Raw genomic sequence first — 111645 nt, 5'->3', positions numbered from 1 at the left:
CGCTCACAGGGCATTTCGGTTTTCCGGCGCCCGAGCGGCCCAAGCCATCGTCCGGTCTTTTTATGCCGGTGAGGCGGGCAAACTGATTTTGACGGCGGTGCTGTTTGCACTGACGTTTGCAGGTGTGAAGCCATTGGCGCCGCTGGCTGTATTCGGCGTCTTCGTGCTGACCCAACTGGTCAGCTGGTTCGCTCCCCTGCTAATGAGAACAAGACTTTCGAGACCTTAGGGCGTTTGAGGCAACCATGTCAGCAGAAACAACCGCTTCGGGCTATATCCAGCACCACTTGCAGAACCTGACCTTCGGTCAGCTACCCAATGGGAGCTGGGGCTTTGCCCACTCCGCAGCAGAAGCCAAGGAAATGGGCTTCTGGGCATTCCACGTCGATACCCTCGGCTGGTCTGTCGCACTGGGTGTGATCTTCATTCTTCTGTTCCGCATGGCGGCCAAGAAGGCGACTTCCGGCGTGCCGGGCGCTTTGCAGAACTTCGTTGAAGTCATGGTTGGCTTCGTCGATGGCAGCGTGAAGGACAGTTTCCACGGCCGCAGCCCGGTGATCGCACCGTTGGCACTGACCATTTTCGTCTGGGTGTTCCTGATGAACGCCATCGACCTGGTACCGGTGGACTGGATTCCACAACTGGCCATGTTGATCTCCGGCGACCAGCACATTCCGTTCCGTGCCGTATCCACCACTGACCCGAACGCCACCCTGGGCATGGCCCTGTCGGTGTTTGCGCTGATCATTTTCTACAGCATCAAGGTCAAGGGCATCGGCGGCTTCATCGGCGAACTGACCCTGCACCCGTTCGGCAGCAAGAACATCCTGGTTCAGGCGCTGCTGATTCCGGTGAACTTCCTGCTTGAATTCGTGACCCTGGTTGCCAAGCCGATCTCGTTGGCACTGCGTCTGTTCGGCAACATGTATGCCGGCGAACTGGTGTTCATCCTGATCGCTGTGATGTTCGGCAGCGGCCTGCTGTGGCTCAGCGGCATGGGTGTAGTTCTGCAATGGGCGTGGGCTGTGTTCCACATCCTGATCATCACCCTGCAGGCCTTTATCTTCATGATGCTGACCATCGTCTACCTGTCGATGGCGCACGAAGAGAACCATTAAGACCAGTCTCGACTAGTCTGATGTCCCTCTCGTTGCGGCGAGAGGGGGCCCGTCTCGGGTCAATGAAACGATTTGTTTTACCGCTTTAATCTAAAAAACCTAAACCATACGACGTAAAAGTCGGGAGGAAAGATGGAAACTGTAGTTGGTCTAACCGCTATCGCTGTTGCACTGTTGATCGGCCTGGGCGCACTGGGTACCGCAATTGGTTTCGGCCTGCTGGGCGGCAAGTTCCTGGAAGGCGCAGCGCGTCAGCCAGAAATGGTTCCAATGCTGCAAGTTAAAATGTTCATCGTTGCCGGTCTGCTCGACGCCGTAACCATGATCGGTGTTGGTATCGCTCTGTTCTTCACCTTCGCAAACCCCTTCGTTGGTCAACTCGCTGGCTAATCACTCGATTCTTCGAGTTGATTGGTGTGACGGACAACGAACGAGCGAGGTGTTGGCGTGAACATTAATGCAACCCTGATTGGCCAGTCCGTTGCGTTCTTAATTTTTGTATTGTTCTGCATGAAGTTCATTTGGCCTCCGGTCATTGCAGCTCTGCACGAACGTCAAAAGAAGATCGCGGATGGACTGGACGCTGCCAGCCGAGCAGCTCGTGACCTGGAACTGGCCCAAGATAAAGCGGGTCAGCAACTGCGCGAAGCTAAAGCTCAGGCAGCTGAAATCATTGAGCAAGCCAAGAAGCGCGGTTCTCAGATCGTCGACGAAGCCCGTGAACAGGCTCGTGTCGAAGCTGAACGTGTGAAGGCTCAGGCTCAGGCCGAGATCGAACAGGAACTGAACGGCGTCAAAGACGCGCTGCGCGCCCAACTGGGCAGCCTGGCAGTCAACGGCGCAGAGAAGATCCTGGGTGCCACAATCGATCAAAACGCGCACGCAGAGCTGGTTAACAAACTGGCTGCTGAAATTTAAGCGAGGGCGATCATGGCAGAACTGACCACGTTGGCCCGACCTTACGCTAAGGCGGCCTTCGAGCACGCTCAGGCCCACCAGCAGCTGGCCTCTTGGTCAGCCATGCTCGGCCTGGCTGCAGCGGTGTCACAAGATGACACCATGCAGCGCGTGCTTAAGGCCCCGCGACTGACGAGCGCAGAAAAGGCCAGCACTTTTATCGAAGTGTGTGGCGACAAGTTTGATGCACAGGCACAGAATTTCATTCACGTTGCCGCCGAAAACGACCGTCTCCTGCTGTTGCCGGAGATCTCCGCTCTGTTCGACCTGTACAAGGCCGAGCAAGAGAAATCGGTGGATGTGGATGTGACCAGTGCGTTCGCATTGAACCAAGAACAGCAAGACAAACTCGCCAAGGTTCTCAGTGCACGGCTCGGCCGGGAAGTGCGACTGCACGCTGCGGAGGATGCCAGCCTTATTGGTGGCGTCGTAATCCGCGCCGGCGACCTGGTTATCGATGGCTCGATTCGCGGCAAACTCGCGAACCTTGCCGAAGCATTGAAATCTTGAGTTTGAAGGGGCAGCAGAGCAATGCAGCAACTCAATCCTTCCGAAATAAGTGAAATTATCAAGGGCCGCATCGAAAAGCTCGATGTGACCTCCCAAGCCCGTAACGAAGGCACTGTCGTCAGCGTATCTGACGGCATCGTGCGGATTCACGGTCTGGCCGACGTTATGTACGGCGAGATGATCGAGTTTCCGGGCGGCGTCTACGGTATGGCCCTCAACCTGGAGCAAGACTCCGTAGGTGCCGTTGTATTGGGCGCGTACACCAGTCTGGCTGAAGGCATGAGCGCCAAGTGCACTGGCCGCATCCTGGAGGTTCCGGTTGGTAAGGAACTGCTGGGTCGCGTAGTCGACGCACTGGGTAACCCAGTTGACGGCAAAGGTCCGCTGAACAACACCGAGACCGACGCGGTCGAGAAAGTTGCTCCAGGCGTGATCTGGCGTAAGTCGGTAGACCAGCCTGTACAGACTGGCTACAAGGCTGTCGATGCCATGATCCCAGTCGGCCGTGGCCAGCGTGAGCTGATCATCGGTGACCGTCAGATCGGTAAGACCGCTCTGGCGATCGACGCGATCATCAACCAGAAAGACAGCGGCATTTTCTGCGTCTACGTGGCTATCGGTCAGAAGCAATCGACCATTGCCAACGTGGTTCGCAAGCTGGAAGAAAACGGTGCACTGGCTAACACCATCATCGTTGCAGCGAGCGCTTCGGAATCTGCAGCACTGCAATTCCTGGCTCCGTACTCCGGTTGCACCATGGGCGAATACTTCCGCGACCGCGGTGAAGACGCGCTGATCGTTTATGACGATCTGTCCAAGCAAGCAGTGGCTTACCGCCAGATTTCCCTGCTGCTGCGCCGTCCACCAGGCCGTGAAGCTTACCCAGGCGACGTGTTCTATCTCCACTCCCGTCTGCTGGAGCGCGCATCCCGCGTTTCCGAAGAGTACGTAGAGAAGTTCACCAACGGCGCAGTGACTGGCAAGACCGGTTCCCTGACCGCTCTGCCGATCATCGAAACCCAGGCTGGCGACGTTTCCGCGTTCGTTCCGACCAACGTGATTTCCATCACCGACGGTCAGATCTTCCTGGAATCGGCCATGTTCAACTCCGGGATCCGTCCTGCTGTGAACGCCGGTGTTTCGGTATCCCGTGTGGGTGGTGCCGCTCAGACCAAGATCATCAAGAAGCTGTCCGGTGGTATCCGTACCGCTCTGGCTCAGTACCGTGAACTGGCGGCATTCGCCCAGTTCGCTTCTGACCTGGACGAAGCGACCCGTAAGCAACTTGAGCATGGTCAGCGCGTTACCGAGCTGATGAAGCAGAAGCAATATGCGCCGATGTCCATCGCCGACATGTCCTTGTCCCTGTATGCCGCTGAACGTGGCTTCCTGACGGACGTCGAGATTGCCAAAGTTGGTAGCTTCGAACAGGCCATGATTGCTTACTTCAACCGCGATCACGCCGACCTGATGGCGAAGATCAACGTGAAGGGTGACTTCAATGACGAAATCGACGCTGGCCTGAAAGCCGGTATCGAGAAGTTCAAAGCCACCCAAACCTGGTAAGCCGCAGCGGGAGCCGCAAGGCTCCCGCTTGCTAACCTGATAGGTGTTACATGGCAGGCGCAAAAGAGATTCGCAGTAAGATTGCGAGCATCAAAAGCACGCAAAAAATTACCAGCGCCATGGAAAAAGTGGCGGTCAGCAAAATGCGCAAGGCACAAATGCGCATGGCTGCTAGCCGTCCTTATGCGGAGCGCATCCGCCAGGTTATTGGTCATCTGGCCAACGCCAACCCGGAATATCGTCACCCATTCATGATCGACCGTGCTATCAAGCGCGTCGGTTACGTTGTGGTGAGCAGTGACCGTGGTCTGTGTGGTGGCTTGAACACCAACCTGTTCAAGGCCCTGGTCAAGGACATGGCGGTAAACCGCGAACAAGGCGTCGAGATCGATCTGTGTGTGGTCGGTAGCAAGGGTGCGGCCTTCTTCCGCAACTTCGGCGGTAACGTCGTTGCAGCTATCAGCCATCTGGGTGAAGAGCCGTCGATCAATGATCTGATCGGCAGCGTCAAGGTGATGCTGGATGCGTACCTGGAAGGCCGGATTGACCGCCTGTCCGTGGTATCCAACAAGTTCATCAACACCATGACCCAGCAGCCGACCGTGGAGCAGTTGATTCCACTGGAGGCAACCCCGGATCAAGAACTCAAGCACCACTGGGACTACCTCTACGAACCGGATGCCAAGGAGCTGCTGGACGGCTTGATGGTCCGTTACGTGGAGTCGCAGGTCTACCAGGCGGTGGTCGAGAACAACGCAGCTGAACAAGCGGCGCGGATGATCGCAATGAAGAACGCTACCGACAACGCCGGTGATTTGATCAGCGATTTGCAGCTGATCTACAACAAGGCGCGTCAGGCTGCGATCACCCAAGAGATCTCGGAAATCGTCGGCGGCGCTGCCGCGGTTTAACGGTTCAAATATTCAGAGGATCCAGCTATGAGTAGCGGACGTATCGTTCAAATCATCGGCGCCGTTATCGACGTGGAATTTCCACGCGACAGCGTACCGAGCATCTACGACGCCTTGAAGGTTCAAGGCGCCGAAACCACTCTGGAAGTTCAGCAGCAGCTGGGCGACGGCGTGGTGCGTACCATTGCGATGGGCTCCACCGAAGGCTTGAAGCGCGGTCTGGACGTCAACAACACTGGCGCAGCCATCTCCGTACCGGTCGGTAAAGCGACCCTGGGCCGGATCATGGACGTACTGGGCAACCCAATCGACGAAGCCGGTCCTATCGGTGAAGAAGAGCGTTGGGGCATCCACCGTCCAGCACCTTCCTTCGCAGAACAGGCAGGCGGCAACGACCTGCTGGAAACCGGGATCAAGGTAATTGACCTGGTTTGCCCGTTCGCCAAGGGCGGTAAAGTCGGTCTGTTCGGTGGTGCCGGTGTAGGCAAGACCGTAAACATGATGGAACTGATCCGTAACATCGCCATCGAGCACAGCGGTTATTCCGTGTTCGCCGGTGTGGGTGAGCGTACTCGTGAGGGTAACGACTTCTACCACGAGATGAAGGACTCCAACGTTCTGGACAAAGTGGCACTGGTCTACGGCCAGATGAACGAGCCGCCGGGAAACCGTCTGCGCGTAGCCCTGACCGGCCTGACCATGGCCGAGAAGTTCCGTGACGAAGGTAACGACGTTCTGCTGTTCGTCGACAACATCTACCGTTACACCCTGGCCGGTACCGAAGTATCCGCACTGCTGGGCCGTATGCCTTCCGCAGTAGGCTACCAGCCGACCCTGGCTGAAGAGATGGGCGTTCTGCAAGAACGTATCACTTCGACCAAGCAAGGCTCGATCACCTCGATCCAAGCGGTATACGTACCTGCGGACGACTTGACCGACCCGTCGCCAGCGACCACCTTCGCCCACTTGGACGCCACCGTCGTTCTGTCCCGTGACATCGCTTCCCTGGGTATCTACCCAGCGGTAGACCCACTGGACTCGACTTCCCGTCAGCTGGACCCGAACGTGATCGGCAACGAGCACTACGAAACCGCTCGCGGCGTTCAGTACGTACTGCAGCGTTACAAAGAGCTGAAGGACATCATTGCGATCCTGGGTATGGACGAGCTGTCGGAAACCGACAAGCAGTTGGTATCCCGCGCTCGTAAGATCCAGCGCTTCTTGTCGCAGCCGTTCTTCGTGGCTGAAGTCTTCACTGGTTCTCCAGGCAAATACGTTTCCCTGAAAGACACCATCGCTGGCTTCAAAGGCATCCTCAACGGTGACTACGACCACCTGCCAGAACAAGCGTTCTACATGGTCGGCGGCATCGACGAAGCGATCGAGAAAGCCAAGAAACTGTAATCCCGGCGCCCGGCAACGGGCGCTAATTTAGGTTGAGGCAAGCAGATGGCTATGACAGTCCATTGCGATATCGTCAGCGCGGAAGGGGAAATCTTCTCCGGTCTGGTGGAGATGGTGGTTGCGCACGGTGAACTGGGTGATCTTGGTATCGCTCTGGGTCACGCACCGCTGATCACCAACCTGAAGCCAGGTCCGATCCGCTTGATCAAGCAGGGCGGGGAAGCCGAGGTGTTCTACATCTCCGGTGGTTTCCTCGAGGTTCAGCCGAACATGGTCAAGGTTCTTGCCGACACCGTGCAACGTGCTGCCGACCTGGACGAAGCCTCCGCTCAGGAAGCCGTCAAGGCTGCTGAGAAGGCCCTGAATGAAAAAGGCGCAGATTTCGACTACGGTTCTGCTGCTGCACGTCTGGCCGAGGCCGCAGCTCAGCTGCGTACCGTCCAGCAGATCCGCAAGAAGTTCGGCGGCTAAGTCGCAGGCTTTCTGTGTGATTGATTAAAAAGGGTAGCCTCGGCTACCCTTTTTATTTTCCGCCATTCACCCCCCCTCTTGGTCGCAGTCTGACCTTCCAGGATTGGTAGCCAGTCATGTCTCTCGAAATCGTTATCCTCGCCGCAGGCCAGGGCACCCGCATGCGTTCGGCGCTGCCCAAGGTTCTTCACCCGGTCGCCGGCAACTCCATGCTCGGGCATGTTATCCACAGCGCCCGGCAACTCGACCCACAGCGTATCCATGTGGTGATCGGCCACGGTGCCGATGCGGTGCGCGAGCGGCTGGACGCCGACGACCTGAATTTCGTGCTGCAGGACAAGCAACTGGGTACCGGCCATGCGGTGGCCCAGGCCGTGCCTTTTATCACTGCTGACACGGTGCTGATCCTCTACGGCGACGTGCCGCTGATCGAAGTCGAGACCCTGCAGCGCCTGCTCAAGCAGGTGGGGCCGGAGCAACTGGGCCTGCTTACCGTCGAGCTGGACGACCCTACCGGCTACGGGCGCATCGTTCGTGATGCCGACGGCAAAGTCGTCGCCATCGTCGAGCAGAAGGATGCTGACGAAGCCACTCGCGCCATCACCGAAGGCAACACCGGCATTCTCGCAGTGCCCGGCAAGCGCCTGGGCGACTGGACCGGCCGGCTGTCCAACAACAACGCCCAGGGCGAGTACTACCTCACCGACGTGATCGCCATGGCGGTCAGCGACGGCCTGATCGTCGCCACCGAGCAGCCCCACGACGCCATGGAAGTGCAGGGCGCCAACGACCGCAAGCAACTGGCCGAGCTGGAGCGGCACTACCAGCTGCGGGCCGGCCGCCGGTTGATGGCCCAGGGCGTGACCTTGCGCGACCCGGCACGCTTCGACGTACGCGGCGAAGTCACGGTGGGCCGCGACGTGCTGATCGACATCAACGTGATTCTCGAAGGCCGGGTAGTGATCGAGGACGACGTGGTAATCGGTCCCAACTGCGTGATCAAGGACAGCACCCTGCGCAAGGGCGCGGTGATCAAGGCCAACAGCCACCTCGATGGCGCGGTGATGGGCGAGGGCAGCGATGCCGGTCCGTTCGCCCGGCTGCGTCCCGGTACCGTGCTGGAAGCCAGGGCTCATGTGGGTAACTTCGTCGAACTGAAGAATGCCCACCTGGGCCAGGGTGCCAAGGCCGGCCACCTGACCTACCTGGGCGACGCGGTGATCGGTGCGCGCACCAACATTGGCGCCGGCACCATCACCTGCAACTACGATGGGGTGAACAAGCACAAGACGATCATGGGCGAAGACGTGTTCATCGGCTCCAACAACTCGTTGGTAGCACCTGTGGATATCTCCTCCGGCGCCACCACGGCTGCCGGTTCCACCATCACCCAGGATGTGGCCCCGGCTCAACTGGCGGTCGGCCGCGCCCGGCAGAAGAACATCGACGGCTGGAAACGGCCGGAGAAGATCAAGAAGGACTGAGGTTATCCACAACCGCGGAACCCTGTTCGCCGGCAAGCTGGCTCTTACACCCGTCTGTAGGAGCCGGCTTGCCGGCGATTTTTTTCACCTGCGCGCTTGACGAAGTTTCGATCTTGGGTTTTTATTGCTTCCGTTATCTTTCGAATCGAAACTTAAAGCCATCATGTCAAAACGCAACACACCTCAACGTCGCCACAATATCCTCGCCTTGCTCAATGAACAGGGCGAAGTGAGCGTTGACGAGTTGGCCAAGCGTTTCGAAACCTCTGAAGTTACGATTCGAAAGGACCTGGCCGCTCTGGAGAGCAATGGCTTGCTGCTGCGCCGCTACGGTGGAGCGATCACCATGCCCCAGGAACTGGTCAGCGATATTGGCCAGCCCGTATCCCTCTACAAGCAGGCCATTGCCCGCGCTGCGGTGCAGCGTATCCGTGAGCATGCCCGGATCATCATCGACAGTGGCAGCACCACCGCCGCGATGATCCCCGAGTTGGGCCTGCAGCCTGGCCTGGTGGTCATGACCAACTCGCTGAATGTGGCCAACGCCCTGAGCGAGCTGGAGCACGAGCCGGTGCTGTTGATGACCGGCGGCACCTGGGACCCGCATTCCGAGTCCTTCCAGGGCCAGGTGGCCGAGCAGGTTCTACGCTCATACGACTTCGACCAGCTGTTTATCGGTGCCGATGGAATCGATCTGGCCCGTGGCACTACCACCTTCAACGAACTGCTGGGTTTGAGCCGGGTCATGGCCGAAGTGGCCCGGGAAGTGGTGGTGATGGTCGAATCCGACAAGATCGGCCGCAAGATTCCCAACCTGGAGCTGCCGTGGAGCAGCGTCCATACCCTTATTACCGATGATCGCCTGCCCTTAGAGGTCCGCGACCAGATCCAGGCCCGCGGCATAACTCTGATTTGCGCGGCTGTCAGCTAGGAGAGAAACCATGTGTGGAATTGTTGGCGCCGTTGCTGAACGCAATATCACCGCCATTTTGCTGGAAGGCCTCAAGCGCCTCGAATACCGCGGCTACGACAGCGCCGGTGTGGCGGTCTATACCAATGCCGGCAAGCTGGAGCGCATGCGGCGCCCGGGCAAGGTCAGCGAACTGGAGCAGGCCCTGGCCAGTGAGCCGCTGGTCGGCCGCCTGGGCATCGCCCACACCCGCTGGGCCACCCACGGTGCGCCATGCGAACGTAATGCCCACCCGCATTTCTCCGGCGACCTGGCGATCGTGCACAACGGCATCATCGAGAACCACGAAGCCTTGCGCGCTCAGCTCGGCGCCCTGGGTTACGAGTTCACTTCGGACACCGACACCGAAGTCATCGCCCACTTGCTGAACCACAAGCTCAAGGACCTGGGAGACCTCACCAAGGCCCTCAAGGCCACCGTCAAGGAGCTGCATGGTGCCTACGGCCTGGCCGTGATCAGCGCCAGCCAGCCGGACCGCCTGGTTGCGGCCCGCAGCGGCAGCCCGCTGGTGATCGGCCTGGGCCTGGGGGAAAACTTCCTCGCCTCCGACCAGTTGGCCCTGCGCCAGGTCACCGACCGCTTCATGTACCTGGAAGAAGGTGATATCGCCGAAATCCGCCGCGACAGCGTGCAGATCTGGGACATCAACGGCAAGGCCGTGGAACGCGAAGCGGTGCAGTACCGCGACGGCGCCGAAGCGGCAGAGAAGGGCGAGTTCCGCCACTTCATGCTCAAGGAAATCCACGAGCAGCCATCCGTGGTGCAGCGCACCCTGGAAGGCCGTCTGAGTGCCAACCAGGTACTGGTCCAGGCCTTCGGTCCGCAAGCCGCCGAGCTGTTCGCCAAGGTGCGCAATGTGCAGATCGTCGCCTGCGGCACCAGCTACCACGCCGGCATGGTCGCCCGTTACTGGCTGGAAGAACTGGCCGGCATCCCCTGCCAGGTGGAAGTGGCCAGCGAGTTCCGCTACCGCAAGGTGGTGGTGCAGCCCGACACCCTGTTCGTGACCATCTCCCAGTCCGGCGAAACCGCCGACACTTTGGCCGCTCTGCGCAATGCCAAGGAGCTGGGCTTCCTCGCCAGCCTGGCGATCTGCAACGTCGGCATCAGCTCCCTGGTGCGTGAATCGGACCTGACCCTGCTGACCCAGGCCGGTCGCGAGATCGGCGTGGCCTCGACCAAGGCCTTCACCACCCAACTGGTGGGCCTGCTGCTGCTGACCCTGTCCCTGGGCCAGGTACGTGGCACCCTGGCCGCCGGCGTGGAAGCCGAGCTGGTGGAAGAGCTGCGTCGCCTGCCGATCCGCCTGGGCGAAGCCCTGGCCATGGATGGCGTGGTGGAAAAAACGGCCGAGCTGTTTGCCGACAAGCACCACACCCTGTTCCTCGGCCGTGGTGCCCAGTACCCGGTGGCGATGGAAGGCTCGCTCAAGCTCAAGGAGATTTCCTACATCCACGCCGAAGCCTATCCGGCCGGCGAGCTCAAGCACGGCCCCCTGGCGCTTGTGGATAACGACATGCCGGTGGTTACCGTGGCACCGAACAACGAGCTGCTGGAAAAGCTCAAGTCCAACCTGCAGGAAGTGCGCGCCCGTGGCGGCGAACTGATCGTGTTCGCCGACGAGCAGGCCGGCATGACCAATGGCGAAGGTACCCACGTGATCCAGATGCCGCACATCCACGACATCCTCTCGCCGATCCTCTACACCATCCCGCTGCAGCTGCTGTCCTACTACGTGGCCGTGCTCAAGGGCACCGACGTCGACCAGCCGCGCAACCTCGCCAAGTCGGTGACCGTGGAGTGAGTTATCCACAGTGACCGCCCAGGTGCTCGCTCTTGCAACAAGGCGCTCCAGATGAGCGCCTTGTTGCAGGGGGCTGCTTCACATGGCGCCGACTCAGTTGGGCGCTAGCAGCGAGCGAAAGCGTGAATCGCTGCGGGTTGGGGCCAGGGTGTACAGCTGTTCTTTCTTGTCGATCCAGGTGTAGAGCGCGTATTCCTTGTCGCTGTCACCAACGTGTTTGCCCAGGCCATAAACCGAAAGATGACTGCTCGGGGTATTGCCATACGTGTAGAACATTGAGCAGGTGCGGTTACGTTGTTTGTCGCGCCAGGTGTAGTGATGGACAGCTTGATTGCCAATGTACAGGGGCTCGCCATCCACCGTCAGGTTGCCACGATCAAGGCGATCGAAGAGGAAGTTCATGGCTTCGATCTCGAAACCATCATGGTTGAATTGGTCAAGGTTGCCGACCAGTGTGATTGCAGGATTCAAAGTGGGCATATCAGGCCTCTCTCTACTGTGATGGGTTGCCAAAATGGCAAGCCCATCTCAGCGCCATGCCGCTGCCAGCATCAGTAGGAAACAATTCCGCGACAGCATTCGGGGCGATATTTCCTTGGGCTGGCGAGACAGTCTTTAATCTTCACTATCACTCAAGTGATGGTCCTGGATCATCGAAGCTGACACAGCAAGAGGGGAGCCCAGCCAAGCTCCCCTCTTTGTTATTTCCCTTTGCCTGCCTGCAGCGCTCGTCGCTCAGGCGTGGCGGTGCTGAACAGCGCTCAGCGCGAATGCTGTATCGAAACAATGTCGCCAGTCGACGCGTCGATATCCACCCTGAACATTGCCTGGTCACGCTGACGGCTGAACATGCAGGTAAAGATGCTGGGCGAAACCTGCGGGAACTGCTCGAACCAGCTGTAGATACCTGCTTCGAGCTGGCCATTGATCAGTAACTGGTCGGCAATCCTGATCTGTTGCTGGCGGTCGCCGGAGACCACGTAGAGGGTTGCGGCCACGCCCGTATCGTCATCGTTCCACAGGATGGCCAGGTGTTGCCGATCCGGCACCACGATCGCCAGCAGGCCGCGGCTGTTGACCACGCTCAGGAGCTGTTCCTGCCAGCGCCAGCGAGCCTCGACGACCCGGCAAGGAGACCACCCCAGGGCGATCATCTGGTCCACCGTCATGTTTTCGTCGATGACCTTGCCGTCTTCGCGGATCCGCTCGAAATCACTAATCACAACTTTCACTCCACAGGCAGCACACCAGGCGTGCCGACAATTTTCAGATTCCTGTCACCGACGAACTCCACCTGCTGCACGCCGCCCTTGTAGTTCTCCAGCGGGCCGGTGATACCACTGTGAATCTTTTGCGGTGCGGTGGTTTCGACGGTGATCACATGGGATACGTCTGTCTTGAATCGATCGAGGATCACCAGTTTATCCCGAGCGTAGGCCTGGCTGGGAATCGGCTCGGGGGCGGCGAAACCTCCGAAGGCTGGCTTGCCCTGCATGATGGCTTCGGCCTGGCCCTTGGCGACGACCATCTGGTATTGCCTTCCCGGTGGCACTATTTCGGTCTTGACCTGGGTGCCTTCCAGCCAAGCCGGCAAGTTGCCCTCGGCGACCATCGCCTCGTTGACCTGGGCGGCCGTGCGCACCTCGAGCACCTGCGACTGGTTGGCCAGTCGCGCGGCATTGCGTTCGGCGCTCAACTTGGCCATTTTCGGCCCGGCGCCGAGCAGCGCCAGGCCGGCGATACCTTGCAGCAGGTCGCGGTAGCCCGGGCCGAGCCGGTCGCCGAGCTGGCCCAGCAACTCCATGCCGCCATAGATCGCGGCCCCCACCGCCACGGTGGTCAGCAGGGCCGCGAGGCCGGCCATGGCGGCCAGCACCAGCGCGCCGGCGGCGGCGACCAGGCCCAGCGCCTCCAGGCCGGTATGCAGCCAGCCCTCGATATCCAGCACGAATTCCACCTGCAGCGTCGGACCGCCGATGAAGGTGTTCGGGCTACCCGACTTGATATGCGCGCCGCAGGTCATCTTGCTGCTCAGTCGCGCCGCCGGCTTGCCGTTGATATACACGGTAGCGCTGCCTTCGGCGATGGTGACCGGGAAGGGCCAGGGGGGATGCGCCACGGGAAAGCCGGTACAGGAACTGGACACGTCCTCGCCGGCACGCATGGCATTGCGCAAGTTGACGAATACGTTGGGACTGCCCCTTATGAGTTCACCGGTGGTTGGCTCGGGCAGATCGAAGATGGTCGACAGCCCCTTCACCAGCTGGAACATCGACAGGCCACCGGCGGCGACCGAACCCGCCAGGATCACCACCGCCAGGCCGCCTGTTGCCGCGGTCGCCGCAATGATGGCCGCGCCAATGAGAGCGCCTGCGACCGCGCCGGCGAGCATGGCAGCAACTCCGAATCCATGGGCGATGTCGTCGCCCAACCGCGCTGCGGCCTGTACATCCATGCTGAGACTCCGCCTGCGATGCGATACGCATCTTCCCTGGGGCCAGTGGGTGGCCCGAGCGGCGGATTATCAAAGAGTAACCGGGGGCGCGGCAAGAGCTGGAAGGCAGTCTGTCGTCACAGGGGACCACTCGCGCTTCACGCCGCCGGCGGGAAGGAACCAAACGGCTGGGGTGCACCCTTGTCCTTGCTCGCCTGTCCGCGTTGGATCTTCGAAAAACAATTGAAATCAGAGCGTTATTTTTGTGCGACAGTTTTGGTTCTGCGAATCCACTGCGAGTGCCAGTGGACGCCCCGGCGAATCCCGACTTGTGCACAGGCCGGAATTTTTTAGCGCGCTAATGGAAAACCAATGACACTTCGCCTGATTCATGGATGGATGATCGTTCTGATGGTGGCTGTCCTGGGCCTGGGAGTCCTGACCCCAGTGCTCTCCAACAGCCTCTTGCTGCTGATGGACCGAACCAATTTCATTCCTGCTGAATCGTCCATCTGGACCTTTGAACCGACCCTGATCAACCAGGGTTCCTCTTCCTATTGGCTATACGGTGAAGATCAGCAGTACTACTTCTATTTTTCCTACGCCCAAGACCAACCTTACCGGTTGATTGCCAAAACCAACCGTTGCCCTGGATTCGACAAGCACGAGGTGCAGACCTGGTGCGCTCCCTGACGTCGTGGCCGTGGATTATGCTGCGCGTGCGGGGCGCCTGTCGGGCGGGCGCTGCCAGGTGAGATAAGACATGGACAGGTTTCAGGAAATGCAGGTGTTCGTCTGTGTCGCCCAGGAGCAGGGGTTCGCCGCGGCTGCGCGGCGCCTTAACCTGTCGGCGGCCAGCGTCACCCGGGCCGTGGCAGCCCTCGAACAGCGCATCGGCACCCAGTTGCTGGTACGCACCACCCGCAAGGTGCACCTGAGCGAAGCCGGGCAACGTTATCTGGAGGACTGCCGACGCATTCTCGCCGAGGTGCAGGATGCCGAGGCCTCGGCCGCCGGCATCCACGCCCAGCCACGGGGGCAACTGAGCCTGACTGCGCCGGTGCTGTTCGGCGATCTGTTCGTCACCCCGCTGCTGGTGCGTTACCTGCAACGTTATCCACAGGTCAGCATCAACGCCTTGCTGGTGGACCGAGTGGCGAACATGGTGGATGAAGGCATCGATGTGGCGGTGCGCATCGGCGAATTGCCGGACAGCGGCCAGCACAGCATCCGAGTAGGCCAGGTGCGCCGGGTGGTCTGTGCAGCCCCCGGATTCCTGGCGGCCCATGGTTGCCCCCAGCACCCCGATGACCTGCGCCAGGCTCCGCTGATTGCGCCATCCTCCACCGGCCAGGCGCGCCACTGGCAATTCAACGACGCCGGGCGCGCTCTGAGCCTGCGCCCGGAACCGCGGCTGCTGGTGAGCGCCAACCAGGCCGCCATCAGTGCCGCCTGCCTGGGGCTGGGCCTGACCCGGGTGCTGTCCTATCAGGTGGCCGATCAGGTCGCTGCCGGCCAGTTGCAGATCGTGTTGGCGGATTTCGAGCTGCCGCCCTTGCCGATCCACGTGGTGTACCAGGGCGGTCGCAAGGCGCCGGCGCGGGTACGCAGCTTTGTCGATTTCGCCGTGCAGGCCCTGCGCGAGCATCCATCGCTCAATACTTGATCAGCTTTATTGCACTGGCTGAAATGCCGGATTGCGATTTCTGGTGATTCTGTTGTTTTGCGTCATGGACCAAGATGGCCCTGCCAGCGCGGCCCTTCGACCGCGTCCCAGCCTGCGGAGTCGAGCATGTCCCTGCTTCCCATCAAGTTCTACAACTTTCCCCGGTCCGGCCACGCTCACCGCGTCGAGCTGATGCTGTCGCTGCTGGACCTGCCTACCGAAACCATCTTTGTCGACCTGGCCCAGGGTGCCCACAAGCAGCCCGAGTTCCTGGCCCTCAACGCCTTTGGCCAAGTACCGGTGATCGATGACCAGGGCACGGTGCTGGCGGACTCCAACGCGATCCTGGTGTACCTGGCGCAACGCTATGGCCGCGGCCGCTGGTTGCCCACCGACCCGGTGGGCGCGGCGCAGGTACAGCGCTGGTTGTCGGTGGCGGCGGGGCCGATCGCCTTCGGTCCGGCGGCGGCGCGACTGATCACGGTGTTCGGCGCCACCTTCAATGCCGAGGAGGTCATTGCCCGGGCCCACGGCCTGCTCAAGGTCATGGACCAGGAACTGGCGAACCGGCCGTTCCTGGTGGGTGAACAGGCGACCATCGCTGACGTCGCCGGCTACAGCTATATCGCCCACGCGCCGGAGGGCAACGTGTCCCTGGCCGATTATCCCAATGTGCGGGCCTGGCTGGCGCGGATCGAGGCCTTGCCGGGCTTCGTGCCCATGCCGTCCACGGCGGCGGGGCTCAAAAGCGCCTGAGGCGCACCTGCGGAGGCAGCACCATGAGCAGCAGTTCCCCCTGGCATGCCGGCGAGCGGCAGTTGCAAGCCCGGGCCGGAGTGGCCGAGCGCATGGAGGCCTTTGGCACCAAGGTGATCCGCCAGGCGATGCCGGATCAGCACCGGCAGTTCTACGGGCAGTTGCCGTTCATCCTGGTGGGCGCGGTGGATGCCCAGGGCAACCCCTGGGCGAGCATTCTCGAAGGCCCGCCCGGTTTCGCCCAGGCCCCCGAGGCGACCCGGCTGCGCCTGGGCAGCCTGCCGGCCGCCGACGACCCCGTGCAGTTGCAGGAAGGTGCGGCCCTGGGCTTGCTGGGCATTGAACTGCACACCCGGCGGCGCAACCGCCTCAATGGCCGGGTCAGTGCTGTGGACCGCCACGGCTTCAGCGTGACGGTGCAACAGGCGTTCGGCAATTGCCCGCAATACATCCAGCAGCGCGAGCTGCAGCAGGTGGCCTTGAGCGACCCCGCCAGCCGGCCGGCACAGTATCGCGACGGCCTGGATCCTGAGGCTCGGGCCCTGATCGGTGGCGCCGACACTTTCTTTGTCGCCAGCTACGTCGACCTGGACGGCCAGCGCTCGGTGGATGTGTCCCACCGTGGCGGCCAGGCCGGGTTCGTCCGGGTCGAGGGCAATTGCCTGACCATCCCGGATTTTGCCGGCAACCTGCACTTCAACACCCTGGGCAACCTGCTGCTCAACCCCCGGGCCGGCTTGTTGTTCATCGACTTTCACAGCGGTGAGCTGCTGCAGCTCAGCGGCCGCACCGAAATCATCCACGACGGGCCGCTGGTCAAGGCCTTTCAGGGCGCCGAGCGGTTGTGGCGCTTTACCGTGGAGCGGCTGGTACGGCGCCCGGCGGCGCTGTCCCTGCGTTGGCAGTTGCAGGGCTTTTCCCCCAACAGCCTGCTGACCGGCAGTTGGCCGCAAGCCGAGGCTCGGCTGCGCGCCACGGCCCTGGGCCAGCAGTGGCGGCCATTGCGGGTGACCCGGATCGAAGACGAAAGCAGCAGCATTCGCTCCTTCTACCTGGAACCGGCGGATGCAGCCGGCGCCCCGAGCTTTGTGCCCGGCCAGCACCTGCCCGTGCAGGTCGTGCTCGACGGCCAGCCGCTGATTCGCACCTACAGCCTGTCCAGCGCGCCTTCCGATGATTTTCTGCGTATCAGCGTCAAGCGCGAGGGCCAGGTTTCCCGCCACCTGCATCAGGCACTCAAGGTCGGCGACTTGCTGCAGGCCCGCGCCCCACAGGGGCGTTTCACTGCCGATGCGCTGTCGTCACAGCCACTGGTGCTGCTGGCGGCCGGGGTCGGCATCACACCGTTGCTGTCGATGCTGCGGGAGGTGCTGTACCAAGGCCTGCGCACCCGGCATACCCGGCCCACCTGGTTGATCCAGGGTTCGCGCACGCTTGCCGAGCAACCCTTTGCCAAGGAGCTGCAAACCCTGCTGGCGCAGGCTGGGGATTCAGTGCGGCTGCTGCGCCTGCTCAGCCAGCCGGAAGCCGGGGCCCGGCCGGGTGCTGGCTTCGATCATTGCGGGCGCATCGATGTGCAACTGCTGCTGGCGCAACCGGACCTGGATCTTGACCGCGCAGACTTCGTGCTCTGCGGCCCCGGGGCCTTTACCCAGGGCCTGTACGACAGCCTGCGGGACCTGGATATCGACGACCGGCAGATCCATGCCGAAACCTTCGGCCCTTCGACCCTGCGCCGCCGGCCGGACCCCGAGGCCGTGCCCTTTGCCCAACCGCCTGCCGCCACCCGGGCCGTGGCGGTGCGGTTCCAGCAGGCCGGCCGGGAGCTGTCCTGGGAGCCGGCCAGCGGCAGCCTGCTGCAACTGGCGGAGAGTGCCGGCCTGCATCCGCCATTCAGTTGCCGTGGCGGCTCCTGCGGCACTTGCCAGACTCGGTTGATCAGCGGCCAGGTGAATTATCCACAGGTGCCTGCACAGTTACCGGATCCGGGGCAGGTACTGATCTGCTGCGCGGTGCCGGCGGCTGTGGATAACCTGGTGCCAGCGTTGGTGCTGGACCTGTAGAAGCGGGAAAAACTCCTTGCGGCGATTGCTGTCAACCGCGCTGCTGCGTAGGCTGGCGGCTGCTTTGTCGCAGTAGCTGCGGGTTGTAAGTGAGGGGGGAAGGCCCTGCGGTTCTTTTCGCTGCCTCGCGGGCCCGGCAGCGGCTACAGGCGATGTCGATCAGGTGTATGGCGCCCGGTATTCCGGGGCTTTTGCGTTAAAGGGAATCAACGATTCATGCTCCCCCGGTTTTTGCTCCGTCTTTGCGCCGTGCTGGTCTGCGGGCTGCTGCTCAATGCCTGTCGTCATGAAGAGGGGCCGCCCCTGGATCAGCAGCTCTATATCTGGCAACGCCAGTGGACCCCGGCCCACGCCGACGCCCTGGCAGGCTCGCGGGCGGACTTTTCCACCGTCCGGGTGCTGGCCCTGCAGGCTTTTCCACAGGCCGGCTGGAGCCGGGCGCGGATCGACGCCGCCTTGCTCAAGCAAGACGGTCGCCCACTGATTGCGGTGGTGCGCCTGGATGGCCAACTGCCGTCCCTGAACCAGGACGACATCCTCCAGCAGGTGCAGCAACTGCTGGCCGACTGGCAAGGGCAGGGCCTGACCCTGGCCGGCCTGGAGATCGACCACGATGCCGGCAGCGCCCGGCTGCCGGCCTATGCCGGGCTCCTGCGGCGGCTGCGCGAGGTGCTGCCGCAGCAGCTGGCCCTGAGCATCACCGCGCTGCCCGCCTGGCTCGACAGCCGCGAGTTGCCCGGGCTGCTGGCTCAGGTCGACAGCAGCGTGCTCCAGGTACATGCGGTCAGCGACCCCCGGCGCGGGCTGTTCGACCCGTACCAGGCTGAACAATGGGCCAGGCGCTGGGCTGGGGTCAGCGACAAGCCGTTCTACCTGGCCCTGCCTGCCTACGGCGTGGCCTTGCTGCCCGGCACCGCCCAGGCTCCAGTGGTGGAAAGCGAGGCGCCCATTGCGCGCCGGGGCCAGCGTCGGGAGCTGATGGCCGACCCCGAGCAACTGAGCCAACTGGCCAAGACCCTGCGCAATGATCCGCCGGCCCATCTGGCCGGGCTGATCTGGTTTCGCCTGCCGCTCAAGGGCGATGTCCGCGCCTGGAGCCTGGATACCCTGCGCGCGGTGGCCCGTGGAGACGTGCTGGACAGCCGCTTGGGCATCAGCCTGCAGGAGCAGGACGGTCTCTTCGATATCCGCTTGGACAACCCGGGCAATCTCGACCGCCCTTTGCCTGAACAACTGACCCTGGCCGTTGCCCAATGCGACGGATTCGACGGGCTGGGCGGTTATGCCGCCGAGCTGCGTGACGGCCAGCTGCTATTGACCCGCCAGCAGGCCGGCCGTCTGGCGGCGGGCGGCACCCGGGCCGTGGGCTGGGCCCGCTGTACAAAAATTGACCAAGGAGCTGCACATGTTCGTCCCTAGATCCCGCTACCTGCTGTGCCTGAGCCTGTGCCTGCCCTTGGCCCCGGCCTTGGCGTGCGGCCCGACCTTTCCCATGCGCCTGCTGGGGGATCGCCCGCAGACCCTGGCGCAGTTGCCGGAAGGCAGTTTCCTGTTCGAGGTCAGCCGCCTGGGCAAGCCCATCGTCGGGCTCAAGCCAGTCGTCCAGGATGGCTTCAGCCGCGATTACAACCTGCCTGAAAGCTATGAGGTGCAGGAGCGTAACTGGGCCGAACAGCAAGGGCTGGACGACGCCCAGAAAACCCTGGTCAGGCAGTTGCGCACGCTCAATGACCCGCGCCTGGCGGAGCAGCAAGGGGCCAGCTTGCCGCCGGAGATCAACCTCTACACCGCGGGCGCGGTGGCCTTCAGCGCCGGGGATCATGAGCTGGCGGCGGAGTATTTCCGCAAGGTGCTGGCGCTGCCCGCCGAGCAGCGGGCGCTGCGCAGTACCTGGGCCGCCTATTCCCTGGGCCGGGCCCTGCAAGCCATCAGTGAAGAAGCCAACGAGCTGGATGATCAGGGGCGCAGCGACACTTTGCTGGCGGCGCGCCAGGCGTTCGCCCAGACCCGCCAATTGAATATCGACGGTTTCAGCGATCCCCTGGAGCTGGGCATCGCCAGCCTGGGGGAAGAGGCGCGCATTCTGAAGAACCAGAACCACTGGAGCGAGGCCATCGACCTGTATGCCAGCCAGAACCTGATGGGTTCGGACGTCGGCTACAGCTCGCTGAAGCAGGTGGTGGGGGAGTTGGGCGGCCTGTCGGACGCGCAGTTGCGCGAGCAGCTCAAGCAGCCTTCGGTGGCGCGCTTGCTCACCGCTTCGCTGGTCTCGCACCTGGGCTGGTCCTTCGGCGAACGGCCGGAATCCGGGGTGAAACTGATCAAGCTGCTGAGCCAGGGCACCGCCGGCACTTTCGACAACGCCGATCGCCTGGCGGCGCTGAATTACCAGAACGGCGATTTCGTCACCACCCAGCAGTTGCTCGAACACGCCGGCGACGGCGGCCTGGCCTGGTGGCTGCGGGCCAAGATGGCCGTGCGCAACGGCGACAAGGTGGCGGCTGCCGCGGCCTATGCCAAGGCCGCCGCGGCTTTCCCCCGGGAAGAGAGCTGGGGCTTTCGCGGTGACTACGACGGCAACTACGAAGACCTCAAGCCGGGCTGCCGGGTAGAAGGCGAAAGCGCCGTGCTGGCCCTGGACCGTGGCGACTATGTGCAGGCGTTCGAGCTGCTCTACCGCAGTGGCGACATTTACTGGCACGACGCGGCAACCGTGGCTGAGCGGGTGCTGACCCTGGATGAACTCAAGCGTTTCGTCGACGCCCAGGTTCCGGCGCCGCCGCTCGTCCCCCAGCAGCCCGATGCCTACTACGAGAGCCTGCCGATTGCCGCCCAGGTGCGCGAACTGCTGGGCCGGCGGCTGTTGCGCGAGGGCCGCTACGAAGAGGGCTGGGGCTACTTCTACACCCCCGAGCGCCAGGCGATCGCCAAGGCCTACGGCGAGTACCGGCGTAGCGCCGAGTCGGCCTGGCTGCCAACACGGCGAGCCGAGGCCTATTACCAGGCGGGCAAGCTGGCACGGGCGTCGGGGATGGAGATCCTCGGCTACGAGATGGGTCCGGACTACCACAGCCTGTGGGGCAGCTACAGCCTGGAAATCCCTCCGGTACAGGCCGGCCCGCTGATCAGCGCCGACGAAGTGCAGCGCCAGCAGGCCACCACTGCCGAACCCGATGTGCGCTACCACTATCGCTACGTGGCCGGCGAGCTGGGCAACCAGGCGGCGGACTTCCTGCCCCACACCAGCCAGGCCTATGCCGCGGTGCTGTGCAAGGCGGCGCGCTGGACCCGGGGCAGCGATGCCGAGATCGAGTACTACCGGCGCTATGTGCAGAACGGTCCCTTTGTGGAGTGGGCCGGCAACTTCGGCATGAACTGTGAGGAACCGGACTTCGGCAGTGCCAACAAGCGCTACCTGACCCAGTGGCTGGACGCATCCCGTTCCGCGGTGGCCGAGCACAGGCTGGCTGCCGGCGCCGGTGCCGGCGTGCTGCTGTTGGGGGCGGCCTACCTGTTCCGACGCCGCCGCGCGGTGTCCTCGCACAAGGCGACATAAAAGCGTGCCCAGGATCCTGTAGCCGCTGCCGCAGGCTGCGTACGAGCTGGGCGGCACTCCGATGCAGCGGTCGCGGCGATTTCTGGGGTGAACATTTTGCCCGGGATCGCCAGGCAAGGTCCTGCGGACCTTCGCGCAGCTTCGCCGAGGCTCGGCAGCGGCTACAGGTGCCGTCAGGCCTGCTGGACGAACGTCAGGCGCAGGGCGAAGCCGATCAGCAGGCTGCCGAACAGCCATTGCTGCACTCGTTGCGCCGACGGGCTGCGCTGCATCCAGCGGCCCAGCCCGGCACCGGCCAGGGCGTAGCAGCAGTCGAACAGGCCGCCCACGGCCACCAGCAGCACCCCCAGGGTCATGAATTGCGGGACCACCGCACCGGCCTGGGGATCGACGAACTGCGGCAGCAGTACCGAACAGAACAGCAATGCCTTGGGGTTCAGCAGGTTGGTCAACAGGCCGCGCTGGATCGCCTCGCGCCAGCGCAGGGGCGTGGCTGCGGCGGTGCCGGGCTCAAGGTTGGGCAACAGGTTCGCCCGCAGGCACTGGATACCAATCCACAGCAGGTAGGCGGCGCCCGCCAGGCGTACCAGGTCGAAGGTCCAGGGCGCGGCCTTGAACAGCGCGGCCAGGCCCAGCGCGGCCAGGGCCACATGGCAGCCGCGGGACAGGGCCAGGCCCAGCGCGGTGGCCAGAGCCTGGGCCTTGCCCTGGCGGGCGCCGGTTTGCAGCAGCAGGATCATGTCGGGGCCGGGCAGCAGGTAGACCACCGCCAGAGCCAGGAAATACATCCACAGTTGCGCCACCTTGCACCCCCTTCGTTGTCGAGTTGGTGCGCCCAGTTTAGGGCCACAGGCCAGGGCAGGTGCTTGCGTAATCAACCAACGGGAAAGCTGAAATTGGCATAATGTTCCACTAATGAACGGAATCACCATCTGGATATGCCAAACATGAAACTTGATGCCTATGACCGCAAGATCCTCGCCGCGCTGCAGCGCGATGGTCGCCTGAGCAACGTGCAACTGGCCGAAGAGATCGGCCTGTCGCCGTCACCCTGCCTGCGCCGGGTGCGCATGCTGGAAGAGGCCGGGGTGATCCGTGGCTACCAGGCCACCCTGGACCGCGACGAGGTGGGCCTGGGGCTGACCGTGTTCGTCGGGGTCAAGGTGGAGCGACACAACGATGCCGAGGCCGAAGCCTTCCGCCAGGCGGTATTGCAGTTGCCGGAGGTGATCTCGGCGTTCCTGGTATCGGGTGAATCGGATTTCCTGCTGCAAGTGGTGGTCCCGGACCTGCGTGGGTATGACCGCTTTCTGACCGGCCACTTGCTGAAGATCCCCGGGGTCAGCGACATCCGCAGCAACTTCGCGATTCACACGGTGAAAACCCCGGGGCCCCTGCCATTGGGGCATCTACCGGGCTGAAGGGTTCAGGTCCACCAGTAGCGCACCAGGTGGAAGAAGATCGGCGCGGCGAAACACACCGAATCCAGGCGATCGAGCATGCCGCCGTGGCCCTCGATCATGTGCCCCCAGTCCTTGACCCCGCGATCGCGCTTGATCGCCGACATGACGATGCCGCCGGCAAAGCCCAGCAGGTTGATCAGCAGGGCGATGAGGAATGACTGCCAGACATTGAACGGGGTGATCCAGAACAGCGCCCCGCCGATCATCGAAGCCAGCAGGATGCCGCCGACAAAGCCTTCCACGGTCTTGGACGGCGACAGGTTGGGGGCGATCTTGCGCTTGCCAAAGAGTTTTCCACAGACGTACTGCAGCACGTCCGAGAGCTGCACCACGATCACCAGGTAAGCGATCAGCAGCAGGTTGCGGCCTTCATAGCCGGCGATGTCCAGGGTCAGCAGGGCGGGCACGAAGGACACGCAGAACACCGCGATCATCAGCCCCCACTGGACCTTGGAGGCACGCTCCAGGAAGTGCGTGCTGTCGCCACCGAGCGACGCGAGGATCGGCAGCAGCAGGAACACGTAGACCGGAATGAAGATCGAGAACAGCCCGTACCAGTCGGAGTAGATCAGCAGGTATTGCAGGGGCAGGGCCAGGTAGAAGGCCGCCACCAGGGCCGGGTAGTCGCTGCGCCGGGTCGGGGTCAGGGTGAGGAACTCGCGCAGGGCGTAGAACGACACCGCATAGAACAGCAGGATCACCGCCGCGGTGCCGAGCCAGAAGGCTATACCGATCACCAGCACCATCACCCACCAGGCATTGATCCGCGCATTGAGGTTGTCGATCACCGGGTTGGGCGCGCCACGGGTGCGCCATTGGAGGATGAAACCGATCAGCGAGGCCAGCACCAGAATGGCGCCGATGCCGCCGAATAACATCAGGGTCTGCTTATCCATCTCAGGCGTGCTCCGGGGCCAGGGCCAGCAGCGCGGCGCGGCTGCGTTCGAGGAAGTGTTCCTTGGTTTCGTCTTCTTCCAGGGTCAGGGGTGCGCCGAAACTGGTGGTGCACAGCAGCGGCAGGGGCAGGAAGCGGCCCTTGGGCATGACCCGGTTGAGGTTGGCGATCCACACCGGAATCACCTCAACCTGTGGATAACGTTTGGCCAGGTGGTAGATCCCGCTCTTGAACGGGAGCAGGCCGTCTTCGGGGTTGCGCGTGCCTTCCGGGAAGATGATCAGCGAGTCGCCGTTCTCCAGGGCATCGATCATGGGTTGCAGGGGATTGTTATCCACAGCCTCCTTGCGCTCGCGGTCGATCAGCACGCCGTTGAACACCCGATTGATGATGTAGCGGCGCAGGTTGCTTTTCTGCCAGTAGTCGGCGCCGGCCACGGGCCGCGTCAGTTTGCGCAGGGCCGGCGGCAGGGAGGCCCAGAGCAGTACGAAGTCGCCGTGGCTGCTGTGGTTGGCGAAGTAGATCCGCTGCACCGCGCGCGGTGCCGAGCCCAGCCACAGGCTGCGGGCGCCGGTGATGCTGCGGGCGGCGGAGGTGATGAGATTGGCGACCAGGGGTTCGAACATGGGCATTCCTTATCCGGCAAAGGTCAGCCAGGGGCTGACCAGGATCACGCTCAGTATCACCAGCACTTGTGCTGCCAGCAGTAATGCCTGGCGGCGCAGCAGGCCCAGGGCCCCGCGGCTGCGTTGGTCCCAGGGCCGGCCGCCGCGCTGCGCGGGTTGCAGGCCGAGGGCGCTCAGGGCCTGGTCCAGGGCCTGGGTGCTGTGTTCCAGGGCAGTTGGGGTATCGGCCACGCGCTGAAACAGGTCGGCGTCGAAGGCTACCCGCAGCGCCAGGTATTTTTCCATCAGCCCCAGCAGCACCAGGGCCAGGCTGACCAGCAGCCCGCCCAGGGTGACGCTGGTCAGCAGGTACTGGCCCAGGCCATACAGCGCGCCGAGCAGGGTCAGGCCTGTGGATAACTGATCCAGGGCGCGGCCCCGGCGCAGCAGGCTGGCCACGCTGTAGAGCTGCATTTCAGTGGACATGGGCCGTTCTCCCGGCGCTGCTCAGGGCTTGCAGCGCCTGGCGGTGGGCGGGGTGCAGGACGATCTGTGGGCGGGCCCGCTGGATCTGCACGATGGCGGCATCCACCGTGGCTGCGCGGCCGCTGTGCAGCAGCCAGGCGGCAATCGCCGTGGCGCTGCGCGAATAACCCAGGGCGCAGCACACCAGCAGCGGCCCTTGCTGGCGCAGGCGTTCGATGGCGTGGGCGGCGGCCAGGCACTGCTCGGCACTGGGGGCACACAGGTCCAGCACCGGCAGGCTCTGGTAGGCCCGCAGCCCGCGGCTGTCCAGGGACAGCTCGGCGCACAGGTCGAGCACGGCGTCGAACGGGCTGTCCTTGAGCTCGGCCGGTGTCGGCAGGCGCCCGAGCCAGACGTTATCCACAACCGGGTCCGGCTGTGGATGTTTTCTTGTCCACAGCCGCGAGTTGATCCAGGCCGCCGCCAGGTAAGGCGCCAGCAACCAGCGTGTAGCGGGGCTGAGGCTGCCGTCCTGGCGCTTCTGGAACCCCTCGGCACCCAGCAGGGCGTAGTTCAAGGCCACCAGCAACAGCGCCACGGCGGGCCAGATCAGCCACAGCGCGGCGCCGCCCCAGGCAAAGGCTGCCCCGGCGAACAGCGCCGCACCCAGGCCATAGCGCAGGGCCAGCTGGCGGCGCTTCGGGTCCTGGGCCGCACGGGCACTGAACAATGGGCTGGGACGGTCCAGCGGCCATAGCCAGACACACAGCCAGCCGGCCAGGGCGCCTGTGGGTACATCGATGAAGTGGTGTTGATAAGTGCTCAGCACCGAGACCCCGATCAGCGCGAACCAGCCATGCACCAGCCAGCGCCAGAAACCCTGGGTATGCCGTGCGTAGCAGACCCAGAGCACCACCAGCAGGGCGATGTGCAGCGACGGCGCCTGGTTGAAGGGCTTGTCGAAGCCGGCCAGCACCGCGAACAGCCAGCCGAAAACCCCGTCCAGTTCCGGCCGGGAGAAGGTGAAGCTCAATGGCCAGATCAGGAAGCAACTGACCGCGATCACCTGGGCGGTGAGCAGGCGCAGGGCGTGGCGCTTGAGCTCGTCACGGCTGCGCGGCAACAGCAGGGAGAAGCCGTAGAGCAGGTCGATGGACCAGTAGGGCACGATGGTCCAGGCCCAGAACGGCATGTGCCGTTCCCAGTCGAAGACCATGCTGCCGACGTCGTCGCGCTGGGCGGTGACCCAGGTGGCGAAGCCGTAGGTGCTGAAGAACAGCGGTGCCAGCAACAGCAGCCAGAGCACCGCGGGTTTCAGCAGGCCCGGCTCCCGGGCCGGCAAGGCGCCTGCGGCCATCATTGCACCCGTTGCGCCAGGGATACGCTGAAGATCCCCCATTCATCCACACGCATGGTGACCTTGCGAAAGCCGGCGGCCTCCACCAGTTGGTCCATCTCCGCCTGGGTGCGGCGGCGCATGACCCAGGCCTGGCCTTCGCGGTGGCTGGTCAGGGCGCGGGCGATCAGTTCCAGCTGCGGGTGCCACGGCTGGCCGGTGTACACCAGGTAGCCGCCGGGCTCCACGGCACTGGCCAGGCCCGCCAGGGAGCCGCCGACCATCTGGTTGTCGGCGAACAGCTCATAGAGCCCGGAGACCACTGCGAGGGTGGGTTTCGGGTCCAGGGCTGCGAGGTCCTCGCGGTCGAAGGCGTTGCCTTTGACGAAGCGGGCGATGTCCCCCAGGCCTTTTTCCTGGATCAGCGCACTGCCGTCGCGCACGTTGATATCGCTGTAGTCGCGCAGCAGGATCGATTCCGGCAGCGGGCTGACCCCTTGCAGGGCTTCGAGGATGTAGCGGCCGTGGCCGGCGGCGATATCGACGATGCGCACTTCGCTGTTTTGCTCACGGAGTTTTTCCATGGCCAGGCGCAGCAGTTCTTCCACATGCAGCTTGCGCTGGCGGATGCCGCGCCAGCCGATGGAGTTCAGGTAGTTCTGGTCGATCATCCGGCCCAGTGCGGAATGCCCGGTGGGGCGGTTGCGGTAGACGTAGTCCAGGGTGCTGCCGGAGTCGAAACCGGTGTCGAAGCCCAGCTTGACCCCCGCCGACAGCTGGCTGCCCAGGCGCATGCTGGCGCGGGTGGCGCGCCAGTACAGGTCGCGCAGGGAATTGTGCGGCAGCGGCGCGGCCAGGGCTTCGGACTCGGCGCAGGTAACGCCCAGGCGGTCGGCGTCCAGCAGGGCAGGGCGGTTCAGCGGGCGCTCGAAATTCTGCAGGATGAAGCGACGGATGCTGGCCATGGCCGGCGCCCGGTTCTTTTCCCCCAGGGTGTCGTGGAAGAAGCCCGGGAGGATGTGCTTTTCCTTGTGCAGGCTGCCCAGGCGCTCGAAGAACTGCTCCTGGGGCTTGCGATGCACCACGAAGTCGGAGCCGGAGATCAGCAACTGGGTCGGCACCTGGATCGCCTGGGCGTCGGCTACCACCCGGTCTGCCGCTTCATACAGGCCCAGCAGTACATTCACCGAGATCGCCTTGGTGATCAGCGGGTCGCTGTCATAGCTGCGGACCCGCTCCGGGTCGTGGCTCAGGAAGCGCGCCTTGACGTAGCTGTTGACGAAGAAGTTGCCACGAAAGCGCCGCATCAGGGCCAGGCCGGGCCGGGCGAAGGGCACGTACAGCTTGACCTTGAACGCCGGCGAGGCCAGCACCAGGGAGCGGATGCGCGGCGCGTAGTCGTGGACCCAGGTGGACGCGATCACCGCGCCCACGCTCTGGGCCACCACGGCGATGTTTTCCTCGGCGATCCCGTGGGTGCTGCCCAGGTGATCACAGAAGGTCTGCACGTCGCGCACGCTGGTAGCGAAGCTCGGGCTGTCGCCACGGGCGCCCGGCGACTGGCCATGGCCACGGGCATCCCAGGCGAAGAAGTCGAACTGGGGCAGGTTCAGCTCTTCCACCAGGTGGGCAATGCGCCCGGAGTGTTCGTGACCGCGGTGGAACAGCATCACCGCTTGCCGCGGTTCGCCAGGGGCCACTTCAGTGGCTGGCCAGTGGCGGTAGAACAGTTCGACACCGTCATGGGTTCGGAACGTCTGGTGTTGAGCGTCGCGCATAGCCATTTCCTTATGCAGAGGGAGCATTGTGCTGAACTTCTTTGAGGCCCTGGCGGACCCGATTGATCAGGGTGTAGACCAGCAGTGCGGCGACCAGTGCCAGCACGCCGTTTATCCACAGGGCGCTGAGCCAGCCCAGGGCGATGCCGGTGGCCAGCACGCCGAGGATGAAGGCGCGGTCGCTCTTGCCCATGGGCCCGTCGTAGCGCCGCGAGGCCCCGACCATGGGCCCGAGCACCCCGGCGTATTCACTGAACAGCGCCAGCAGGGTCACGGCCAGCACCAGCAGCAGGCTGGCCCCGGGCAACAGGGCGAAAGGCAGGATCAGGGCGCTGTCGGCGACCACGTCGCAGAGTTCGTTGAGGTAGGCCCCCAGGCGCGATTGCTGGCCGAATTCCCGCGCCAGCATGCCGTCGATGGCATTGAGCGCCATGCGCAGGATCATCCACAGGGGAATCAGGGCGAACAGCCAGGCATGGCCGGGGAACAGGGCGATGACGGTGCCGACCAGGACCGAGATGACGGCGGCCAGGACAGTGATCTGGTTGGCCGTGGTGCCGTTGTCGTACAGGCGCTGCACCAACGGCCGCAGCAGGTTCTGAAAGCGCGGTTTGAGCTGGTAAATCGAGAGCATGATGGGACGGTTCCTTGTCGCACGCGGTGAGCAGGGCTGGATTATTGCCTTAAATGCCAGGGGGCCGACATCAGAAGTTTTGTCATGAGCAAACAGCTGTCTCTGTGTCTACGACGTACGCAATAGATGAAAAGGCATGGCGCGGGACAAAAATTTCACTCGGCTCGTTATATAGTAACGAATTGTTTCGAATTTCTTCGGGCCTGTGGGTTTATCCACAGGGCCGGACCAGAGCGGCGGGGTGGTATGCAAGTCGATCTTGAGACGCAAGGTGGCGAGGTGGCTGCCTTGCCACGGTTTCAGCAGGCGGCGTCCCATGCGGCGCGTTTGCAGCGCTGGGGCGCCGCTTTGCTGGGCCTGGCGGTGCTGGGGCTGGTGGCGGCGGTGTTTGTCGATCTGTTTGCGGCGCTGACCATCTGGCCGGCACTGCTGGTGAACCTTTCGTGTGCCTTGCTGGTGGTGGTGGCCGGGCTGCAATCGGCGTGCTGGGTCAGCCGCTGGCGCGAAGAGGTGATCACCCCGGCGCCGGTTGTCACGCCCGAGGCCGGGGAGGATCGGCAGCCACAGGGCTGGCTGGCGGCTGCCCTGACCCTGCGCGGGCGGCGCCTGTTGCAGCAGATCGGCGCGCCTACCCTGTGGCTGGGTGGCTGGTCGCTGCTGATCCTGTACAGCGTGGTGCAGGTGTTCAACCTGTCGTTGCCCGCCGCCGCCCTGGGCCTGGGTGCCAGCGTGGTGGCGGTGCTGGCTCTGCTGCTGGCGTTTGCCCTGCTGGTGCTGGAACGCCAACTGGCCCAGGAACACCCAGGGGAATGGCCGGAAGCCGGCGCCCTGGCGCAGCTGCTGCGGGTGGCGATTATCTGTTTGCTGGTGAGCGCCCTGTGCCTGTTGTTCAGCAGCGATACGGCCTTGTGGCCAGTACGGCTGGCGGTGCTGACGGGGCTGCTGCCGGCATGGGTGGCCGGCGAGTTGTTGTTGCGCGCGGTGCTGTCGCTGTTCAGCCCACAGCGCGAACAGCTGGAGCCACGGCTTCTGGCCCACAGTTTTGTTGCCGACATGCTGCGTTGGCCGCCCCAACCCCTACTCAGCCTGCAGCATGAATTGCACAACCGTTTTGGCATCGATCTGCGGCAGATCTGGGCCTTCGCCTATATGCGCCGGGCCTTTGTACCGGTATTGCTGGTGGTGTTGGCGGTAGGTTGGCTCTTGACCGGTGTTCATGAACTTTCCATGCAAAATCGCGGTATTTACGAGCGTTTCGGCAAGCCGGTACAGGTCTTTGGCCCGGGCCTGCATCTGGGCCTGCCCTGGCCCCTGGGGCGGGTACTGACGGTGGAAAACGGCGTGGTCCATGAACTGGCCACCAGCGTGGGCGAAAGCTCGCAGCCGCTTCAACCGGCCCCCGCCGAAGGCCCGGCCCCCGCCATTGCCAACCGCCTGTGGGATGCCAGCCACGTGAATGACAAATCCCAGGTGATCGCCAGCGGCAACGCCCAGCAACAGAGCTTTCAGATCGTCAACATGGACGTGCGCTTCGTCTACCGCATCGGCCTGGGCGATGCTGCGGCGCTGGCCGCCACTTACAACAGCAGCGATGTGCCGACGCTGATCCGCAGCACCGCCAGCCGCGTGCTGGTGCACGACTTTGCCTCGCGCACCCTCGACGGCCTGCTGGGCCAGGACCGCACCGGGCTGGCTGATGACATCGGCAGGGCCGTGCAGGGCGATCTGGATCGGCTCGACAGCGGGGTGGAGATTCTCGCCACGGTAGTCGAGGCCATCCATCCGCCGGCTGGCGCGGCCAATGCCTACCACGGTGTGCAAGCGGCGCAGATTGGCGCCCAGGCGCTGATTTCCCGGGAACGTGGAGCGGCTGCCGAGCAGACCAACCAGGCGCAGTTGCAAGCCAGCGTGGCCCGCGACCAGGCCCAGGCCGATGCGCGCGAAGTGCAGGCGGCGGCCCAGGCTGCCGACCTGCGCTTTGCCGCCGAACAGAAAGCCTACGCCAGTGCGGGGCAGGCCTTCGTCCTCGAGCAGTACCTGAGCCAGCTGAGCCAGGGCCTGAGCCAGGCCAAGCTGCTGATTCTTGATCATCGTCTGGGGGGCGACAGCGCGCCGACCCTCGACCTGCGTACGTTCACCTTGCCGGCCGACCCTTCGGCGCCGCGTAAAGCCGCTCAGCCAGGAGCCGTCCATTGAGCCAGTCCTCCCACTCCCACGATCACGCCGGCCACGACCACGGGCACGGCCATCACCACCATCACGGGCATCACCACCATCATCATGGGGCGCCGGCCGAGGCCGGGCCTTTCCCCTGGCGGCGCATGGGCTGGGCCGTGCTACTGGTGCTGTTTGCCGTGGCCGCGGCGAGCCTGGTGCAAGTGCGTTCCGGCGAGGCCACGGTGATCACCCGCTTCGGCAACCCGGCGCGGGTGCTGCTGGAGCCGGGCCTGAACTGGCGCTGGCCGGCACCCTTTGAAGCGGCGATCCCGGTGGACCTGCGCCTGCGCACCACGTCCAGTGGCTTGCAGGATGTGGGCACCCGCGACGGTTTGCGGATTATCGTCCAGGCCTACGTGGCCTGGCGGGTCCAGGGCGACGCGGACAATGTGCAGCGTTTCATGCGGGCGGTGCAGAACCAGCCGGACGAAGCGGCGCGGCAGATCCGCACCTTTGTCGGTTCGGCCCTGGAAACCACCGCCAGCAGCTTCGATCTGGCCAACCTGGTGAACACCGATGCCAGCCAGGTGCGCATCGCCGACTTCGAAGCGCAACTGCGCCAGCAGATCGAACAGCAATTGCTTTCCACTTATGGAGTGCGAGTGGTGCAGGTGGGAGTGGAGCGTCTGACCCTGCCCTCGGTGACCCTGACCGCCACCGTGGACCGCATGCGCGCCGAGCGTGAAACCATCGCCACGGAACGCACCGCCATCGGCAAGCGCGAAGCGGCGCAAATCCGCTCTGGCGCCGAACGCGATGCGCGGATCGTCCAGGCCGATGCCACGGTAAAGGCCGCGGATATCGAGGCGCAATCCCGGGTTGAAGCGGCGCAGATTTATGGCCGCGCCTACGCCAGTTCCCCGCAGCTGTACAACTTGCTGCGCTCACTGGACACCCTGGGTACTGTGGTGACTCCGGGCACCAAGTTGATCCTGCGCACCGACGCGGCGCCTTTCCGGGTGCTGGTGGATGGCCCTCCAAACCTGCCGGGCAAAGCCGCTGGTTCGCAACCATGAATAAGGTTCCACGTGGAACAAATGAGTTGAGCAGCCCGTGGATCCAGGCCGGGCGTCTGGCATTCATCGCCTTGTACGGGGTGACAGTACTGGCGGCGCTGGCCTGGGCCTTCTCCAATGTGCGGCAGATAGACCCGCAGAACCGGGCCATGGTCTTGCACTTTGGCAAATTGGAAAGGGTGCAGAGCGCCGGATTGCTCTTGGCCTGGCCCCAGCCTTTTGAGCAGGTGGTGCTGCTGCCCGCCGCCGACCGGGTACTGGAGCGGCGGGTGGAGGGTTTGCTGCGTTCCGAGGCGGCTCTGGAAGGGGACCGGGTTGCCACCCTGGCCACGCCTTTGAACGACACCCTGGCCGGGTCCGGTTACCTGCTGACTGGCGATGCCGGTGTGGTACAGCTGGACGTGCGGGTGTTCTACAAGGTCAGCGATCCCTACGCCTATGTGCTCCAGGCTGACCACGTGCTGCCGGCCCTGGATCGGTTGGTGACCCGCAGTGCCGTGGCCCTGACCGCCGCCCGTGACCTGGACACCATCCTGGTGGCGCGCCCGGAACTGATCGGCAGCGACAACCAGGCCGCCGAGCGTCGTGAGCGGCTGCGGGGCGATCTGCTGCAAAGCATCAACCAGCGCCTGGCGCAGTTGACCGCCAGCGGCCAGGGCATTGGCGTCGAGGCAACGCGGGTGGATGTGCAATCGAGCCTGCCCGGCCCGGCGGTCAGCGCCTTCAACGCGGTGCTCACTGCCAGCCAGCAAGCCGACAAGGCGGTCGCCAACGCCCGCACCGAAGCGGAAAAGCTGACCCAGGGCGCCAACCAGCAGGCGGACCGCAGCCTGCAAGTGGCCCATGCCCAGGCCAGCGAACGGCTGGCCCTGGCCCGGGCCCAGACTGCCACGGTGCAGAGCCTGGCCCAGGCGCAGCGCAACGGCACCGACCCGGAAATGCTGCTGCGTATCTACCGTGAACGCCTGCCGAAGATTCTCGGGCAGGCCGGTTCGGTGACCACGGTCAATCCCCAAGACGATTCACGCCTGATCATTCAGGGAGCCGAACAATGACTGCCACCACCCATGCCGCGCCCCCCGCCAGCATGCTGACCTCGGCCGAGCAACGCAGCGCCGCCCGCCAGCTGACCCTGGCCATGCTCGCCCTGGGGCTTCTGGCCCTTGGCCTGGTCTGGCGCTGGCTGGCCCCAGGCCAGGTGGGCGTCAGCCAGTTGCTGTTGGGTGTCGCCTCGCTGCTGGTGGCGGTGCCGGTGATGCGCTCGGCCTGGTTCAGCCTGCGTTACCCGAGCCTGCACGGCATTACCGACCAACTGATCGCCCTGGCGATGCTCGGCGCCTGGGCCACTGGCGACCTGCTGACCGCGGCCCTGTTGCCGATCATCATGATCTTCGGCCACGTACTGGAAGAGCGCAGCGTGATCGGCTCCCAGGAAGCCATCGACGCCCTGGGCCGCTTGACCCGCAGCCTGGCGCGACAGGTACGGGCCGATGGCAGCGTCGTGGAAGTGGACAACGCCAGCCTCAAGGCCGGCGACCTGGTGGAAGTACGCGCCGGCGATCGGGTGCCCGCCGATGGTCTGGTGGTGTCCGGCCAGGCGAGCCTGGATACCGCGCCGATCACTGGCGAATCGGTCCCCCTGGAAGCGGTTCAGGGCATGCAGATATTTGGCGGCGCAATCAATCTCGATGGACTGTTGCGTGTGCAGGTCACCCGTACCGGCGAGGAGTCGACCTTGGGCAAGGTGATTGCCCTGATGCAAAGCGCCGAGCGCGCCAAGCCGCCCATCACCCGTTTGCTGGAGCGCTATGCCGGCAGTTACATGGTGCTGGTGTTGCTGTTGGCGGCGGTGACCTGGTTCATCACCAACGATGCCCAAGCCATGCTCGCGGTGCTGGTGGCGGCCTGTCCCTGTGCGTTGGTGCTGTCGGCGCCGGCCACCGCCATCGCCGGGATCGCTGTGGCCGCGCGCCACGGCATCCTGATTCGCAGTTCGGCCTTTCTCGAGGAGCTGGCGGACCTGACCTCCCTGGTCGTGGACAAGACCGGAACCCTGACGTACGGCAGCTTGCGTTTGCAGGCCATCGACAGCCCCCGGGAAGACCAGCGAAGCCTGCTCACTCTGGCCGCCAGCCTCGGCTCGGCCAGCAGCCACCCGGTCAGCCGGGCCCTGGCAGGGCTGGTGCCCCAGGAAGAGCAATGGCCACTGGGGGACATTCATGAACGCCAGGGCCTGGGTGTGGTGGCCCGTACCGAGGAGGGCGAAGCGGCCCTTGGCCGTCCGGAGCTGTTCCGCCAGTTGGGTATCGACACCAGCCCGGTGCCGGGGCACGACGGGCCGATTGCCGGCTTGGCGCTTGATGGCGAATTTCTCGGTTGGCTGTTGCTGGCCGACAGCGTCAAACCCGAGGCCCGGCATGCCCTGGGCGAGTTGCGCGAACTGGGGTTGGGCCGGCAGTTGCTGCTCACCGGCGACCGCCAGAGTGTGGCCGACAGCCTGGCGCTGGAAGTGGGAATCGCCGACGTCGAGGCCCAGGCCCTGCCGCAAGACAAGCTTGAGCGGGTGCTGGAGGAGATCGACAAGGGCTTCCGGCCGATGGTGGTCGGCGACGGCATCAACGACTCCCTGGCTCTCAAGGCCGGGGTGGTGGGGGTGGCCATGGGCGCCGGTGGTGCGGACATCGCCCTGGCTTCGGCGGATGTGGTGCTGATCGGCAGCGACCTGCGACGCCTGGGCACCTGCGTGCGCCTGAGCCGTGAATGCCGGCGGACCTTGCAGGTCAACGTGATCATCGGCCTGGGCTGGACCCTGGCCATCGTCGCCTTTGCCGCGTTCGGCTGGCTGGGGGCGGCGGGGGCGATGATCGCTGCGGTGCTGCACAACCTGAGCACCTTGCTGGTGCTGGGCAATGCCGGTCGCCTGCTGCGTTTCCAGGAGCCGCTGTTGAAGCTGTAGACGCCGCGCAGTTTTTTTCATCCCGGCTGTAACGCCGGGATGCTTCCTCTCTCTAGTGCTATGACGGGATTGCACAAGCACCCGCCGATCCCCTGCGACTATTGAGGAAACAAAAATGAACATGAAGAAAACCGCCGCCGGCGCTGCCCTGGCCTTTGCTGCCGCCACTCTGTTTGCCGGTGTCGTGACTCAAGCGTCTGCTGCCGATGCCCAGGTGCACTGCTACGGCGTCAACGCCTGCAAAGGGCAGAACGACTGCAAGACCAAGGACCACGCCTGCAAGGGCATGGGCGCCTGCAAAGGCCAGGGCTTCAAGGCCATGACCCAGGCCGCGTGTGACAAAGCAGGCGGCAAAGTCGGCGAGTAAGCGGCGTTCGAGTGCTGCCGCAGTGGGGTTGGCAACCACTGCGGCCACTTGGCAAGGAGTTGGCGATGTCTGAATTTTCTTCCAGCTTGGGCTATGGCCTGGGTTTGCGCAGTGCCTACTACCAGCAGATTCTCGACGAGGCGCCGGACGTCGACTGGTTTGAAGTGGTGTCCGAGAACTTCATGGTGCAGGGCGGCAAGGCGCTGTATTACCTGGATGCGATCGCCGAGCGCTACCCCATCGTGATGCACGGGGTGTCGCTGTCCATCGGCGGCCCCCATGCCCTGGACCGGGATTACCTGCTGCGGCTCAGGCAACTGGCCAGCCGGGCAAACCCGGCGTGGATCTCCGATCACCTGTGCTGGAGCCGGGGCAACGCCCATCAACTGCACGACCTGCTGCCGCTGCCCTACACCGAGGAGAGCCTGCACTACGTGGCAGGGCGAGTGCGTCAGGTGCAGGACATTCTGGAGCGCCCCCTGGTGCTGGAGAACGTCTCCAGTTATGTGCGGGCGGCGGCCGACGAATTCAGCGAGTGGGAATTTCTCGCCGCCTTGAGCCAGCTCAGCGGCTGCGAACTGCTGCTGGATGTGAACAACGTCTACGTCAGTTCGCGCAACCATGGTTTCGATCCCTGGCACTTCATCCAGGCGCTGCCGGCGCAACGCGTGCGGCAACTGCATCTGGCCGGGCATCAGGATTATGGCGACTACGTGATCGACACCCACGACCACCCGGTCTGCGATCCCGTGTGGGCGCTGTATCAACGCACCCTTGAACACCTGGGGCCGGTGGCCACCCTGCTGGAGCGCGATGATCATTTTCCGCCCCTGGAAGAGCTGCTCAGCGAACTGCACAAGGCCCGAGATCTCGGGCAACAGACCCTGGCCGGGAGGCAGCAATGCGCCTGAACGACTGGCAACTGGCTTTTGAAGCCTATCTGTTGGGCGAACAGGCCCAGGCCCGCGCCGTCCTGCAAGACAGCCTGATCGGTGGCCCGACCCTGGATGTCGAGACCGGCCTGGCGATCTATCACAATGCCTACATGGCCCGGTTGCAGGAGGTCATGGGCAGCGACTTCCCGGCCATCCGGCACTGGCTGGGGGATGCAGAATTCCAGGCCCTGACGCAGGCCTACATTCGCCAGTGCCCGTCCCGGCATTTCAGCCTGCGCTGGCTGGGGCAGGGCTTTGCCGAATTCATCCAGGGCCATCTGGTGCCGGAGCAGGGCGCCCCCCTGGCGGAACTGGCGCGCCTGGAGTGGGCCTTCACCCTGGCCTTCGACGCAGCCGAAGCCCAGGTGCTGACGGTGGCGGCCATGGCCGGGCTGGATGTCGAGCAATGGCCGCAGCTGCAACTGCGCCTGGCGCCCTGTGTGCAATGGCTCGACTGCCGCTACAACAGCGTGGCCCAGTGGCGCGCGGTCAAGGAGCAGGCGGATTTCCCCCGCAGTGCTTTACTCGATCAGCAGCAGCTGTGCCTGGTCTGGCGAGCGGACCGGGTCTGCCGTTATCGCAGCCTGCCAGCCGAAGAGGCCACAGCGCTGCGGGGCATGATCGAGCAACGGTGGAATTTTGCGGAACTCTGCGCCGGGCTGGCCGTCACTTATGCCGAGGGGGCCCCGCTGCAGGCGGTTACCTGGTTGAAACAGTGGGTCGAAGATGGCCTGGTGATGCGCAGCGAATCATAGAAAACCACTATCAAATCGATAGCCTGCTATTTTCTAGGATGGTCTACCCTCATTTCAGACGTCTGAAACAAGGGGGGATTTTCCATGCTCGCGCAACTTCCACCGGCCTTACAGAATCTGCATTTGCCTTTACGCCTGCGGCTCTGGGACGGCCATGAATTCAATCTGGGGCCGGATCCCAACGTCACGATCGTGGTCAAGGACCCGCAATTGGTGGCGCAGCTGACTCACCCTAGCCTGGACGCCTTGGGGGGCGCCTTTGTCGAGGGCAAACTGGAACTGGAAGGTTCCATCAGCGAAGTCATCCGGGTCTGCGACGAACTGAGCCAGGCCTTGCTCGACGATGACGACGGCAACCAGCCGGTGCGCTCGCTGCACGACAAGGCGACCGACGCAGCCGCGATTTCCTATCACTACGACCTTTCCAACGCCTTCTACCAACTGTGGCTCGACAGCGACATGGCCTATTCCTGCGCCTATTTCGAGACCGGAAGCGAGTCTCTGGAACAGGCCCAGCAAGCCAAATTCCGCCATCTGTGCCGCAAGCTGCGCCTGCAACCGGGGGACTACCTGCTGGATGTCGGGTGCGGCTGGGGCGGGCTGGCCCGCTACGCCGCCCGTGAGTTCGGCGCCAAGGTGTTCGGCATCACCTTGAGCAAGGAGCAGCTGGCCCTGGCCCGCGAGCGAGTGACCGCCGAAGGCCTGGACGACCTGGTGGACCTGCAACTGCTGGATTACCGCGACCTGCCCCAGGATGGCCGCTTCGACAAGGTGGTCAGTGTCGGCATGTTCGAGCACGTCGGCCACGCCAACTTGCCGGAGTACTGCCAGACCCTGTTCAGGGCCGTGCGCGAGGGCGGGTTGGTGATGAACCACGGCATCACCGCCAAGCACACCGACGGCCGCCCGGTAGGCCGCGGGGCCGGGGACTTCATCGAGCGCTATGTGTTTCCCAATGGCGAGCTGCCGCACCTGGCAATGATCTCGGCGTTCATCAGCGAGGCGGGGCTGGAAATTGTCGATGTCGAGAGCCTGCGCATGCATTACGCGCGGACACTGGATCACTGGAGCGAACGCCTGGAAGACAATCTGGAAGCCGCCGCCAGGCAGGTTCCGGAGCAGGCGCTACGGATCTGGCGGCTGTACCTGGCGGGCTGCGCCTATGCCTTTGCCAAGGGCTGGATCAACCTGCACCAGATCCTTGCGGTCAAGCCCCATGCCGATGGCAGCCATGAACTGCCCTGGACCCGGGATGACCTCTACCATCCATAAGCCTGGCCCTTAAAGGATCGGAGAAATCAGCCGCGCGACCCGCATGCCCAGTTGTTGCAGGCGGTGGGTCTGGCGGCTTTCTTCCTTGGCGATTTCCCGGGCCTTGGCGAAGTCGGCTTCCAGCATGTGTTCCACTTCGGTGGCGAAGTCGTCGTCCACCGTCAGCAGCATCACTTCGAAATTCAGGCGGAACGAACGGTTGTCCAGGTTGGCGCTGCCAATGGCGCTGATTTCGTTGTCGATCAGCACCACCTTCTGGTGCAGGAATCCCGGCTGATAGCGGAATACTCGCACCCCGGCGCGCACCGCTTCGAAGGCGTACAGGCTGGAGGCGGCATAGACGATGCGGTGGTCCGGGCGGGCGGGCAGCAGGATGCGCACATCCACGTCCCGCAGCACCGCCAGGCGCAGGGCAGCGAACACCGCCTCATCGGGAATGAAGTACGGGCTGGTGATCCACACCCGCTCGGTGGCCGCGTGGATGGCCTCGACAAAGAACAGCGAGCAGGTTTCGTAGGCATCGGCCGGGCCGCTGGCCAGCAGTTGGCAGAGCACGCCGTCGTCCGGGTAGGTGTCCGGGAGGATCAGCGGCGGCAGTTCCCGGGCGGCCCAGAACCAGTCTTCGGCAAAGGACTCCTGCAGGCAGGCCACCACCGGGCCGCTGACCTGCACGTGGGTATCACGCCAGGGCGCCAGGGGCGGCTTCTTGCCCAGGTATTCGTCGCCGACGTTATGCCCGCCGACGAATCCCAGCATGCCGTCCACCACCACGATCTTGCGGTGATTGCGGAAGTTCACCTGGAAGCGGTTGAGCCAGCCACTGCGGGTGGCGAAGGCGTGCACCTGGACCCCGGCGTCGCGCAGGGTCTGTACGTAGCTGGCGGGCAGGGAGTGGCTGCCGATGCGGTCGTAGAGCAGGTGGATCGACACACCCTCGGCGGCCTTTTCCAGCAGCAGGCGTTGCAGGCGCCGGCCCAGGTCATCGTCGTGGATGATGAAGAACTGGATCAGCACCGCCTTGTGGGAGCGGCGGATGGCGTTGAAGATCGCTTCGAAGGTGGCGTCGCCGTTGACCAGCAGGCGTACCTGATTGTTGGCCAGGCACGGCATGCGCCCCAGCTTGGGCATGGCCCGCAGCGAGGCGTAGGCCTTGGAGGCGCGGGCGGTGAGGGCTTCTTCCACCCAGGGACGCCAGTTCAGCTCATTGATGGCCTTGTGCATTTCCACGTTGGCCTGACGCCGGGCCTGGATGTAGGCGTCGAAGGTACTGCGACCAAACACCAGGTAGGGAATCAGGGTCAGGTAGGGCATGAACAGCAGCGACAGGGCCCAGGCGATGGCGCCCTGGGCGGTCCTGACGGTGAGTACCGCGTGGATCGCGGCGATCAACCCGAGAAAATGCAGCAGTGCGATGAGATAGCCGAAGATGTGCGGGCCAAAATAATCCATGGGGCAGCCTTGCTCCTGAAGATTCAATGCCTAACAGACCATGTTCCACGGTGAATGTCGCTATTTTATTCTGCATGCAACACCGTGCCCCGGCTGAAGTCTAACGGCCACTATTGTCTAGGAGTCATTCGATGAAACTTCGTTTACTGGGTTGGGCCTTGGCGGCGGGGTTGGCGCTTCCGGTGGTGGCGCAGGCGCAGATGCTGCAGCCGGGGTTGTGGGAGCTGACCAGCAGCAACATGAAGATCGACGACCAGAACATGCCGGACCTGTCGCTGATTCTCGGCCAGTTGCAGCAGCAGATGACCCCGCAACAGCGGGCGATGCTGGAGAAACAGGGTGTGACCATGGGCGGCAAGGGGATTCGGGTGTGCCTGACACCGGCCCAGGTGCAGTCGGACACCATCCCGCTGCAGGACCCGCAGTCGGGTTGCCAGCAGCAGGTAACCGAACGCAGTGGCAATCAATGGAAGTTCCGCTTCAGTTGCCCCAAGGCCCAGGGCAATGGAGTGGCCACGTTCATCAGCGATCGTGAGTTCACCACCAACGTGGCCGGCACCTTCAACGCCACCGGCCTGCAGCAGAAGGGCAGCATGGACACCCGCGCCGTGTGGCTGGGCCAGGACTGCGGCACGGTCAAACCCCGCGCCTCCTGACTTTTGGCTGACGCTGACGCTGCCCGTGCCCCGGGCAGCGCCTAGCGCATCCGGGCCAGGGCCTGCTCCAGGCTCAGGCGGCCCAGGTCTTCGCCATTTCGGCTGCGCAGGCTGACGTAGCCCCCGTCCTTTTCCTTTTCCCCGACCACCAGCAGGTAAGGCACTTTCTGCAGGCTGTGTTCGCGAATCTTGTAGCCGATCTTTTCGTTGCGCAGGTCGGCGCTGGCCCGCAGCCCGTGACGGCGCAAGCTGTCGCTGATGGCCCGGGCGTAGTCGGCCTGGGCTTCGCTGATGTTCAGCACCACCGCTTGTTGCGGTGCCAGCCACAGGGGCAGGGCGCCGCCATGGTGTTCCAGGAGAATGCCGATGAAGCGTTCCAGGGAGCCAAACAGCGCCCGGTGCAGCATCACCGGCTGGCAGCGTTCGCCGCGCTCGTCGATGTAGCTGATGGCGAAGCGCTCGGGCAGGTTGAGGTCCACCTGCAGGGTGCCGCACTGCCAGTCGCGACCGATGGCGTCGCGCAGCACGAACTCCAGCTTGGGGCCGTAGAAGGCGCCTTCCCCGGGGTTGATCCGGTAGTCGATGTGCATGCTCTGCAAGGCACCGACCAGGGCCTCTTCCAGCTGGTCCCAGACCTCATCGCTGCCGATGCGGTGGTCGGGGCGGGTCGAGAGCTTCACCGCCACCTGGTCGAAACCGAACTCCTTGTAGACGTCGAATACCAGGGCAATGGTGGCGGCGCATTCGCTTTGCATCTGTTGCGGGGTGCAGAAGATGTGGGCGTCGTCCTGGGTGAAATGGCGCACTCGCAACAGGCCGTGCAGGGCCCCTGAAGGTTCGTAGCGGTGGACTTTGCCGAACTCGGCGATGCGCAGTGGCAGGTCGCGGTAACTCTTGCGGCCATGACCGAAGATCGCCACCGCGCCGGGGCAGTTCATCGGCTTGAGGGCGAAGGTGCGCTGGTCTTGCGTGGTGGTGGTGAACATGTGGTCGCGGTAGTTCTGCCAGTGCCCGGAGGTTTCCCAGAGGCCGCGGTCCATCACGTCGGGGGTGTTCACTTCCTGGTAGCCGGCCTGTTCCTGGCGCCTGCGCATGTAGCCGATCAGTTCCTGGAACAGGGTCCAGCCCTTGGCGTGCCAGAACACCGAGCCCGGCGCGCAGTCGTCGAAATGGAACAGATCCAGCTGCTGGCCGAGCTTGCGGTGGTCGCGCTGTTGCGCCTGTTCCAGGCGCAACAGGTAGGCCTCCAGTTCCGGGCGGGTGCCCCAGCAGGTGCCGTAGATCCGCTGCAGCGGTGCGTTGCGGGCGTCGCCGCGCCAGTAGGCTCCGGCCACCTTGGTCAGCTTGAAGGCGCGCAGTTGGCCAGTGGAACGCAGGTGTGGCCCACGGCACAAATCTTCGAAATCCCCTTGACGGTACAGCGACAGCACAGCATCTGGCGGCAAGTCGCGGATCAGCTCGACCTTGTAGTGCTCGCCCAGGTCGGCGAAATGCTGCAGGGCCTGCTCCCGGGACAATTCCCGGCGGCGCACCGAATGATTGGTGGCGGCCAGGCTATGCATGCGCGCCTCGATCAGTTCCAGGTCCTCTGGGGTGAAGGGGCGCTCGTAGGCGAAGTCGTAGAAGAAGCCATCCTCGATCACCGGGCCGATGGCCACCTGCGCCGAGGGGAACAGCTGTTTCACCGCCATCGCCAGCAGGTGCGCGCAGGAGTGGCGCAGTACTTCCAGGCCCTCGGGGTCGCGGGCGGTGACGATGCTCAAGCGGGCGTCGCTGTGCAACAGGTAGTCACAGTCCACCAGTTGGCCGTTCACTCGCCCGGCCACGGCGGCCTTGGCCAGGCCGCTGCCGATGCTGGCGGCCACCTCGAAAACGGACAACGGCTGGTCATACTCACGGCACGCGCCATCAGGCAGGGTGATGCGGATCATCTTCGGTGGTCCTTGGTGTCGGGCTATTAACGGGTGAAGCGCAGGGGCAGGCCCTGACAGTCGTCGTACAGGCGGCCCTGGTGCCAGGCGAGCTGGCCCGACACCAGGGTGCTGCTGACGCTGTGGCGAAAGCGCTGGCCGGCAAAGGGCGTCCAGCCGCAGTGGGCGAGGATCGGCTGGCTGTCCACGGCCAGGCCTGTGGGCTCGGCGCGGACCAACACCAGGTCGGCCCAGTAGCCTTCGCGCAGGTAGCCGCGATCGGGAATGGCGAACAGGTCGGCGACTCGGTGGCTGGTTTTTTCCACCAGGGTGGCCAGGGGCAGCACCCGGTCGGCCACCAGTTCCAGCAGCGCTGGCAATGCATGCTGCACCAGCGGCAGGCCGGAGGGCGCGCGGCTGTAAGGCAGCTGTTTCTGCTCCCAGGTATGGGGCGCGTGGTCGGTGCCGATGACATCCAGGCGCTGGCTGTTCAGGGCCTGGCGCAGGGCATCGCGATCGGCCTGGGTCTTGATCGCCGGGTTGCATTTGATCAGGTGGCCGAGGCGCGGGTAGTCGCGGTCATCGAACAGCAGGTGATGCACGCAGACCTCGGCGGTGATGCGCTTTTGCGCCAGGGGCCGGTCCTCGAACAGCGCCAGCTCCCGGGCACTGGTCAGGTGCAGTACGTGCAGGCGAGTGCCGTGTTTCTTCGCCAGCTCCACCGCCAGGGATGAGGAGCGAAAGCAGGCCTCGGCATCGCGGATGTGCGGGTGGGCGGCGGCGGGAATCTGCTCGCCATAGAGTTGCAGCCAGCGCTGTTGCCGGGCCTGGATGCTGGGGGTGTGTTCGCAGTGGGCCAGGAGCAGGGTCGGCACCTGGCGGAACAGCCGGTCCAGCACCTCGGGATCGTCCACCAGCATGTTGCCGGTGGAGGCCCCCATGAACACCTTGACCCCGGCCACCTCCGTGGGGTCCAGGGCGGCGACGAGGTCGAGGTTGTCGTTGCTGACCCCGAAGTGAAAGCCATAGTTGGCCACCGAAACGCTCGCTGCGCGGCGCTTCTTGTCGTTCAGGGCGGCAAGATCCAGGGTCGCCGGCGAGGTGTTGGGCATGTCCATGAAGCTGGTGATGCCACCGGCCACCGCGGCCCGCGACTCGCTGTACAGGCTGCCCTTGTCCGGCGCGCCGGGGTCGCGAAAGTGCACCTGGTCGTCGATCATGCCCGGCAGCAGCCACTGGCCGCGGGCGTCGATTTCGATCTCGGCGCTGAGGTGGTCCAGGCTGCCGATGGTGTCGATGCGCCCGTGCGCCACCAGCACGTCGGCGTCGAATTCGCGCCCTTCGTTCACCAGGCGGGCGTTGCGGATGAGGATTCGGCTCATGCTCAAAACTCGTTCTGCAGGGCCTTGTAGCCACGCACCAGGTCGACGTTGGTGCGCGCCACGTCTTCGGAAAACTCCGAAGCGCTGACACTCACGGGAGGGAACTGCGCCAGGTCGGTCTTGGGCCCGATGCGGGTGGTGGAGGGCACGTAGAAACCCGGCGGCAGGTCGCGGCCATCCACCACGGAGTTGTGTCGAACCACGCTGCCGTCGCCCACTTCGCAGTTGAACAGCACGCTGTTGAAACCGATGAACACTCGGTCGCCGACCACGCAGGGGCCATGGACGATGGAGCGGTGGGCGATGGAAGTGTGCTGGCCGATGGTCACCGCCGCGCCGGATTTGGAGTGGATCACCACGCCATCCTGGATGTTCGAGTTGGCGCCGATGGTGATGGCTTGCATCTGGCCGTCGGCGTCCACTTCGTCGGCGCGGATCACCGCGTACGGGCCGACGAAGACGTTGTCGCCGATCACTACCTTGCCGCAGATGATGGCCGTCTTGTCGACGTAGGCGGATTCGGCGATCACGGGCAGATCGCCGGAGGGGTTTTTACGAATCATGGCGCGAGTCCTTCAAGGGGGAACTGATGACTTCCACCGCGCCATCGCGAATGGCGTTGTAGAAACAGTTGGGGCGCCCGGTGTGGCAGGCCGGTCCTTGCTGATCCACTAGCAGCAGCACGGCATCGCCGTCGCAGTCCAGGCGCGCTTCGATCAGGCGCTGGCGATGCCCGGAGCTTTCGCCCTTGCGCCACAGGCACCGACGCGAGCGCGACCAGTAGCAGGCCTGGCCGCTGGCCAGGGTTTCGCCCAGGGCCTGGCGGTTCATCCAGGCCAGCATCAGCACCTCGCCGCTGTCGTGCTGCTGGGCAATGGCGGCGATCAGGCCGTCGCTGTTCCAGGGCAGGGCGTCGAGCACCGCGGTCAAGGCCCAGCGGCTGCCCTGGGGCGCGGCTTCCAGATCCAGCAGCGACAGCGGTGGGCGGCGGATCATGGTCGGCTCAGGGCCTGGTACAGGGTGTCGAGGTTGTATTCGAACAGGCCGGTGAAGGTACTGGCCGGACCGCTGGCCGAGAGCGCATCGGAGTACAGGGTGCCGCCGATATGGGCGCCGCTTTCGTCGGCGATCTGCTTGAGCAGGCGGGCGTCCTTGATGTTCTCCATGAACACTGCCTTGACCTTGGCGTTGCGGATCTGGGTAATCAGTGCAGCCACTTCGGCGGCTGAAGGTTCACGCTCGGTGGACAGGCCCTGGGGCGCCATGAAGTCGATACCGTAGGCCTGGCCCAGGTAGCCGAAGGCGTCGTGGGAGGTGACGATCTTGCGGTTGCCCGGGGGCAGGGAACCGAGCTTGGCCTTGGCCTCGGCCAGCAGGCGATAGATCTGTTTCAGGTAGGCCTGGCTGTTGCGCTGGTAGTCGGCCTGGTGGGCCGGGTCGGCAGCGATCAGCGCCTTGGTGATGTTGCTCACATAGAGCTCGCTGTTGGCCAGGTTGTGCCAGGCATGAGGGTCGGGAACGCTTTCGCCGTCTTCCTCCAGGGTGCGTGGAATAACCCCGCGGCTGGCAGTGACGACCTGCGCCTGGGTGGCGGTGCTGGCCACCAGGCGGTCCAGCCAGGGTTCGAAACCCAGGCCATTCTTGATGATCAGCCGGGCCTTGAGCAGGGCCTTGGCGTCATCCGGGCTCGGCTCGTAGGTGTGGGCATCCTCGTCGGCACCCACCAGGTTGGTGATGTACACATGCTCACCGCCGACCTGGCGGGTCATGTCGGCGAGGATGCTGAAGCTGGTGACCACCGCCAGCTTGTCCGCCGCCTGGGCAGTAGGCAGCGACAAGGGCAACAGCAGGCTGAACAGCACGAGTAGAGCGCGCATCGGGAAACACCTCATGGGGATGTGAGCAAAGGTGGGCGGTGCAGCAAGCCGTGCACCGGACCGAACACCACGGACAGCAGGTACAGGCCGCCGGCCACCAGCACGATGGCCGGGCCGCTGGGCAGCGAGTAGTGGAACGACAGCAGCAGGCCGAGCCACACCGAGAGGCAGCCAAACAGCGCGGCGATGCCGATCAGGGCGGGCAGGCGTCGGCTCCAGAAACGTGAGGCGGCGGCCGGCAGCATCATCAGGCCCACCACCATCAGCGCGCCGATGGCCTGGAAACCTATCACCAGGTTGAGCACCACCAGGGTCAGGAACAGGCCGTGGGCCAGGGGGCCGAGGCGGCTGACGTTGTGCAGGAACAGCGGGTCGAGGGTGTCCAGCAGCAGGGCTTTGTAGATCAGCGCCATGGCCAGCAGGCTGAAGAGCGAGACCAGCAGCATGCCGTTCAGGGTCGTGCCATCCACCGCCAGGGCCGAGCCGAACAGCAGGTGCAAGAGGTCCAGGCGCTTGCCCGCCAGCCCGAGGATCAGCACGCCGCTGGCCAGGGAAATGGGGTAGATGGCGGCGATGCTGGCGTCTTCCCGCAGGCCGGTGCGCCGGGTGATCCAGGCGGCCAGCCCGGCCATGCCCAACCCGGCACCGAGGCCGCCCAGGGTCAGCGCCGGCAGGCTGAGCCCGGCGAACCAGAAGCCCAGGGCGGCGCCCGGGAGAATGCCGTGGGCCACGGCGTCACCGATCAGGCTCATGCGCCGCAGGATCAGGAACACCCCCAGGGGTGCGGTGCTGCAGGCCAGCAGCAGGCCGCCGAGCAGGGCCCGGCGCATGAACTGGAATTCGCTGAACGGCTGCCAGAAATGTGCGGCGAAGTGCATCAAGCCACCTGCGCGCAGGATTGTGGGGCGATCAGCTCCAGGCTGGAGCCGAATACACAGCCACTGCTTTTTACCAGCAGGGTCTGGGGGATGTGCTGGCGCACGGCGGTCAGGTCATGGCAGACCACCACCAGGGTCCGGCCCTGAGCGTGCCAGTTGTATAAATGGCGCCAGAGCAGGGCCTGGCCGGTTTCGTCGAGGGCGGCGTGGGGCTCGTCCAACAGCAGCAAGGGGGCTTCGGTCAGGCTCAATCGGGCGAGCAGGGCGCGTTGCAATTCACCACCGGAAAGGGCCATCAACGGGCGCTTTTCCAGGCCGCTCAGGCGCCAGTCTTCGAGTACCCTGTGCAGCTTTTCTGCCCTGACCCTGGCCGGTTCACGCTTGCCCCAGAAGCCGCCGGCCACCAGTTCTTCCAGGCTGATGGGGAACTGTCGATCCAGGTGTTGCTGCTGCGGCAAGAAGGACAAGCCGCCTCGGGCAGTGCCGAGGTGGATCTTGCCCGCGAGTGGTTTCTGCAGCCCGGCGATGACTTTCAACAAGCTGCTCTTGCCCGATCCGTTGGCGCCAATGATCGCGCTCAGGCTGGCCCTGGGCAGGTGCAGATCCAGGGCTGGAGTCAGGGGTTGCCCCGGAGCGCCCCAACGCAGGTGTTCGCAGCGGATCATCAGGCCTCCCAGTTCCAGCGGCTTTCGGCCACGGCGTCATGGGCATGCAGGCTTTCGGCGTGCACGACCCGCAATTGAAAGGCGTTGATTCCGGGGGAACGGCGCAGGGCTAGGTTCAGGCGGCGGGCGGCGTCTTCGCAGAACATCAGGTTCTGCCCGTTGGCCAGGGCGAAGGCCTGCTCGTCGGCACGCTTGACCGCGGTTTGCACGGCGGTGCCCAGGGCGTTTTCCGCATCGTTGATCAGGGCAATCAACGGCAGTTCGTCGATGAAGTCATCCAGGCGCAGATGCAATGCCGCGTTGCTGCGCTGGCTATGGGGCGTCGCGACGATGCCTTGGGGCGAGCCCAGCCAGGCCAGGACGTCGGCGTGTTGCAACGGCCGGTTGGCAAAATCTTCGATGAACTGCTGCTGGATCAACTGCCGCGCCAGCGCCGCCGAACAGGGGCAAGTGGAGGAATAAGGCACGTCGATTTTTAGTTCCACGTGGAACATCGCGTTTTTCAGCCGCGCTTCGATACTCAGCGGGTAGCTTTTCCAGCCGGCCAACGGGCTGACCAAGGCCGGGCGTTTCAACAGTAGATCCAACTGAATGCGCAGGTAGGCGCTGTGGGCCAGGCCTTCATGGCTATCGAGAAAACGCTGCAAGATCCGCCGGAGCAGAGCGGGGGTGAGGTTCTCCTGTTCCAGCATTTCCAGGGCCAGATACAGGCGTGACATGTGAATGCCCCGGGCCTCGCCATCGTCGAGGCTGACACCGGCATCGGCCTTGGCTGCGCTTGGCTGGTTGTTGATCACTACAGGTAAGGCAATGCCGCACATGCCCACCCATTCCAGGGGCAAGGCTTGGCGTGAGGCCTGCGCGGCGATATCCGGCAGAGTCAGCGCGTTCATGAACAGGTCCGTCGTGGGAAGTGATTTCACATGTTATATTATAACAATACGTTCGACGGGAAATTTTTCCTCGACGGTTGTTCATCTTGTCTTGTGAGTAGGGACGCTCCTTTTTTCGCGGTATTTGCCATGCACAGACGTCAATTGCTCAACCTGCTGTTGGCCGGTACGGCCCTGATGTTTCCCTGGAGTGTCTGCGCCGCGCAGATCCGCAACGCACGATTGTGGAAGGACGCAGAAAAGTTGCGGCTGGTGCTCGATCTGAGCGGCCCGGTGCAATACAAGACCTTCAGCTTGAGTGCCCCGGAGCGCTTGATCATCGACTTGAACGGCGCGCACCTGAGCGGTGATTTCAGCCAGCTGGCCCTGGCCAACACGGTGATCCGCGCCATTCGTTCCGGGCACTTCGGCCAGGGCGATACGCGGATCGTCCTCGACCTGCGCGAGCCGGTGCAGCTCCACAGTTTTCTCCTGCCGCCCCAGGATGGCCAGGGCCATCGGCTGGTGCTGGATCTGTCCAAGGCCACCAGGCAGCCCCTGCCGATCGCTGCGGCCGCCGCGCCGCTGGCCAAGCCCGAGGCCACGACAGGCAAGCCCCATCCCAAGCGCGACATCATCGTGGTAGTAGACCCCGGCCATGGCGGCAAGGACCCGGGCGCCGTGGGGGCCAAGGGCGAACGGGAGAAGGATGTGGTGCTGGCCATCGCCCGCCTGCTGGCCAAGCGGCTCAAGCGCGAGAAGGGTTTCGACGTGAAGCTGGTGCGCAACGATGATTTCTTCGTGCCGCTGCGCAAACGCGTGGAGATTGCCCGCAAGCACCAGGCCGACATGTTCATCTCGGTGCATGCCGATGCCGCGCCGCGGCTTACCGCATCCGGCGCATCGGTGTACGCCCTGTCCGAAGGTGGCGCCACCTCGGCCACCGCGCGCTTGATGGCCCAGCGGGAAAACGGCGCCGACCTGCTGGGGGCGACGACGCTGCTCAACCTCAAGGACAAGGATCCGATGCTGGCGGGGGTGATTGTCGACATGTCGATGAACGCCACCATCGCCGCCAGCCTGCAATTGGGCGGGACTGTGCTGCAGAGCCTGTCGGGCATTACCACCCTGCATCAGAAGCGTGTGGAACAGGCCGGTTTTGCGGTGCTCAAGTCACCGGACGTGCCGTCGATCCTGGTGGAAACCGGCTTCATCTCCAACAGCCGCGACAGCCAGCGCCTGGTCACCGCGCGCCACCAGCAGGCGATTGCCGATGGCCTGTTCAACGGCCTGCAGCGCTACTTCGAGAAAAACCCACCGGTTAACAGCTACATGGCCTGGCTCCAGGAAACCAAGAACAACCGCCCCGCCTGAACGCCGACCTGCAGGAGCCGGCTTGCCGGCGAAGAGGCCGGTGAATGGGGTGGCTGAGGATGTCTTCGCTGGCAAGCCAGCTCCTACGCAGGCGGTACGGGAAAGGGAGCTAGCAGCCGCTGATGCGGCTGCAGGTGAACTGCCCGCGGCTGCCGCCGGAGCTGGAAAAGCGGTTGCGCGTGGTCCAGCCCACGCGCTGGCTGTAGCCCACCCAGGCCTCGCCGTCGGAGGCCAGGCCGGTGAAGAACGTCAGCTGCCCGTAGCGGCTGTTGGTCTGCGCCCAATAGCGCTTGCCGATCACCTCGAAGCCGCGCAGGTAGGTGGTGCTGCCGGCCGTGGCGACGCTGTAGGCGTTGCCCAGCGGGTCGACGCAGGCCAGCAGAGTGGCGCTGCGGGTGCAGGTGGCCAGGGTACTGGGCACCGCCGCGCTGGCGTGACCAGCCAGCAGCAACAGGCCTGAAAGCAGGGTGGGCAGGACAGGGCGCATGGCGATTCTCGTGACGACAGGGGCGCAGCATCGCGCCCTTCGTCGTGGGCGGCAAGGGAAGGTTGGCTAATTTGTGTTGTTATAATATAACATAAAAACACAGCCTGACCCGTGACTCGCCATGACTGAACAAGACCTTCTCGCCCAACCCGAGACGCACTACATGAACGAAGCCCAGCAGGGCTTCTTTCGCCAGCTGCTGCTGGCCCAGCGCAGTGATCTGCAGGAGCGCATTGCCGGCGAGTTCGACCAGCTGCGCGAGCAGGAACCCCACAGCGACCCCGCCGACATCGGCAGTGCCGAAGAGCAGCGCCAGTGGCAACTGCGCCTGCTGGAGCGGGAAAAGAAGCTCCTGGACAAGATCGACGAAGCCCTGGAGCGCCTGGCCCGTGGCGAATACGGCTGGTGCCGCGACACCGGCGAGCCCATCGGCCTCAAGCGCCTGCTGCTGCGGCCCACCGCCACCCTGTGTATCGAAGCCAAAGAACGCCAAGAGCTGCGCGAACGCCATCAACGGGCGCTTTGACCCAGCCGCGATCCTGATGAGGAACAACCCATGACCGACCGTCTCCCCGTTACCGTGCTGTCCGGCTTTCTCGGCGCCGGCAAAAGCACCTTGCTCAATCACATCCTGCGCAACCGCGACCACCTGCGGGTAGCGGTGATCGTCAACGACATGAGCGAAATCAACATCGATGGCAGCGAAGTGCAGCGCGATGTCAGCCTCAACCGCGCCGAAGAAAAACTGGTGGAAATGAGCAACGGCTGCATCTGCTGCACCCTGCGCGAAGACCTGCTGGAGGAAGTGGGCAAGCTGGCCCGCGACGGGCGCTTCGACTACCTGCTGATCGAATCCACCGGGATTTCCGAGCCGCTGCCGGTGGCGGAAACCTTCACCTTTCGCGATGAATCCGGCCAGAGCCTGGCGGATATCGCCCGGCTCGACACCATGGTCACGGTGGTCGACGGCATGAATTTCCTGCTGGACTACCAGGCCGCGCACAGCCTGGCTTCCCGGGGCGAAACCCTGGGCGAAGACGATGAACGTTCCATCAGCGACCTGCTGATCGAACAGGTGGAGTTCGCCGACGTGATCCTGGTCAGCAAGATCGACCTGATCAGCAGCGACCAGCGCCAGGAACTGCTGGCCATCCTCAAGAGCCTCAATGCCCAGGCCGAGATCGTGCCCATGGTCATGGGCCAGGTACCGCTGGCGAAAATCCTCGACACCGGGCGCTTCGATTTCGAGCGCGCGGCCCAGGCTCCGGGCTGGCTGCGGGAGTTGCGCGGCGAGCATGTGCCGGAAACCGAGGAGTACGGCATCGCTTCCACCGCCTACCGGGCGCGGCGGCCGTTCCATCCCCAGCGCTTCTTCGACTTCATCAACCGGCCCTGGGTCAACGGCAAGCTGCTGCGCTCCAAGGGCTTCTTCTGGCTGGCCAGCAAGTACCAGGAAGCCGGCAGCTGGTCCCAGGCCGGTGGCCTGATGCGCCATGGCTTTGCCGGGCGCTGGTGGCGCTTCGTGCCTAAGCAGCACTGGCCCCAGGACGAAGAAGGCACCGCGGCGATCATGCACAACTGGACCGCGGCCACCGGCGATTGCCGCCAGGAACTGGTGTTCATCGGCCAGAACATCGACTTCACCCGGCTTTGCACGGAGCTCGACCTGTGCCTGCTGGATGACGATGAAATGGCCCTCGGCGTCGAGGGCTGGAGCCTGCTGAACGATCCCTTTGGCCCCTGGCATGACGAGGAAGCGGCCTGATGCTGACCCTGAACTTGCCGGTAACTCCACTGGCCAATCCGCCCAGATGGCTGCTGCTGCCGAGCGTGACCGCGCCGGTCTCTCGCCGCCAGGCCATCGGCAGCACCCCGGCGGTGCTCGCCCAGGTGCTGGAGGATGAGGTCAATCTCGGCCTCTGGCAGCGCCAGTTGCCGGCCCACATCGCCGATTTCGCCGAGTTGCTGCTGTCCCTGGACCAGCCGCTGGCCGAATCCCTGTCCCTGGAACTGCCCGACGAAGACGCGCAACCCAATCTGCGCGGCCTGGCTTCGGGGTTCAGTGATCTGCAGGGTTATGAAGGCTTTATCGCCGATGTTGCCTGGCTGGTCAGCGCTTTTGCCTGCCTGCTCGGGGCCAGGCGCGTCGGGCTGCGCCTGCGGGTCCTGGACAAGGCCATGTGCCCGCGGTTTCACGTGGACCATGTACCGGTGCGGCTGATTACCACCTACGCCGGAGCCGGCAGCGAATGGCTGCGCGAAGGCGCCATGGACCGCAGGAAACTGGGGCAGGCCGAGGGCGAACCACGGGACCCGGCACAGATCCAGCAGATCGCCAGCGGCGACGTGGCGCTGTTCAAGGGCGAGAAATGGCACGGCAACGAAGGCTTTGGCCTGATCCACCGCTCGCCGCAGCCAGCGCCAGGGGAACGCCGGCTGATCCTCACCCTCGATTGGCTGGGTTGACCTAGGCCCGTGTAGCCGCTTGCCGAGCCTGGGCAGAGGTCCGCAGGACCTTCAGCGCTCCCAAGAGCGGCGTCGAATCGAGCGGATTTTCGCCCAGGGCGGGAAGGGCGTAGCATCACCTCACAGGTTTCCCGGACCCATTTCCATGCTGCAGAACATCCCCACCCACGTGATCGCCGGCCCCCTGGGCGCCGGCAAGACCAGCCTGATTCGCCATCTGCTGAGCCAGCGCCCGGCCGCTGAGCGCTGGGCAGTGCTGATCAACGAGTTTGGCCAGATCGGCCTGGACGCGGCCTTGCTGACCCGCGACGAAGATGGCATCGCCCTGGGCGAAGTGGCCGGCGGCTGCCTGTGCTGCGTCAACGGTGCACCGTTCCAGGTGGGCCTGGGCCGCCTGTTGCGCAAGGCCCGGCCGGACCGCCTGCTTATCGAGCCCTCGGGCCTCGGCCACCCGGCCCAATTGCTCAAGCAGTTGAATGAAGCGCCCTGGAAGGGCGTGCTGGCGGTGCAACCCTGCGTGCTGGTCCTGGATGCCCAGGCGCTGGCCGCTGGCAAGCCGTTGCCCCGGGCACAGCAGGATGCGCTGTCCAGCGCCGGCCTGCTGGTACTGAACAAGGACGAACTGCTCAGCGACAGCGACAGGTTGCGGGTGCTGGAGCAATTGCCGGACCTTCCCTTGTTCTGGACCCGCCATGCCGCCTTGCCCCTGGCCGAGCTGCCGGGCCTGGGAGCCAGCGCCGAAGCGGCCCTGGAGCAGTCGGACATTCCCCAGGGCCTGGCCCAGTTGCCGGCCGTGTGGAGCGATCCGGCGCTGCCGATCTGCCTCAGCCAGTCCCAGGAGGATGGCTGGAGCATCGGCTGGCGCTGGCACCCCAGCCAGCAGTTCGATCTGGTCCGGGTCGAGCACTGGCTGCAGAACCTCGACTGGCGCCGGGCCAAGCTGGTGCTCCACAGTGATCAAGGCTGGCGGTCGGGCAACGGGCTGGATAATTCACCGCTGAACTGGCTGCCCAGCGAATGGCGCCGGGATTCGCGCCTGGAACTGATCTTCAGTAGCCCTCAGGATATTGCCGTCCTGCAGGCCAGTCTCGATGCCTGTCGCCTGTAGGAAACGGCGTGCACGCCGCTCTTACGGCTTGAACTTGCGATGTTCCTCGCGCCACTGGCTCAGCTCGATCACCTCGGCACTGGGCAGGGGCTCCTTGGCTTCGAACGGGTAGGGCGCCAGCTCGATATGGGCGCTGTGGGCGCCGAACTGGGTGATGGTCCCGGCATGACGGGTTTCCCCAGTCACGGTGAACTCGAAGTTGTAGACCCGCGCCAGGCGCCGCCGGCCATTGCCATCCTTGACGAAACCGATGCGCTTGAGCGCCACGTTACCGTCCAGCAACTCGATGTCGAGCCGCGCGCAGTGCTGCTTGACCCGCTCCAGGGCCCGTTCGCGCAGGCCGTGGTTGTGCCACAGCCAGGCAGCAGCGGTTGCCAGCAGCATCAGCACAAAGATGTTTCCAAGGGTCAGCATGAAGGTTTGCTCCAACGAGGTGGCGTCAGCTTAACTGCGACTCCGGTCTGTCGTACAGGCTGCGTTTAGTCGCATACTGCGCGGCTTGAATTCCACCGGTTTTATGGAAAATCCTGCATGAAACGTACGCCCCACCTGCTTGCGATCCAGTCCCATGTGGTTTTCGGCCACGCCGGCAACAGTGCCGCGGTATTCCCCATGCAGCGGGTCGGGGTGAATGTCTGGCCGCTGAATACGGTGCAGTTCTCCAACCACACTCAGTATGGTCAGTGGGCCGGGGAAGTGCTGGCGCCACAGCAGATTCCCGAGCTGGTGGAAGGCATTGCCGCCATCGGCGAGCTGGGCAACTGCGACGCGGTGCTGTCCGGCTACCTGGGCAGCGCGGCCCAGGGCCGGGCGATCCTCAGCGGTGTGGCGCGGATCAAGGCGGTCAATCCCAAGGCCCTGTACTTGTGTGACCCGGTGATGGGCCACCCGGAGAAGGGCTGCAGCGTGCCGGCTGAAGTCAGCGACTTCCTGCTGGACGAGGCCGTGGCCATGGCGGATTTTCTCTGCCCCAACCAGCTGGAGCTGGACAGCTTCTGCGGGCGCAAGCCGCAATCGCTGTTCGACTGCCTGGGCATGGCCCGGTCGCTGCTGGACAAGGGCCCCCGGGCGGTGCTGGTCAAGCACCTGGACTACCCGGGCAAGCTGGCGGACGGTTTCGAGATGCTGCTGGTGACCGCTGATGGCAGCTGGCACCTGCGCCGTCCATTACTGGCGTTCCCGCGCCAGCCGGTGGGGGTGGGCGACTTGACCTCAGGCCTGTTCCTGGCCCGGGTATTGTTGGGGGACAGCCTGGTGGCGGCCTTCGAATTCACCGCCGCGGCGGTGCATGAAGTACTGCTGGAAACCCAGGCCTGCGCCAGTTACGAGCTGGAGCTGGTGCGCGCCCAGGACCGCATCGCCCACCCACGGGTGCGCTTCGAGGCCACGCCGATCGGCTTCTGAGGCGGGCTCAGGCCTGCTCGGAAAACTGCACGGTCGGCGCGGGCTGGTGAAAGCCCCGGGTGTGTATGCCCAGGTACAGCAGGCCCAGGGCGAACCAGGCCAGGCCGATGCCCAGGGTCAGGGCCGAAAGGCTGGTCCACAGCCAGGCGATCAGGGCAAAGCCGATCAACGGCAGCAGGCCGTACTGCAACAGCCGTGCGGTGCTGCGCGGCTGGCCCTGGCCCAGGTGACTCTTGATCACCGCCAGGTTGACCACCGAGAACGCCACCAGTGCACCGAAGCTGATCATCGACGCCAGGGTGGTGAGGTCGATGACCACCGCCAGCAATGACACCAGCGACACCAGGACAATGGCCACCACCGGGGTCTTGTAGCGCTCGGACAGGGTACCGAACACCCGACGTGGCAGGATGCCGTCACGGCCCATGCTGAACAGAATGCGCGATACCGAGGCCTGGGATGCCAGGGCCGAACCGGCGGCACCGGCGACATAGGTGGCGGTGAAGAACATCTCCAGGAAGCGTCCGCCGGCGTGCAGCATGACCTCGCTGGCCGCCGAGTCGGCGTCCTTGAAACTGCTGCCGGGGAACGCCAGCTGGCTGGTCATGGCCAGCAGGATGAACAACAGGCCGGCGCCCAGGGTGGTGATGACGATTGCCCGGGGGATGTCCCGGCGCGGATCGCGGGTTTCCTCGGCCAGGGTCGACACCGCGTCAAAGCCCAGGAACGACAGGCACAGCACCGCGGCCCCGGCCATCAGCGGCAACAGCCCATCCTGGCTGCCATCGCCGACCCAGGGTGCGCTCAGGTCCAGGCTCTCGGCCCCTGCCAACTGGCGGACCACCAGGGCCACGAACACCACCACGAAGACCATCTGCGCGCAGACGATCAGGTTGCTCATGCTCGATACCGAGCCGATGCCGCGGATATTCAGCAGCGTCACCAGGCTGATGGTCGCCACCACGAAGACCCAGGCCGGCACGGCGGGGAAGGCCAGGTTGAGGAACAGGCCGATTACCAGGTAATTGATCATCGGCAGGAACAGGTAATCCAGCAGCAGCGACCAGCCGGCAAGGAAGCCGATGCCCGGGCCGAAACTGAGGCTGGCGTAGGAATAGGCTGAGCCGGCAATGGGGTATTTCTTGACCATTACGCTGTAGGAAAGGGCGGTGAAGATCATCGCCAGCAGGGTGATCACATAGGCTGCGGCGGTGCGCCCGCCGGTGAGTTGGGTGACCACGCCGTAGGTGGTGAAGACGGTCAGCGGGACCATGTACACCAGGCCGAAGAACACCAGGGCCGGCAGGCCGAGGATGCGCCGCAGCGAGGTGCCCTGGGCACTGTGGGTGAAGCTGCCATCGAGGCTGGCGTTATGGGCGGACGCAGGGGGGGTGCTGGAAAGAGCATTGGCGCTGGGCATTTTTATTGTTCTCACGCGTTCGTTGGCTCGAAGGCTCCCCGGGCGGGGAGTGCGTTTGTGCCTTGCCCTTCGATTCTGGCAGCGGTGCCCTGGGGGCATAACTCTCGATGTGGTCAAAAAGGGATGGATCTGGCCATTCAGGATGACCGCAGAAGCCTGCTGGCGGGTGTTGGAGTGTGGCGGCGGAGCGCTGGAAGCTCTGGAGGGGGGAGGACCGTCCGTGGCCCTGCTGAATCAGCGGTGCAGCTTGAGCATCAAGGGCCGTCGGCCTTGATTTCCCGGTAGCGCTGTTCCAGTTCCTGGCGGATCTGCCGGCGCTGCCGGGCCTGGATAAAGCGTCGCTTGCCGTCGGCGGTTTCCGGCTGCAGCGGCGGCACCTGGGCCGGCTTGCGCTGGTCGTCCACCGCCACCATGGTGAAGAAGCAGCTGTTGGTGTGGCGCACCGAACGCTCGCGGATATTCTCGGTGACCACCTTGATGCCCACCTCCATGGAGGTGTTGCCGGTGTAGTTGACCGAGGCCAGGAAGGTCACCAGCTCGCCGACATGGATCGGCTCGCGGAAGATCACCTGGTCCACCGACAGGGTCACCACGTAGCGGCCGGCGTAACGGCTGGCGCAGGCATAGGCGACTTCATCGAGGTACTTGAGCAAGGTGCCGCCGTGGACATTGCCAGAGAAATTGGCCATGTCAGGGGTCATCAATACCGTCATCGACAGTTGGGCGTTTCCGGGTTCCATAGCACGCTCACGGTTCTGGGCAGGGGTTGCTGGAGCACCTCTGCGGGTGCTGGCTCCAAAGGGTTTTCAAACCATCGATAACGGGACGCCGGGCCGGGCCACGTCGTCACGCCCTGGTGGATCTGTTTCCTAATATTGCACCGCCTTCCTGCCGGAAGTCGCGGTGTTAACCTGCAAAACACCCGTTCCAGGGCATTTTCCGCTTCTATTTTGGATATTTCCTTCTACTGATCAGAACATTCTTTTTAGGCGATCACCCCCGCCCAGCATTCCAAGGAGAGCCCCGGCCATGCATGCCATCAGCTTCATTCAGGACCTGGCCGTGATCATGCTGGTCGCAGGCGTGGTGACCATCCTCTTCCATCGCCTCAAGCAGCCTGTCGTGCTGGGCTACATAGTCGCCGGCTTCATCATCGGCCCTCACACTCCGCCTTTCGGGCTGATCCACGACGAACAGACCATCAAGACCCTGGCCGAGCTGGGGGTGATTTTCCTGATGTTCTGCCTGGGGCTGGAATTCAGCCTGCGCAAGCTGTTCAAGGTCGGGGCCACGGCCTTTATCGCGGCGTTCCTGGAAATCGTCCTGATGATCTGGATCGGCTACGAGATCGGCCGCTGGTTCGGCTGGAGCACCATGGATTCGCTGTTCCTCGGGGCGATCCTGGCCATTTCCTCCACCACCATCATCGTCAAGGCGCTCAATGACCTGAAGATGAAGAACGAGCGCTTCGCCCAGCTGATCTTCGGCGTACTGATCGTCGAGGACATCCTCGGCATCGGCATCATCGCCTTGCTGTCGAGCATCGCGGTCAGCGGTACGGTGAGTTCCGGCGAGGTGTTCTCCACCGTCGGCAAGCTTTCGCTGTTCATGATCGTGGCGCTGGTGATCGGCATCCTGCTGGTGCCGCGCCTGCTGGCCTACGTGGCCAGGTTCGACAGCAACGAGATGCTGCTGATCACCGTGCTGGGGCTGTGTTTCGGCTTCTGCCTGCTGGTGGTCAAACTGGAGTACAGCATGGTCCTGGGGGCCTTCCTGATCGGTGCGATCATGGCCGAGTCCCGCCAGTTGCTGAAGATCGAGCGGTTGATCGAACCGGTTCGCGACCTGTTCAGCGCAATCTTCTTCGTCGCCATCGGCCTGATGATCGACCCGCAGATCCTCCTGCAATACGCCTGGCCGATTGCCGTGATCACGGTGGCGGTGGTGCTGGGCAAGATGCTGTCCTGCGGCATGGGGGCCTTTATCGCCGGCAATGATGGACGCACCTCACTGCGGGTAGGCATGGGCCTGTCACAGATTGGCGAATTTTCCTTCATCATCGCCGCACTGGGCATGACCCTGCAGGTCACCAGCGACTTCCTCTACCCGGTAGCGGTGGCGGTGTCCGCCATCACCACCTTGCTCACGCCCTACCTGATCCGTGCCGCGGACCCGCTATCGCTGAAGCTGGCAGGGATCCTGCCCAAGCGCCTGAGCCGGGTACTGGGCATGTATGGCGAGTGGTTGCGCAGCATCCAGCCCCAGGGCGAGGGCGCGCTGCTGGCGACGATGATCCGCAAGATCCTGCTGCAAGTGGGGGTGAACCTGGCGCTGGTGGTGGCGATCTTCTTTTCCGGTGGCTATTTCGCCAAGCGCATTGGCACCTACCTGGAAGATTGGGTCAGTGAGCCGAGCTGGCAGAAAGCCTTGATCTGGGGCGGGGCGCTGCTGCTTTCGCTGCCGTTCCTGATTGCTGCCTATCGCAAGCTCAAGGCACTGTCGATGTTGCTGGCGGAGATGGGGGTCAAGCCGGAAATGGCCGGGCGCCATACCCAGCGAGTGCGTCGGGTGATCGCCGAGGTGATCCCGATCCTGTCGCTGCTGGTGATTTTCCTGCTGCTGGCGGCGCTTTCGTCGAGCATCCTGCCGACCCTGGAACTGTTGGTGTTGATCGCCGTAGTGGCGGCGGCGGTGGCCGCGGTCCTGTGGCGCTGGTTCATCCGTGTGCATACGCGGATGCAGGTGGCGCTGATCGAAACCTTCGACCACAGCAAGGACAACAGTGGGCATTGACCTTGCCGCTCGCCGGCAGGGTGCCGGCGAGCTGTTTCAGTCGCCGCGGTGCACGCGGCCGCGGCGGCGTCTCAGCTTTCCAGCCAGACGTCCCGCGCCCAGTGCCACACCGATTCCCAGGATTCTTCGGTGATCAGCTCTTCTTCGCCGGACCACAGCACCACGGTGCCGTCTTCCTCGACGCAGTAGTAATCGTCGCCGTCCTGGCAGATCGGGATCAGCTCGCGCGGCACGCCCATGTCCCAGGCGGTCGCCGCCACTTCCGGCAGGTAGGTATGGGATTGCGGATCGGTGACGGTCACAGGTTCCAGGCTGCCGTAAACCACGTCGCTGACCGTCAACAGGAACTCCTTGAAGACGAACGGGATATTGATGAACAGCTGTTCTTCAATTTCCACCAGTTGGTCTTCGTCCGGCAGTTCCAGGGGGACGGGTACCGGTTCGTTGGCTTCCCGGAGTTGTTCGATGACTTCTTCCACGGCCTGGGTCCTCTTAGCTCTATGGCGCGGTTGTTTGACGGCGGTTTATACAGTAGCTCGCTATAAGTGCAATCGTGAAATGCAAAACCCCGACCTGAGTCGGGGTTTTGCCTTACAGCTGTGACAGCAGAATGAATCAGCCGTTCTGGCGGATACCTGCTACCAGCCATGGCTGGTTGTCGCCCTGGGCGCGTTCCATGTTCCAGCTTTCGCTGAACACTTCGCCCTGGTCGAAGCGCGAGGTCTTCGACACACCGCTGAAGGTCAGGGTGGCGATGGTCTTGTCGGCACGGTCATCCACGCCTTCGAGCTGCACTTGCAGGTTGTCGATGTAGGTCGACTGGAAGCCGTCGCCCAGATCGGCACGTTCCTGTTTCAGGAACTGCAGCATCTGTGGGGTCACGAACTCGGCGATCTTGTCCATTTCGTTGGCGTCCCAGTGTTGCTGCAGGGACTGGAAGTGGCTGCGCGCCGCTTCAATGAAGCGCTCTTCATTGAACCAGGCCGGTGCGTTGATTACCGGACGCGCGGCAGGCGCTGGCGAACCACCGAAGATCGAACCGCCGGCAGGCTGCTGGGGCTCGAAGGCTTCGCGCTGCATCGGCGCGTGGCCGGCTGGAGCGTATTGCTCCTGCTGCTTGCGGCGACGAGCGGCGATGAAGCGGAAGATCACGAAGGCGATGACCGCCATGATCAGGATGTCGAAGATCTGCATGCCCTGGAAGCCGCCGCCCATGAACATGGAGGCCAGCAGGCCACCGGCAGCGATGCCGGCCAGAGGGCCGAGCCAGCGCGAAGCACCGCCGGCCTTGGCAGCAGCGCCCGCGGCACCGGCTGCGCCCGCGGTGGCTGCAGCGGCGGGAGCGCCCGGAGCGGTTGGCGCCGCCTGGCGGGTTTGGTGGGTCGGGGCAGCGCCGACGCTTTTGCCGCCACCAAAGCGCTTGGCGTTGGCGTCGAGGCTCATCGTCAGGCCGATGCACAGCGCCATGGCGATGCTAAGAAAACGTTTCATAAAGGGGGTTCCCATTTGTGGATGGCACGCGCGCCATATTGCACAGGTGAAGTGTCAGTGGCGAGCGGCATAATGTTTCGGGCTTTTGCCTGACAGCCTCGGTTCAGCTTCGCCAGGCGTCATGCTCGCCGATAGGTTTTTGGTCCCCGCAGACCTGGCTCTGGTTCAACCCGAAAGCCGTTAGCGGCGTAGTGCCAGTAGCACCACACCTGCGGTGATCAAGCCGATTCCGCTCCACTGCCGCAGGTCGAGCTTCTCTCCCAGCAGGCACACGCCGATGATCGCGACGAACACCACGCTGAGCTTGTCCACCGGTGCCACCAATGAAGCGGGGCCGAGTTTCAAGGCGCGGAAATAGCACAGCCAGGATGCGCCCGTGGCCAGCCCGGACAGCAGCAGGAACAGGTAGCTTTTGGGAGAAATCGATCCCAGGGACTGATATTGGCCCGTTGCATACAAAATCAAGGCCAGGCTGACCAGTACCACCACGGTGCGCAGCAGGGTGGCGAAGTCTGAATTGACGTTTTCTATCCCCACTTTGGCGAAGATCGCCGTCAAGGCAGCGAAAATTGCCGACAACAGGGCCCAGAATGTCCACGAGGAAAAAAAGCCTGTGCCCATGTTCACGCTTCCCTTTCTGCACCGACCTGTAGGAGCCGGCTTGCCGGCGAAGAGGCCCTTGAGCCGGTCTTCGCCAGTGAGATTCGCTGGCAAGCCAGCTCCTACACAAGCCAAGCGGGTGGGGTTAGATGGCTTCCAGCTTGGCGTAGCCCAGCATCAGCCACTTGCTGCCTTCGCTGAAGTTGACCTGGACCCGGGCCTGGGCGCCGGCGCCCTCGAAATTGAGGATCACCCCGTCGCCGAACACCGAGTGCCGTACCGCCTGGCCGAGGCTCAGGCCGGTGTCCGGGATTTCGCTGCCGCCGAACAGGCTGCTGGTACTTTGTGACTGGCCGCCGCCGAAAGGCCGGCTGACGCTGTTGGACAGCCGCACTTCCTGAATCAGCCCCTTGGGCACCTCGCGCACGAAACGCGACACCTTGTTGTAGGTTTCGCTGCCGTACAGGCGTCGGGTTTCCGCGTAGGTCATCACCAGGTTTTGCATGGCCCGGGTAATGCCCACATACGCCAGCCGGCGTTCTTCCTCAAGGCGGCCGGGTTCTTCCAGGCTCATCTTGTGGGGGAACAGGCCTTCTTCCATGCCCACCAGGAACACGTAGGGGAACTCCAGACCCTTGGCGCTGTGCAGGGTCATCAGTTGCACGCTGTCTTCATGCTCGTCGGCCTGGGTATCGCCGGCTTCCAGGGAAGCGTGGCCGAGGAATGCCGCCAGGGGCGTCAGGTCTTCGTCCTCTTCGGTGTTCTCGAAGTTGCGCGCGGCGCTCACCAGTTCCTCGAGGTTTTCCACCCGGGCCTGGCCTTTTTCGCCTTTTTCCGCTTCGTGGTAGGCAATCAGCCCCGACTGCTCGATGACGGTCTGGGTCATCAGGTGCAGGGGCATTTCCAGGGTCTTGGCGGCGAGGTTTTCGATCAGTTCGATAAAGGCCCCCAGCGCACCTGCAGCGCGCCCGGTCAGGCCCTTATTGGCCACCAGCTGGCGCATGGCTTCCCACATCGATACATCGCTGTGGCGCGCATGCTCGCGGATGGCTTCGACGGTCTTCTCGCCGATGCCCCGGGCTGGCACGTTGATCACCCGCTCCAGGGCTGCGTCGTTGCCACGGCCTTCCAGGAGGCGCAGGTAAGCCATGGCGTTCTTGATTTCCGCCCGCTCGAAGAAGCGCTGGCCGCCATAGATGCGGTACGGAATGCGTTCGCGCAGCAAGGCTTCTTCCAGCACCCGGGACTGGGCGTTGGAGCGGTAGAGAATGGCGATGTCGCTGCGGGCCAGGCCGGTCTTCAGCGCGCTCTCGATGGTTTCCACTACATAGCGGGCTTCATCGTGCTCGTTGAAGGCGGCATACAGGTTGATGGCTTCACCGTCGCCGCCGTCGGTCCACAGCTCCTTGCCCAGGCGCCCGGTGTTGTTGGCGATCAGGGCGTTGGCAGCCTTGAGGATGCCGGCAGTAGAGCGGTAGTTCTGCTCCAGGCGGATCACTTCGGTGTCCGGGAAGTCGGCGGAGTACTGGTGGATGTTCTCGATTTTCGCCCCGCGCCAGCCGTAGATCGACTGGTCGTCGTCGCCCACCACCATCAGGCTGTCGCCACCCTGGGCCAGCAACCGCAGCCAGGCGTATTGCACGGCGTTGGTGTCCTGGAATTCGTCCACCAGCACGTGGCGGAAACGCTTCTGGTAGTGCGCCAGCAAACCCGGGTGGTCGCGCCACAGGTCCAGGGCGCGCAGCAGCAGTTCGGAGAAGTCGATGACCCCGGCGCGCTGGCAGGCGGCCTCGTAGGCCTCATAGATGCCGCGCATGGTGGCCAGGAACATGTCGCCGCTGGCCTGGATATGTTGCGGGCGCAGGCCTTCGTCCTTCTGCCCGTTGATGAACCACTGGGCCTGGCGGGCCGGCCAGCGCTGTTCGTCCAGGCCCAGCTCGCGGATTACCCGCTTGACCAGGCGTTGCTGGTCGTCGCTGTCGAGGATCTGGAAGGTCTGGCTCAGCCCCGCTTCCTGCCAGTGGGCCCGCAGCAGGCGGTGGGCCAGGCCGTGGAAGGTGCCGACCCACATGCCTGCCGGGTTGATGCCCAGCAGTTGTTCGATGCGATGGCGCATCTCGGCTGCGGCCTTGTTGGTGAAGGTCACCGACAGGATCGAGTGGGGTGAGGCGTTCTCGACCTGGATCAACCAGGCGATACGGTGCACCAGCACACGGGTTTTGCCGGAGCCAGCACCGGCCAGGACCAACTGACGACCCACGGAGGCAGCTACGGCCTGGCGTTGGGCGTCGTTGAGGGAGTTCAACAGGAGGGAGAGATCATCGCGCATCGGGGCATTCTAGGGGGCGGCGCCACCCCGGGCAAACCCGGCTTTGCATTAGCCGATAAAACAGCCGCCGATGACGACCGGTTGGTCACAGGCCCCAGCCATTGGCGCTTCTCGCCCGGACGCTTTCAGGGTGCAAGCCGGGCCATCCGGTTTTATCGATTTTATGACCTGGAGCAGTTTGGCTCGGGGCTTTGCTTGTGTATGCTCCGGCGACGTTTCGGGCTCAACCATTATAAGAACACTGCCTATGACACTTAACCCCGACCTGTCCGGGCCCTTTGTGGAGCCCCGGGTCATCCGCCAGCACTACGCCGTGGAGATGGCAGTGGAGCGTACGCGCCTGCTGTACCAGGGCTCGTTGCTGCCGACCTTGTTCATGTTGCTCAACGGCCTGGTGTGCACCTGGCTGCTATGGAGCCCGGCGCGCTATCTGTTGCTCAGTGTGTGGATGGTCTGGCTGCTGGCCCTGGTGGCCTTGCGGGTGATCCAGGTGGCGGCCTTCGATTCGGCGATTCCCAGCCGCCAGGCACAGCCGGTGTGGCAACGCATGTTTCTCCTGGGCTCGGCGGTCAGTGGCCTGACCCTGGCCTGCGCCGGCATCGCCCTGGTGCCCACCGACAATTTCCTGCAGCAGGCCTGGGTCTTCGGCCTCATCGGTGCGGCCATCCTCTCCGCCAGCGTAGCCTACGCGGTGAGCCTGCAGGCCTTCCTTTCATTCACCTTGCCATGTCTGTTGCCGGCCATCGCCTACCTGTTCTGGGGCGGCGACGACCAGCAGCGTGGCTGGGGCTGGCTCGGGCTGATCCTGCTGGTGTCGCTGAGTGTGGTGGCCTGGCAGGTCAACCGCCTGATGCAGCGCGGCCTGCTGCGGCGCTTTCAGAACCAGGCCCTGATCGAGCACCTGCAGAATGCCCAGGGCCGCAGCGATCAGCTCAACCGCGAGCTGGCCCGGGAAGTGGAGCAGCGCCGCCGTGCCGAGGAGCAACTGCGCGAAGCCCAGACCGGGCTGGAACAGCGAGTGGCCCAGCGCAGCCTGGAGCTGGACGCCGCCAACCAGGCCCTGAGCAAGAGCGAGGCGCGCCTGGCCCTGGCCCTGAACGCCAGCGAGCTGGGGCTGTGGGACTGGAACTTGCAGACCGACGAGGTACATCACACCCAGATCAAGGAGCTGTTCGGCCTGGAGCCGGAAGATGTCACGGCCATGCTCAGCCATCTCAAGCCACGCCTGCATCCGGAAGACCTGCCCTTGCTCAAGCGCGCCCTGGTGGAGCACCTCAAGGGCCGCAGCGACGATTACCAGGTGGAGTACCGGGTACGCCACGGCGCCGGCCACTGGGTGTGGATCGAGGACCGTGGCCGGGCCGTGGAGCGCAGCCCCAGTGGCCGGGTGCTGCGCATGGCCGGCACCCGTCGCGACATCAGTGCCGACAAGGAGCTGGAGGTCCAGCGCAACCTGGCGGCCACGGTGTTCGAGGCGGCCAGCGAAGGCATCGTCATCCTCGACCCCGATTACGCCTTGATCGCCGCCAATCAGGCCTTCAGCCAGGTCACCGGCTACCAGATCGAAGACATGCTCGGGCGCAATGTAGTGGAGCTGTCGTGCAGCCGCGATGCGCGCCGGCACTACCCGTTGATCCACCAGGCCCTGGAACAGTACGGCAGCTGGCAGGGCGAGTTGGTGGAGACACGCAAGAACGGCGAGCTCTACCCACAATGGCTGCAATTGAATGTAGTGCGTGATAAACGAGGAAAAGTCCGGCATATCGTGGGCTTCTTCGCCGATCTTTCGGCACGGCGCGAATCCGAGGAGCGCATGCGCTACCTCACCCATTACGACGAACTCACGGGGCTGGCCAACCGTTCGCTGTTCCGCGAGCGCCTGCGCGAGGCCCATCAGCGGGTGCGCCAGGGCGGCCGCAGCCTGGCCTTGCTGCACATCAACCTGGACCGTTTCAAGCTGCTCAACGACAGCCTTGGCCATGAAGTGGCCGACCAGCTGCTGCAAAAGATGGCCCGGCGGCTGGTCAATGCCTTGCCGGAAGCCGACACCATCGCCCGGCTTTCCGGGGACGAATTCGCCGTGCTGTTCGACGCTTACGGCAGCCTGTCGAGCCTGACCCGGGTCGCTACCCGGCTGCTGAGCAAGCTGCGCCTGCCGATCACCGTCGAGGGCCATGAACTGGTAGTCAGCGCTTCCATGGGCATCAGTATGCTGCCCGATAGCGCCCGGGAGATCGCAGCCCTGATCAGCCAGGCGAACATGGCCATGGCCCATGCCAAGCACCTGGGCGGCAACAATTTCCAGTTCTATACCGAGAGCCTGCAAGCCAGCACCCTGGAGCGCCTGCAGCTGGAAAACCAGCTGCGCAAGGCCATTGAGGAGGGCCAGTTGACGGTCTTCTACCAACCCAAGCTGTGCCTGGCCAGCGGCCGTCTGAATGCCGCCGAGGCCCTGGTGCGCTGGGATCACCCCGTCATGGGCCGGGTGCCTCCGGGAGATTTCATCGGCCTGGCGGAAGAGACCGGATTGATCGGCCCCATTGGTGAGTTCGTGTTGCGCCAGGCGTGCCGCCAAGCCTGCGAATGGCAACGCCAGGGCCTGGAGCCGATTCGCGTGTCGGTCAACCTGTCGGTGTATCAGTTGCGCCAGGGCAAGCTGGTGAGCCTGGTGCGCCAGGTGCTGGAAGAAACCGGCCTGAAGCCGCATTTTCTCGAACTGGAACTGACCGAAAGCCAACTGCTGGACAGCGTCGAGCACATCATCGCGACCTTCCAGCAACTGCGGGGCCTGGGGGTCAAGCTGGCCATCGACGACTTCGGCACTGGCTATTCGTCCCTGAGTTACCTGAAACGGATCCCGGTGGATTACGTGAAGATCGACCAGGCCTTCATTCGCGGCCTGGCCGAGGGCGGTGAGGATGCGGCGATCACCCGGGCGATCATCGCCATGGCTCATGGGCTGTCGTTGAAAGTGGTGGCCGAAGGGGTGGAAGACCCCGCGCAACTGGCCTTCCTCAAGGCGGAACACTGCGACGAGGTGCAGGGCTACCTGATCAGCCGCCCGGTGGCCGCCGAAGGCCTCGCGCTGCTGTTGCAGGCCCAGAGCCGGTAGCCGCCAGGGCTGCCTGCCACAACGGCTACATAAGTCGTACCCGGCTGAAAATGGGGGGCAGGCAGGCAACTTCGTGATGCATTGGGCGGGCAAAAAGCCGATTCCTGTAGTATAACTACAAGCTTGCTACATCCCCGGCGTCAGCCAATAACAATGAGTCCAGCCCTTTGAACCTGTTGCAGCACATCGCCCAGTCACGTCATTTGTTACGCAAATCGGAACTCAAGGTCGCCGATCACGTGCTCCTTGATCCTGCGGCCGTGATGCACAGTTCCATGGCGGACCTGGCCCACAGCGTGGGCATCAGTGAACCGACCATCGTGCGCTTCTGCCGGGCCATCGGCTGCTCCGGCTTCCAGGACCTCAAGCTCAAGCTGGCGCAGAGCCTTGCCGCCGGGGCCAGCTTCGGCCAGTTCGCGATCCATGAAGACGATTCAGTCGCCGACTACAGCCTGAAGATCTTCGACACCACCCTGCATACCCTGATGGAGGTCCGCGAGAAGCTCGACCCGGTGGCCCTGCAGCAGGCGGTGACCGCCATGTCCCAGGCCCAGCGCGTGGAGTTCTACGGCTTTGGTGCCTCGGGCGCGGTAGCGGCGGATGCCCAGCACAAGTTCTTCCGCTTGCTGCTGACCGCAGCGGCCTATTCCGACCCGCACATGCAAGCGATGTCGGCGGTGACCTTGAAGCCTACCGATGTCGCCATCTGCATTTCCCAGTCCGGTCGTTCCAAGGACCTGCTGATCACCGCCAACCTGGTACGTGAAAGCGGCGCCTCGCTGATCACCCTGTGCCCGAGCCAGACGCCGTTGGCCGAACTGTCCACGGTCAACCTGGCGATCGACGTGCACGAAGACACCGAGATCTACACCCCGCTGACCTCGCGTATCGCCCACCTGGTGGTGATCGACGTGCTGGCGATGGGCGTGGCCATGGCCCGCGGCCCGAGCCTGGTGAACCACCTCAAGAGCGTCAAGCGCAGCTTGCGCAGCCTGCGCCTGTCGCCCAAGTCGGTGAAAGCCCTGGACGATTGAGTCTCTCTGGCCGGTGATGAGGCCTCGGGGTTGTGCATTGCGCTGACGGACGCCTTCGCTGGCAAGCCGGCTCCTACAGAAAGGTAGGCGCTGTGAATGTTCATCGTCCTGTAACCGACCCGCCGCCAAACCGTAACCGCCGACGTCCATCGTGAAGCTTCCGTACTCGCATTGGGAGACTCGAAATGGCCCGGCCTTACGAAGAGAGCAACAGCGCAGTCAAGACCCGTCGTCAGCAGGAAGACCAGCGCCGCATGGAATTTCGTCGTGCGATCGAACACCGCTTCGAGCTGCGTCAGTTACAGCAGCAAATCAACGATTACCCCGAGCTGGACGCCGTCAATTACTGGCAGGCGGCGCCCGCAGCTTCCCGTCGAAGCGTTCAACCAAGCCGCTGATCTGCACCCGTTCGCTGCGGATGAATCCCAGGAACGCATGCGCTACCGGTGACAGGCGCTTGGCTTTGGCCTGCACCAGGCACCAGCTGCGCAGCAATGGCAGCTCTTCGACCGGCAACTCGACCAACCCGCCGGTCGCCAACTCAAGGTTCAGGGCGTGGCGCGTCAACAAGGCCACGCCCAGACCTGCCCGCACGCACTCGCGCTGAGCCTCGGCCGACGATACTTCGAGGATCTGGGTGAAGTGCACGCGCTTCTCCTTGAAATACTCCTCGCACGCCAGGCGTGTGCCTGAACCCTGTTCGCGCAGTACCAGCGTGTAGGGCTCCAGGTCCTGCAGGCGCAGCGGGCCCATGTGGCTCAGGGGGTGCTCCGGCGGGGCCACCGCGACGATCGGGTTGTTGAGGAAGGGCAGGAACTCCAGCTCCATGTCCTGGGGCACCATGGACATGATCACCAGGTCGTCGCGATTGTCCGAGAGCCGGCGGATCACCTGGGAGCGGTTGACCACCGTCAGTTGCAGGTGCACTTCCGGGTGCTGGCGCTTGAAGGCGGCGAACAGGTGCGGCACGAAGTACTTGGCGCTGGATTCCACCGCCAGCTTGAGCTGGCCCTGCAGCGAACCCTGCATGTCGGAGAGCTGCATGTCGAGGTTCTCCAGGCGCCCGAAGATGTCCCGGCTGGCCCGTTGCAGCGCTTCGGCGGCTTCGGTCATGTAGAGCTTCTTGCCCACATAGTCGAACAGAGGCTGGCCGATCAGCTCCTCCAACTGGCGAATCTGCAGGCTGACCGCGGGCTGGGTGAGGGACATTTCATCGGCGGCGCGGCTGTAGGAGCGTAGATCGCAGACTTCATTGAAAATCTGCAACTGACGCAATGTCAGTCTCATCAAGGACTTGCGCATTTCTTGAGGGCTCGCGCCAAGGGCTGGTGGCATGACTATAAGTCTTTACTTATGGCCAACCCAATAATTATTGATTTTTGTTAATCCCTCTGCAGAGCTAGTGTGTCGCTGCGACTGACTTGAAACATTTGGTCACGCGCCGACTCGGTCTAGCGGGTCGTCTGTTTCAACGGCTCAAGGGAACCTCCAAGTGATAAAAAAGATCCTGATCGCCAACCGTGGTGAGATTGCCGTACGAATCGTGCGTGCCTGCGCGGAAATGGGCATCCGTTCGGTAGCGATCTTCTCCGACGCCGATCGCCATGCCTTGCATGTAAAGCGCGCGGATGAGGCCCACAGCATTGGCGCCGAGCCGCTGGCCGGCTACCTGAACCCACGCAAACTGGTGAACCTGGCGGTGGAAACCGGCTGTGATGCGCTGCATCCCGGCTATGGGTTTCTCTCGGAAAACGCCGAACTGGCGGACATCTGCGCCGAACGTGGAATCAAGTTCATTGGCCCGTCGGCGGAAGTGATCCGCCGCATGGGCGACAAGACCGAAGCCCGCCGCAGCATGATCAAGGCGGGCGTGCCGGTGACTCCGGGCACCGAAGGCAACGTGGCCGATATCCACGAAGCCCTGTCCGAAGGCGACCGCATCGGCTACCCGGTGATGCTCAAGGCCACCTCCGGTGGTGGCGGGCGCGGCATCCGTCGTTGCAACAGCCGTGAAGAGCTGGAGCAGGCTTTCCCCCGGGTCATTTCCGAAGCCACCAAGGCCTTCGGTTCGGCGGAAGTGTTCCTGGAAAAGTGCATCGTCAATCCCAAGCACATCGAAGCGCAGATCCTCGGTGACAGCTTTGGCAACGTGGTGCACCTGTTCGAGCGCGACTGCTCGATCCAGCGCCGCAACCAGAAGCTCATCGAGATCGCCCCGAGCCCGCAGCTGACCCCGGAACAGCGCGCCTACATCGGCGACCTGTCGGTGCGCGCGGCCAAGGCCGTGGGCTACGAGAACGCCGGCACCGTGGAGTTCCTGCTCGCCGAGGGCGAGGTGTACTTCATGGAGATGAACACCCGGGTGCAGGTGGAACACACCATCACCGAAGAAATCACCGGCATCGATATCGTCCGCGAGCAGATCCGCATTGCTTCCGGCCTGCCGCTCTCGGTGAAACAGGAAGACATCCAGCACCGCGGCTTTGCCCTGCAGTTCCGGATCAATGCCGAGGACCCGAAGAACAACTTCCTGCCCAGCTTCGGCAAGATCACCCGCTACTACGCCCCCGGCGGCCCGGGCGTGCGCACCGACACGGCGATCTACACCGGCTACACCATTCCGCCGTTCTACGACTCCATGTGCCTGAAACTCGTGGTCTGGGCCCTGACCTGGGAAGAAGCGATGGACCGTGGCCTGCGCGCCCTGGACGACATGCGCCTGCAAGGGGTCAAGACCACCGCCGCCTATTACCAGGAAATCCTGCGTAACCCGGAATTCCGCAGCGGTCAGTTCAACACCAGCTTCGTTGAGAGCCACCCGGAACTGACCAACTACTCGATCAAGCGCAAACCCGAAGAGCTGGCCCTGGCCATCGCCGCCGCCATTGCCGCCCACGCAGGCCTGTGAGGAATAAAACAATGTCCAAGAAGATTCATGTAACCGACACCATCCTGCGCGACGCCCACCAATCGCTGCTGGCGACCCGCATGCGCACCGACGACATGCTGCCGATCTGCGACAAGCTCGACAAAGTCGGCTACTGGTCCCTGGAAGTCTGGGGCGGCGCCACCTTCGATGCCTGCGTGCGCTTTCTCAAGGAAGACCCCTGGGAGCGCCTGCGCAAACTGCGCGCCGCGCTGCCCAACACCCGCCTGCAGATGCTCCTGCGCGGCCAGAACCTGCTGGGCTACCGCCATTACAGCGATGACGTGGTCCGGGCCTTCGTGGCCAAGGCGGCGGTCAATGGCATCGACGTGTTCCGCATCTTCGACGCCATGAACGACGTGCGTAACCTGCGGGTCGCCATCGAAGCGGTGAAAGCCGCCGGCAAGCACGCCCAGGGCACCATCGCCTACACCACCAGCCCGGTGCACACCATCGAGGCCTTCGTGGCCCAGGGCAAGCAGATGGAAGCCATGGGCTGCGACTCCATCGCGATCAAGGACATGGCCGGCCTGTTGACCCCTTACGCCACCGGCGAGCTGGTCAAGGCGCTGAAGGCCGAGCTGTCGCTGCCGGTGTTCATCCACTCCCACGACACCGCCGGCCTGGCTGCGATGTGCCAACTCAAGGCCATCGAGAACGGCGCCGACCATATCGACACCGCCATCTCCAGCTTCGCCTGGGGCACCAGCCACCCGGGTACCGAGTCCATGGTCGCAGCCCTCAAAGGCAGCGAGTTCGACACCGGCCTGGACCTGGAACTGCTGCAGGAAATCGGCCTGTACTTCTACGCCGTGCGCAAGAAGTACCACCAGTTCGAAAGCGAATTCACCGCCGTGGACACCCGGGTGCAGGTCAACCAGGTGCCGGGCGGGATGATTTCCAACCTGGCCAACCAGCTCAAAGAGCAGGGCGCCCTGAACCGCATGAACGAAGTGCTGGCCGAGATTCCACGGGTCCGTCACGACCTGGGCTACCCGCCGCTGGTGACCCCGACTTCGCAGATCGTCGGTACCCAGGCGTTCTTCAACGTCCTGGCTGGCGAGCGCTACAAGACCATCACCAACGAAGTGAAGCTCTACCTGCAAGGCGGCTACGGCAAGGCTCCGGGGGAAGTCGACGAGAAACTGCGGCGCCAGGCCATCGGCAGCGAAGACGTGATTGACGTGCGTCCCGCCGACCTGCTGAAGCCGGAAATGACCAAGCTGCGTGGCGAAATCGGCGCCCTGGCGCATTCCGAAGAAGACGTGCTGACCTACGCCATGTTCCCGGACATCGGGCGCAAGTTCCTCGAAGAGCGTGAGGCCGGCACCCTGGTTCCGGAAGTGCTGCTGCCGATTCCTGAAGCGGGCGGCGTGAGCAAGCCGGGCGGTGAAGGCGTGCCCACCGAGTTCGTCATCGACGTCCACGGCGAGACCTACCGCGTCGACATCACCGGCGTCGGGGTCAAGGCCGAAGGCAAGCGCCACTTCTACCTGTCCATCGACGGCATGCCGGAAGAGGTGGTGTTCGAACCTCTCAACGAATTCGTCGGCGGTGGTGGCAGCAAGCGCAAGCAGGCGAGCGCCCCGGGCCATGTCAGCACCACCATGCCGGGCAACATCGTCGATGTGCTGGTCAAGGAAGGCGACACGGTCAAGGCCGGCCAGGCGGTATTGATCACCGAAGCCATGAAGATGGAGACCGAAGTCCAGGCAGCCATCGCCGGCAAGGTCGTGGCGATCCACGTGGCCAAGGGCGACCGGGTCAACCCGGGCGAGATCCTGATCGAGATCGAAGGCTGAGTTCAGGCCTTCATCTGCAACGCTTTACCTCGGGGAGGCTACGGCCTCCCTTTTTTTGTCCACGATTTGCCTGAGTGCATTTTAGTGCACTTATTGTCTGCAAAAATTGGCTGTATCTGCATTACAATGCATTTCGCAGAGGTAATGACGCACCAAAAGTACATTAAATTGCAGGTAATGAATGCTACAGCTGACTTTACAGGTCCATCGCGCCGGGACGTGGAGCGATGCGATGACCCTGATTTTCGAGCATCCCGAGCAGGGCTTCACCAGCCCTTGCCGTCTGGGTTATGAGCAGTCGTACCTGGCAGGCAATCTGGAAGCCTTTGCCACGCCGCTGGCGGGATCGGTGAGTGTGCGTCTGCCGCTGACCTGGGAACTGCTGCGCAGTCCGGGCGCCCCGGCGTTCCTGTATGACATTGCGCCGACGCTCACCATGCAGCGTTTTTTGGCCGAGCGCTCGGTGGACGCGCGCCCCGCCGGCATTGCCCCCGACTTGTTCCTGCTGGCCCGATCCAGCGCGGCCCCCATGGGCAATCTGCGGATCAAGGAGTCCCTTGCCGCCATGAATGAATGGCCGCTGCTGGGGTTCTCCCGGGCCGAGGTCAGCGCCCGCGACAACCGCTTTCTTGAATACGCCCATGAACAGGGAGCGGCAATGAGCGGTGCCACCGGTGCCGTTGGCGAGGCGACGAAGCTGCTGCTGACCCAGGGGCGAGACGGGTTGCTGTACCCCGATGCGCTGTTGGAAGACAGGTTGGCGGCGTGCCACTGGCTGGTGAAATGCCCGCCAGAGCAGGCGACGCCAAATGACTGCGACATGCTCAGAAGCGAGTTCCACTACTACCGGGCGCTGCAGCAGCTGGGCATCGATACGGTTCCCGCCCAAGGCCTGGCCCTGGAAGAGGAGCGGCAGCCGAGCCTGTGGATGCGACGCTTTGATCGTCGCCTGCACGGGCAGGGTGTGGAACGGCTGGCGCTGGAGTCCATCTATTCCCTGGCGGGGTTGCCCGGCCAGAGCCTGGGCATGCGGCACACCAAGGTCCTGGGGCTGCTGGCCGAACTCTGGCGAACCGCCGGGCAGGCCTCGGCGATCCCGGAGCTGGTGGCCGACTACCTGCGTCGGGACCTGCTCAACAAGATCCTTGGCAACTCGGCCAACCATGGGCGCAATACCTGGATCATCCGTCACGAGGGCCAGGTGCAGTTGGCGCCGATCCACGATCTGGCGCCGCGAGTGATGGATGACAAGGGCATTACCCGCAGCACCAAATGGCCCGGCCGGATGGAAGTGGCGGGTGATATCGACTGGCGCCAGGTGTGTGCCAGCCTCAAGCCGCTGATCGATCCCGATGCTGCGCTGACGCGCCTGCGCGAAGATGCCGAACGGCTACGGGCCCTGCCGGACCTGCTGAGTGCCGGGGGCTTGCCCGAGGCCACCCTGAATCACCCGCGCATTTACCTGCGTGACCTGGATCGACGCCTGCAGGAGTGGGGTTTGCGATGACTACGACCCTGGAACAGCGCGGCCTGCTGATCGATAACATCCGCCAGGAACTGGCCGCTGGGCGTTTGTCGGTTGGTGATGCGGTCAAGCGCCTGCGCACTGAAGTCACCGGGTTGCATCAGAGCCAGTTCGCCAGGATGTGCCGGATTTCCCTGCGTACCCTGATCCATATCGAACACGGCGACGGCAACCCGACCCTCAAGTCGCTCAACGCGGTGTTCAAGCCTTTCGGCCTGCAGATGGGAGTGGTTTCCCTGCGCCCTTGAGCTTCACCCGCGCTGAACGTAACCCTTGCCGTAATGCCTTTCCATCCGCGCCTGGATCAGTTCCAGGCCGATGGACAGCAGCCAGTAGATCAGCGCCGCGGTGCTGAGCATTTCGATATAGCGGTAGCTGGAACGGCCGTAGGACTGGGCCAGGAACATCACTTCCCAGACCCCCATTACCGAGATCAGCGACGAGTCCTTGAGCATCGAGATGAACTGGTTGGTGGCCGGCGGAATGATGGTGCGCATGGCCTGGGGCAGGGTCACCTGCCAGAAGATCGCGCTGTCGCTCATGCCCAGGGCCAGGGCGGCCTGGCGCTGGCCTTGGGGCACGCCGAGGATGCCGGCGCGGAAGATCTCGCTGAGGTAGGCGCCGTAGTTCAGCGACAGGGCGATGATCCCGGCGGTAATGGCGCCCGGCACCACCCCCAGTTGCGGCAGGCCGAGGTAGATCAGCAGGATCTGGATCAGCAGCGGCGTGCCGCGAAAGAACGAGGCGTAGAAGCTGGCAATCCCGAAAGCCACGGCGCTTGAAGACAGGCGTGCCAGGGCGGTGATGAAGCCCAGCAGCGACGAAGCGACGATGGAGCAGGCGCAAAGGAACAGGGTCAGCGCCGCGCCCTGGAGGAAACCACTGGGGGACAGGTGCAGGCCCAGCAGGTTCGGCAGCTTGTCGAGGATGATCGAGAACTTCAGGTCGAAGCTCAGGAAGAAGCTGGCGAACAGCACCAGCAACGCGGCCCAGGTCAGGTACAGGCGGGTGCGAAAGCCCAGCAGGCGCTTGAGCAGCGGTGCAGCCACCGATTGTGGTGGCTGCGGCGGTGGCGTGTAGGCGGTCATTGGCTGATGTCGGCGCCGATCCATTTCTGCGACAGCTTGCTCAGGGTGCCGTCCTGCTTCAGCTGGGCGAAGACTTCACGCACCTTGGCATTCCACTGGGCATCGCCTTTCTCGATGGCCACCGAGTTGGGCTCGGCGTACAGCGGCTCGCCGGCCAGCTTGAAGCGCGAGTCCTGGGTCAGGCGCGGCTGGGCGGTGACCAGGTTGGTGAGGATCGCATCCAGGCGCACGCCCGGGCCCAGGCCGAGGTCCTGGAAGGCCACGTTGTCGGTGTCGTAGGGAGCGATCTGCACATTCTCGAAGGGGTATTGCAGGTGGGTGTCCTCGGCGCCTTCGATCACCAGGTTCTTGTTCAGGTAGCCCTCGTAGCTGGAGGCGGCGGTGAGGCCGACCTTCTTGTCGCTCAGGTCCTGGGCGCCGTGGATCCGTTCATCCTTGGCGTTGACCACGATTACCGCCGGCGAGGCGTAGTACTGCACCGGGAAGTCGAAGACCTCGGCGCGGGCCTTGCTCGGGGTCATGGAGCAGATGCAGATGTCGTAGCGCCCGCTCCAGCGTCCGGCGGCGATCACATCCCAGGACGGGGTTTCCAGGCGCAGCTTGACGCCGAGCTTGTCGGCCACGGCCTTGGCCACGTCGACGTCGAAGCCGTCCAGCTGGTTCTGGTCATTGAGGAACGAGAAGGGCGGATAGCTTTCCATCAGCACTCCGACCAGCTCCTTTTTCTGCTCGATACGTTCCAGGGTGGCGCCGGCGAAGGCTTGGGAAGAGGCGGCGAGAAGGGTCAGGCCGAGGGCCAGCAGCGGTTTGAAATTCATCGGAATCCTGACTGAAAAAGAGTTGTTATTAACCGAATGGTGCGTATTTAATAGTTATAAGAACGACTCCGGTAGTGAGTTATTTTCATAAGCATATGAGTAAAAAGCATATGGGCGCAGGCAATACGGTAATTCTCGATGGCGGTATGGGGCGTGAACTGCAGCGTCGCGGGGCGCCGTTCCGGCAGCCTGAATGGTCGGCCCTGGCGCTGAGCGAGGCGCCCCAGGCGGTTGAGGCGGTGCACGCGGCCTATATCGACAGCGGTGCCAACGTGATCACCAGCAACAGCTACGCGGTGGTGCCGTTTCATATCGGCGAGGAACGTTTTGCCGCTGAAGGCCAAGCCCTGGCGGCTCTGGCCGGTGAGCTGGCGCGCCGCGCAGTAGAGGCCTCCGGCAAGCCGGTGCGGGTCGCGGGTTCGTTGCCGCCGCTGTTCGGTTCCTATCGCCCGGACCTGTTCGATGCGTCCCGGGTCGAGGAAGTGCTGAGCCCGCTGGTCAAGGGCCTGTCGCCTTTCGTGGACCTGTGGCTCGCAGAAACCCAAAGCTCCATCGCCGAGGCGCGGGCTATCCACGCCGGCCTGCCCAAGGACGGCAAGCCGTTCTGGCTGTCCTTCACCCTGAAGGACGAAGAGGTCGACGAAGTGCCGCGCCTGCGTTCCGGCGAACCGGTGGCAGAAGCGGCGGCAGCGGCGGCGCAGTTGGGCGTGCAGACCCTGCTGTTCAACTGCAGCCAGCCGGAAGTGATTGGTGCGGCAGTGGATGCGGCTCGTGAAACCTTCGAGCGCTTGGGGGTGCAGATCCATATCGGCGTGTACGCCAATGCCTTCCCGCCGCAGCCCGAGGATGCCACCGCCAACGATGGCCTGTGCCCGCTGCGTGAAGACCTGGACCCGCCGGGTTATCTGCAATGGGTGGCGGACTGGCACCAGCGCGGTGCCAGCCATGTGGGCGGTTGCTGCGGCATTGGGCCGGAGCATATTGCGGTGTTGGCGCAGAAGCTCGGTTGAGTCCTTCGCCGGCAAGCCGGCTCCTACACAGGCCTGTAGGAGCCGGCTTGCCGGCGAAAATCCCGCTTACCCGCGACACTCCGCCAGCGACTTGAGCTGCCCCGAGCCGCTCTGGTTCTCATCGCTGAGCCATTGCTCGAAACCCTTGGCAATCACCGGCCATTCCCCATCCAGGATCGAGAACCACGCGGTATCGCGGTTCTGCCCCTTGGCCACCATGTGCTGGCGAAACACACCCTCGAAGCTGAAACCCAAACGTTCCGCGGCGTAGCGCGAGCGGGCATTGGCGTTGTTGCACTTCCATTCCAGGCGCCGGTAACCCAGGGCGAAGGCTTCCTTGGCCAGCAGGTACACCGCTTCAGTGCTCTTTGGCGAACGTTGCATCGGTGCACCGAAGGTTACATGGCCGATCTCGATACGCCCCTGGGCCGGGACGATGGACATCAGGCTGATGAGGCCCTGGGCCTGGCCGCTGGCGCGGTCGATCACGGTAAAGAAGTACGGGTCGCTGGCGACGGCGTGGTTAGCGAGCCAGGCATCGAACGCCGCACGCTCGGGGAAGGGGCCATAAGGCAGGTAGTTCCACAGCACGGGGTCGGCGCCAGGGCCTTGCAGCACCTGGAACAGATCGTCGCCATGGCGCGCCGGGTCGAGCCTTTCCAAACGGATGAAGCGCCCTTCAAGCAGGGTGGCCGAAGGGGCGGGAACGCCTTTCCAATCGGCGAGTGAAATCGACATGCAGTGGCTCCTTGGCAACTCAGAGGGGTTTGCGGAACTGGATGAAACCCGGGCGCTCGGCAATACGCTCATACAGCTGGATGGCCGTGGCATTGGTTTCGTGGGTCAGCCAGTGCACCTTGGCGCAGCCGTCCTGTTTCGCCTGGGTGTAGACGAACTCGATCAGCTGGCGGCCGACGCCGGTGCCGCGCTGGTCCGGGGTCACCAGCAGGTCCTGCAGGTAGCAGGAATTCTCGATGCTCCAGTTGGAGCGGTGGTAGATGAAATGCACCAGGCCCACGGCGCGCTCGCCGTCCCAGGCCAGGGCCGCGTGGGTCGGCTCGCCGGCATCGAGAAAACGCTGCCAGGTGCTTTGGGTCACGGCGTCCGGCAGTTCGGTTTCGTAGAAGCTCAGGTAGGCCTGCCATAACGGCAGCCAGGCGGCATGGTCGGCAGCGGTGACGGGGCGGATCTGGATCTGGCTCATGAAGGCTCCTTTGTTGTTCTGTACGAAAAATGTTCTGTACGCCTAACCCATCAGCCGGGACAGTTGTTGGTCGCCCAGGTCGGCGCTGGCCGCCAGCCCTTCGCGTACCCCGGCAATATCTTCGACATTGCGGTTCTGGCTGAGCTTGCGCTTGCCTTCCAGGCGCTGGATCGGCAGGGCAAAACCGACAATCGCCCGCAGCATGCTGTCGAGGTAGTCGGCCGGGGCATCGGCCACCTTCCACGGTTGTGGGCGACCGGCTTCGTGACGCTCGGTCAGGCCCTCCACCACCTTCAGCAGCCGCTGCGGGTCGGTGAATACCTCGGGTTGGCCGTAGGCGTGCACCGCCACGTAGTTCCAGGTCGGCACCACTTTGCCGTGTTCGGCCTTGCTCGGATAGAACGACGGGCTGACGTAGGCGTCTTCGCCGGTGAAAATCACCAGAGCTTCGGCACCACTGGCCAGCTCGGCGCACTGCGGATTGGCCTTGGCCAAGTGCCCGTAGAGGGTGCCATTGGCGCCCTGTTCGGGGCTCAGCAACAGTGGCAGATGACTGGCCTGCAGGCCCAGGGCACCCCAGGTCACCAGGGTCGCCAGACGGCTGTGCTGCATCACCCCGTGCAGGCGGGTGAGGTCTTCATCGACGAAAGCGCGAGGTAGGTACATAGAAAAAATCCTTGGCGAGTGGCTGCATCCTAGGCAGGCTAATGGTTCGTTGTAAGAGCCATTTCTGGTCTATTTCATAGGTCCAATTCCCTGGAGATCCCGCGATGAACAGTGCGTTGCCTCCGCTGTCTTTCAACCCTGCCGGCATCGAGCTGGACCGCCGCCAGGGCCTCAGTCGCCAGCTGTACCAGGCCTTGCGACAGCGGGTGCTGGACGGGCGCCTGGCCAGTGGTACGCGCCTGCCTGCCAGCCGCGACCTGGCCGCCGCCCTGGGGATTTCCCGCAACAGCGTGGTGCGGGCCTATGACCAGCTGTACGCCGAGGGTTTTATCGAAGGGCGGGTCGGTGACGGCACCTATGTGGCGCAATTGCCGGAAACCCGATTGCCGATCAAAAAACTATCCACAAAAGTATCCACAGGGTTTTCAACAGGCTTACCCACAGGTTTATCCACAAAACAGACAGAAATGGCTGGTGATTTATCCAGTAAAGTTATCCACAGCAGCGGCTGGCAGCGCCTGCAAACCCATCATTTGAGTACCCCGCCCAAGGGGCCGCCACGGGCTTTTCGGGTTGGTGTGCCAGCCTTCGATCTGTTCCCGTTCGAGGTCTGGGCCAAGCTGAATGCGGCTTTCTGGCGCAGGCCCGACCTCGGGCAGTTGTGCTACGGCGACTCGGCGGGCGATCCGCGGCTGCGCAGCCTGATCGCCGCCTACCTGCGCAGCGCTCGGGGCCTGAACTGCACGGCTGAACAAATTGTGATCACCAGTGGCGCGCAGCAGGGCATCAGCCTTTGTGCACAGCTGCTGGTGGAGCCCGGCGACAAGGTGGCTGTGGAAAACCCCGGCTACCGCGCCGCGGGGCATGCCTTCGCCCTGGCGGGTGCGCAGTTGCAGGGCGTGGCGGTGGACCAGGAGGGCATCGACTGCCGCCAGCTGGAGCAGCTGGACAGCTGCCGCCTGGCCTATGTCACGCCGTCCCACCAGTACCCCACCGGGGTGATCATGAGCCTGGCCCGGCGCCTGGAGCTGCTGGCCTGGGCCGAACGCAGCCAGGGCTGGATCATCGAGGACGACTACGACGGCGAGTACCGCTACAGCGGTGCGCCCCTGGCCCCCCTGGCGGCGTTGGACCGCCAGGGCCGGGTGATCTACGTCGGGACCTTCGGCAAGGTCGCCTTTCCGGCCCTGCGCCTGGGCTACCTGGTGCTGCCGCCGACCCTGGTCCAGGCCTTCGCCCAGCGCCGGGCGGTGGACGTGCGCCATTCCGAGGTCAGTACCCAGGCGGTGATGGCCGAGTTCATGGCCGCCGGGCACTTCCAGCGGCATATCCGGCGCATGCGCCGGGCGGCCCTGAGCCGGCGCAACACCTTGCTGGCGGCCTGGCCGCAGGCGATCGGCGGCGTCGGGCCACTGCCCGGCGTGGCGGCGGGGCTGCACTTGACGGTGCGGGTCGACAGCCTGGCGCGGGAACAGGAACTGCTGGCCCAGGCCGCCAGTGTGGAGGTCGAGGTCGCCGGCCTGAGCAGCTACTGGCTGCCGCAAACCACCTTGCCCGAGGACCAGCGGGCCGGGCTGGTGCTGGGCTTCGCGGCTGTGCCGGAAGCCGATATACAGGCTGCGGTAAGCCGTTTGCGCCAGGCCTGGCGGGCCTGAAGCGGTATACTCGCGAGCATTTCCCGCGCGAGAACCCCCATGAGCCAGACCCTCTCCCTGGCGCCTGAACGCAAGTTCGGCGCCCCGCTGTTCGCCTTGCTGCTGCTGGTGGCCGGTGCTCTGTTCCTGCAAGCCCAGGTGGGTGCCCGCCAGGTGCTGCTGTTGCTGCTGGGCGCTGCCCTGGGGCTGACCCTGTACCACGCGGCCTTCGGCTTCACCTCGGCCTGGCGGGTGTTCATCCGCGACCGGCGTGGCGCCGGCCTGCGAGCGCAAATGGTCATGCTGGCCCTGGCGGTGCTGCTGTTCTTCCCCGCGCTGGGGGCGGGCAGCCTGTTCGGCCAGCCGGTGGTGGGGCTGGTGGCGCCGGCCGGCGTCTCGGTGATCTTCGGTGCCTTCATCTTCGGCATCGGCATGCAGTTGGGCGGCGGTTGCGCCTCGGGCACCCTGTTCACCGTTGGCGGCGGCAATGCGCGGATGCTGGTGACCCTGGCGTTCTTCATTTGCGGTTCGCTGATCGCCACCCATCACGTCGACTGGTGGTTTGCGCTGCCGTCGCTGCCGCCAATCTCTATCGTCCAGAGTTTTGGTGTAGGCCCGGCGCTGGGCCTGAGCCTGTGCCTGTTCGCGCTGATCGCGGTGCTCACCCTGACCCTGGAAAAGCGCCGTCATGGCAGCCTTGAAGCTCCGGTCACCAGCGAGCACCAGGGCTGGCGCCGGCTGCTGCGCGGCCCCTGGCCGCTGGTCTGGGGCGCGGTAGCCCTGGCTCTGCTGAACTTCGCCACCCTGGCCCTGGCGGGGCGCCCATGGGGCATTACCTCGGCGTTCGCCCTGTGGGGCGCCAAGGTCGCCAGCGGGCTGGGGGTGGACGTAGGCAGCTGGGTGTTCTGGCAGGGCGCGGCGAATGCCAAGGCGCTGGCGGCACCGGTGTGGCAGGACATCACCAGTGTCATGGACATCGGCATCGTCCTGGGTGCGTTGCTGGCGGCAGGATTGGCGGGACGTTTTGCCCCCAACCTGAGAATCCCCCCCCGTTCCCTGGTAGCGGCGGTAATCGGCGGCCTGCTGCTGGGCTACGGTTCGCGCCTGGCCTATGGCTGCAACATCGGCGCCTACTTCAGCGGCATCGCCTCCGGCAGCCTGCATGGCTGGCTGTGGCTGGTGGCGGCCTTCATCGGCAACGGCGTGGGCGTGCGCCTGCGGCCCTGGTTCTTCGCCGAAGAACGCAGCCCCCAAGGCCTCACCGGCTGCTAAACGCCACTGTGTAGGAGCCGGCTTGCCGGCGAACAGCGGCGACGCGGTCTATCACCCGCCGCGTCCTCGTCGTTCGCCGCCCACCAGAACACCGCCCGTGTGCTTGCGCCGGATCAGGTCCCGGACTTGATCTTGGTCCAGGCCCGGGTCCGCGCCCGCTCTGCATCACGGGGCAACGGCTGCAGCGTGTACAGGGTGCTCATGGCCGCTTCTGTCGGATACAGGTTGGGGTTGTTGCGGATCGAAGGGTCTACCAGTCCGGTCGCGTCCTTGTTCGGGTTGGGATAACCGACAAAGTCGCTGACCGGGGCAATCACCTGGGGTTGCAGCAGGTAGTTGATGAAGGTGTAGGCATCTTCCGGGTTCTTCGCGCCCTTGGGGACCGCCAGCATGTCGAACCAGATCGGCGCGCCTTCCTTGGGCAGGCGCATGTCCACGGTCACGCCGTTCTTGGCTTCCTTGGCGCGGTTGGCGGCCTGGGAGAAGCTCCCCGAATAGCCCACGGCCACGCAGATATCGCCATTGGCGATGTCGGCCATGTACTTGGAGGAGTGGAAGTAGGTGATGTACGGCCGGATCTTCATCAGCAGCGCTTCAGCCTTCTCGTAGTCCGCCGGCTTCTTGCTGTTGGGGTCCAGGCCCAGGTGCTGCAGGGCCAGGGGCAGGATTTCCGAAGGCGAGTCGAGCAGGGCCACGCCGCACTGCTTGAGCTTGCTGATGTTCTCTTCCTTGAAGATCAGGTCCCAGCTGTCCACCGGCGCCTTGTCGCCGAGGGCGGCCTTGACCTTGTCCGGGTTGAAGCCGATCAGGATGGTGCCGTACATGTAGGGCACGGCGAATTTGTTGCCCGGGTCGTTGGCCTCGATCAGCTTCATCAGCTTGGGGTCCAGGTGGTTCCAGTTGGGCAGCTTGCTGCGGTCCAGGGGCTGGAACACCCCGGCCTCGATCTGCTTGGCCAGGAACACGTTGGACGGCACCACCACGTCATACCCGGAGTTGCCGGTGAGCAGCTTGGCCTCCAGGGCTTCGTTGGTGTCGAAGATGTCGTAGACCAGCTTCACCTGGCTGTTCTGGGCCTTGAAGTCTTCCAGGGCCTTGGGGGTGATGTAGTCGAACCAGTTGTACACCCGCAGGGTGCGTTCTTCGGCGTGGGCGGCGGTCCCCAGCAGGCTGGCGCACAGGGCGGGGATCATTAAGCGTTTGAGTCTTTGCATGATGCGAATCCCTCACTGGGCGCTTTGGAAGCCTTCGAGAACGTTGACGGCGTTGATGCCGATTTCCTCTACCGCATAACCGCCTTCCATGACGAACAGCGTCGGCTTGCCGAGGGCGGCGATGCGCTTGCCCATGGCCAGGTAGTCCGGGCTGTCGAGTTTGAATTGCGAGATCGGGTCGTCCTTGAAGGTGTCCACGCCCAGGGACACCACGATGATGTCGGCGTCATAGCGCTGGATTTCGTTGCAGGCCTGTTCCAGGGCCGCGCTCCACGCATCCCAGCCGCTACCGGCGGCCAGTGGGTAGTTGAAGTTGAAGCCTTCCCCGGCGCCTTCGCCGCATTCGTCGGCATAGCCCAGGAAGAACGGGAACTCGGCTTCCGGGTGGCCGTGGATCGAGGTGAAGAGCACGTCGCTGCGCTCATAGAAGATCGACTGGGTGCCGTTGCCGTGGTGGTAGTCGACGTCGAGGATCGCGACCCTCCTGTGGCCCTGATCGAGGAACGCCTGGGCAGCAATGGCGGCGTTGTTCAGGTAGCAGTAGCCGCCCATCAGGTCGCCGGCGGCGTGGTGTCCCGGTGGCCGGCACAGGGCGAAGGCACTGTGGGCGCCATTCTGGATATGGGCCTGGGCGGTCAGCGCCACCTGCGCCGCGCTATAGGCCGCCTGCCAGGTGCCGGCGGTGATCGGCGCGCCGCCGTCGAAGCTATAGTAGCCGAGCTGGCCGTGGAGGCTGGTGGGAATCACGCTGCGCAAGGTACGCGCCGGCCAGGTGTAGGGCAGCAGGTCGCCGTCGATGCCCTGTGCCGCCCAGCGCGCCCAGGCGCCCTTGAAGAAGTCCAGGTAGGCCCGGCTGTGGATGCGCTCGATGGGCTCCAGGCCGAAGTCCTTGGGTGCCTCTACCGGCCCCAGGTTTTGATGTTTCACCCGATCCAGCACGTGGTCGGCCCGGGAAGGCATTTCGAAGCAGGGCATCAGTTGCCCGTCGATGAGTTCGCAACGGCCGTGGTGCAGGTGGTGATCGTCCGAGTAGATCGTCAGCATTTTCTTGTTCTCCGCAGGCTGATTCGGTGGATCACAGTCTTGCGGGGCGCGGGGTTTGGGAGAACGGCAGGAGCGGCCAAAAGGGGATTGATATGGCCAAAGTGTTTGACCGAAATTCGCCCCTTAAAGAGGCATGGCGCCCCGTTGCGGGGCGCCATCCGGTTTCAGCTGGCAGGCGGGGTAGGGGCGTAGCGCTGCAGGACCTTGAGCATGTCCTCGCGTTTTTTCCGGGCAATGGCTTCCAGCAATATTGCGTAGCCCTTTTTCTCGCAGTGCTGGCCGACATTCGGGTCGGCGCCTTTCTCCAGCAGCAGAGTGAACATCTCCAGGGTGTCCTGCTGGCTGACGGAGGGCGACTGGGCGTCGGCGGAGGTCTTGTCGGCGACCAGGGTCAGCAGGCTTTCGCCGACGGGCTGGTTGTTGCAGACGGCACGGCCGTAGCTCAGGTTGAGGTTGGCGCCGGCCGCTATCAACTGCTTCATGGCCACGTAGTTGTTGCCCGAGAAGGCCCGGTACAGTGCGGTTTCGCCGTCATTCTTGTTGCGCAGGTCGAGGTTCTGCGGGTACTGCAGCAGCCAGCTGAAGCCTTGCAGGCTGCGCTTGTTCTCGGCCATCTGCATCAGTGGCGTCACGCCCTGGCTGTCGGGTTCGTCGATGGCCACGCCAGCCTCGATGAGGAACTTCAGGCGCCCGCCCTGGCTCAGGTCGGGGTTGTCGCCCAGGTCGCGGCGCATGGCCAGGGTCGCCAGGGTGGTCCAGTTGTACAGGCCGCTGGTGTGGGCGCCGTGCTCCAGCAACAGCCGGGCGATGTCCAGGTGCGGTGCGTCCAGGGCGTGCAACAGGGCGCTGCGGCCATCGTCGGCCATGACCTCGCCGCTGATGCCACTGGCCAGCAGGCGCCGCACTTCGCTCAGGTCGCCGGTATCCACCGCGTCCACCAGCGGCCAGAAGGCCTGGCAGTCCCGGGGATTGGCGGCGTTCAGGCCCAAGCGCTGCAGCACCCGGGGCGGGATGCTCATCTGGCGCTTCAGGCGCAGGCCGCAATACACCCGGTAGCCCTCGATGGCCCGGCCCTGGTGGATGTTGTCCTGCGTGCGTTGTTGGTAGATCGCCCAGTCCAGGTCCGCCAGGTTGAGGTAGGTCGGCATGCGCCCCGGGTCGCGGCGCAGCACCTCCTTGAGCCAGGGGCGGGCGGTTTGCAGCTGCCCGGCTTCGCTGGTCCAGTAGGCGATGTCGTTGAGCAGGCCGGCGTATTCGCGGCGCTCGGTGGCGATGCTGCGAAAGTCATGGGTGACGAAGAAGTCTTCCACTTCGCGGATGCCCGGCAGTTTGTCCTTGGCCGTGCGCAGTTGTTCGTGCAGCGCGCGGAACTCTTTCCACAGGCTGTCCGGGGTCGAGGCTGGCGCAGGCACAAAGGCATTGACGGTGATCGGCCCGCTGCCTTGGGTGAAGGGGCGGAACCACGGCGGGAATGTCTCCAGGGCCTGCAACCACTGCCGCCCGGTTTCCTCGCTGATGGGTTGCAACGGGGTGAATTCCATCTGGCCAAGGTCCTGGCGGTGACTGATGGCCAGCAGCGGATGTTGCGGATCGCGCTGGTCGATCAGCAGGCAGCGCCCGCTAAGTTGCCACTCGGATGGCTCCTTGCACTGGAAGCTCAGGGGCGTCAGGGTGATGCCGGGGACCAGGCTGTTGCTTGTGGGCCAGATGTCGTTGACCTGGATGTCATCGCCCGGGGTCACACAGGCCCGCAGCTCTTCAGGGCTGAACAGGGCCATCGGCGGCGACTTGTAGACCCGCTGCCGGTACTGCAGGTCCTGATAGGCATTGAAGTAGAACAGCCCGCGGTACTGGCTCAGGACAATCCGCAGCGGCATCCGCGCCAGGCCCGGCAGGGGGAACGGCTTGAGCTCCAGGGTGGCGGTTTCCGGGTAGTCGAGGACGAAGTTGCGGCGCATTCCCGACCATTTGAACCAGGCCAGGTCCAGGTCGAAAGCCTGGGCCACGGGGGTGGCAGCCAGCAGTGCCAGCGCCAGGCCAAGCCCGCGAATGCCGATGCGCCGGGCGATGGCGCCTGAGAATAGCTTCAACGTTGCAGTCCCTTGCCGATAGAAAGCTCGGCAATGTAATGCAATCGGCACTGTTGTGCCGGGCTTTGTTTCAGAGGCGCAGCGGGTTCGGCGCCACGCCTCAAAGACGAAACGCCGTCGCCGGCGGTGGCGGCGCAAAGCCTTGCAGCACCTTGAGCATGTCGTCGCGCTTGCGCCGGGCCATGATCTCCAGCAGCCAGGTGTAGCCGTTGTTCTTGCAGTAGCGGCCGACGTTGGGGTCGGCGCCAAGTTGTAGCAGCAGGGTGAACATGTCCAGGCTCTCTTGCTGGCTGACCCAGGGATTGATGACTTCGGGCGAGCCCTGTTCGGCGACGATCATCAGCAGGCTTTCGCGAATCGGCTGCTGTGCGCAGAAATCGCGGCCGTAGCTCAGGTTGAGGTTGGCACCGGCCGCCACCAGTTGCCGGGCAGCAGCGTAGTTGCCTCCCTTGAGCGCCAGGAATAGCGCGGTTACGCCGTCTGGCCCGCTGCGTTTGTCGAGGTCCTGGGGGTGCTGCAGCAGCCAGTTGAAGCGCTCGATGTCCTCGCGGTTTTTCGCCATTTCCTGCAGCGCGGTGCCACCCTGGGCGTCCTGCTCATCGATGGCGGCGCCGGCCTGCAACAGGAACCCAAGGCGCTTGGCCCGGTTCAGGTCGGGGTTGTCCTTGAGGTCGCGGCGCATGGCCAGGACCACCTGGGTTCGGCCGTTGTACTGGCCGTCGGGGCGGGCGCCATGGGCCAGCAACAGCCGGGCGATGTCCAGGTCTGGCTTGTCCAGCGCGTGCAACAGCACCGGGCGCCCGTCGGCGGCGATGACGTCGCCGCTCAGGCCGTTCTCCAGCAGGCGCCGGACTTCGCCCGCGTCACCCTGGTCCACCGCCGTCACCAGCGGCCAGGCGCTTTGGCAGGCCGGTTCGCTGGGTGCCTCAAGGCCCAGGCGTTGGGTGACCCTGGCGGGGACCCCAAGTTGGCGTTGCAGGCGCAGCCCGCAATACAGCCGATAGTTCTCCATGGCCCGGCCCCGGTGCCGGGTGTCCGCGGGCTGCTGTTCGTACAGGCGCCAATCCAGGTCCGCCAGATTGAGGTAGGTCGGCATGCGCCCCGGGTCGCGACGCAGCACGTACGCCAGCCAGGGGCGGGCGCTCTGCAACTGGCCGGCCTCGGTGGCCCAATAGGCGATGTCGTTTAGCAGGCCCGGGTAGGTACTGCGCTCGGGGGCGATCGCGCGAAAGTCTTGACGGCTGAAGAACTCTTCCACCCGAGCGATGCCCGGGGCCTTGTCTTTGGCATCGCGCAATTGCGTGTGCAGCTGGCGAAATTCTGTCCAGACCTGCTCCGCGCTGGGCGGCGGCGCATAGGGCTTGACGCTGAGCTGGCCGCTGCTGGCGTCAAAGGGTTCCAGCAGCTTCGGGTACTTCTGCAGGGCTTGCAGCCATTGCTGCTGCAGTTCGGGGCTGGTCGGTTGCTGCGGGGTGAAGTCGATCCGTGCCTCGCCCTGGCGCTGACCGATGGCCAGCAACGGCCGCTGGGGATCGCGGCTGTCCACCAGCAAGTAGCGATTGCTCAACTCCCAGCCTGGGCTCTGGCAGTCGAAACTCAGCTTGGTCAGGCTCAGGGCGGCTTCCAGTTGCTTGCTCGGCGGCCAGTTGTCGGTGGCCTCAACGGGTCGCTGCTCGGGCACGCAGACCTGTAGCGCCTGGGCATCGAACAGCGGCAAGGGCGGCGACTTGTAGACTCGCTGCCGGTACTGCCCATCCGCATAGCCATTGAGATAGAACAACCCTTGGTATTGGCTGAGGATCACTCGGGCCGGCGCCTGGGCCAGCCCGGGCAGGGGAAAGGGTTCGAGTTGCAGCGTGGCGGTTTCCGGGTCGTCCAGGAGGATGTCGCTCTGCATCTCCCACCAGCGGATCTTGGACAGGTCGAACGCCTGGGCGACGGGGACGCCAGCCAGCAGCACCAGTGCCAGGCAAAGCCTGCGAATGCCGATGGCGTCTGTGAATAGGTTCAAGCGTGCAGTCCCTTGCCGGTAGAAAGGTCGGCAATGTAATGCAATCGCCAGCGTTGTGCCGGGGTTTTTGTCAGGGCCGGAACTGGCTCGGCGCCACGCCGCTCCAGCGGATGAAAGCATGGCGAAAGCTCGCGGTTTCGCTGAAGCCCAGGGCCTCGGCGATGCGGTAGATGGGCATCTGGTCTTCGCAGAGCATCTGCTTGGCGCGCTCGAAGCGCAGCTCGTCCAGCAGTTCCTGATAGCTGCACCCCAGGTCCCGCAGGTGGCGGCGCAGGGTCCGGGCCGAGCAGTTCATCTGTTCCGCCAGCCCTTCCAGGCCCGGTGCGGCGTCCAGCTGCGCCGCCAGCAACTGGCGGATGCGCCCCAGCCAGGCCTGGCGCCCGGTGAACTCGGTGTTCTGCTTGCGGCAGCGTTCGGCCATGGCCTGGTGGGTGATCACGTCCGCCAGGGGCAGGGGCTGGTCCAGCCAGCGCTGGTCGAAGGCGAAGGCGTTGCTGCTGGCGTTGAATTGCAGCGGGCAGTCGAAAGGTTCGCGGTAGCGTTGCTGATAGTCCGGGGCCGGGTAGTCGAAGCGCGCGCCCAGTAGCGGCAGGGCGTGGCCCAGCAGGTCGTCGCAGATGACCTTCAGCGACACCAGGCAGAACTCGGTATTGAACGCGGCCAGGGCCGGGCTTTCGCGGTAGTCGGCGGCGGTCAGCCAGATGCGCGAACCGTCGGTTTCCAGGCTCAGTTCGAAAAGTGTTCCCATCAGCGCCGGATAGCGCAGCGCCAGGCGCAAAGCGTCACCTAAGGTGGCACTGGTGAGCAGGGCATAGCCGAGCATGCCGTAGGAGGAAACGTGCATGCGCCGGCCCAGTTCCAGGCCGATGTCCCGTTGCAAGGCCACGGCGTTGGCGCACACCAGCATTTCCTGGTTGGTGGTGATGCGAGTGTCGGCGCGGCTCAGGTCGGCGGGGTTTATACCGCTGCCGGCCAACAGCGCGCCGCCGGCCTGGCCCTGGTCCTTGAAGGTGTTGAGGATCAGGGAAACCGCATTGAGGGTGGTGAGGTGCGAGTGCAGCATGCGCAGATTCCAGCCTGGGAAAGACCCTTAACCGGAGCAAGTTGCATGCCGCCCGCGATCAGGCCTGCGGTTTGCCGGCCAGCGACATGCGGCATTCCCGGCGTTGTGTGGCTAGTGACTTGGCGCATTGATTGGTGCAACCTGCCTGCCATTCACCGCCTGAGGTGGCGGTGCAGCAACCCCGATAAAGGACTATGTATGACCCTCATTCCTGCGCGTTCCCTGCTTCTGGTGTCCGGCTTGCTCCTGAGTTCGCTGTGCCTGGCCGAGGCTGAGCCAGGCAGCGAAAGCACCATCAAGGACTCTGCCAAGTCAGCCGTCTCGTCAGCCATCTCGGCAGGCAAGAACCTCTTGGGCGGCGTCAGCGAAGGTGTGCTCGACGGTCGCCAATCGGCGCAAGGCGTCGACGGTGCCTCGATCATTTCCTCTCGCGAGCAAATGAAAGGCCGCGTCGACGTTCAGGTGTTGAAGACTGAAGCCGTCGGCGACAGCTTCAACGTTACCCTGGGCTTCAAGAACAGCAGCGACAGCCAGTTGCGACTGATCAACCTCAAGCAGACCGGCGCCCTGCTGGCGATTGACCAGGACGGTTACGCCAACAATCTGACTGTCAGCCTCGACAACCCGGACGAAGTCACCATCCCGGCCAAGGCGGCAGTGCGGCAGAAGTTCGTGTTTGAAGGGCCGATCGAGAGCTCGAGTTCGGTGCGGGTCTGGGGCCAGGATTATTCGGTCAAGAAGTAACCTGACAGCCCCCGCTGTTTGTCGTCGAGCCGGCGGCTACTGCAGTAGCTACCGGCTCCCGAGCTTCAGCTCAACTCGCCACACAGATCGAGTTCCACCAGGCGCCGCACTTCGGCGCTTTCCAGCCCGGCACCGAGCAGCGCATTGAGCTTGCCGAACGCCGCTTCGCGGGTCATGCCGCCACCGGACAGCACGCCCACGCCGCGCAGGCGGCTGCCGGCTTCGTAGATGTCCAGCTCCACACCGCCTTCATGGCACTGGGTCACCGCCACCACCACGATGCCTTGCTCCTGTGCGCGCTTGAGACTGGCCAGGAACGCCGGGTTGTCGCTAGGACCGGTGCCGCTGCCGAAGCATTCCAGGACCAGGGCCTGGATGCCGCTGTCGAGCACGCCGTCCAGCAGCTCGGCGCCGATGCCGGGGAACAGCGGCAGTACGCCGACCTTGGCCAGTTGCCTGGCTTGGCGGTAATCCAGCCCGGCGGGAATCGCCTCGGCCCTGGCGCCGCCGCCATTGCGCTTCAGGGCGGCGAACGGGTGACGGCCGAAGCTGCGGATTTTCGCGCAGCGGGTCGGTGCCAGCAGCTCGCCGTGGAAGTACAGGTGCACCCCCGGGGCCAGGCCCTGGCCCAGGGCCGACAGGGCGCCGCTGAGGTTTTCCCAGGCATCGCTGTCGGGCACACCCGCTGGCAGCATCGAGCCGGTGAACACCACGGGCGCCGGCAGGCCCAGCAACTGGAAGCTCATGGCGGCGGCGCTGTAGGCCAGGGTATCGGTGCCATGGAGGATCAGCACGCTGTCGCAGCCCTGGTCCACGGCTTCGACCACCGCTTCACGCAGGCGCTGCCAGTAGTCGGGGGTCATGTTGGCGCTGTCGATCAGCGGCGCCATCTCGCGAAAGCGCCAGGCCGGCAGCACCAGCCCGGGCTGGCTGTCGAGGTAGGCGCGCATGCGCACGTCGAAACCCGAGGCCGGGGCCAGGCCGTCGGCGCTGGCCTGCATGCCGATGGTGCCGCCGGTGTAGAGCACCATGACGTGCTGGGCGCCAGGGTAGGTCGAAGGGGTCATGGGATTCTCCGAAACGGTGAGTACCTGTGGGAGCGGGCAAGCCCGCTCGCACATTTATCGCACTGTAACCGACGGGTGCAGAGGATGCGCCCGTCGTTCACCCGTCAGCGTTGCGCTGCGGGCACGCCTTGCGGCTCGGCCTCGGCGGTGGCCGAAGGTTCGGCGGGCCAGGCCTTCAGGTCCAGGTCCAGATCGGCGAACTTGCGCGAGTCGAACACCGGCTGGGCGACGCCGGCGCGGCGCTGCTCGTCGTAGTCGCGCATCACGCGCAGGCCGACCTTGAACAGCATGGCCAGGGCCACCAGGTTGACGAAGGCCAGGCAGGTCATGGTGATGTCGGCGAAGGCGAACACGGTCGAAAGGTCCTGCATCGAACCCCATACCACCAGCGCCAGCACCAGGCCGCGGAACAGCATCAGCACGGTGCGGTTGCGGGTGAGGAACTGCAGGCTGTTCTCGCCCAGGTAGTAGTTGTAGAGGATGCAGGTGAAGACGAACAGCGACAGTGCGACGCTGACGAACAGGCGACCCCAGTCACCGACCACGGCGGCCAGCGAGTTCTGGGTCAGGACGATGCCGTCGCCTTCGAAGCCCGGGGTGTAGAAGCCCGACAGCAGGATCAGCAGCGCGGTGCAGGTGCAGATCACGAAGGTGTCGAGGAACACGCTGAAGGCCTGGACCACGCCCTGGGCGCCCGGGTGCTTCACGGCGGCCACGGCGGCGACGTTGGGCGCACTGCCCAGGCCCGCTTCGTTGGCGAACACGCCACGCTTCACGCCCATGACGATGGCGCTGCCGAGCAGGCCGCCGAAGGCCGGGTCGAGGCCGAAGGCGCTCTTGATGATGGTCTCCAGCATGGCCGGCACTTGTTCGATCTGGGTGCCGATCACGTACAGGGTCACGGCGATGTAGGCCAGGGTCTTGATCGGGACCAGCAGGTCGGACACTGCGGCGATGCGCTTGATGCCGCCGATGAAGGTAATGGCCAGCAGCACCGCCAGGACGATGCCGGTGTGGCTTGGGTCGAAGGCAAAGGCATCCTGCAGCGAGTGCGTCACGGTGTAGGACTGTAGGCCGATGAAGGCGAAGCCGTAGGTGACCAGCAGCAGGATGGAGAACACCACCGCCATGCCTTTGCGCTTCAGGCCGTGCTCGATGTAGTAGGCCGGGCCGCCGCGGTACAGGCCGTCGCCGTCGGCGCGCTTGTAGACCTGGGCCAGGGTGCATTCGAAGAAGCTGCTGGACATGCCGACCAGCGCGGTCACCCACATCCAGAACACCGCGCCCGGGCCACCCAGGGTCACGGCGATGCCGACGCCTGCAATGTTGCCCGCGCCGACCCGGCCGGCGAGGCTGAGCATCAGCGCCTGGAACGAGCTGAGCTGGCCGCCGCTGCTTTTCAGGCTGTCGCGGAACACCGCGAACATGTGGAGGAAGTGGCGCAATTGAACGAAACGCGAGCGGATCGTGAAGTAGCTGCCGAGCCCGACAATGAGCACGATCAGCACTTTCCCTGAGAGGAAGTCGTTGATGACTTCGAGCATGGATTATTCCTCGCTGTTTTTTGTGTAGGCAAAAGCAGAGCAGACGGAAACATTCTGTTACACCGCTGACTGCACGCACGGCAAAGCGGTGGGGCGATTGTTCGTCCCGGTTCTCTATTCGCGGGTTGTTATTAGTTCGGGTTTCCCATGGGTTTGAGCCTCGTTACCGACGGCTGCCCACGTGAAGAGGGGGCGCACTATACCGGTGCGCGGGCTCGCCGTCTGCATGTAGCGCGTCGAGCCGAGGAACGGCAGGCTGGACGGGAGGCTGAATCGGTTCTTGTCACGCCCCGCAAAACCCCGCGAACAGAGGCCCGCATCATCCCTTTGATATCGCTGCTAAGCCGTAGGAGCCGGCTTGCCAGCGAAGGGGCCCGTTTGAGCGGCGCCGGTCTTGAGGGCCTGTTCGCCGGCAAGCCGGCTCCTACGGGATTACAGCCAGAATTCCTCTCGGCGTTCTTGGAAGTCGTGCATTTCACCTTGCTCCAGCAACTGGCGAATCCACGGCCCGAGCAGATCCAGCGAGCTGTCCAGAGGGGTGGGCCGGTGCCAGCGTAGCGGCACCTGGGCAAAGCGCTGCTGGTTGGCGCTGACTTTTTCCAGGATCTGCCGGTCCTGTTTGAGGATCACCTTGAACAAGGGTTGCAGCACAGCGCGCTTGAGCCAGCCCGGCAAGCGGCCGCGGGCCGTGGCGATGCGGGCGAACAGGCGCAGTTCGCTCTCGGCGGTTGGGGTCAGCCAGGCGCTGACCAGCAGGTTGAGCCGGCCCTGACGGTCGCGGTATTCGATTTCCGCCAGCCCCGGCAGGCGAAAGCGCCCCATGCTGAGGCCGCGTTCGCCTTCGAACAGCCGGGATATCAGCCCGGATTGGGTGCCTTCTTCGCTGTACTGCGCTTCAACCCCGTCTTCGAGCTGATGCACCCAGGCACGAATCCGCTGGCGCTGGCGGTCGTGGCGAATCCATCCGGCGTGCACGAAATGGGTGTGGAAGCCGTCGAGGAAGTTCTCCGCGGCGTCCTGCAAGCTGCACTGCACCCGGTCGCTGATCCAGAACACATCCAGGGCCTGGGCCTGCTCGGCGGCGGCCACCGGCGGGGCATTCGGCCGCTCGCTGGCGAGGCTGGCCCACACCAGCCCCTGGGCTTCGCAGCTGTGCAGCGGCTGCAACAAGGGCTGGCTGCACCGCTGCTGCTCCTGGCCGGGCAGCTGAGTGCAACGGCCCTGGGGGTCGAAGCGCCAGCCGTGGTAGGGGCACTGGAGCTGCCCGTCGCGCACCCGGCCGGCGCTCAGGGGCGCGAAGCGGTGAGGGCAACGGTCCGGCAGCACCGCGGCGGCGCCGTCGGCGTCGCGAAACAGCACCAGCGGCACGCCGTGCAGGGTGCAGGCCAGGGGTTGGCGTTGCAGCTGCCGGCTCAGGGTGACGGGCCACCAGCCCGAGTGACTGTTCACAATTTGAGCTTCCTCATCAGCGGTACGCCGATCCGTTGCAGCAGCAGGCCCATCAGTTGCCACACCAGGCGCCGCGACCAGGGCAGGTGGGCGACGTGGATCAGGCTGTATTCGATTTCGGGCTGGCCGCCGCGCAGGCGCTTGAAGGCGGCCGCGCCGGAGCTGAAGTTGAGCACCTGACGACGGTTCACCGCTTCTTGCAGGCACAGCCTGGTCAGTTGCCGGTACAGGCCGGCGCGCTGGGGCAGGGCGGTGTCATAGCCGACGATGGGGGTGCTGATCAGCGCGCTGTTGGCGAACCAGCCCAGGGCGCCGTCAATGCGCCCTTCGGCGTTGCGCAGGGCGCGCACATCCAGCCAGCCTTCGGCCTGCCCGCGTTGCAGCCAGTGGGCGCTGTAGTGGGGGTTGAGGCGGCTGTATTTGTCCAGGTACAGCAGGTTGTACAGCTGTTCGATGCGCTGGAAGTCGGCCTCGTTCAGCTCGCTGCCGGGCACCACCGTATACGGGCTGCGGCGCAGCAGGGTGGCATCCAGGCGAGTGTTGTGGTGGCGCAGGAAGGCTGAATTTTCGCCCTCGCGGCCGTCGAACAGGTACACCTGACGGCTGGGAATCGCCAGGTAGCCCAGGGCTTGCAGGCGCTTGCGCAGTTCGAGGTTGCTGAAGTCGTTGAGCGAGCGAAAGCCAAAGCCGTGGTCGGGAAACTCCCGGCGCAGCAGTTCGGTGATCGCCGGCAAATCCGAACCATCCCAATCGGCGGGGTAGAGGTTGGTCGACAGCAGCCAGTTATTGACCTGCACCAGGCGGTCGACCTTGGCCGCGCTCAGTAGCCGGTCCACGCCCTGGGTCAGCAGCTTCAAGGGCCAGGCCAGCCAGGGCCGTTTCAGGCGCTGCAGTTCTTCCCGGGCATAGCCGCTGTAGGCGGTTTGCGGCGAGACCACGTAACAGTTATCCACAGGGTCGTGGCCGTGGTTGATGCTCACCGGGAACTGCTGATGGCCGGTGTCCAGCAGGGCCAGGGCGGTGCTGACGTTGCCGATCAGCGCGCCGCCGGCGCAGGTGCGCACGTACTGCCGGGCGTGGCTGTCGCCGGCGCTCGGGGGCTCAAGGGCCAGTTGCTCGGGCAGCAGCAGTCTCATTGGCGCTGTGCCCCCAGAGGCTGGCCGTTCCATTCGATATCGGCGGTGGAGGCGGCCAGCAGCCCGCAGCGGCGGGTCAGGGCGCGGCCGATGATCTCGCTCAGGCTCAGCAACTGGGCGGTCAGTGGACCGCGATCGCCGTCCTGGACGATCACGTCCCGGGCTTGTTGGTAGTCGTGCCAGAACGTGCGGCTCAAGGCCCGTTGCGGCGCCACCAGAAGCAGCATGGCCAGGGCGATCATCCGTGGTTCCAGAGTCGCCTCCAGCGCTGCGTCGGCTTCGTTGCCCAGCGCCGCTACCAACTGCACGCGCTGGTCGTCGAACAGGTGCACGCCGCTGGTGGCCCTGGGGTTGCACTCCAGGACATGGAAGCGGCCCTGGCGGTCCTCGATAAAGTCAAAACCCACTTGCCCGGTGTAGCCGGTGGCCCGGCCGAACTGTTCCAGAAACGCACGGATTGGCGCCGGGGCACAGCTGTGGAAGTAGATCCCCGAGCCGCGCCCGACCCGGTAGCGCGGCTGATAGCTGCTGTGGGCGCGCAACTGGCCGTCCACCAGCACGCTGAAGCTGCAGTACTCCTGGCCGGGGACAAACTGCTGGGCCACCCAGGGCGCCTCGGCGCTGGGCCGGACTTTTGCCAGTTGCGCCGGGCTCGGGCGGATCAGGGTCTGGGAGGCGAAGCGCGAATAGGCCGGCTTGAACACCAGGGCATCGTGCTCCGCCGCCAGCGCCTGCACCGCAGCCAGGTCATACAGCGCCCGGGTCGGCGGCGCGGCCACGTCCCAGCCCTGGGTCATGGCAGCAAAATCGCCCTTGTGATGCAGGCGGTGCAGCAGCTCGAAGTCGCTGGTGAACACCCGACACAAAGGCCGCAGGCGCTCCAGGCCGTGGGCCAGGTAGAACACCTCTTCGCAGGTGGGCAGCAGCAGGTCGATGGCCTGTTGGCGGATGACCCCGGCCAGGGCTTCGATCCAGGCATCCGGGTCGTGGCGCGGCTCCGGCAGGCGCACGAAGTGCTCGGCGGCGCGGCTGAAGCGGCTCAGGGGTTGGGCCAGGGAGTCGGCCACGGTCACCGTCCAGCCGGCTTGGCTAAAGGCCCGGGCCCACTCCAGGCAGGCCGGGGCCCGGGCGCCGAGAATCAATATACGCATGGCAGTCCCTCGGGTAGTTGCAGCATCAGCAGACGGCGTCTTTTCGCTTGTGGCGGCGGTGCCTGCCAGTGGCCGAAGCTCAGCTGCGGCGCCTGCAGCCCTTGTTGCGCGCAGAGTTCGGCGAGGGCTTCGCTCAAGCGCTGGCACAGCCCGTGGTAGTCGCCCGAGGTACGCAGGTTGGCCTGCCAGAGCAGCCCGCGCTGGTGAATCTGGTATTCCTCCAGTTCCGCCCCCAGCATCAGCAGGGCCCGGCGCAATACGTCAGGGTAGAGCGGTGCCAGCTGCTGGCCGTCGAGCCGGGGCAGCCAGAGGATCTCGTCGGCGCGGCCTTCCACGGCGGCGATGGCCCGCTCCGCACGGCCACAGGGGCAGGGCGCGCTGGCCACCCGCAGGATGTCGTTGAGGCGATAACGCACGATCAGCTGCGTACGCCGGGAAAAGTCGGTGATGATCGGCTGGAAGCGCGTGCGCTCAGGGTCCAGCCATTGCGGCTCGATGTGCAGGTGGCTTTCATTCAGGTGCAGGGTGCCAGCCTCGCAGGTGTAGCCGAGAAAACCTTCACTGGCCTGATAGATCTGCTGCGGCTTGCGCCCGAAGGCTTGCTGGACCAGCTCGGCGTCGGTGCTTTCCAGCACTTCAGCCACCGACAGGATGTGCCGTGGGCGGATCGTCAGCTGCCCGGCCAGGGCCGCCTGGGCCAGCCCCCGCAGCACCGTGGCCGGGGCCACCAGCACGTCCGGATGCTGCTGGTTGAGGCGTTGCAGGGAGGCGGTCAGGCCTAGGGTCAGGTCATGAAAGGCGAAGTCGATGCGGCGGCTGGCGAGGGTGGTGTACAGGCGGCTATTGGCCCGCAGGAAGAAGGCGATCCGCAGCGGCGCCAGCCAGGGGCACAGCAGCCGGGGCAGCAGCGCCCGGGGCAGGGTGCGCGCCAGCAGGATGCCGGCCCAGCGTTGGCGTTCCACACTGCTGACCAGGAACACCCCCTGGGCCCCCGAGGTGCCGCTGGACAGGCCCACGGTGATGTCCCCCAGGGTCGGGCTGAAGTCCCGGGAACGTTCCGCCTGCAGGGCCACCGGCAACACTTGTTCCAGGCTCAGGGCGCGGGTGTTGAAGCCGGCGAAGTCGCTCATCAGCGCTGCCTTGTCCATGATCGGCAGGCGGTGCAGGTCGTCGTGGGTCAGCCCCTTGAAGCGCTGGCCACGGGGCATGACCCGGGCCATGAAGTGCCGCAGGCGCCGGGCCTGCCAGGCTTCCAGCCGCTCGCGACGGCGAAAGCGCAGGGCGTAGCGGCTGAACACGAAGGCGCCGATGCTGCGCAGGGTGCCCACAAGACGCTCACTGTTCATGGGCGAACGCCTCCCAGGCCTGGGTGCAATGGGACGGCAGCACCGCCACCGCCGGTTCGCGGCGGATCAACTGGCCCAGGCCGTGGTAGGTGCGCACGTACTGCTGACGGTCGGCGCTGGCAAACCACAGTGCCGGTGCAGCGGGCAGGCGTTCGGCGCGGCAGGCCGGCACCGACCAGCAGGCGTCGGCCACCAGGAACACCGGCCGGCCCTGGGCATCGGGGATGAACAGACCCAGCTGGCCTTCGCTGTGCCCGGGCAACGGCACGCCGATCAGGCTGCCATCGCCGAACAGGTCCAGGCCCTGCTCGAAGGGCGCCATCCAGCTTGGCAGCGCACAGCTGGGGCTGGCTTCGGCCAGGCGCAGGCGGGCGCTGAAGTCGTCCGGCAGCAAGCCCGGCAGATGGCCGCCGAGGGTGGCGCGCCAACGCTGACCGCGCAGGCTGTCGATATGCCGGTAATCGGCTTCCAGGGCGATGAAACGCGCGTTGGCAAAGTCCCGCAGCCCGGCGACATGGTCGGCGTGAAAGTGGGAAATGATCACATGGCGGATATCCCCCGGGCCGATGCCCAGCTCATGCAACTGCGCGCCCAACTGCTCGACCACCGGCAACTGCACCGGCACTGCGCTGCGGTACAGGCGCTCGGGCAGGGCCCGGGTGGCCTGGAAGAAGTGTTCGGCGTAGCCGGTGTCGTACAAAATCCAGCCGTGGTCCGGGTGCTGGATCAGCCCGCACAGTGCCGGAAATTGCACCGGCGCCAGGCGCCCGCCACGGTCGGCCATGCATTCCAGGTGCTGGCACCAGCCGGCCCGGAGGATCTTCAAGCTCACGCTGCGGCTCATGGTTTTTGTCTCTGTTGGGCCAGCCACCATTGGGCGTGCTGGGCGATGCCCTGGTCCTGGCTGATCACCGGGCGATAGCCCAGCTCGCGCTGGATGGCGCTGATGTCCAGGGTCTGACTGAAGGCCAGGACGCCTGCGCCGTAGCGGGTGATCAAGGGTTCGGCGCCGTTGCCCAGCCGTGCCTTGAGCTCCAGCAGGCGCGCCACGCCATGCACCAGGGGCCAGGGCAGGCGACGGGTGCGCAGGGGCAGGCGGAAGTGCTCGGCCATCTGTTGCAGCAGGTCCTTGAAGGCCAGGGGTGTGCCGTTGCTCAGGTTGTAGACGCACAGCGGGCGCGGCAGGGGCCGGGTCAGGGCCAGCCACACCGCGTGCACCAGATTGTCGACGCAGGTCAGGTCCAGCTGTGCCTGGCCGCCGCGCATCAGCGGAATCGCCCCCCGTTGCATCACCCGCAGCAGGCGCGGCATCAGGGTTGCGTCCCAGGGGCCGAACACCGCCCGGGGGCGCAGGATCACGCATTCGGGCAGCTTGGCGTCTGCCAGCAGGGTTTCGGCCTGGGCCTTGCTGCGGGCGTAGTCATTCACCGGTGGTGGCAGCGGCTGGTCTTCGCGGATGCCCAGGCGATCACTGAAGTTGAAATACAGGCTGGGGGTGGAGATATGCACCAGCCGCGGGATGCGGTTCTTGCCGCAGGCGTGGATCACCTCGGCGGTGGAGTCGAGGTTGGCCCGGGCAAACGCTTGGGGCGAACCCCAGGGTGAAGACAAGGCGGCGCAATGCACGATGGCGTCATGCTCGCGGCTGGCATCGGCCAGCAGGCGTTTGGCCAGCGGGCTGCCGTGCTCCAGGGGCAGCCAGCGCACGGGCGCCGGGCTGTGGGCAATGACTTGCGCCGCCGCCTCGGGGTTGCGCCCGCTGAACTGCACCTCGCAGCCTTCGGCGGCCAGCTTCCAGACCAGATGCCGTCCGATAAAACCGGTACCGCCGGTGACCAGGATCTTCATCAGTACTCCAGGATCATGCCGCCGAGGGACAGGCCCGCGCCGGTGCCGATCAGCATCAGGGTTTGTCCGCGTTGAATGCGCCCGTCGCGCACCGCGATGTCCAGAGCGGTGGGCAGTGACGCCGCCACCTGATTGCCATGCCGGGCAAAGATATCGATGACTTTCTCCGGCCCCAGGCTCAGGCGTTTGGCCGCATGCTGCATGGCCTGTTGGCTGGCTTGATGGGGGATGATCCAGTCGATCTGCGCAAGGGACAGTGCGGCTTGCTGCAGCAAATCGTCCATCAGTTCGGGCAGGTGCTTGGCCGCGAGGCGGAACACGCCTTTGCCCTGCATGGTGAAACTGGTCAGGGGCTCGAACGGCACCTGGATGCGCCGCGGATGAAAGCGCGAACCGCCGGCTGGGATCTGGCACAGCGCGGCGCCTTCGGCGTAGGTCCTGAGGCGCGAGGCGAGGATCTTCGGGCCGCCGTCGCCCGCTTCCAGCACCACCGCTGCCGCGCCGTCGCCGAAGATGCCGCAGACTTCCACCTGCTGCCAGTCCAGGCCGCAGGAGGCGATGTCGGCGCACACCAGCAGCACGCGCCGGTAATGCCCGGCCTGGATCGGCCAGGACAGGGTGTCCAGGGCGGCAATAAAGCCCAGGCAACTGGCGTTGATGTCCATGGCCGCAATGCCTGACTGGCCCAGGCCCAGCTCCCGTTGCAGCAGCGCGGCGTTGCAGGGCATGCCCTGGTCCATGGTGCCGCTGGCGCAGACGATCAGGTCCAACTGATCCAGCGCCAGGCCCGCCGCTTGCAGGGCCTGGCGCGCGGCGCTGGCGCCGAGGCTGGCGGCGGTGTCCGCAGGATCGGCGACGTGGCGCTGCTGCACTCCGCTGATGCGCGCCACGCTGCCGGTTTCCAGGCCGAGCTGGCGGTCCAGCTCGGCACTGGTGACCACCCGCTGCGGCAGGGCGTGGCCGGTGCCGAGGATGGCCAGGGCGCGGGCCGGGCGGGGGGAGGACGCTGATGTGTGCATGCAAATTCCGTGTGTGTGGGCGTCGGGGCTGGCGTTGAGAGAGGCGGTTAGTGCGCTGGCAGTGCCGCCGGGCATTGGCTCAGGAAGGCTTGCAGCCCCTGCTGGTAGGCCTCGGTGGGCATCAGGTCAGTGTGTTTGGCGATGAAGCAGGCCACGCCTTGACGCTCCATATCGGCGTCCGCCACGAGGTAGAAGTCGGGAATTTCCTGCACGCTTGCGATCTGCTTCCAGGCCAGGCTGCTCTGACCTCCACGGGTGTTGAGCAGGGTGAAGCCCTGGTCGTCGAAGTTCAGGCAATAGGTGCCTTCGACGGCCCGCAACCGGGTTTCGATCAGGCGCTGACTCAACCCGCGCAGCGGCGCTTGGGGCTTGATTGGGGTGGCGGCAATCCGGGCTTGCAGGTGCTTGATCCAGCGTCCGGAAAAGCGCCACCACAGGGGGATGAAGATCAAGGCGAACGCCACCATGGCGATGACCTTCTCCGGGGTGAAGGTTCGCTCGGGGAAATAGATCGACAGGCAGCCGCCGATCAGACACAGGGTGAACATCACGGGACCGATCAAGCGGCTTTGCCACCGGGCAAATGTGGTCATGGCTTGGACATGCTGCTGATCATCCTTGAGCAATTCCTGCTTCAGCGGTTCGGCAATCCAGGCTTCGGTGTGGGCGGGGGTGATGCGGTAGTGCAATTCCATGGGGGCTGAATCCGAGGTCCGTGTTCGGTGAGGGCGGCAGTCTACCGGCTTCTGGGGTGTGACGAGGAGTGGCGTGAGCAGCGACAGTGCCGCTCAGGCGGGAAATGCTGGCAGATGCTGTTCCACCCACTCCAACAGACGCTCGTCGAGCTGGGCTCGATGTTGGCGATAACTGTCCTGGCAACGGTTGAAGAGCGGGTCCTGATTGACCCGAGCCGCCAGCTCGGTGGCGCTGTCGCTTGCAGCATGGGCGGCCCGCACCTGTTGCTGGCGCTGATCGGCCTGTTCCAGGGTGTGCGCCAGGGCGTCCAGTTGCAGGTACCTGAACTGAGCGATGGCCTGGGGCAGGTGAAAGTGCAGGGCGCTGTCGAAACCCTCCCAGTCCTCGAAGGCCAGCCACTCGTGGAGCACCATGAAGCAGCGCAGCGCCGGGGGCAGTTGTTCCAGTCGCTGGAAATCCAGCCAGTACTGACGCGGCAGTTGCTCGGCGGTTTCGATGGCCTGAGCGATCAGGTCCAGGGCCTGGCCTTTGTCCCGGTGATGCTTGCGCAGGATGCGCTGGGTCAGGGTGAAGCGCGCTTCTTCTATAGCGTGCAGGGCGCAGTTCAGGTCGTAACCGGCGTTGAGCAAGTGTTCTCGTGCTTGCTCGGGGGGCAGGCCGGATTTGTCTACCAGCACCTGCAACAGCTCGGCTTTGTAGAACTCGGCGGCTTGCTGCGGATTATTGGCGCAGCGGGCGAGCAGGGCCTGGGCATGGCGCAGGCCGATGGGGATCAGCTTGCGTAGCTGTTGCAGAGCTTGGGTGTGCGTCGGGTCCATCGACTGCGGTGCCTCGGGGATGGCGGATGTTTGAGAGAGGCGATTATCCACTGCGGGCGATGGATTGTGCTGGTTTAAAACAAGGGACCATAACGCTCGCAAGACCTGTAGGAGCCGGCTTGCCGGCGAAGGCGTCGGCCGGATTTCGGTGAAGGCAGGGCAGGCCTCTTCGCTGGCAAGCCAGCTCCTACGGGGTGGTGTTTTAGGCGGGGCCGGGGCGGGCGCCGTCGAGCAGGGCGTCCACCACGGCGCGGGCCATTTCCACGGAATGCACCATGGACCAGATCAGTCCGCGTTCGATGCCGCTGGCCCGTTCGGTGATTTCATCGGACACCTCTTCGGCGCATTTGAGCAGTAAGGAGACGTGCATCAGGGCGTCTTCGGCATTCACCTGGGGTTGCACGGCGAACAGCGGGTGGCCCCGGCCATCGCGCAGGCCGAAGGGGCGATGACGGGTGCCGTGCAAGGCGGCCAGCAGGTTGGCATTGGCGCGGTCCAGCTCCGGGTCGCGGCGCGGATGATCGGTGGGTAAGGGTGGATCGGGGACGAGCTTTTTCATGAGACTGGTTCCTTTAGCGTTTAAGAAACCGCCGGATCTCACTTCCACATGAGAGGGTGGCAGCCGTGCGCAGGTGTGGAAGACCGGGCTAAAGGAACCGGCGCACCCGAGGGTGCCCTACGCACAGCCGCCATAAATCGAGTTCACCCTAGCCGCATCGGCAAGGGTGTTCGAATGAGACAACTGCACGTCCTTTATCCCAGACTTCCACATCCGGGCCGCTGATTTGGCAGCGGCACCGGGAGACTGCCTGATCGTTCGAAGGGGTACAAGGCGCTCAAAGGCGTGGGGGATTCTCTCGGATTTGCCCTACAAAACAAAGCGAATCCGCTTCGATGCCGGGCGGCATCGCCTGACAAATCGCAGCTTTTTTCCAGAAAAAAAACGGCACACCGGTCAATCATAGGAGCAGAAAAATGATGTGATATTCAGTGAAATCAAGATTCGATAATCGGTCTATATTTGGGCTGAATATAGTGTAGGGTTTAAGCCGGCAGGATGATTGCGATCTTGCATAGTGAGCGTTAGGCATCCTGAGCGGCGAAGTCGCACAGGATCAGTTCGTAGCAGGGCGGCGAGCACGTCGCCAAATGTAGGAGGTTTCACTCATGCGAGTTGAAACGGTCAGCTTTTTAAAACGATATGCCTCCGATCTGCCGTTAGAGGAGCCAATGGTCGTTACGCAAAACGGTGTGCCTGTTTACGTTGTCGAGTCTTACGTTGAGCGTAAGCGCCGCGACGAGGCAGTGGCGTTGGTGAAATTGCTCGCAGTCAGTTCGCGCGAGTACGCCCAAGGCAAGCATTGTTCGACTGATGAGCTGAAGGCCCGCTTAAGCAAGAGGTTTGCCCACAAATAAAAAAGGTGGGGTAGATGCCAACACTGACAATCCGCTACACCGAAACCGCACAGCAAAGCATTGAAGACCAGATTGTGCATCTGGCCGACTATAGCGACCTTAAGTCTGCCTTTGAGCGGTTGGAAGCTGTGATTGACGCTCTTCAGGACAAGCTCTTGTCCGCCCCGCTAGGCTACCCAGTCAGCCCTCAAGCAAGCGACCTGGGCATCTTGCATTACCGTGAGCTCAACACCGATGGATACCGGGTGTTCTACGAAATCGTGGATGCGGATCAGGCGATCGTGATTGGGCTGGTGCTGCGGGATAAGCAAAGCGTCGAGCAGGCACTTATTCGTTACTGTCTGCTGCATACCGATTGACGATTGTGGGTGTGAGCCGTCCGCTGTGGTGTTGGGGCGTGTCACCCGCACTCGGTCCGGGAGGGGGTCTTGCCAATACGTTCAAATTGGATTCACACGTTCGCCACTCTCCATCCCGCTCGCCATTTCGAAAGATGAAGGGGGAGAAGGGGCAGCGCTGCGTCTGTCATAAACGAAAATGTGCACAGCTTCCGCGCTATCACGGCGCTCCATCAAGGGGCGGCGCTGAAAAATAGGCGGTCTTGCTTCTGGGTTTCCGGGACTTTGTGAGGAGCCAAAAAAAAGGGCCTGGAGACGTATCTCCAAGCCCTCAAAAGGTGAGAGGTGTCTAGTCCCTCAACCTGGTGAGCGGTGTTGCATGTTTCGGGGGCGCGGCGGTCAGGCTTTCAGCGGAACCAGGCGCGGGGCAATCATGTTTTCCGGACGCAGGATGTCGTCGAGCATGGCGTCGTCCAGCAGGCCTTCTTCGCGCACCAGTTCCAGTACGCCACGGCCACTTTCCAGGGCGATGCGGGCGATACGGGTGGCGTTTTCATAGCCGATGTACGGGTTCAGCGCGGTGACCAGGCCGATGGAGTGCTCCACCAGTTCACGGCAACGGGTTTCGTTGGCGGTGATGCCGGTGATGCAGTGCTCGCGCAGCATGTCCATGGCGCGTTGCAGCAGGCGGATCGAGTCGAAGATCTTGAAGGCGATCAGCGGCTCCATCACGTTCAGTTGCAGCTGGCCGCCTTCGGCCGCGATGGTCAGGGCCAGGTCGTTGCCGATGATCTGGAACGCCACTTGGTTGACCGCTTCCGGGATGACCGGGTTGACCTTGCCGGGCATGATCGAGCTGCCGGGCTGACGCGCTGGCAGGTTGATTTCGTTGATGCCGGTGCGTGGGCCGCTGGACAGCAGGCGCAGGTCGTTGCAGATCTTCGACAGCTTGACCGCCGTGCGCTTGAGCATGCCGGAGAACAGCACGAAGGCGCCCATGTCGGAGGTGGCTTCGATCAGGTCGGCGGCCGGTACCAGCGGCTGGCCGCTGATGGTGGCCAGGCGTTGTACGGCCAGGTGCTGGTAGCGCGGGTCGGCGTTGATGCCGGTGCCGATGGCGGTGCCGCCCAGGTTGACTTCGGTCAGCACTTCCGGCGCCAGGGTCTTCAGGCGAGCCAGGTCTTCACCCAGGGTGGTGGCGAAGGCGTGGAATTCCTGGCCGAGGGTCATCGGCACGGCGTCTTGCAGCTGGGTACGGCCCATCTTCAGGACGTGGCTGAATTCCTGGCCCTTGGCGGCGAACGCCTGGATCAGGCTGTCGAGGCTGGCCAGCAGCGCGTCGTGACCCAGCAGCAGACCCAGGCGGATCGCGGTCGGGTAGGCGTCGTTGGTGGACTGCGCCATGTTCACGTCGTTGTTCGGGTGCAGGTACTGGTATTCGCCCTTGCTGTGGCCCATGGCCTCCAGCGCGATGTTGGCGATGACTTCGTTGGCATTCATGTTGGTCGAAGTGCCAGCGCCGCCTTGAATCATGTCCACCACGAACTCTTCGTGGAAGTCGCCGCGGATCAGGCGGGCACAGGCCTCGCTGATGGCTGCATGCTTGGCTTCGCTCAGATGACCCAGTTCGCGGTTGGCGTCAGCAGCTGCCTGCTTGACCATTGCCAGGGCCACGACCAGTTTTGGGTAGTGCGAAATCGGAACGCCGGAGAGGCGGAAGTTGTTCACCGCTCGCAGGGTCTGGATGCCGTAATACGCTTGAGCCGGTACTTCGAGTACGCCAAGCAGGTCTTTTTCTGTGCGGAAAGATGCAGCGGAGGACATGACGGAGATCATCTCGGTAGGGACCCGGTCTGTGCCGGGAACGCTGCGAATCCTAGGCCGAAGGGATTTTTTGGGCCAATGCTGTTAAACACTGGGCTATGCATATTCGGCATAATACCGGTGTGACGCCGGGTTGCCGGCGAGCGTGTGACCTAAAATGGTGCGTGTCCGGGAGGACGTGATGAATCTGGAAAGCAAATGGCTCGAGGACTTCAGTGCCCTGGCCGCCACCCGCAGCTTTTCCCAGGCTGCCGAGCGACGTTTCGTGACCCAGCCGGCCTTCAGCCGGCGGATCCGCAGCCTGGAAGCGGCCCTGGGCCTGACCCTGGTCAACCGCTCGCGTACGCCGGTGGAGCTGACGGCAGCGGGGCAGTTGTTCCTGGTGACCGCGCGCACCGTGGTCGAACAGCTCGGCGAGGTGGTGCGTCACCTGCACCACCTGGAAGGCGGGCAGGGCGAGGTGATGCAGGTGGCGGCTGCCCACTCCCTGGCGCTGGGCTTCTTCCCGCGCTGGATCGCCCAACTGCGCAACGAAGGGCTGAACATCGCCACGCGGCTGGTGGCCACCAACGTCGGTGATGCGGTGCACGCCCTGCGCGAAGGCGGTTGCGACCTGATGCTGGCCTTCTATGACCCGGACGCGGCCTTGCAGATGGACTCGGAAATCTTCCCCTCGCTGCACCTGGGGCACACCGAGATGCTCCCGGTGTGCGCTGCCGACGCCCAGGGCAAGCCGCTGTTCGACCTGGAAGGCGAGGCCAGCGTGCCGTTGCTGGCGTACAGCGCCGGGGCTTTCCTCGGGCGTTCGGTGAACCTGCTGCTGCGCCAGCGCAACCTGCGTTTCACCACCGTCTATGAAACCGCCATGGCCGACAGCCTCAAGAGCATGGCCCTGGAAGGCCTGGGCATTGCCTGGGTGCCGCAACTGAGCGTGCGCGCCGAGCTGGCCCGGGGCGAGCTGGTGGTCTGCGGCGGGGCGCAATGGCATGTGCCGCTGGAGATTCGCCTGTACCGCTGCGCCCTGGTGCGCAAGGCCAACGTACGCTTGCTGTGGCGCAAGCTGGAAGGCGCTGCCGCGCAAGCTGCGGCCACGTAGGAGCCGGCTTGCCGGCGAAAGCGTCGGCCGGAAGGGTGGTGATCGCAGGGTGGGCCTCTTCGCTGGCAAGCCAGCTCCTACGGGAGATAGGCGCAGGTTTTTTTGTAGGAGCCGGCTTGCCGGCGAAAGCGTCGGCCGGGAGGGCGGTGATTGCAGGGCGGGCCTCTTCGCTGGCAAGCCAGCTCCTACGGGAGATAGGCGCAGGTTTTTTTGTAGGAGCCGGCTTGCCGGCAAAGGCGTCGGCCGGGAGGGCGGTGATCGCAGGGTGGGCCTGTTCACTGGCAAGCCAGCGCCTGCGAGGGGGGGTGGGATTGACCTTGGAGTCAATAAAACCGGGGTTTTGCGCCGGAAATACTTTGTTTTGCAGATGGTCGGCGAAAGTGCGTTTAACGCGCCTTTTTCGGTATACTGCGCGGCCTTCGGCCGGTTCGCCTGGCCATAATTCGTACAATTTAAGCCACGCATTTCGCGTGGCTTGTTGTTTTTGACGCGCCTGCGGGCGCCCAGAGAGAAGAGGCACGACGATGAGTGCACTGGTTGGCGTGATCATGGGCTCCAAGTCCGATTGGTCCACCCTTAGCCACACCGCCGATATGCTGGAAAAGCTCGGCATCCCTTACGAGGTGAAGGTGGTTTCCGCACACCGCACCCCGGACCTGCTGTTCCAGTACGCCGATGAGGCTGAGGCGCGAGGCATCGAGGTGATCATCGCCGGTGCCGGCGGCGCGGCGCACTTGCCTGGCATGTGTGCGGCCAAGACCCACCTGCCGGTGCTGGGCGTGCCGGTGCAGTCGTCGATGCTCTCGGGCGTGGATTCGCTGCTGTCCATCGTGCAGATGCCGGCCGGCATCCCCGTGGCCACCCTGGCCATCGGCAAGGCGGGCGCGATCAACGCGGCGCTGCTCTCGGCGAGCATCCTGGGCGCCAAGCACCCGCAGTTCCATGCGGTGCTGAAAAAATTCCGTGCTGAACAGACAGACAGCGTCCTGGACAATCCAGACCCGCGCGTCGCCTGAGGTTGTTGACGATGAAGATCGGTGTAATCGGTGGCGGCCAGCTGGGCCGCATGTTGGCCCTGGCGGGGACTCCGCTGGGAATGAACTTCGCTTTCCTCGACCCGGCGCCGGACGCCTGTGCCGCCCCTCTGGGCGAACACCTGCGGGCCGACTACGGCGACCAGGACCACCTGCGCCAGCTGGCCGATGAAGTGGACCTGGTGACCTTCGAATTCGAGAGCGTGCCGGCGGAAACCGTGGCCTTCCTCTCGCAGTTCGTGCCGGTCTACCCGAGCGCCGAAGCCCTGCGCATCGCCCGCGATCGCTGGTTCGAGAAGAGCATGTTCAAGGACCTGGGGATTCCTACTCCGGAGTTCGCCGACATCCAGTCCCAGGCGGATCTCGACGCCGCCGTGGCGCGCATCGGCCTGCCGGCCGTGCTCAAGACCCGCACCCTGGGTTACGACGGCAAGGGCCAGAAGGTCCTGCGCAGCGCCGCCGACGTCGAAGGCACCTTCGCCGAACTGGGCAGCGTGCCTTGCCTGCTGGAAGGCTTCGTGCCCTTCACCGGTGAAGTCTCGCTGATCGCCGTGCGCGCCCGTGACGGTGAAACCCGTTTCTACCCGTTGGTGCACAACACTCATGACAGCGGCATCCTGCGCCTGTCGGTGGCCAGCAGTGACCACCCGTTACAGGCACTGGCCGAGGACTACTCCAGCCGCGTGCTCAAGCAGTTGGATTATGTGGGCGTAATGGCTTTCGAGTTCTTCGAAGTGGACGGCGGCCTCAAGGCCAACGAGATCGCTCCGCGGGTGCACAACTCCGGGCACTGGACCACCGAAGGCGCCGAGTGCAGCCAGTTCGAAAACCACCTGCGGGCGGTGGCCGGCCTGCCCCTGGGCTCCACGGCCAAGGTCGGTGAGAGCGCCATGATCAACTTCATCGGCGAAGTGCCGCCGGTGGACAAGGTCATCGCCATCGACAACTGCCACCTGCACCACTACGGCAAGGCCTTCAAGGTCGGTCGCAAGGTCGGCCACGCCAACCTGCGCTGCGCCGATCAGGCGACCCTGCAAGCGCAGATCCTCAAGGTGCAAGCGCTGATCGCCGAGTAACAAATCCTCCGGCTGGCGGGAACCTTCGTTTCCCGCCGTTCTCTGATAGCAGGATGCCAAAGTGCTGGCTAGGCTTTGGCTTGATCCCCCCTTACAGAGGAACAGCCATGGGCATTATTGGAACCATTTTCATCGGCTTGATCGTTGGTCTGCTGGCGCGCTTCCTCAAACCGGGAGACGACAGCATGGGCTGGATCATGACCATCCTGCTGGGTATCGGCGGTTCGCTGGCGGCCACTTATGGCGGCCAGGCGCTGGGTATCTACCAGGCTGGCCAGGGCGCCGGTTTCATCGGTGCACTGGTGGGCGCGATCGTCCTGCTGGTGATCTACGGCTTCGTCAAGAAGAGCTGAACCACGCTACAAGCCCCCTCTGCCGTCCGCGCGGAGGGGAGCCTTTTTCTTCATCTGAAACTTCAACGCATCTGACGGTCTGGGCACTAGAATGCCCGGGTTTTCCCGTCCTTCCCTTTTGACCGAGCCACCCTCACATGCGCCGTCTTCTATTGACCTTTGTTCTGCTGGGCTGCGGCCTGGCCCAGGCTGGCGAACTGCCGGAAACCGATTGGCTGGAGCTGATGCCCAAGTCGGACCAGAAGGCCCTGGAGCAGATGCCGGAAATCGACCACAACTCCCCGGAAGCCAATGGCACCTTCACCGAAAAGGGCGGCCTGAAGCAGAGCAAGGGGTTGCCGGCGGTGATGTATTCCACCAAGACCGTGCCGGCCATGAATGACAAGCAGATCCGCATCGGCGGTTATCCGGTGCCGCTGGAAGCCGATGCAAAGGGGCGCAGCACGCTGTTCTTCCTGGTGCCGTACCCGGGCGCCTGCATCCACGTGCCGCCACCGCCGCCCAACCAGCTGGTGCTGGTGCGCTTTCCCAAGGGCTTGAAGCTGGACGACATCTACACGCCGCTGTGGGTGACCGGCACCCTGAAGATCGAAAAGGTCAGCAACGACCTGGCCGATGCCGCCTATGCCCTGGATGCGGCGAAGGTGCGGGTGGTCAAGGAATCGGATCTCTGAAGCGGCGCATTTGAACGCCGCTGAACGGTAGGAGCCGGCTTGCCGGCGAACGCGGTCTTGAGGGCCTCTTCGCTGGCAAGCCAGCTCCTACGAGGCAGGTGGAGTCAGAGCGGGGCGGCGCTGATGCTGACGCTCAGGGTGTGGCTGGCGCCCGGGGCCAGGGTGACGATGTCGTCCATCACGTTGGCGGTCTCGATACACAGCATGCGCTGCCAGCCGTCGTCGGCCATGTCGCTGAATTGGGCGGCGCGGTCGATCCAGGGGTTCCAGATCACCGCGGTGCGCGAGCCTTCGCTGCTCAGGCGGATCCGCCGTTGCCAGTCCGGATCGACGATCTCCAGCTGCGTCGGGGCGTTCAGGTAGATGCGGTCGGTCTCGCCGGTAAAGTGCAGGCTGCCGCTCTGGACCTTGGTCTTCCAGTCTTCCAGGGTTTCGATGTAGCTCAGCCCGTCCACGCCTTCGACCTGCACCTGGCGCACATCGCTGACCGCGAAGTAGCTGTGCAGCGCCTGGCTGATGCTCACGCTTTCAGTGCCCAGGTTGTGGCTGCTGAGGCTGATGTGCAGTTGCTGGTCGAGGCGGATGCTCAGGCGCGGTTCCACTTGATGGGGCCAGCCGGGAAAACCACCCGCGGGGCAGGGCAGGCGCAGCTCCACCAGCAGGCTGTCACCCTGGCTTTCGATGCCCAGCAGTTCCCAGTCGGTGGCCCGCACCAGGCCGTGGGCCGGCGCCGGGTCAGTGCCTTGGCGCATGGCCTGCACCGCCTGCGGGTTGCGGGCAAAGTTGCCGAACCAGGGCCAGCACACCGGCACCCCGGCGCGGATGCTCTTGCCGCGCTTGAACACGGCCTCGTCGTTGAGCCAGATCAGCGGCTGTTGCCCGGCCACTTGATAACTGAGGATGTGCGCGCCCTGCTGGGCCACCAGCAGTTCGGCGTCACCGTGGCGGATGCGCCAGCAGTTCAGTTCATCCAGTTTTACCGTTTCGACCTGGGGCGTAGGCATGCTGCTGTTCTCGTTCGCAAGGTGTGGGCTGCTATGGACCGCAGAACGGTCATCAGGTTTAGCGCGCGCGCGGCGGAACCGAGCGGGTGCGGCCACTGCCATCGATGGCGACGAATACGAACACCGCCTCGGTGACCTTGCGCCATTCGCTGGACAGCGGGTCGTCGCTCCACACTTCCACCATCATCTGGATCGAGCTGCGGCCGATCTCCAGGGTCTGGGTGTAGAAGGACAGCTGCGCGCCCACCGCCACCGGCACCAGGAACGCCATGCGGTCGATGGCCACCGTGGCCACCCGGCCGCCGGCCACGCGGCTGGCCATGGCGGTGCCCGCCAGGTCCATCTGCGCGACCAGCCAGCCGCCGAAAATATCGCCAAAGCCGTTGGTTTCACGGGGCAGTGCGGTGATTTGCAAGGCCAGGTCGCCTTGCGGGATTGGATCTTCTTGTTCGAGTTCTATCATGCCGGGGGGCCTCTGACCCGTGACGCTTCATGGGTACTTCAGGTGAATAGCCGTCTTCAGGAAAAACGATTCAGCCCGAACATACTACGTTCGTCACGTTCTTTCTAAGGCGTGCTAAAGGGAAACTCTGCGAAATCGACTGGCGCTGGCCAGGGCCAGGGGCGCGCAGCAGCGTTTTCGCACAGCAACCCTTGCCAGAAGCGGCTTTGCGCTTCGAGGTCTGCGAGTATATCGGTCGATAGACTCCGCGACGACCCGTCCAGTTCGCAAATTTGTGAGTCATTTGTGCGCCGCTGTGTACGCATTCGAACAATTTGCTATCGTGCCGAACCTGCCAGGCCCCAACCAGCGCTGTTGCGGCTTCCAGAACCGACTAATAAGAGAAGCCCTTGCCATGACCACTGTGCCCTCGAGCGCCGCGCAGCCTGCGCAACCCGCCCGTCCGCTGACCCGTAGTGACTACAAGACATTGTCCCTGTCTGCCCTGGGCGGGGCGCTGGAGTTCTACGAC

General features: G+C 64.3%; 107 protein-coding genes (2 of these 107 running past the window's edge). 54 read left to right on the top strand and 53 right to left on the bottom strand.

From position 1 onward, the window contains the following. The 12 genes from M2395_RS26190 to glmS form a co-directional block, all read left to right on the top strand. Positions 1-229 carry the 3' portion of a F0F1 ATP synthase subunit I gene (locus M2395_RS26190; protein ID WP_015637573.1) on the top strand. The gene continues 179 nt to the left of window position 1, outside the view, so the window shows 229 of its 408 coding nt (coding positions 180-408); the start codon falls outside the window, past its left edge; it ends in the stop codon at positions 227-229. A 16-nt stretch (positions 230-245) separates the two neighbouring features. Next, a complete protein-coding gene (gene atpB, locus M2395_RS26185; protein WP_011064386.1) occupies positions 246-1118 on the top strand; it encodes a F0F1 ATP synthase subunit A in 873 nt (290 codons plus the stop codon). A 132-nt stretch (positions 1119-1250) separates the two neighbouring features. Then, on the top strand, positions 1251-1508 hold the full coding sequence (atpE, locus tag M2395_RS26180) for a F0F1 ATP synthase subunit C (protein WP_002555987.1): 258 nt from the start codon (positions 1251-1253) through the stop codon (positions 1506-1508). A 57-nt stretch (positions 1509-1565) separates the two neighbouring features. Further along, positions 1566-2036, top strand: a complete 471-nt coding sequence (locus M2395_RS26175; RefSeq protein ID WP_011064385.1) for a F0F1 ATP synthase subunit B — start codon at positions 1566-1568, stop codon at positions 2034-2036. A 12-nt stretch (positions 2037-2048) separates the two neighbouring features. Then, entirely contained in the window at positions 2049-2585 is a 537-nt protein-coding gene (locus M2395_RS26170; RefSeq protein ID WP_011064384.1) for a F0F1 ATP synthase subunit delta, read from the top strand. 21 nt (positions 2586-2606) lie between these two features. Continuing rightward, complete coding sequence (gene atpA, locus M2395_RS26165; RefSeq protein WP_011064383.1) at positions 2607-4151, top strand: F0F1 ATP synthase subunit alpha; 1545 nt, start codon at positions 2607-2609, stop codon at positions 4149-4151. Positions 4152-4201: 50 nt separating this feature from the next. Beyond that, positions 4202-5062 carry a F0F1 ATP synthase subunit gamma gene (gene atpG, locus M2395_RS26160; RefSeq protein WP_011064382.1) on the top strand — a complete coding sequence of 287 codons (861 nt, stop codon included), beginning with the start codon at positions 4202-4204 and terminating at the stop codon, positions 5060-5062. Positions 5063-5089: 27 nt separating this feature from the next. Further along, the gene (atpD, locus tag M2395_RS26155) at positions 5090-6466 is read left to right on the top strand and encodes a F0F1 ATP synthase subunit beta (protein ID WP_011064381.1); all 1377 of its coding nucleotides are present in this window, start codon (positions 5090-5092) and stop codon (positions 6464-6466) included. Positions 6467-6511: 45 nt separating this feature from the next. Beyond that, positions 6512-6937 (top strand): F0F1 ATP synthase subunit epsilon, encoded by a 426-nt coding sequence (locus M2395_RS26150; RefSeq protein WP_011064380.1) that lies wholly within the window; start codon positions 6512-6514, stop codon positions 6935-6937. Between the two features lie 116 nt (positions 6938-7053). Then, positions 7054-8421, top strand: a complete 1368-nt coding sequence (gene glmU, locus M2395_RS26145) for a bifunctional UDP-N-acetylglucosamine diphosphorylase/glucosamine-1-phosphate N-acetyltransferase GlmU (RefSeq protein WP_015637572.1) — start codon at positions 7054-7056, stop codon at positions 8419-8421. A gap of 160 nt (positions 8422-8581) precedes the next feature. Next, positions 8582-9352: a DeoR/GlpR family DNA-binding transcription regulator gene (locus M2395_RS26140; RefSeq protein ID WP_169892547.1), complete on the top strand. Its 771-nt coding sequence runs from the start codon at positions 8582-8584 to the stop codon at positions 9350-9352. 10 nt (positions 9353-9362) lie between these two features. Further along, entirely contained in the window at positions 9363-11195 is a 1833-nt protein-coding gene (gene glmS / locus M2395_RS26135; RefSeq protein WP_019095991.1) for a glutamine--fructose-6-phosphate transaminase (isomerizing), read from the top strand. Between the two features lie 93 nt (positions 11196-11288). On the opposite strand, the gene M2395_RS26130 is transcribed toward glmS, so the two are convergent. The 3 genes from M2395_RS26130 to M2395_RS31700 all read right to left on the bottom strand — a co-directional run bounded on the left by M2395_RS26130 (position 11289) and on the right by M2395_RS31700 (position 13650). Continuing rightward, positions 11289-11675, bottom strand: a complete 387-nt coding sequence (locus M2395_RS26130; protein ID WP_015637570.1) for a hypothetical protein — start codon at positions 11673-11675, stop codon at positions 11289-11291. Between the two features lie 281 nt (positions 11676-11956). Beyond that, positions 11957-12418, bottom strand: a complete 462-nt coding sequence (locus M2395_RS26125) for a hypothetical protein (protein ID WP_011064375.1) — start codon at positions 12416-12418, stop codon at positions 11957-11959. A 5-nt stretch (positions 12419-12423) separates the two neighbouring features. Continuing rightward, positions 12424-13650: a PAAR domain-containing protein gene (locus tag M2395_RS31700; protein WP_015637569.1), complete on the bottom strand. Its 1227-nt coding sequence runs from the start codon at positions 13648-13650 to the stop codon at positions 12424-12426. 351 nt (positions 13651-14001) lie between these two features. Here M2395_RS31700 and M2395_RS26115 point away from each other — a divergent pair, with 351 nt between their 5' ends. The 6 genes from M2395_RS26115 (at position 14002) to M2395_RS26090 (ending at position 21670) form a co-directional block, all read left to right on the top strand. After that, positions 14002-14322: a hypothetical protein gene (locus M2395_RS26115; protein WP_011064373.1), complete on the top strand. Its 321-nt coding sequence runs from the start codon at positions 14002-14004 to the stop codon at positions 14320-14322. A 70-nt stretch (positions 14323-14392) separates the two neighbouring features. Beyond that, the gene (locus M2395_RS26110; RefSeq protein WP_011064372.1) at positions 14393-15295 is read left to right on the top strand and encodes a LysR family transcriptional regulator; all 903 of its coding nucleotides are present in this window, start codon (positions 14393-14395) and stop codon (positions 15293-15295) included. A gap of 126 nt (positions 15296-15421) precedes the next feature. Continuing rightward, the gene (locus tag M2395_RS26105; protein WP_011064371.1) at positions 15422-16051 is read left to right on the top strand and encodes a glutathione S-transferase family protein; all 630 of its coding nucleotides are present in this window, start codon (positions 15422-15424) and stop codon (positions 16049-16051) included. A 23-nt stretch (positions 16052-16074) separates the two neighbouring features. After that, positions 16075-18114, top strand: a complete 2040-nt coding sequence (locus M2395_RS26100; protein WP_077934977.1) for a pyridoxamine 5'-phosphate oxidase family protein — start codon at positions 16075-16077, stop codon at positions 18112-18114. A 216-nt stretch (positions 18115-18330) separates the two neighbouring features. After that, positions 18331-19533, top strand: a complete 1203-nt coding sequence (locus tag M2395_RS26095) for a DUF3142 domain-containing protein (RefSeq protein WP_123431146.1) — start codon at positions 18331-18333, stop codon at positions 19531-19533. Beyond that, on the top strand, positions 19520-21670 hold the full coding sequence (locus M2395_RS26090) for a hypothetical protein (RefSeq protein ID WP_123431145.1): 2151 nt from the start codon (positions 19520-19522) through the stop codon (positions 21668-21670). Before M2395_RS26095 ends, M2395_RS26090 begins: the two co-directional genes overlap by 14 nt. Positions 21671-21843: 173 nt before the next feature. Here the strand turns inward: M2395_RS26090 and M2395_RS26085 are convergent, their stop codons facing one another. After that, complete coding sequence (locus M2395_RS26085; RefSeq protein ID WP_015637564.1) at positions 21844-22458, bottom strand: LysE family translocator; 615 nt, start codon at positions 22456-22458, stop codon at positions 21844-21846. A gap of 159 nt (positions 22459-22617) precedes the next feature. On the opposite strand from M2395_RS26085, the gene M2395_RS26080 reads away from it, so the two are divergent. After that, on the top strand, positions 22618-23091 hold the full coding sequence (locus tag M2395_RS26080; RefSeq protein WP_011064366.1) for an Lrp/AsnC family transcriptional regulator: 474 nt from the start codon (positions 22618-22620) through the stop codon (positions 23089-23091). 5 nt (positions 23092-23096) lie between these two features. On the opposite strand, the gene M2395_RS26075 is transcribed toward M2395_RS26080, so the two are convergent. From M2395_RS26075 to M2395_RS26050, 6 genes are read right to left on the bottom strand one after another with little or no spacing between them, the layout of a single operon-like run. Beyond that, positions 23097-24029 carry a phosphatidate cytidylyltransferase gene (locus M2395_RS26075; protein ID WP_011064365.1) on the bottom strand — a complete coding sequence of 311 codons (933 nt, stop codon included), beginning with the start codon at positions 24027-24029 and terminating at the stop codon, positions 23097-23099. Between the two features lies 1 nt (position 24030). Continuing rightward, positions 24031-24654, bottom strand: coding sequence for a 1-acyl-sn-glycerol-3-phosphate acyltransferase (locus M2395_RS26070; protein ID WP_011064364.1), 624 nt, complete (start codon positions 24652-24654; stop codon positions 24031-24033). A gap of 9 nt (positions 24655-24663) precedes the next feature. Beyond that, entirely contained in the window at positions 24664-25119 is a 456-nt protein-coding gene (locus M2395_RS26065; protein WP_123431144.1) for a hypothetical protein, read from the bottom strand. Further along, positions 25109-26455: a phosphatase PAP2/dual specificity phosphatase family protein gene (locus M2395_RS26060; protein ID WP_123431173.1), complete on the bottom strand. Its 1347-nt coding sequence runs from the start codon at positions 26453-26455 to the stop codon at positions 25109-25111. Before M2395_RS26060 ends, M2395_RS26065 begins: the two co-directional genes overlap by 11 nt. Continuing rightward, positions 26455-28212 carry a bifunctional alpha/beta hydrolase/class I SAM-dependent methyltransferase gene (locus tag M2395_RS26055; protein WP_053160532.1) on the bottom strand — a complete coding sequence of 586 codons (1758 nt, stop codon included), beginning with the start codon at positions 28210-28212 and terminating at the stop codon, positions 26455-26457. The genes M2395_RS26060 and M2395_RS26055 overlap by 1 nt, the downstream gene beginning before the upstream one ends. A gap of 10 nt (positions 28213-28222) precedes the next feature. Beyond that, positions 28223-28846 (bottom strand): CDP-alcohol phosphatidyltransferase family protein, encoded by a 624-nt coding sequence (locus M2395_RS26050; protein ID WP_011064360.1) that lies wholly within the window; start codon positions 28844-28846, stop codon positions 28223-28225. Between the two features lie 246 nt (positions 28847-29092). Between M2395_RS26050 and hflK (M2395_RS26045) the strand changes: the two genes are divergently transcribed. From hflK (M2395_RS26045) to cfaB, 8 genes are all read left to right on the top strand, one after another. Beyond that, complete coding sequence (gene hflK, locus M2395_RS26045; protein WP_123431143.1) at positions 29093-31042, top strand: protease modulator HflK; 1950 nt, start codon at positions 29093-29095, stop codon at positions 31040-31042. Further along, positions 31039-32079: a protease modulator HflC gene (gene hflC, locus M2395_RS26040; protein ID WP_019093399.1), complete on the top strand. Its 1041-nt coding sequence runs from the start codon at positions 31039-31041 to the stop codon at positions 32077-32079. The genes hflK (M2395_RS26045) and hflC overlap by 4 nt, the downstream gene beginning before the upstream one ends. Next, complete coding sequence (gene hflK, locus M2395_RS26035) at positions 32076-33134, top strand: protease modulator HflK (protein ID WP_123431142.1); 1059 nt, start codon at positions 32076-32078, stop codon at positions 33132-33134. Before hflC ends, hflK (M2395_RS26035) begins: the two co-directional genes overlap by 4 nt. Further along, entirely contained in the window at positions 33131-35035 is a 1905-nt protein-coding gene (locus M2395_RS26030) for a cation-translocating P-type ATPase (protein ID WP_123431141.1), read from the top strand. The genes hflK (M2395_RS26035) and M2395_RS26030 overlap by 4 nt, the downstream gene beginning before the upstream one ends. Positions 35036-35150: 115 nt before the next feature. Beyond that, on the top strand, positions 35151-35402 hold the full coding sequence (locus tag M2395_RS26025) for a membrane protein (RefSeq protein WP_011064355.1): 252 nt from the start codon (positions 35151-35153) through the stop codon (positions 35400-35402). A 65-nt stretch (positions 35403-35467) separates the two neighbouring features. After that, entirely contained in the window at positions 35468-36313 is an 846-nt protein-coding gene (locus M2395_RS26020; RefSeq protein ID WP_015637556.1) for a DUF692 domain-containing protein, read from the top strand. Beyond that, positions 36304-37092, top strand: coding sequence for a DNA-binding domain-containing protein (locus tag M2395_RS26015; protein WP_123431140.1), 789 nt, complete (start codon positions 36304-36306; stop codon positions 37090-37092). The genes M2395_RS26020 and M2395_RS26015 overlap by 10 nt, the downstream gene beginning before the upstream one ends. A gap of 84 nt (positions 37093-37176) precedes the next feature. After that, positions 37177-38364, top strand: coding sequence for a C17 cyclopropane fatty acid synthase CfaB (gene cfaB / locus M2395_RS26010; RefSeq protein ID WP_015637554.1), 1188 nt, complete (start codon positions 37177-37179; stop codon positions 38362-38364). Between the two features lie 9 nt (positions 38365-38373). On the opposite strand, the gene cls is transcribed toward cfaB, so the two are convergent. After that, a complete protein-coding gene (gene cls, locus M2395_RS26005; RefSeq protein ID WP_011064351.1) occupies positions 38374-39813 on the bottom strand; it encodes a cardiolipin synthase in 1440 nt (479 codons plus the stop codon). A gap of 131 nt (positions 39814-39944) precedes the next feature. Here cls and M2395_RS26000 point away from each other — a divergent pair, with 131 nt between their 5' ends. Next, the gene (locus M2395_RS26000) at positions 39945-40469 is read left to right on the top strand and encodes a DUF3617 domain-containing protein (RefSeq protein ID WP_011064350.1); all 525 of its coding nucleotides are present in this window, start codon (positions 39945-39947) and stop codon (positions 40467-40469) included. A 41-nt stretch (positions 40470-40510) separates the two neighbouring features. Here the strand turns inward: M2395_RS26000 and thrS are convergent, their stop codons facing one another. The 8 genes from thrS to folE2 are packed head-to-tail and all read right to left on the bottom strand — an operon-like array spanning position 40511 to position 48074. Next, positions 40511-42400 carry a threonine--tRNA ligase gene (gene thrS, locus M2395_RS25995; protein WP_077934973.1) on the bottom strand — a complete coding sequence of 630 codons (1890 nt, stop codon included), beginning with the start codon at positions 42398-42400 and terminating at the stop codon, positions 40511-40513. Positions 42401-42426: 26 nt separating this feature from the next. Continuing rightward, complete coding sequence (locus tag M2395_RS25990) at positions 42427-43761, bottom strand: dihydroorotase (protein ID WP_072451910.1); 1335 nt, start codon at positions 43759-43761, stop codon at positions 42427-42429. A 2-nt stretch (positions 43762-43763) separates the two neighbouring features. Next, the gene (locus M2395_RS25985) at positions 43764-44324 is read right to left on the bottom strand and encodes a DapH/DapD/GlmU-related protein (RefSeq protein ID WP_053154732.1); all 561 of its coding nucleotides are present in this window, start codon (positions 44322-44324) and stop codon (positions 43764-43766) included. Continuing rightward, positions 44314-44757: a phosphoribosyl-AMP cyclohydrolase gene (gene hisI / locus M2395_RS25980; RefSeq protein ID WP_019093405.1), complete on the bottom strand. Its 444-nt coding sequence runs from the start codon at positions 44755-44757 to the stop codon at positions 44314-44316. The genes M2395_RS25985 and hisI overlap by 11 nt, the downstream gene beginning before the upstream one ends. Continuing rightward, complete coding sequence (locus M2395_RS25975; RefSeq protein WP_053160522.1) at positions 44754-45638, bottom strand: metal ABC transporter substrate-binding protein; 885 nt, start codon at positions 45636-45638, stop codon at positions 44754-44756. Before M2395_RS25975 ends, hisI begins: the two co-directional genes overlap by 4 nt. A gap of 11 nt (positions 45639-45649) precedes the next feature. After that, on the bottom strand, positions 45650-46516 hold the full coding sequence (locus tag M2395_RS25970) for a metal ABC transporter permease (RefSeq protein ID WP_077934972.1): 867 nt from the start codon (positions 46514-46516) through the stop codon (positions 45650-45652). Then, a complete protein-coding gene (locus tag M2395_RS25965; protein WP_077934971.1) occupies positions 46516-47181 on the bottom strand; it encodes a metal ABC transporter ATP-binding protein in 666 nt (221 codons plus the stop codon). The genes M2395_RS25970 and M2395_RS25965 overlap by 1 nt, the downstream gene beginning before the upstream one ends. Next, positions 47181-48074, bottom strand: a complete 894-nt coding sequence (folE2, locus tag M2395_RS25960; protein ID WP_015637546.1) for a GTP cyclohydrolase FolE2 — start codon at positions 48072-48074, stop codon at positions 47181-47183. Before folE2 ends, M2395_RS25965 begins: the two co-directional genes overlap by 1 nt. Before the next feature lie 129 nt (positions 48075-48203). Between folE2 and M2395_RS25955 the strand changes: the two genes are divergently transcribed. Beyond that, a complete protein-coding gene (locus tag M2395_RS25955) occupies positions 48204-49427 on the top strand; it encodes an N-acetylmuramoyl-L-alanine amidase (RefSeq protein WP_123431139.1) in 1224 nt (407 codons plus the stop codon). A 109-nt stretch (positions 49428-49536) separates the two neighbouring features. Here M2395_RS25955 and M2395_RS25950 read toward each other — a convergent pair whose 3' ends face one another. After that, a complete protein-coding gene (locus M2395_RS25950; RefSeq protein ID WP_015637544.1) occupies positions 49537-49914 on the bottom strand; it encodes a hypothetical protein in 378 nt (125 codons plus the stop codon). Between the two features lie 121 nt (positions 49915-50035). Here M2395_RS25950 and dksA point away from each other — a divergent pair, with 121 nt between their 5' ends. The 4 genes from dksA to M2395_RS25930 all read left to right on the top strand — a co-directional run bounded on the left by dksA (position 50036) and on the right by M2395_RS25930 (position 53488). Continuing rightward, complete coding sequence (gene dksA, locus M2395_RS25945; protein WP_011064339.1) at positions 50036-50440, top strand: RNA polymerase-binding protein DksA; 405 nt, start codon at positions 50036-50038, stop codon at positions 50438-50440. A gap of 30 nt (positions 50441-50470) precedes the next feature. Further along, positions 50471-51679, top strand: a complete 1209-nt coding sequence (zigA, locus tag M2395_RS25940; protein WP_123431138.1) for a zinc metallochaperone GTPase ZigA — start codon at positions 50471-50473, stop codon at positions 51677-51679. Then, on the top strand, positions 51679-52380 hold the full coding sequence (locus tag M2395_RS25935; protein ID WP_123431137.1) for a DUF1826 domain-containing protein: 702 nt from the start codon (positions 51679-51681) through the stop codon (positions 52378-52380). The genes zigA and M2395_RS25935 overlap by 1 nt, the downstream gene beginning before the upstream one ends. A 145-nt stretch (positions 52381-52525) precedes the next feature. Further along, positions 52526-53488, top strand: a complete 963-nt coding sequence (locus M2395_RS25930; RefSeq protein WP_015637541.1) for a GTP-binding protein — start codon at positions 52526-52528, stop codon at positions 53486-53488. 21 nt (positions 53489-53509) lie between these two features. On the opposite strand, the gene M2395_RS25925 is transcribed toward M2395_RS25930, so the two are convergent. Beyond that, positions 53510-53902, bottom strand: coding sequence for a DUF3301 domain-containing protein (locus M2395_RS25925; RefSeq protein WP_015637540.1), 393 nt, complete (start codon positions 53900-53902; stop codon positions 53510-53512). A 117-nt stretch (positions 53903-54019) separates the two neighbouring features. Here M2395_RS25925 and pdxY point away from each other — a divergent pair, with 117 nt between their 5' ends. Beyond that, positions 54020-54892: a pyridoxal kinase PdxY gene (gene pdxY / locus M2395_RS25920; RefSeq protein WP_015637539.1), complete on the top strand. Its 873-nt coding sequence runs from the start codon at positions 54020-54022 to the stop codon at positions 54890-54892. Positions 54893-54899: 7 nt separating this feature from the next. Here pdxY and M2395_RS25915 read toward each other — a convergent pair whose 3' ends face one another. Both M2395_RS25915 and M2395_RS25910 read right to left on the bottom strand, forming a co-directional pair. After that, positions 54900-56312 (bottom strand): APC family permease, encoded by a 1413-nt coding sequence (locus tag M2395_RS25915; protein WP_123431136.1) that lies wholly within the window; start codon positions 56310-56312, stop codon positions 54900-54902. Positions 56313-56566: 254 nt separating this feature from the next. Continuing rightward, positions 56567-57052 (bottom strand): acyl-CoA thioesterase, encoded by a 486-nt coding sequence (locus M2395_RS25910; RefSeq protein WP_011064332.1) that lies wholly within the window; start codon positions 57050-57052, stop codon positions 56567-56569. A gap of 289 nt (positions 57053-57341) precedes the next feature. Here M2395_RS25910 and M2395_RS25905 point away from each other — a divergent pair, with 289 nt between their 5' ends. Next, positions 57342-59105: a cation:proton antiporter gene (locus M2395_RS25905; protein WP_053154707.1), complete on the top strand. Its 1764-nt coding sequence runs from the start codon at positions 57342-57344 to the stop codon at positions 59103-59105. A gap of 71 nt (positions 59106-59176) precedes the next feature. On the opposite strand, the gene M2395_RS25900 is transcribed toward M2395_RS25905, so the two are convergent. The 4 genes from M2395_RS25900 to uvrD form a co-directional block, all read right to left on the bottom strand. Further along, entirely contained in the window at positions 59177-59584 is a 408-nt protein-coding gene (locus tag M2395_RS25900; protein ID WP_011064330.1) for an SMI1/KNR4 family protein, read from the bottom strand. Between the two features lie 136 nt (positions 59585-59720). After that, complete coding sequence (locus tag M2395_RS25895) at positions 59721-60596, bottom strand: Tim44 domain-containing protein (protein ID WP_011064329.1); 876 nt, start codon at positions 60594-60596, stop codon at positions 59721-59723. A gap of 180 nt (positions 60597-60776) precedes the next feature. After that, positions 60777-61217 carry an EamA family transporter gene (locus M2395_RS25890; protein WP_011064328.1) on the bottom strand — a complete coding sequence of 147 codons (441 nt, stop codon included), beginning with the start codon at positions 61215-61217 and terminating at the stop codon, positions 60777-60779. Between the two features lie 124 nt (positions 61218-61341). Then, the gene (gene uvrD / locus M2395_RS25885) at positions 61342-63525 is read right to left on the bottom strand and encodes a DNA helicase II (protein WP_041120472.1); all 2184 of its coding nucleotides are present in this window, start codon (positions 63523-63525) and stop codon (positions 61342-61344) included. 247 nt (positions 63526-63772) lie between these two features. Here uvrD and M2395_RS25880 point away from each other — a divergent pair, with 247 nt between their 5' ends. The 3 genes from M2395_RS25880 to M2395_RS25870 all read left to right on the top strand — a co-directional run bounded on the left by M2395_RS25880 (position 63773) and on the right by M2395_RS25870 (position 68069). Then, on the top strand, positions 63773-66637 hold the full coding sequence (locus M2395_RS25880) for a bifunctional diguanylate cyclase/phosphodiesterase (protein WP_053154701.1): 2865 nt from the start codon (positions 63773-63775) through the stop codon (positions 66635-66637). A 167-nt stretch (positions 66638-66804) separates the two neighbouring features. Beyond that, positions 66805-67671, top strand: coding sequence for a transcriptional regulator HexR (gene hexR, locus M2395_RS25875; protein ID WP_011064325.1), 867 nt, complete (start codon positions 66805-66807; stop codon positions 67669-67671). Positions 67672-67856: 185 nt separating this feature from the next. Continuing rightward, the gene (locus M2395_RS25870) at positions 67857-68069 is read left to right on the top strand and encodes a PA3496 family putative envelope integrity protein (protein WP_072451902.1); all 213 of its coding nucleotides are present in this window, start codon (positions 67857-67859) and stop codon (positions 68067-68069) included. Here M2395_RS25870 and M2395_RS25865 read toward each other — a convergent pair. Next, entirely contained in the window at positions 68011-68973 is a 963-nt protein-coding gene (locus tag M2395_RS25865; RefSeq protein ID WP_123431135.1) for a LysR family transcriptional regulator, read from the bottom strand. The genes M2395_RS25870 and M2395_RS25865 overlap by 59 nt on opposite strands. A gap of 190 nt (positions 68974-69163) precedes the next feature. Here M2395_RS25865 and M2395_RS25860 point away from each other — a divergent pair, with 190 nt between their 5' ends. From M2395_RS25860 to M2395_RS25845, 4 genes are all read left to right on the top strand, one after another. Then, positions 69164-70579: an acetyl-CoA carboxylase biotin carboxylase subunit gene (locus M2395_RS25860; RefSeq protein ID WP_015637534.1), complete on the top strand. Its 1416-nt coding sequence runs from the start codon at positions 69164-69166 to the stop codon at positions 70577-70579. 11 nt (positions 70580-70590) lie between these two features. Beyond that, on the top strand, positions 70591-72399 hold the full coding sequence (oadA, locus tag M2395_RS25855; protein ID WP_015637533.1) for a sodium-extruding oxaloacetate decarboxylase subunit alpha: 1809 nt from the start codon (positions 70591-70593) through the stop codon (positions 72397-72399). Between the two features lie 232 nt (positions 72400-72631). Beyond that, entirely contained in the window at positions 72632-73906 is a 1275-nt protein-coding gene (locus M2395_RS25850; RefSeq protein WP_041752701.1) for a type II toxin-antitoxin system HipA family toxin, read from the top strand. Continuing rightward, complete coding sequence (locus M2395_RS25845; RefSeq protein WP_011064320.1) at positions 73903-74172, top strand: helix-turn-helix domain-containing protein; 270 nt, start codon at positions 73903-73905, stop codon at positions 74170-74172. Before M2395_RS25850 ends, M2395_RS25845 begins: the two co-directional genes overlap by 4 nt. A gap of 3 nt (positions 74173-74175) precedes the next feature. On the opposite strand, the gene M2395_RS25840 is transcribed toward M2395_RS25845, so the two are convergent. Both M2395_RS25840 and M2395_RS25835 read right to left on the bottom strand, forming a co-directional pair. Further along, a complete protein-coding gene (locus M2395_RS25840) occupies positions 74176-75012 on the bottom strand; it encodes an amino acid ABC transporter permease (protein WP_015637531.1) in 837 nt (278 codons plus the stop codon). Continuing rightward, entirely contained in the window at positions 75009-75830 is an 822-nt protein-coding gene (locus M2395_RS25835) for an ABC transporter substrate-binding protein (protein ID WP_015637530.1), read from the bottom strand. The genes M2395_RS25840 and M2395_RS25835 overlap by 4 nt, the downstream gene beginning before the upstream one ends. 110 nt (positions 75831-75940) lie before the next feature. Here M2395_RS25835 and M2395_RS25830 point away from each other — a divergent pair, with 110 nt between their 5' ends. Continuing rightward, positions 75941-76840, top strand: a complete 900-nt coding sequence (locus M2395_RS25830; RefSeq protein ID WP_041752699.1) for a homocysteine S-methyltransferase family protein — start codon at positions 75941-75943, stop codon at positions 76838-76840. A 66-nt stretch (positions 76841-76906) separates the two neighbouring features. Here M2395_RS25830 and M2395_RS25825 read toward each other — a convergent pair whose 3' ends face one another. From M2395_RS25825 to M2395_RS25815, 3 genes are read right to left on the bottom strand one after another with little or no spacing between them, the layout of a single operon-like run. Beyond that, the gene (locus M2395_RS25825) at positions 76907-77578 is read right to left on the bottom strand and encodes a GNAT family N-acetyltransferase (protein WP_053160498.1); all 672 of its coding nucleotides are present in this window, start codon (positions 77576-77578) and stop codon (positions 76907-76909) included. A 19-nt stretch (positions 77579-77597) separates the two neighbouring features. Then, positions 77598-78044, bottom strand: a complete 447-nt coding sequence (locus M2395_RS25820) for a GNAT family N-acetyltransferase (protein WP_053160496.1) — start codon at positions 78042-78044, stop codon at positions 77598-77600. A gap of 42 nt (positions 78045-78086) precedes the next feature. After that, complete coding sequence (locus M2395_RS25815) at positions 78087-78710, bottom strand: FMN-binding negative transcriptional regulator (protein ID WP_053154662.1); 624 nt, start codon at positions 78708-78710, stop codon at positions 78087-78089. Positions 78711-78814: 104 nt separating this feature from the next. On the opposite strand from M2395_RS25815, the gene M2395_RS25810 reads away from it, so the two are divergent. After that, positions 78815-80365 carry a PLP-dependent aminotransferase family protein gene (locus M2395_RS25810; protein ID WP_053154660.1) on the top strand — a complete coding sequence of 517 codons (1551 nt, stop codon included), beginning with the start codon at positions 78815-78817 and terminating at the stop codon, positions 80363-80365. A 39-nt stretch (positions 80366-80404) separates the two neighbouring features. Beyond that, a complete protein-coding gene (locus tag M2395_RS25805; RefSeq protein ID WP_123431134.1) occupies positions 80405-81616 on the top strand; it encodes a YeeE/YedE family protein in 1212 nt (403 codons plus the stop codon). A 113-nt stretch (positions 81617-81729) separates the two neighbouring features. On the opposite strand, the gene M2395_RS25800 is transcribed toward M2395_RS25805, so the two are convergent. The 5 genes from M2395_RS25800 to M2395_RS25780 form a co-directional block, all read right to left on the bottom strand. Then, a complete protein-coding gene (locus M2395_RS25800; protein ID WP_053160490.1) occupies positions 81730-82830 on the bottom strand; it encodes a polyamine ABC transporter substrate-binding protein in 1101 nt (366 codons plus the stop codon). 12 nt (positions 82831-82842) lie between these two features. Then, positions 82843-83874 (bottom strand): histone deacetylase family protein, encoded by a 1032-nt coding sequence (locus M2395_RS25795; RefSeq protein ID WP_015637522.1) that lies wholly within the window; start codon positions 83872-83874, stop codon positions 82843-82845. Between the two features lie 164 nt (positions 83875-84038). Then, the gene (locus M2395_RS25790) at positions 84039-85964 is read right to left on the bottom strand and encodes an ankyrin repeat domain-containing protein (RefSeq protein ID WP_123431133.1); all 1926 of its coding nucleotides are present in this window, start codon (positions 85962-85964) and stop codon (positions 84039-84041) included. Positions 85965-86064: 100 nt separating this feature from the next. Next, positions 86065-87975, bottom strand: a complete 1911-nt coding sequence (locus tag M2395_RS25785) for an ankyrin repeat domain-containing protein (protein ID WP_405046105.1) — start codon at positions 87973-87975, stop codon at positions 86065-86067. Between the two features lie 70 nt (positions 87976-88045). Beyond that, positions 88046-89038, bottom strand: a complete 993-nt coding sequence (locus tag M2395_RS25780; protein ID WP_015637519.1) for an AraC family transcriptional regulator — start codon at positions 89036-89038, stop codon at positions 88046-88048. Between the two features lie 198 nt (positions 89039-89236). Here M2395_RS25780 and M2395_RS25775 point away from each other — a divergent pair, with 198 nt between their 5' ends. Further along, complete coding sequence (locus M2395_RS25775; RefSeq protein WP_041120452.1) at positions 89237-89782, top strand: hypothetical protein; 546 nt, start codon at positions 89237-89239, stop codon at positions 89780-89782. A gap of 65 nt (positions 89783-89847) precedes the next feature. Here the strand turns inward: M2395_RS25775 and M2395_RS25770 are convergent, their stop codons facing one another. The 12 genes from M2395_RS25770 to M2395_RS25715 all read right to left on the bottom strand — a co-directional run bounded on the left by M2395_RS25770 (position 89848) and on the right by M2395_RS25715 (position 102415). After that, complete coding sequence (locus tag M2395_RS25770) at positions 89848-90849, bottom strand: asparaginase (RefSeq protein WP_015637517.1); 1002 nt, start codon at positions 90847-90849, stop codon at positions 89848-89850. A 104-nt stretch (positions 90850-90953) separates the two neighbouring features. Next, positions 90954-92393, bottom strand: coding sequence for a sodium:alanine symporter family protein (locus M2395_RS25765; RefSeq protein WP_011064304.1), 1440 nt, complete (start codon positions 92391-92393; stop codon positions 90954-90956). Between the two features lie 432 nt (positions 92394-92825). Further along, on the bottom strand, positions 92826-93842 hold the full coding sequence (locus M2395_RS25760) for an aromatic ring-hydroxylating dioxygenase subunit alpha (protein ID WP_123431132.1): 1017 nt from the start codon (positions 93840-93842) through the stop codon (positions 92826-92828). Next, on the bottom strand, positions 93839-94978 hold the full coding sequence (locus M2395_RS25755; protein WP_123431131.1) for a hypothetical protein: 1140 nt from the start codon (positions 94976-94978) through the stop codon (positions 93839-93841). The genes M2395_RS25760 and M2395_RS25755 overlap by 4 nt, the downstream gene beginning before the upstream one ends. Then, positions 94975-96129: an ATP-grasp domain-containing protein gene (locus M2395_RS25750; protein WP_123431130.1), complete on the bottom strand. Its 1155-nt coding sequence runs from the start codon at positions 96127-96129 to the stop codon at positions 94975-94977. Before M2395_RS25750 ends, M2395_RS25755 begins: the two co-directional genes overlap by 4 nt. Further along, positions 96117-97475, bottom strand: a complete 1359-nt coding sequence (locus M2395_RS25745) for a F390 synthetase-related protein (protein ID WP_123431129.1) — start codon at positions 97473-97475, stop codon at positions 96117-96119. Before M2395_RS25745 ends, M2395_RS25750 begins: the two co-directional genes overlap by 13 nt. Further along, positions 97465-98319 (bottom strand): MBL fold metallo-hydrolase, encoded by an 855-nt coding sequence (locus M2395_RS25740; protein WP_123431128.1) that lies wholly within the window; start codon positions 98317-98319, stop codon positions 97465-97467. The genes M2395_RS25745 and M2395_RS25740 overlap by 11 nt, the downstream gene beginning before the upstream one ends. Continuing rightward, complete coding sequence (locus tag M2395_RS25735; RefSeq protein WP_072451887.1) at positions 98316-99323, bottom strand: NAD(P)-dependent oxidoreductase; 1008 nt, start codon at positions 99321-99323, stop codon at positions 98316-98318. Before M2395_RS25735 ends, M2395_RS25740 begins: the two co-directional genes overlap by 4 nt. Continuing rightward, on the bottom strand, positions 99323-100342 hold the full coding sequence (locus tag M2395_RS25730; protein WP_123431127.1) for a beta-ketoacyl-ACP synthase 3: 1020 nt from the start codon (positions 100340-100342) through the stop codon (positions 99323-99325). The genes M2395_RS25735 and M2395_RS25730 overlap by 1 nt, the downstream gene beginning before the upstream one ends. A gap of 47 nt (positions 100343-100389) precedes the next feature. Continuing rightward, a complete protein-coding gene (locus tag M2395_RS25725) occupies positions 100390-101037 on the bottom strand; it encodes a YcxB family protein (RefSeq protein WP_123431126.1) in 648 nt (215 codons plus the stop codon). A gap of 93 nt (positions 101038-101130) precedes the next feature. Continuing rightward, a complete protein-coding gene (locus M2395_RS25720; RefSeq protein ID WP_072443427.1) occupies positions 101131-101856 on the bottom strand; it encodes a hypothetical protein in 726 nt (241 codons plus the stop codon). A gap of 202 nt (positions 101857-102058) precedes the next feature. Continuing rightward, positions 102059-102415 (bottom strand): DUF6124 family protein, encoded by a 357-nt coding sequence (locus tag M2395_RS25715; RefSeq protein WP_123431125.1) that lies wholly within the window; start codon positions 102413-102415, stop codon positions 102059-102061. A gap of 608 nt (positions 102416-103023) precedes the next feature. On the opposite strand from M2395_RS25715, the gene M2395_RS25710 reads away from it, so the two are divergent. Continuing rightward, positions 103024-103272 (top strand): prevent-host-death protein, encoded by a 249-nt coding sequence (locus tag M2395_RS25710; RefSeq protein ID WP_025131512.1) that lies wholly within the window; start codon positions 103024-103026, stop codon positions 103270-103272. Between the two features lie 14 nt (positions 103273-103286). Then, a complete protein-coding gene (locus M2395_RS25705; protein WP_025131511.1) occupies positions 103287-103631 on the top strand; it encodes a type II toxin-antitoxin system RelE/ParE family toxin in 345 nt (114 codons plus the stop codon). Positions 103632-104009: 378 nt separating this feature from the next. Here the strand turns inward: M2395_RS25705 and aspA are convergent, their stop codons facing one another. Then, on the bottom strand, positions 104010-105434 hold the full coding sequence (aspA, locus tag M2395_RS25700) for an aspartate ammonia-lyase (RefSeq protein WP_041120431.1): 1425 nt from the start codon (positions 105432-105434) through the stop codon (positions 104010-104012). A gap of 181 nt (positions 105435-105615) precedes the next feature. Between aspA and M2395_RS25695 the strand changes: the two genes are divergently transcribed. The 5 genes from M2395_RS25695 to M2395_RS25675 all read left to right on the top strand — a co-directional run bounded on the left by M2395_RS25695 (position 105616) and on the right by M2395_RS25675 (position 109667). Then, positions 105616-106530 carry a LysR substrate-binding domain-containing protein gene (locus tag M2395_RS25695; protein WP_011064292.1) on the top strand — a complete coding sequence of 305 codons (915 nt, stop codon included), beginning with the start codon at positions 105616-105618 and terminating at the stop codon, positions 106528-106530. Positions 106531-107054: 524 nt separating this feature from the next. After that, the gene (purE, locus tag M2395_RS25690) at positions 107055-107546 is read left to right on the top strand and encodes a 5-(carboxyamino)imidazole ribonucleotide mutase (RefSeq protein WP_011064291.1); all 492 of its coding nucleotides are present in this window, start codon (positions 107055-107057) and stop codon (positions 107544-107546) included. Positions 107547-107557: 11 nt separating this feature from the next. Beyond that, positions 107558-108640: a 5-(carboxyamino)imidazole ribonucleotide synthase gene (locus M2395_RS25685; RefSeq protein WP_123431124.1), complete on the top strand. Its 1083-nt coding sequence runs from the start codon at positions 107558-107560 to the stop codon at positions 108638-108640. A gap of 107 nt (positions 108641-108747) precedes the next feature. Then, positions 108748-108993 carry a GlsB/YeaQ/YmgE family stress response membrane protein gene (locus tag M2395_RS25680; RefSeq protein WP_011064289.1) on the top strand — a complete coding sequence of 82 codons (246 nt, stop codon included), beginning with the start codon at positions 108748-108750 and terminating at the stop codon, positions 108991-108993. Positions 108994-109130: 137 nt separating this feature from the next. After that, positions 109131-109667, top strand: a complete 537-nt coding sequence (locus M2395_RS25675; RefSeq protein WP_011064288.1) for a DUF3299 domain-containing protein — start codon at positions 109131-109133, stop codon at positions 109665-109667. A gap of 104 nt (positions 109668-109771) precedes the next feature. On the opposite strand, the gene M2395_RS25670 is transcribed toward M2395_RS25675, so the two are convergent. Together M2395_RS25670 and M2395_RS25665 are read right to left on the bottom strand one after the other, a co-directional pair. Further along, a complete protein-coding gene (locus M2395_RS25670; protein WP_123431123.1) occupies positions 109772-110671 on the bottom strand; it encodes a D-hexose-6-phosphate mutarotase in 900 nt (299 codons plus the stop codon). 58 nt (positions 110672-110729) lie between these two features. Continuing rightward, on the bottom strand, positions 110730-111134 hold the full coding sequence (locus tag M2395_RS25665) for an acyl-CoA thioesterase (RefSeq protein ID WP_003229628.1): 405 nt from the start codon (positions 111132-111134) through the stop codon (positions 110730-110732). Between the two features lie 394 nt (positions 111135-111528). Between M2395_RS25665 and M2395_RS25660 the strand changes: the two genes are divergently transcribed. Beyond that, on the top strand, positions 111529-111645 hold the 5' portion of the coding sequence (locus M2395_RS25660; RefSeq protein ID WP_019094638.1) for an MFS transporter. Its footprint extends 1182 nt past the window's final position; only the first 117 of its 1299 coding nucleotides appear in the window; it begins with the start codon at positions 111529-111531; the stop codon falls past the right edge of the window.

Source organism: Pseudomonas sp. BIGb0176 (genome assembly GCF_024810175.1).
GTDB classification, from domain to species: Bacteria; Pseudomonadota; Gammaproteobacteria; order Pseudomonadales; family Pseudomonadaceae; genus Aquipseudomonas; species Aquipseudomonas protegens.
Note: the sequence above shows the minus strand (reverse complement) of the source record. Positions and strands in the feature narration are given on the sequence as shown.

What these genes read in the sequence shown, in the direction of transcription:
- atpB (WP_011064386.1), top strand. Translation starts at nt 246, where the DNA reads ATGTCAGCAGAAACAACCGCTTCGGGCTATATCCAGCACCACTTGCAG.
- atpE (WP_002555987.1), top strand. Translation starts at nt 1,251, where the DNA reads ATGGAAACTGTAGTTGGTCTAACCGCTATCGCTGTTGCACTGTTGATC.
- M2395_RS26170 (WP_011064384.1), top strand. Translation starts at nt 2,049, where the DNA reads ATGGCAGAACTGACCACGTTGGCCCGACCTTACGCTAAGGCGGCCTTC.
- atpA (WP_011064383.1), top strand. Translation starts at nt 2,607, where the DNA reads ATGCAGCAACTCAATCCTTCCGAAATAAGTGAAATTATCAAGGGCCGC.
- atpG (WP_011064382.1), top strand. Translation starts at nt 4,202, where the DNA reads ATGGCAGGCGCAAAAGAGATTCGCAGTAAGATTGCGAGCATCAAAAGC.
- atpD (WP_011064381.1), top strand. Translation starts at nt 5,090, where the DNA reads ATGAGTAGCGGACGTATCGTTCAAATCATCGGCGCCGTTATCGACGTG.
- M2395_RS26150 (WP_011064380.1), top strand. Translation starts at nt 6,512, where the DNA reads ATGGCTATGACAGTCCATTGCGATATCGTCAGCGCGGAAGGGGAAATC.
- glmU (WP_015637572.1), top strand. Translation starts at nt 7,054, where the DNA reads ATGTCTCTCGAAATCGTTATCCTCGCCGCAGGCCAGGGCACCCGCATG.
- glmS (WP_019095991.1), top strand. Translation starts at nt 9,363, where the DNA reads ATGTGTGGAATTGTTGGCGCCGTTGCTGAACGCAATATCACCGCCATT.
- M2395_RS26130 (WP_015637570.1), bottom strand. Translation starts at nt 11,675, where the DNA reads ATGCCCACTTTGAATCCTGCAATCACACTGGTCGGCAACCTTGACCAA.
- M2395_RS31700 (WP_015637569.1), bottom strand. Translation starts at nt 13,650, where the DNA reads ATGGATGTACAGGCCGCAGCGCGGTTGGGCGACGACATCGCCCATGGA.
- M2395_RS26115 (WP_011064373.1), top strand. Translation starts at nt 14,002, where the DNA reads ATGACACTTCGCCTGATTCATGGATGGATGATCGTTCTGATGGTGGCT.
- M2395_RS26110 (WP_011064372.1), top strand. Translation starts at nt 14,393, where the DNA reads ATGGACAGGTTTCAGGAAATGCAGGTGTTCGTCTGTGTCGCCCAGGAG.
- M2395_RS26105 (WP_011064371.1), top strand. Translation starts at nt 15,422, where the DNA reads ATGTCCCTGCTTCCCATCAAGTTCTACAACTTTCCCCGGTCCGGCCAC.
- M2395_RS26100 (WP_077934977.1), top strand. Translation starts at nt 16,075, where the DNA reads ATGAGCAGCAGTTCCCCCTGGCATGCCGGCGAGCGGCAGTTGCAAGCC.
- M2395_RS26095 (WP_123431146.1), top strand. Translation starts at nt 18,331, where the DNA reads ATGCTCCCCCGGTTTTTGCTCCGTCTTTGCGCCGTGCTGGTCTGCGGG.
- M2395_RS26090 (WP_123431145.1), top strand. Translation starts at nt 19,520, where the DNA reads ATGTTCGTCCCTAGATCCCGCTACCTGCTGTGCCTGAGCCTGTGCCTG.
- M2395_RS26085 (WP_015637564.1), bottom strand. Translation starts at nt 22,458, where the DNA reads ATGTATTTCCTGGCTCTGGCGGTGGTCTACCTGCTGCCCGGCCCCGAC.
- M2395_RS26080 (WP_011064366.1), top strand. Translation starts at nt 22,618, where the DNA reads ATGAAACTTGATGCCTATGACCGCAAGATCCTCGCCGCGCTGCAGCGC.
- M2395_RS26075 (WP_011064365.1), bottom strand. Translation starts at nt 24,029, where the DNA reads ATGGATAAGCAGACCCTGATGTTATTCGGCGGCATCGGCGCCATTCTG.
- M2395_RS26070 (WP_011064364.1), bottom strand. Translation starts at nt 24,654, where the DNA reads ATGTTCGAACCCCTGGTCGCCAATCTCATCACCTCCGCCGCCCGCAGC.
- M2395_RS26065 (WP_123431144.1), bottom strand. Translation starts at nt 25,119, where the DNA reads ATGTCCACTGAAATGCAGCTCTACAGCGTGGCCAGCCTGCTGCGCCGG.
- M2395_RS26060 (WP_123431173.1), bottom strand. Translation starts at nt 26,455, where the DNA reads ATGGCCGCAGGCGCCTTGCCGGCCCGGGAGCCGGGCCTGCTGAAACCC.
- M2395_RS26055 (WP_053160532.1), bottom strand. Translation starts at nt 28,212, where the DNA reads ATGCGCGACGCTCAACACCAGACGTTCCGAACCCATGACGGTGTCGAA.
- M2395_RS26050 (WP_011064360.1), bottom strand. Translation starts at nt 28,846, where the DNA reads ATGCTCTCGATTTACCAGCTCAAACCGCGCTTTCAGAACCTGCTGCGG.
- hflK (WP_123431143.1), top strand. Translation starts at nt 29,093, where the DNA reads ATGCAAGTCGATCTTGAGACGCAAGGTGGCGAGGTGGCTGCCTTGCCA.
- hflK (WP_123431142.1), top strand. Translation starts at nt 32,076, where the DNA reads ATGAATAAGGTTCCACGTGGAACAAATGAGTTGAGCAGCCCGTGGATC.
- M2395_RS26030 (WP_123431141.1), top strand. Translation starts at nt 33,131, where the DNA reads ATGACTGCCACCACCCATGCCGCGCCCCCCGCCAGCATGCTGACCTCG.
- M2395_RS26025 (WP_011064355.1), top strand. Translation starts at nt 35,151, where the DNA reads ATGAACATGAAGAAAACCGCCGCCGGCGCTGCCCTGGCCTTTGCTGCC.
- M2395_RS26020 (WP_015637556.1), top strand. Translation starts at nt 35,468, where the DNA reads ATGTCTGAATTTTCTTCCAGCTTGGGCTATGGCCTGGGTTTGCGCAGT.
- M2395_RS26015 (WP_123431140.1), top strand. Translation starts at nt 36,304, where the DNA reads ATGCGCCTGAACGACTGGCAACTGGCTTTTGAAGCCTATCTGTTGGGC.
- cfaB (WP_015637554.1), top strand. Translation starts at nt 37,177, where the DNA reads ATGCTCGCGCAACTTCCACCGGCCTTACAGAATCTGCATTTGCCTTTA.
- cls (WP_011064351.1), bottom strand. Translation starts at nt 39,813, where the DNA reads ATGGATTATTTTGGCCCGCACATCTTCGGCTATCTCATCGCACTGCTG.
- M2395_RS26000 (WP_011064350.1), top strand. Translation starts at nt 39,945, where the DNA reads ATGAAACTTCGTTTACTGGGTTGGGCCTTGGCGGCGGGGTTGGCGCTT.
- thrS (WP_077934973.1), bottom strand. Translation starts at nt 42,400, where the DNA reads ATGATCCGCATCACCCTGCCTGATGGCGCGTGCCGTGAGTATGACCAG.
- M2395_RS25990 (WP_072451910.1), bottom strand. Translation starts at nt 43,761, where the DNA reads ATGAGCCGAATCCTCATCCGCAACGCCCGCCTGGTGAACGAAGGGCGC.
- M2395_RS25985 (WP_053154732.1), bottom strand. Translation starts at nt 44,324, where the DNA reads ATGATTCGTAAAAACCCCTCCGGCGATCTGCCCGTGATCGCCGAATCC.
- hisI (WP_019093405.1), bottom strand. Translation starts at nt 44,757, where the DNA reads ATGATCCGCCGCCCACCGCTGTCGCTGCTGGATCTGGAAGCCGCGCCC.
- M2395_RS25975 (WP_053160522.1), bottom strand. Translation starts at nt 45,638, where the DNA reads ATGCGCGCTCTACTCGTGCTGTTCAGCCTGCTGTTGCCCTTGTCGCTG.
- M2395_RS25970 (WP_077934972.1), bottom strand. Translation starts at nt 46,516, where the DNA reads ATGCACTTCGCCGCACATTTCTGGCAGCCGTTCAGCGAATTCCAGTTC.
- M2395_RS25965 (WP_077934971.1), bottom strand. Translation starts at nt 47,181, where the DNA reads ATGATCCGCTGCGAACACCTGCGTTGGGGCGCTCCGGGGCAACCCCTG.
- folE2 (WP_015637546.1), bottom strand. Translation starts at nt 48,074, where the DNA reads ATGAACGCGCTGACTCTGCCGGATATCGCCGCGCAGGCCTCACGCCAA.
- M2395_RS25955 (WP_123431139.1), top strand. Translation starts at nt 48,204, where the DNA reads ATGCACAGACGTCAATTGCTCAACCTGCTGTTGGCCGGTACGGCCCTG.
- M2395_RS25950 (WP_015637544.1), bottom strand. Translation starts at nt 49,914, where the DNA reads ATGCGCCCTGTCCTGCCCACCCTGCTTTCAGGCCTGTTGCTGCTGGCT.
- dksA (WP_011064339.1), top strand. Translation starts at nt 50,036, where the DNA reads ATGACTGAACAAGACCTTCTCGCCCAACCCGAGACGCACTACATGAAC.
- zigA (WP_123431138.1), top strand. Translation starts at nt 50,471, where the DNA reads ATGACCGACCGTCTCCCCGTTACCGTGCTGTCCGGCTTTCTCGGCGCC.
- M2395_RS25935 (WP_123431137.1), top strand. Translation starts at nt 51,679, where the DNA reads ATGCTGACCCTGAACTTGCCGGTAACTCCACTGGCCAATCCGCCCAGA.
- M2395_RS25930 (WP_015637541.1), top strand. Translation starts at nt 52,526, where the DNA reads ATGCTGCAGAACATCCCCACCCACGTGATCGCCGGCCCCCTGGGCGCC.
- M2395_RS25925 (WP_015637540.1), bottom strand. Translation starts at nt 53,902, where the DNA reads ATGCTGACCCTTGGAAACATCTTTGTGCTGATGCTGCTGGCAACCGCT.
- pdxY (WP_015637539.1), top strand. Translation starts at nt 54,020, where the DNA reads ATGAAACGTACGCCCCACCTGCTTGCGATCCAGTCCCATGTGGTTTTC.
- M2395_RS25915 (WP_123431136.1), bottom strand. Translation starts at nt 56,312, where the DNA reads ATGCCCAGCGCCAATGCTCTTTCCAGCACCCCCCCTGCGTCCGCCCAT.
- M2395_RS25910 (WP_011064332.1), bottom strand. Translation starts at nt 57,052, where the DNA reads ATGGAACCCGGAAACGCCCAACTGTCGATGACGGTATTGATGACCCCT.
- M2395_RS25905 (WP_053154707.1), top strand. Translation starts at nt 57,342, where the DNA reads ATGCATGCCATCAGCTTCATTCAGGACCTGGCCGTGATCATGCTGGTC.
- M2395_RS25895 (WP_011064329.1), bottom strand. Translation starts at nt 60,596, where the DNA reads ATGAAACGTTTTCTTAGCATCGCCATGGCGCTGTGCATCGGCCTGACG.
- M2395_RS25890 (WP_011064328.1), bottom strand. Translation starts at nt 61,217, where the DNA reads ATGGGCACAGGCTTTTTTTCCTCGTGGACATTCTGGGCCCTGTTGTCG.
- uvrD (WP_041120472.1), bottom strand. Translation starts at nt 63,525, where the DNA reads ATGCGCGATGATCTCTCCCTCCTGTTGAACTCCCTCAACGACGCCCAA.
- M2395_RS25880 (WP_053154701.1), top strand. Translation starts at nt 63,773, where the DNA reads ATGACACTTAACCCCGACCTGTCCGGGCCCTTTGTGGAGCCCCGGGTC.
- M2395_RS25870 (WP_072451902.1), top strand. Translation starts at nt 67,857, where the DNA reads ATGGCCCGGCCTTACGAAGAGAGCAACAGCGCAGTCAAGACCCGTCGT.
- M2395_RS25865 (WP_123431135.1), bottom strand. Translation starts at nt 68,973, where the DNA reads ATGCGCAAGTCCTTGATGAGACTGACATTGCGTCAGTTGCAGATTTTC.
- oadA (WP_015637533.1), top strand. Translation starts at nt 70,591, where the DNA reads ATGTCCAAGAAGATTCATGTAACCGACACCATCCTGCGCGACGCCCAC.
- M2395_RS25850 (WP_041752701.1), top strand. Translation starts at nt 72,632, where the DNA reads ATGACCCTGATTTTCGAGCATCCCGAGCAGGGCTTCACCAGCCCTTGC.
- M2395_RS25845 (WP_011064320.1), top strand. Translation starts at nt 73,903, where the DNA reads ATGACTACGACCCTGGAACAGCGCGGCCTGCTGATCGATAACATCCGC.
- M2395_RS25840 (WP_015637531.1), bottom strand. Translation starts at nt 75,012, where the DNA reads ATGACCGCCTACACGCCACCGCCGCAGCCACCACAATCGGTGGCTGCA.
- M2395_RS25835 (WP_015637530.1), bottom strand. Translation starts at nt 75,830, where the DNA reads ATGAATTTCAAACCGCTGCTGGCCCTCGGCCTGACCCTTCTCGCCGCC.
- M2395_RS25830 (WP_041752699.1), top strand. Translation starts at nt 75,941, where the DNA reads ATGGGCGCAGGCAATACGGTAATTCTCGATGGCGGTATGGGGCGTGAA.
- M2395_RS25825 (WP_053160498.1), bottom strand. Translation starts at nt 77,578, where the DNA reads ATGTCGATTTCACTCGCCGATTGGAAAGGCGTTCCCGCCCCTTCGGCC.
- M2395_RS25820 (WP_053160496.1), bottom strand. Translation starts at nt 78,044, where the DNA reads ATGAGCCAGATCCAGATCCGCCCCGTCACCGCTGCCGACCATGCCGCC.
- M2395_RS25815 (WP_053154662.1), bottom strand. Translation starts at nt 78,710, where the DNA reads ATGTACCTACCTCGCGCTTTCGTCGATGAAGACCTCACCCGCCTGCAC.
- M2395_RS25810 (WP_053154660.1), top strand. Translation starts at nt 78,815, where the DNA reads ATGAACAGTGCGTTGCCTCCGCTGTCTTTCAACCCTGCCGGCATCGAG.
- M2395_RS25805 (WP_123431134.1), top strand. Translation starts at nt 80,405, where the DNA reads ATGAGCCAGACCCTCTCCCTGGCGCCTGAACGCAAGTTCGGCGCCCCG.
- M2395_RS25800 (WP_053160490.1), bottom strand. Translation starts at nt 82,830, where the DNA reads ATGCAAAGACTCAAACGCTTAATGATCCCCGCCCTGTGCGCCAGCCTG.
- M2395_RS25795 (WP_015637522.1), bottom strand. Translation starts at nt 83,874, where the DNA reads ATGCTGACGATCTACTCGGACGATCACCACCTGCACCACGGCCGTTGC.
- M2395_RS25780 (WP_015637519.1), bottom strand. Translation starts at nt 89,038, where the DNA reads ATGCTGCACTCGCACCTCACCACCCTCAATGCGGTTTCCCTGATCCTC.
- M2395_RS25775 (WP_041120452.1), top strand. Translation starts at nt 89,237, where the DNA reads ATGACCCTCATTCCTGCGCGTTCCCTGCTTCTGGTGTCCGGCTTGCTC.
- M2395_RS25770 (WP_015637517.1), bottom strand. Translation starts at nt 90,849, where the DNA reads ATGACCCCTTCGACCTACCCTGGCGCCCAGCACGTCATGGTGCTCTAC.
- M2395_RS25765 (WP_011064304.1), bottom strand. Translation starts at nt 92,393, where the DNA reads ATGCTCGAAGTCATCAACGACTTCCTCTCAGGGAAAGTGCTGATCGTG.
- M2395_RS25755 (WP_123431131.1), bottom strand. Translation starts at nt 94,978, where the DNA reads ATGAGACTGCTGCTGCCCGAGCAACTGGCCCTTGAGCCCCCGAGCGCC.
- M2395_RS25750 (WP_123431130.1), bottom strand. Translation starts at nt 96,129, where the DNA reads ATGCGTATATTGATTCTCGGCGCCCGGGCCCCGGCCTGCCTGGAGTGG.
- M2395_RS25745 (WP_123431129.1), bottom strand. Translation starts at nt 97,475, where the DNA reads ATGAACAGTGAGCGTCTTGTGGGCACCCTGCGCAGCATCGGCGCCTTC.
- M2395_RS25740 (WP_123431128.1), bottom strand. Translation starts at nt 98,319, where the DNA reads ATGAGCCGCAGCGTGAGCTTGAAGATCCTCCGGGCCGGCTGGTGCCAG.
- M2395_RS25735 (WP_072451887.1), bottom strand. Translation starts at nt 99,323, where the DNA reads ATGAAGATCCTGGTCACCGGCGGTACCGGTTTTATCGGACGGCATCTG.
- M2395_RS25730 (WP_123431127.1), bottom strand. Translation starts at nt 100,342, where the DNA reads ATGCACACATCAGCGTCCTCCCCCCGCCCGGCCCGCGCCCTGGCCATC.
- M2395_RS25725 (WP_123431126.1), bottom strand. Translation starts at nt 101,037, where the DNA reads ATGGAATTGCACTACCGCATCACCCCCGCCCACACCGAAGCCTGGATT.
- M2395_RS25720 (WP_072443427.1), bottom strand. Translation starts at nt 101,856, where the DNA reads ATGGACCCGACGCACACCCAAGCTCTGCAACAGCTACGCAAGCTGATC.
- M2395_RS25715 (WP_123431125.1), bottom strand. Translation starts at nt 102,415, where the DNA reads ATGAAAAAGCTCGTCCCCGATCCACCCTTACCCACCGATCATCCGCGC.
- M2395_RS25710 (WP_025131512.1), top strand. Translation starts at nt 103,024, where the DNA reads ATGCGAGTTGAAACGGTCAGCTTTTTAAAACGATATGCCTCCGATCTG.
- M2395_RS25705 (WP_025131511.1), top strand. Translation starts at nt 103,287, where the DNA reads ATGCCAACACTGACAATCCGCTACACCGAAACCGCACAGCAAAGCATT.
- aspA (WP_041120431.1), bottom strand. Translation starts at nt 105,434, where the DNA reads ATGTCCTCCGCTGCATCTTTCCGCACAGAAAAAGACCTGCTTGGCGTA.
- M2395_RS25695 (WP_011064292.1), top strand. Translation starts at nt 105,616, where the DNA reads ATGAATCTGGAAAGCAAATGGCTCGAGGACTTCAGTGCCCTGGCCGCC.
- purE (WP_011064291.1), top strand. Translation starts at nt 107,055, where the DNA reads ATGAGTGCACTGGTTGGCGTGATCATGGGCTCCAAGTCCGATTGGTCC.
- M2395_RS25685 (WP_123431124.1), top strand. Translation starts at nt 107,558, where the DNA reads ATGAAGATCGGTGTAATCGGTGGCGGCCAGCTGGGCCGCATGTTGGCC.
- M2395_RS25680 (WP_011064289.1), top strand. Translation starts at nt 108,748, where the DNA reads ATGGGCATTATTGGAACCATTTTCATCGGCTTGATCGTTGGTCTGCTG.
- M2395_RS25675 (WP_011064288.1), top strand. Translation starts at nt 109,131, where the DNA reads ATGCGCCGTCTTCTATTGACCTTTGTTCTGCTGGGCTGCGGCCTGGCC.
- M2395_RS25670 (WP_123431123.1), bottom strand. Translation starts at nt 110,671, where the DNA reads ATGCCTACGCCCCAGGTCGAAACGGTAAAACTGGATGAACTGAACTGC.
- M2395_RS25665 (WP_003229628.1), bottom strand. Translation starts at nt 111,134, where the DNA reads ATGATAGAACTCGAACAAGAAGATCCAATCCCGCAAGGCGACCTGGCC.